Annotated in this window: 83 protein-coding genes and 1 tRNA gene; 47 read left to right on the top strand and 37 right to left on the bottom strand. The window is 55.2% G+C overall.

The features are described from left to right. The first annotated feature begins 429 nt into the window (after positions 1–429). From rpsB to ispD, 23 genes are all read left to right on the top strand, one after another. Positions 430–1,173: a 30S ribosomal protein S2 gene (gene rpsB / locus GHN86_RS09080; RefSeq protein WP_122782424.1), complete on the top strand. Its 744-nt coding sequence runs from the start codon at positions 430–432 to the stop codon at positions 1,171–1,173. Between the two features lie 206 nt (positions 1,174–1,379). Next, on the top strand, positions 1,380–2,249 hold the full coding sequence (gene tsf / locus GHN86_RS09075; RefSeq protein WP_122782423.1) for a translation elongation factor Ts: 870 nt from the start codon (positions 1,380–1,382) through the stop codon (positions 2,247–2,249). Positions 2,250–2,456: 207 nt separating this feature from the next. After that, positions 2,457–3,200 carry a UMP kinase gene (gene pyrH / locus GHN86_RS09070; protein ID WP_003440426.1) on the top strand — a complete coding sequence of 248 codons (744 nt, stop codon included), beginning with the start codon at positions 2,457–2,459 and terminating at the stop codon, positions 3,198–3,200. Next, positions 3,197–3,754, top strand: coding sequence for a ribosome recycling factor (gene frr / locus GHN86_RS09065; RefSeq protein WP_122782422.1), 558 nt, complete (start codon positions 3,197–3,199; stop codon positions 3,752–3,754). Before pyrH ends, frr begins: the two co-directional genes overlap by 4 nt. 15 nt (positions 3,755–3,769) lie before the next feature. Continuing rightward, complete coding sequence (gene uppS, locus GHN86_RS09060) at positions 3,770–4,525, top strand: polyprenyl diphosphate synthase (protein WP_153378321.1); 756 nt, start codon at positions 3,770–3,772, stop codon at positions 4,523–4,525. Continuing rightward, on the top strand, positions 4,525–5,331 hold the full coding sequence (locus GHN86_RS09055; protein WP_153378322.1) for a phosphatidate cytidylyltransferase: 807 nt from the start codon (positions 4,525–4,527) through the stop codon (positions 5,329–5,331). Before uppS ends, GHN86_RS09055 begins: the two co-directional genes overlap by 1 nt. Next, entirely contained in the window at positions 5,328–6,515 is a 1,188-nt protein-coding gene (ispC, locus tag GHN86_RS09050) for a 1-deoxy-D-xylulose-5-phosphate reductoisomerase (RefSeq protein WP_153378323.1), read from the top strand. The genes GHN86_RS09055 and ispC overlap by 4 nt, the downstream gene beginning before the upstream one ends. Positions 6,516–6,560: 45 nt before the next feature. Then, positions 6,561–7,913: a sigma E protease regulator RseP gene (gene rseP, locus GHN86_RS09045; protein WP_153378324.1), complete on the top strand. Its 1,353-nt coding sequence runs from the start codon at positions 6,561–6,563 to the stop codon at positions 7,911–7,913. A 76-nt stretch (positions 7,914–7,989) separates the two neighbouring features. Then, entirely contained in the window at positions 7,990–10,338 is a 2,349-nt protein-coding gene (bamA, locus tag GHN86_RS09040; protein ID WP_153378325.1) for an outer membrane protein assembly factor BamA, read from the top strand. Between the two features lie 45 nt (positions 10,339–10,383). After that, positions 10,384–10,887, top strand: coding sequence for an OmpH family outer membrane protein (locus GHN86_RS09035; RefSeq protein WP_122782416.1), 504 nt, complete (start codon positions 10,384–10,386; stop codon positions 10,885–10,887). A gap of 2 nt (positions 10,888–10,889) precedes the next feature. Continuing rightward, entirely contained in the window at positions 10,890–11,945 is a 1,056-nt protein-coding gene (gene lpxD / locus GHN86_RS09030; RefSeq protein ID WP_153378326.1) for a UDP-3-O-(3-hydroxymyristoyl)glucosamine N-acyltransferase, read from the top strand. 109 nt (positions 11,946–12,054) lie between these two features. Further along, positions 12,055–12,495, top strand: a complete 441-nt coding sequence (gene fabZ / locus GHN86_RS09025; protein ID WP_122782414.1) for a 3-hydroxyacyl-ACP dehydratase FabZ — start codon at positions 12,055–12,057, stop codon at positions 12,493–12,495. Continuing rightward, entirely contained in the window at positions 12,492–13,268 is a 777-nt protein-coding gene (gene lpxA, locus GHN86_RS09020) for an acyl-ACP--UDP-N-acetylglucosamine O-acyltransferase (RefSeq protein WP_153378327.1), read from the top strand. Before fabZ ends, lpxA begins: the two co-directional genes overlap by 4 nt. Before the next feature lie 2 nt (positions 13,269–13,270). After that, complete coding sequence (gene lpxB, locus GHN86_RS09015; RefSeq protein WP_153378328.1) at positions 13,271–14,398, top strand: lipid-A-disaccharide synthase; 1,128 nt, start codon at positions 13,271–13,273, stop codon at positions 14,396–14,398. A 14-nt stretch (positions 14,399–14,412) separates the two neighbouring features. Beyond that, a complete protein-coding gene (rnhB, locus tag GHN86_RS09010; protein WP_153378329.1) occupies positions 14,413–15,030 on the top strand; it encodes a ribonuclease HII in 618 nt (205 codons plus the stop codon). Between the two features lie 78 nt (positions 15,031–15,108). After that, positions 15,109–18,630, top strand: a complete 3,522-nt coding sequence (gene dnaE / locus GHN86_RS09005) for a DNA polymerase III subunit alpha (protein ID WP_153378330.1) — start codon at positions 15,109–15,111, stop codon at positions 18,628–18,630. Between the two features lie 184 nt (positions 18,631–18,814). Beyond that, positions 18,815–19,762 carry an acetyl-CoA carboxylase carboxyltransferase subunit alpha gene (locus GHN86_RS09000; protein WP_153378331.1) on the top strand — a complete coding sequence of 316 codons (948 nt, stop codon included), beginning with the start codon at positions 18,815–18,817 and terminating at the stop codon, positions 19,760–19,762. 216 nt (positions 19,763–19,978) lie between these two features. Then, a complete protein-coding gene (gene tilS, locus GHN86_RS08995; RefSeq protein WP_153386455.1) occupies positions 19,979–21,295 on the top strand; it encodes a tRNA lysidine(34) synthetase TilS in 1,317 nt (438 codons plus the stop codon). Between the two features lie 272 nt (positions 21,296–21,567). After that, positions 21,568–23,199 carry a CTP synthase gene (locus tag GHN86_RS08990; protein ID WP_153378333.1) on the top strand — a complete coding sequence of 544 codons (1,632 nt, stop codon included), beginning with the start codon at positions 21,568–21,570 and terminating at the stop codon, positions 23,197–23,199. A gap of 5 nt (positions 23,200–23,204) precedes the next feature. Beyond that, positions 23,205–24,050 carry a 3-deoxy-8-phosphooctulonate synthase gene (gene kdsA, locus GHN86_RS08985; RefSeq protein WP_122781857.1) on the top strand — a complete coding sequence of 282 codons (846 nt, stop codon included), beginning with the start codon at positions 23,205–23,207 and terminating at the stop codon, positions 24,048–24,050. A 151-nt stretch (positions 24,051–24,201) separates the two neighbouring features. Further along, entirely contained in the window at positions 24,202–25,491 is a 1,290-nt protein-coding gene (gene eno, locus GHN86_RS08980; RefSeq protein ID WP_153378334.1) for a phosphopyruvate hydratase, read from the top strand. Between the two features lie 168 nt (positions 25,492–25,659). Beyond that, positions 25,660–25,938 carry a cell division protein FtsB gene (gene ftsB, locus GHN86_RS08975; protein WP_003440483.1) on the top strand — a complete coding sequence of 93 codons (279 nt, stop codon included), beginning with the start codon at positions 25,660–25,662 and terminating at the stop codon, positions 25,936–25,938. Continuing rightward, on the top strand, positions 25,935–26,639 hold the full coding sequence (gene ispD / locus GHN86_RS08970) for a 2-C-methyl-D-erythritol 4-phosphate cytidylyltransferase (RefSeq protein WP_153378335.1): 705 nt from the start codon (positions 25,935–25,937) through the stop codon (positions 26,637–26,639). The genes ftsB and ispD overlap by 4 nt, the downstream gene beginning before the upstream one ends. 153 nt (positions 26,640–26,792) lie before the next feature. Here ispD and GHN86_RS08965 read toward each other — a convergent pair whose 3' ends face one another. Next, a complete protein-coding gene (locus GHN86_RS08965; protein ID WP_323369244.1) occupies positions 26,793–27,692 on the bottom strand; it encodes a LysR substrate-binding domain-containing protein in 900 nt (299 codons plus the stop codon). 108 nt (positions 27,693–27,800) lie between these two features. Between GHN86_RS08965 and GHN86_RS08960 the strand changes: the two genes are divergently transcribed. The 8 genes from GHN86_RS08960 (at position 27,801) to rpoS (ending at position 34,943) form a co-directional block, all read left to right on the top strand. Then, on the top strand, positions 27,801–28,913 hold the full coding sequence (locus tag GHN86_RS08960) for an S-(hydroxymethyl)glutathione dehydrogenase/class III alcohol dehydrogenase (RefSeq protein WP_153378336.1): 1,113 nt from the start codon (positions 27,801–27,803) through the stop codon (positions 28,911–28,913). Between the two features lie 51 nt (positions 28,914–28,964). Beyond that, positions 28,965–29,810, top strand: coding sequence for an S-formylglutathione hydrolase (fghA, locus tag GHN86_RS08955; RefSeq protein WP_153386453.1), 846 nt, complete (start codon positions 28,965–28,967; stop codon positions 29,808–29,810). Positions 29,811–29,853: 43 nt separating this feature from the next. Then, positions 29,854–30,327, top strand: coding sequence for a 2-C-methyl-D-erythritol 2,4-cyclodiphosphate synthase (ispF, locus tag GHN86_RS08950; protein ID WP_153378338.1), 474 nt, complete (start codon positions 29,854–29,856; stop codon positions 30,325–30,327). After that, positions 30,324–31,382, top strand: coding sequence for a tRNA pseudouridine(13) synthase TruD (gene truD / locus GHN86_RS08945; RefSeq protein ID WP_153378339.1), 1,059 nt, complete (start codon positions 30,324–30,326; stop codon positions 31,380–31,382). The genes ispF and truD overlap by 4 nt, the downstream gene beginning before the upstream one ends. Further along, a complete protein-coding gene (surE, locus tag GHN86_RS08940) occupies positions 31,370–32,119 on the top strand; it encodes a 5'/3'-nucleotidase SurE (protein WP_153378340.1) in 750 nt (249 codons plus the stop codon). The genes truD and surE overlap by 13 nt, the downstream gene beginning before the upstream one ends. 41 nt (positions 32,120–32,160) lie before the next feature. Then, the gene (locus GHN86_RS08935) at positions 32,161–32,796 is read left to right on the top strand and encodes a protein-L-isoaspartate(D-aspartate) O-methyltransferase (protein ID WP_194286207.1); all 636 of its coding nucleotides are present in this window, start codon (positions 32,161–32,163) and stop codon (positions 32,794–32,796) included. A gap of 208 nt (positions 32,797–33,004) precedes the next feature. After that, positions 33,005–33,832: a peptidoglycan DD-metalloendopeptidase family protein gene (locus GHN86_RS08930; protein ID WP_323369245.1), complete on the top strand. Its 828-nt coding sequence runs from the start codon at positions 33,005–33,007 to the stop codon at positions 33,830–33,832. 106 nt (positions 33,833–33,938) lie between these two features. Then, the gene (rpoS, locus tag GHN86_RS08925) at positions 33,939–34,943 is read left to right on the top strand and encodes an RNA polymerase sigma factor RpoS (RefSeq protein ID WP_153378343.1); all 1,005 of its coding nucleotides are present in this window, start codon (positions 33,939–33,941) and stop codon (positions 34,941–34,943) included. A gap of 97 nt (positions 34,944–35,040) precedes the next feature. Here rpoS and GHN86_RS08920 read toward each other — a convergent pair whose 3' ends face one another. From GHN86_RS08920 to GHN86_RS08905, 4 genes are all read right to left on the bottom strand, one after another. Further along, positions 35,041–35,253 carry a DUF2790 domain-containing protein gene (locus tag GHN86_RS08920; RefSeq protein WP_228385402.1) on the bottom strand — a complete coding sequence of 71 codons (213 nt, stop codon included), beginning with the start codon at positions 35,251–35,253 and terminating at the stop codon, positions 35,041–35,043. A 762-nt stretch (positions 35,254–36,015) separates the two neighbouring features. Next, a complete protein-coding gene (locus tag GHN86_RS08915) occupies positions 36,016–37,065 on the bottom strand; it encodes an alkene reductase (protein ID WP_153378345.1) in 1,050 nt (349 codons plus the stop codon). Between the two features lie 20 nt (positions 37,066–37,085). Beyond that, positions 37,086–38,252 carry an MFS transporter gene (locus GHN86_RS08910; RefSeq protein ID WP_153378346.1) on the bottom strand — a complete coding sequence of 389 codons (1,167 nt, stop codon included), beginning with the start codon at positions 38,250–38,252 and terminating at the stop codon, positions 37,086–37,088. An 11-nt stretch (positions 38,253–38,263) separates the two neighbouring features. Next, positions 38,264–38,566, bottom strand: coding sequence for an ArsR/SmtB family transcription factor (locus GHN86_RS08905; protein WP_153378347.1), 303 nt, complete (start codon positions 38,564–38,566; stop codon positions 38,264–38,266). Between the two features lie 156 nt (positions 38,567–38,722). Between GHN86_RS08905 and GHN86_RS08900 the strand changes: the two genes are divergently transcribed. Beyond that, entirely contained in the window at positions 38,723–39,352 is a 630-nt protein-coding gene (locus GHN86_RS08900) for an ACP phosphodiesterase (RefSeq protein ID WP_153378348.1), read from the top strand. Here GHN86_RS08900 and GHN86_RS08895 read toward each other — a convergent pair. Continuing rightward, positions 39,333–40,133 (bottom strand): lysophospholipid acyltransferase family protein, encoded by an 801-nt coding sequence (locus GHN86_RS08895; RefSeq protein ID WP_153378349.1) that lies wholly within the window; start codon positions 40,131–40,133, stop codon positions 39,333–39,335. The genes GHN86_RS08900 and GHN86_RS08895 overlap by 20 nt on opposite strands. Beyond that, positions 40,133–40,888: an L-ornithine N(alpha)-acyltransferase gene (gene olsB / locus GHN86_RS08890; RefSeq protein ID WP_153378350.1), complete on the bottom strand. Its 756-nt coding sequence runs from the start codon at positions 40,886–40,888 to the stop codon at positions 40,133–40,135. The genes GHN86_RS08895 and olsB overlap by 1 nt, the downstream gene beginning before the upstream one ends. 248 nt (positions 40,889–41,136) lie before the next feature. Here olsB and GHN86_RS08885 point away from each other — a divergent pair, with 248 nt between their 5' ends. The 4 genes from GHN86_RS08885 (at position 41,137) to GHN86_RS08870 (ending at position 45,021) form a co-directional block, all read left to right on the top strand. Next, on the top strand, positions 41,137–41,727 hold the full coding sequence (locus GHN86_RS08885; RefSeq protein ID WP_153378351.1) for a YceI family protein: 591 nt from the start codon (positions 41,137–41,139) through the stop codon (positions 41,725–41,727). Between the two features lies 1 nt (position 41,728). After that, the gene (locus GHN86_RS08880) at positions 41,729–42,886 is read left to right on the top strand and encodes a phospholipase D-like domain-containing protein (protein ID WP_153378352.1); all 1,158 of its coding nucleotides are present in this window, start codon (positions 41,729–41,731) and stop codon (positions 42,884–42,886) included. A gap of 143 nt (positions 42,887–43,029) precedes the next feature. Next, complete coding sequence (locus GHN86_RS08875; protein WP_153378353.1) at positions 43,030–43,665, top strand: LysE family translocator; 636 nt, start codon at positions 43,030–43,032, stop codon at positions 43,663–43,665. Positions 43,666–43,740: 75 nt separating this feature from the next. Then, positions 43,741–45,021, top strand: a complete 1,281-nt coding sequence (locus GHN86_RS08870) for a GGDEF domain-containing protein (protein WP_153386451.1) — start codon at positions 43,741–43,743, stop codon at positions 45,019–45,021. A gap of 88 nt (positions 45,022–45,109) precedes the next feature. On the opposite strand, the gene GHN86_RS08865 is transcribed toward GHN86_RS08870, so the two are convergent. The 3 genes from GHN86_RS08865 to GHN86_RS08855 form a co-directional block, all read right to left on the bottom strand. Further along, a tRNA-Gly gene (locus tag GHN86_RS08865) sits at positions 45,110–45,183 on the bottom strand. Positions 45,184–45,343: 160 nt separating this feature from the next. Next, positions 45,344–46,036 carry a pseudouridine synthase gene (locus GHN86_RS08860; protein WP_153378355.1) on the bottom strand — a complete coding sequence of 231 codons (693 nt, stop codon included), beginning with the start codon at positions 46,034–46,036 and terminating at the stop codon, positions 45,344–45,346. A gap of 33 nt (positions 46,037–46,069) precedes the next feature. Further along, complete coding sequence (locus GHN86_RS08855) at positions 46,070–46,291, bottom strand: cysteine-rich CWC family protein (protein WP_153378356.1); 222 nt, start codon at positions 46,289–46,291, stop codon at positions 46,070–46,072. A 219-nt stretch (positions 46,292–46,510) separates the two neighbouring features. Between GHN86_RS08855 and ung the strand changes: the two genes are divergently transcribed. Then, a complete protein-coding gene (ung, locus tag GHN86_RS08850) occupies positions 46,511–47,203 on the top strand; it encodes a uracil-DNA glycosylase (RefSeq protein ID WP_153378357.1) in 693 nt (230 codons plus the stop codon). 105 nt (positions 47,204–47,308) lie between these two features. Here the strand turns inward: ung and GHN86_RS08845 are convergent, their stop codons facing one another. Both GHN86_RS08845 and GHN86_RS08840 read right to left on the bottom strand, forming a co-directional pair. Then, positions 47,309–47,668 carry a hypothetical protein gene (locus GHN86_RS08845; protein WP_153378358.1) on the bottom strand — a complete coding sequence of 120 codons (360 nt, stop codon included), beginning with the start codon at positions 47,666–47,668 and terminating at the stop codon, positions 47,309–47,311. Then, positions 47,665–47,940, bottom strand: a complete 276-nt coding sequence (locus GHN86_RS08840; RefSeq protein WP_153378359.1) for an ogr/Delta-like zinc finger family protein — start codon at positions 47,938–47,940, stop codon at positions 47,665–47,667. Before GHN86_RS08840 ends, GHN86_RS08845 begins: the two co-directional genes overlap by 4 nt. 336 nt (positions 47,941–48,276) lie before the next feature. Here GHN86_RS08840 and GHN86_RS08835 point away from each other — a divergent pair, with 336 nt between their 5' ends. Beyond that, positions 48,277–48,696, top strand: a complete 420-nt coding sequence (locus GHN86_RS08835) for a helix-turn-helix domain-containing protein (protein ID WP_323369246.1) — start codon at positions 48,277–48,279, stop codon at positions 48,694–48,696. Between the two features lies 1 nt (position 48,697). On the opposite strand, the gene GHN86_RS08830 is transcribed toward GHN86_RS08835, so the two are convergent. The 7 genes from GHN86_RS08830 to GHN86_RS08800 form a co-directional block, all read right to left on the bottom strand. Then, positions 48,698–49,051 (bottom strand): putative holin, encoded by a 354-nt coding sequence (locus tag GHN86_RS08830; protein WP_153378360.1) that lies wholly within the window; start codon positions 49,049–49,051, stop codon positions 48,698–48,700. Continuing rightward, positions 49,041–49,451 carry a head completion/stabilization protein gene (locus GHN86_RS24055; protein ID WP_153386448.1) on the bottom strand — a complete coding sequence of 137 codons (411 nt, stop codon included), beginning with the start codon at positions 49,449–49,451 and terminating at the stop codon, positions 49,041–49,043. Before GHN86_RS24055 ends, GHN86_RS08830 begins: the two co-directional genes overlap by 11 nt. Positions 49,452–49,485: 34 nt before the next feature. Continuing rightward, the gene (locus tag GHN86_RS08820) at positions 49,486–49,755 is read right to left on the bottom strand and encodes a response regulator transcription factor (protein ID WP_228384868.1); all 270 of its coding nucleotides are present in this window, start codon (positions 49,753–49,755) and stop codon (positions 49,486–49,488) included. Between the two features lie 146 nt (positions 49,756–49,901). Beyond that, the gene (locus GHN86_RS08815) at positions 49,902–50,936 is read right to left on the bottom strand and encodes an AbrB family transcriptional regulator (RefSeq protein WP_153378362.1); all 1,035 of its coding nucleotides are present in this window, start codon (positions 50,934–50,936) and stop codon (positions 49,902–49,904) included. Then, positions 50,929–52,443, bottom strand: a complete 1,515-nt coding sequence (locus GHN86_RS08810; protein ID WP_153378363.1) for a tripartite tricarboxylate transporter permease — start codon at positions 52,441–52,443, stop codon at positions 50,929–50,931. The genes GHN86_RS08815 and GHN86_RS08810 overlap by 8 nt, the downstream gene beginning before the upstream one ends. A 1-nt stretch (position 52,444) precedes the next feature. Beyond that, positions 52,445–52,903, bottom strand: coding sequence for a tripartite tricarboxylate transporter TctB family protein (locus GHN86_RS08805; RefSeq protein ID WP_153378364.1), 459 nt, complete (start codon positions 52,901–52,903; stop codon positions 52,445–52,447). 56 nt (positions 52,904–52,959) lie between these two features. Next, positions 52,960–53,937: a Bug family tripartite tricarboxylate transporter substrate binding protein gene (locus GHN86_RS08800; protein ID WP_153378365.1), complete on the bottom strand. Its 978-nt coding sequence runs from the start codon at positions 53,935–53,937 to the stop codon at positions 52,960–52,962. Positions 53,938–54,337: 400 nt separating this feature from the next. On the opposite strand from GHN86_RS08800, the gene GHN86_RS08795 reads away from it, so the two are divergent. Continuing rightward, positions 54,338–55,009: a response regulator gene (locus tag GHN86_RS08795; RefSeq protein ID WP_153378366.1), complete on the top strand. Its 672-nt coding sequence runs from the start codon at positions 54,338–54,340 to the stop codon at positions 55,007–55,009. Continuing rightward, the gene (locus GHN86_RS08790) at positions 55,002–56,423 is read left to right on the top strand and encodes a sensor histidine kinase (protein WP_153378367.1); all 1,422 of its coding nucleotides are present in this window, start codon (positions 55,002–55,004) and stop codon (positions 56,421–56,423) included. The genes GHN86_RS08795 and GHN86_RS08790 overlap by 8 nt, the downstream gene beginning before the upstream one ends. Positions 56,424–56,439: 16 nt before the next feature. Here GHN86_RS08790 and GHN86_RS08785 read toward each other — a convergent pair whose 3' ends face one another. Together GHN86_RS08785 and GHN86_RS08780 are read right to left on the bottom strand one after the other, a co-directional pair. After that, the gene (locus GHN86_RS08785) at positions 56,440–57,258 is read right to left on the bottom strand and encodes an HDOD domain-containing protein (RefSeq protein WP_153378368.1); all 819 of its coding nucleotides are present in this window, start codon (positions 57,256–57,258) and stop codon (positions 56,440–56,442) included. Between the two features lie 38 nt (positions 57,259–57,296). Next, on the bottom strand, positions 57,297–58,238 hold the full coding sequence (locus GHN86_RS08780; protein ID WP_153378369.1) for a YgfZ/GcvT domain-containing protein: 942 nt from the start codon (positions 58,236–58,238) through the stop codon (positions 57,297–57,299). A 151-nt stretch (positions 58,239–58,389) separates the two neighbouring features. Between GHN86_RS08780 and GHN86_RS08775 the strand changes: the two genes are divergently transcribed. Both GHN86_RS08775 and GHN86_RS08770 read left to right on the top strand, forming a co-directional pair. Next, positions 58,390–58,644, top strand: a complete 255-nt coding sequence (locus GHN86_RS08775; protein ID WP_047277109.1) for a succinate dehydrogenase assembly factor 2 — start codon at positions 58,390–58,392, stop codon at positions 58,642–58,644. Beyond that, positions 58,628–59,080 carry a protein YgfX gene (locus GHN86_RS08770; RefSeq protein WP_323369247.1) on the top strand — a complete coding sequence of 151 codons (453 nt, stop codon included), beginning with the start codon at positions 58,628–58,630 and terminating at the stop codon, positions 59,078–59,080. Before GHN86_RS08775 ends, GHN86_RS08770 begins: the two co-directional genes overlap by 17 nt. Here GHN86_RS08770 and nadB read toward each other — a convergent pair. Continuing rightward, a complete protein-coding gene (gene nadB, locus GHN86_RS08765; RefSeq protein WP_153378370.1) occupies positions 59,049–60,665 on the bottom strand; it encodes an L-aspartate oxidase in 1,617 nt (538 codons plus the stop codon). The two genes, GHN86_RS08770 and nadB, sit on opposite strands and share 32 nt — an antisense overlap. 509 nt (positions 60,666–61,174) lie before the next feature. Here nadB and rpoE point away from each other — a divergent pair. The 4 genes from rpoE to GHN86_RS08745 all read left to right on the top strand — a co-directional run bounded on the left by rpoE (position 61,175) and on the right by GHN86_RS08745 (position 64,955). Further along, complete coding sequence (gene rpoE / locus GHN86_RS08760) at positions 61,175–61,756, top strand: RNA polymerase sigma factor RpoE (RefSeq protein ID WP_003172477.1); 582 nt, start codon at positions 61,175–61,177, stop codon at positions 61,754–61,756. Between the two features lie 31 nt (positions 61,757–61,787). After that, a complete protein-coding gene (locus GHN86_RS08755) occupies positions 61,788–62,378 on the top strand; it encodes a sigma-E factor negative regulatory protein (protein ID WP_153386446.1) in 591 nt (196 codons plus the stop codon). An 8-nt stretch (positions 62,379–62,386) separates the two neighbouring features. Next, entirely contained in the window at positions 62,387–63,349 is a 963-nt protein-coding gene (locus GHN86_RS08750; protein ID WP_153378372.1) for a MucB/RseB C-terminal domain-containing protein, read from the top strand. A 178-nt stretch (positions 63,350–63,527) separates the two neighbouring features. Continuing rightward, positions 63,528–64,955, top strand: a complete 1,428-nt coding sequence (locus GHN86_RS08745) for a DegQ family serine endoprotease (protein WP_153378373.1) — start codon at positions 63,528–63,530, stop codon at positions 64,953–64,955. A 66-nt stretch (positions 64,956–65,021) separates the two neighbouring features. On the opposite strand, the gene GHN86_RS08740 is transcribed toward GHN86_RS08745, so the two are convergent. The 12 genes from GHN86_RS08740 to arcD (GHN86_RS08685) form a co-directional block, all read right to left on the bottom strand. Beyond that, the gene (locus tag GHN86_RS08740) at positions 65,022–65,510 is read right to left on the bottom strand and encodes an RDD family protein (RefSeq protein ID WP_153378374.1); all 489 of its coding nucleotides are present in this window, start codon (positions 65,508–65,510) and stop codon (positions 65,022–65,024) included. A 96-nt stretch (positions 65,511–65,606) separates the two neighbouring features. Further along, on the bottom strand, positions 65,607–65,819 hold the full coding sequence (locus GHN86_RS08735; RefSeq protein ID WP_153378375.1) for a cold-shock protein: 213 nt from the start codon (positions 65,817–65,819) through the stop codon (positions 65,607–65,609). 374 nt (positions 65,820–66,193) lie between these two features. Then, a complete protein-coding gene (gene gcvT, locus GHN86_RS08730) occupies positions 66,194–67,318 on the bottom strand; it encodes a glycine cleavage system aminomethyltransferase GcvT (protein ID WP_153378376.1) in 1,125 nt (374 codons plus the stop codon). Positions 67,319–67,335: 17 nt separating this feature from the next. Then, positions 67,336–68,712: an L-serine ammonia-lyase gene (locus tag GHN86_RS08725; RefSeq protein WP_153386444.1), complete on the bottom strand. Its 1,377-nt coding sequence runs from the start codon at positions 68,710–68,712 to the stop codon at positions 67,336–67,338. Positions 68,713–68,900: 188 nt separating this feature from the next. Continuing rightward, complete coding sequence (gene gcvP / locus GHN86_RS08720; protein ID WP_153378378.1) at positions 68,901–71,759, bottom strand: aminomethyl-transferring glycine dehydrogenase; 2,859 nt, start codon at positions 71,757–71,759, stop codon at positions 68,901–68,903. Positions 71,760–71,769: 10 nt separating this feature from the next. Next, positions 71,770–72,153 (bottom strand): glycine cleavage system protein GcvH, encoded by a 384-nt coding sequence (gene gcvH / locus GHN86_RS08715; RefSeq protein ID WP_153378379.1) that lies wholly within the window; start codon positions 72,151–72,153, stop codon positions 71,770–71,772. A 282-nt stretch (positions 72,154–72,435) separates the two neighbouring features. Beyond that, a complete protein-coding gene (locus GHN86_RS08710; RefSeq protein WP_153378380.1) occupies positions 72,436–73,944 on the bottom strand; it encodes a sigma-54-dependent transcriptional regulator in 1,509 nt (502 codons plus the stop codon). A gap of 136 nt (positions 73,945–74,080) precedes the next feature. After that, a complete protein-coding gene (locus tag GHN86_RS08705) occupies positions 74,081–74,440 on the bottom strand; it encodes a DUF5064 family protein (protein WP_153378381.1) in 360 nt (119 codons plus the stop codon). 56 nt (positions 74,441–74,496) lie between these two features. Then, positions 74,497–75,426, bottom strand: coding sequence for a carbamate kinase (arcC, locus tag GHN86_RS08700; RefSeq protein ID WP_153378382.1), 930 nt, complete (start codon positions 75,424–75,426; stop codon positions 74,497–74,499). A 68-nt stretch (positions 75,427–75,494) separates the two neighbouring features. Beyond that, entirely contained in the window at positions 75,495–76,505 is a 1,011-nt protein-coding gene (locus GHN86_RS08695; protein WP_153378383.1) for an ornithine carbamoyltransferase, read from the bottom strand. Positions 76,506–76,586: 81 nt separating this feature from the next. Beyond that, positions 76,587–77,843: an arginine deiminase gene (gene arcA / locus GHN86_RS08690; RefSeq protein WP_153386442.1), complete on the bottom strand. Its 1,257-nt coding sequence runs from the start codon at positions 77,841–77,843 to the stop codon at positions 76,587–76,589. A 34-nt stretch (positions 77,844–77,877) separates the two neighbouring features. Beyond that, complete coding sequence (arcD, locus tag GHN86_RS08685; protein WP_153378385.1) at positions 77,878–79,305, bottom strand: arginine-ornithine antiporter; 1,428 nt, start codon at positions 79,303–79,305, stop codon at positions 77,878–77,880. Between the two features lie 455 nt (positions 79,306–79,760). Between arcD (GHN86_RS08685) and arcD (GHN86_RS08680) the strand changes: the two genes are divergently transcribed. Next, positions 79,761–81,188: an arginine-ornithine antiporter gene (gene arcD, locus GHN86_RS08680; RefSeq protein WP_153378386.1), complete on the top strand. Its 1,428-nt coding sequence runs from the start codon at positions 79,761–79,763 to the stop codon at positions 81,186–81,188. A gap of 55 nt (positions 81,189–81,243) precedes the next feature. Here the strand turns inward: arcD (GHN86_RS08680) and GHN86_RS08675 are convergent, their stop codons facing one another. The 3 genes from GHN86_RS08675 to GHN86_RS08665 all read right to left on the bottom strand — a co-directional run bounded on the left by GHN86_RS08675 (position 81,244) and on the right by GHN86_RS08665 (position 85,076). Further along, positions 81,244–81,702, bottom strand: a complete 459-nt coding sequence (locus tag GHN86_RS08675) for a YbaN family protein (protein WP_153378387.1) — start codon at positions 81,700–81,702, stop codon at positions 81,244–81,246. A 56-nt stretch (positions 81,703–81,758) separates the two neighbouring features. Continuing rightward, positions 81,759–82,367 (bottom strand): biliverdin-producing heme oxygenase, encoded by a 609-nt coding sequence (locus tag GHN86_RS08670; RefSeq protein WP_153378388.1) that lies wholly within the window; start codon positions 82,365–82,367, stop codon positions 81,759–81,761. Positions 82,368–82,478: 111 nt separating this feature from the next. Next, on the bottom strand, positions 82,479–85,076 hold the full coding sequence (locus GHN86_RS08665) for a TonB-dependent receptor (RefSeq protein WP_153378389.1): 2,598 nt from the start codon (positions 85,074–85,076) through the stop codon (positions 82,479–82,481). Between the last annotated feature and the right edge of the window lie 25 nt (positions 85,077–85,101).

Genomic DNA, 85,101 nt, shown 5'->3' with positions numbered 1-85,101 from the left:
CTGTTATGGGGGCACGCCGCGACGGGCCATCCTTGGCCCGATCGCGGCTGGCTCGGCGTCCTGCCTCGCCACCCCCATAACAGCACCTGCGCTCAGCCTCCTGTGAGGGGCCTCAGTGTTGGTTTCACTGTTTCTGTGGCGGCAGTAGCATTAGGCGACAAGCGACAAGCGACAAGCGAAAAACTTAGGGTATTCCAAAGCTCGTGAGAAGCTTAAAACCTTACCGGGCAAGGGCTTGGCAATAAAATCCAAATACACGCTTCGTTTTTTGCCTGTCTTGTGGTATAAAATGCGCCGCTTTGCGGGTATAGCCCGCAGAGCACAAACCCACACACGTATCGACACGATGACCTGGGTGCCTTCAGCTCGAAGCTGCTGGTTGGTCGTTGGGATACGTGGAGGCCTAACCCGACTTACTAAGGAACTACCATGTCCCAAGTCAACATGCGCGATATGCTGAAGGCCGGTGTGCACTTCGGTCACCAAACCCGTTACTGGAACCCGAAGATGGGTAAATACATCTTTGGCGCGCGTAACAAGATTCACATCATCAACCTTGAAAAAACCCTGCCAATGTTCAACGAAGCTCTGACTTTCGTAGAGCGTCTGGCCCAGGGCAAAAACAAGATTCTGTTCGTCGGCACCAAGCGTTCCGCTGGCAAGATCGTTGCTGAAGAAGCAGCACGTTGCGGCTCGCCGTACGTCGATCACCGCTGGTTGGGCGGCATGCTCACCAACTTCAAAACCATCCGTGCTTCCATCAAGCGTCTGCGTGACCTTGAAATTCAAGCCGAAGACGGTACGTTCGCCAAGCTGACCAAGAAAGAGGCGCTGATGCGCACTCGCGACCTGGAAAAGCTGGATCGTAGCCTGGGTGGTATCAAGGACATGGGCGGTCTGCCAGACGCACTGTTCGTTATCGACGTTGACCACGAGCGTATCGCGATCACCGAAGCTAACAAGTTGGGTATCCCGGTTATCGGCGTTGTCGATACCAACAGCAGCCCGGAAGGCGTTGACTACATCATCCCAGGCAACGATGACGCAATCCGCGCTATCCAGCTGTACATGGGTGCGATGGCTGATGCTGTTATCCGTGGTCGTAACCACGTTGCTGGCGGCACCGACACTTTCGTCGAAGAAGCTCCAGCTGCAGCGGTAGTTGAAGGCTGAGTCATTAACGCCTAGCGTTTACTCAGTACGCAAAAAGGGGGCTTGGCCCCCTTTTTGCCACCTCGAAATCCATTTGTTGTAACTATGCTCGTCGTATCTGTATCAGATGGCGCCTGGCAAAGTTGTATCGAGGTGCGCTTCAAACGAATTGAACGCCCGTTCGATCGGGTGGAATGGTTGAAAACCTATCCAAGAGGAATTTTGAAATGGCAGAGATTACTGCAGCGTTGGTTAAAGAACTGCGTGAGCGTACCGGCGAAGGCATGATGGACTGCAAGAAAGCCTTGACCAAGGCTGGCGGCGACATCGAAAAAGCCATTGATGACATGCGTGCTTCGGGCGCCATCAAGGCTGCCAAAAAAGCAGGCAACGTTGCTGCTGAAGGCGCTATCGCAGTTAAAGTTGCGGACGACAACAAGTCGGCCGTTATCCTTGAAGTCAACTCGCAAACTGACTTCCTGGCTCTGCAAGACGACTTCAAGCAATTCGTTGCTGCCAGCGTAGAAAAAGCATTTGCTGACAAAATGACCGACGCAGCTCCGCTGATCGCCGCTCAAGAATCTGCACGTGAAACACTGGTCGGTAAAGTGGGCGAGAACGTCAACATTCGCCGCCTGGTGCGTGTTGAAGGCGACGTTGTTGATGCTTACCTGCACGGCAACAAAATCGGTGTTGTGGTTGCTCTTAAAGGCGGCAACGCTGAGCTGGCTCGCGACATCGCTATGCACGTTGCTGCAAGCAACCCGGAATTCCTGCTGCCATCGCAAGTTTCCGCTGATGCCATCGAACGCGAAAAAGCTGTGTTCATGAGCCTCAACGAAGACAAGATCAAAGGCAAACCAGCAGAAATCGTTGAGAAAATGGTTGCCGGTCGTATCAGCAAGTTCCTGGCTGAAGCCAGCCTGGTTGAGCAAGCGTTCGTCAAGAACCCGGAAATCAAAGTCGGCGATCTGGCCAAAAAAGCCGGTGCTGAAATCGTTTCCTTCACTTACTTCAAAGTAGGCGAAGGCATCGAGAAACCAGTTGATAACTTCGCTGAAGAAGTTGCTGCTCAGCTGGCTGCAGCCAAGCAATAAGACGGTTTTAAACTGTCGACCCGAAGAGGCTGCCCGCTCACGCGCGCAGCCTCTTTTCAAATGGGAGAGGCTTTTGCCTGTCCTGGCGGAACCGACCGTCAAAGTCGTGTTCCGATGGTGCTGCTGTGCAGCGCCAAGCTAGAGTAAGCGCAGGCCGCACATGGCCTCGCACAGATTTTTTATAAAACGCGGCAGGAGAGATTCGCAATGGCTCAGCAGGGCAGTGGTTATCAAGCTCGCTATAAACGCATTCTACTCAAGCTAAGCGGCGAAGCCCTGATGGGCTCTGAAGAGTTCGGGATCGATCCCAAGGTGCTCGACCGCATGGCGCTGGAAGTTGGCCAGTTGGTCGGCATTGGCGTTCAGGTCGGATTGGTGATTGGTGGTGGCAACTTGTTCCGTGGTGCTGCACTGAGTGCTGCCGGTATGGATCGCGTAACAGGCGATCACATGGGCATGCTGGCAACCGTAATGAATGCCCTGGCGATGCGCGATGCGCTGGAACGTGCGAATATCTCCGCCATCGTAATGTCGGCCATTTCGATGGTTGGCGTGACGGATCACTATGACCGTCGCAAAGCGATGCGCCATTTGAACGCAAAAGATGTGGTGATTTTTGCAGCCGGTACAGGTAATCCGTTCTTTACAACGGATTCGGCCGCTTGCTTGCGTGCCATTGAAATTGACGCTGATGTGGTGCTTAAGGCAACCAAGGTTGACGGCGTGTATACCGCTGACCCATTCAAAGACCCGCATGCCGAGAAGTTCGATCATCTGACCTACGATGAAGTGCTGGATCGCAAGCTGGGTGTAATGGATCTGACGGCAATCTGCCTGTGCCGTGACCATAAAATGCCACTACGTGTATTTAATATGAACAAGCCCGGCGCCTTGCTTAATATTGTCCATGGCGGCGCTGAAGGCACTCTGATCGAGGAAGGTCAACAATGATCAACGAAATCAAGAAAGACGCTCAAGCGCGCATGCAGAAGTCGCTGGACTCCCTGCACCATGCATTCGGCCAAATCCGTACTGGCAAGGCTCACCCAAGCATTCTGGGTAGCGTGATGGTGCCGTACTACGGTGCTGATACGCCATTGAGCAGTGTTGCCAACGTGACCGTTAAAGATTCGCGCACTCTGCAAGTTGTAGCGTTCGAGCGCAACATGCTGGCGGCGGTCGACAAGGCCATTCAGAGCGCAGGTCTGAACCTCAACCCGACTAACCTCGGCGAGTTGTTGTTGATTTCCATGCCGGCGCTGACTGAAGAAACCCGTAAGGGCTTCACCAAGCAGGCGCGTAGCGCCGCCGAAGACGCACGTGTTGCTGTGCGTAACATTCGTCGCGATGCGTTAGGCGAGCTTAAAAAGCTGGTTAAAGACAAGGCGATCAGCGAAGACGAAGAGCGTCGTGCAGCGGCGGATATTCAAAAGCTGACGGATAAGGCTGAAGCCGATATCGATGCAGCTACCAAGCAGAAAGAAGCGGACCTGATGGCCGTATAAGGGCCTGGGCGTTTTATGGAAAAGACCAAGCAGGCTGAACCATCATCGGTGCCGCGCCACGTCGCGATCATCATGGATGGCAATAATCGCTGGGCGAAAAAACGCTTTATGCCAGGCGTAGCCGGGCATAAAGCGGGTGTGGATGCTGTTCGAGCAGTGATTGAAGTATGTGCTGAGGCCAAGGTCGAAGTGCTTACTTTGTTCGCGTTTTCCAGTGAAAACTGGCAGCGCCCGGCAGCTGAAGTCAGCGCTTTGATGGATTTGTTCTTCAGGGCGCTGCGTCGAGAGGCCAAGCGCCTCAACGAAAACAATATCAGCCTGCGGATCATCGGCGATCGCTCACGTTTCCACCCTGAGTTACAGGTTGCGATGCGTGAGGCCGAGCAGATTACGGCGGGTGCCGGGCGATTTGTCCTGCAGATTGCCGCCAACTACGGCGGTCAGTGGGATATCGCACAGGCCGCGCAACGTCTTGCGCGTGAGGTTCAAGCAGGTCATTTGCAGCCTGAGGACATCACGCCAGGACTGCTGCAAACCTGTCTTGTTACCGGTGATCTGCCTTTGCCGGACCTGTGCATTCGCACGGGGGGCGAGCATCGCATCAGCAACTTCTTGCTGTGGCAGCTGGCTTACTCCGAGTTGTATTTTTCCGACCTGTTCTGGCCGGACTTCAAACACGAGGCCATGCGTCATGCATTGGCTGATTTCGCTTCTCGCCAGCGTCGCTTCGGTAAAACAAGCGAGCAGGTTGAGGCTGGAGCCCGGGTTTAATGCTTAAACAACGAATCATTACAGCGCTTATTCTGCTGCCCATCGCCTTGTGCGGTTTTTTCCTGCTTGAGGGTTCCGGCTTTGCGCTGTTTATCGGCCTGGTCGTGACGCTGGGTGCATGGGAGTGGGCACGTCTGGCAGGTTTTAACGCTCAGGCTGCGCGCGTCGCATTTGCAGCCGTTGTCGCTGTGCTCTTGTTCGGGCTGCACATTTTTCCTGATGTGGCGCCTTGGGTATTGGGCGCGGCGGTTTTGTGGTGGGCAGTGGCGACGTATTTGGTGCTGACCTTTCCGCAATCCGCAGTGCACTGGTCAACAACGGCAACCAAACTACTGATCGGTTTGTTGATTCTGCTGCCTGCCTGGCAGGGCTTGGTGCTTATCAAGGCCATGCCGCTGGGCAATTGGTTGATCATGGCCGTGATGGTTCTGGTTTGGGGGGCTGATATCGGCGCTTACTTTTCAGGACGCAAATTTGGCAAACGCAAACTCGCCCCCAAGGTCAGCCCGGGTAAAAGCTGGGAGGGCGTATTCGGTGGCCTGTTATTGAGCTTGCTGATCACTGCGGTGGTGGGTGTGGTGCGTGGCTGGAGTGCGACTCAGATGTTCGCGGCTTTGGCGGGCGCTGCCCTGATTGTCTTGATTTCGGTGGTGGGTGACCTCACTGAAAGCATGTTCAAGCGTCAGTCCGGTATCAAAGACAGCAGTAATTTACTGCCGGGCCATGGTGGTGTTCTTGATCGTATCGACAGCCTGACAGCGGCTATTCCGGTATTTGCTGTGCTTTTGTGGATGGCTGCGTCATGAGTCATGTGCAAAAAATTACGGTTTTGGGGGCTACAGGCTCGATTGGTCTGAGCACCCTGGACGTGATTGCGCGTCATCCTGACCTTTATCAGGTGTTTGCCTTGAGCGGTTATAGCCGGCTCGCTGAACTGCTGGAATTGTGTGTGAAACACAAGCCGCAGGTGGCAGTGGTGCCGGATGATCGAGCTGCAAGCCTATTGCAGGCCGATTTGCGTAAAGCCGGGCTTGATACTGAAGTGTTGGTGGGGGAGGAGGGCTTGTGCCAGGCCGCCTCTGCGCCAGAGGTCGATGCTGTTATGGCTGCCATCGTTGGCGCTGCGGGTTTGCGTCCGACATTGGCAGCAGTCAATGCGGGCAAAAAAATTCTGTTGGCCAATAAAGAAGCGCTGGTGATGACGGGCGCCCTGTTTATGCAGGCTGTGCGTCGCAGTGGATCGGTGCTGCTGCCGATCGACAGTGAGCACAACGCTATTTTCCAGTGCTTGCCGCAAGATTATGCGCGAGGCTTGGGGGCTGTCGGAGTGCGCCGTATTCTGCTGACGGCGTCCGGTGGGCCTTTTCGAGAAACACCGTTGGCAGCGCTTGAAAATGTGACGCCAGATCAGGCCTGTGCTCATCCAAATTGGTCGATGGGGCGCAAAATCTCCGTAGACTCCGCCAGTATGATGAACAAAGGTCTTGAGTTGATTGAGGCTTGCTGGTTATTTGATGCCAGGCCGAGTCAGGTCGAAGTGGTCATTCATCCGCAAAGCGTGATTCATTCGTTGGTCGATTATGTGGATGGTTCGGTACTGGCGCAGCTCGGTAATCCCGATATGCGCACACCCATTGCCAATGCACTGGCGTGGCCGCTGAGAATTGATTCGGGAGTGGCGCCGCTGGATTTGTTTGCAGTGGCGCGTCTGGATTTCCAGCGCCCTGATGAGCAGCGTTTTCCTTGTCTGCGTTTGGCTCGTGAAGCCGCAGAGGCAGGTAACAGCGCGCCGGCCATGCTGAATGCGGCGAATGAGGTGGCGGTAGCGGCTTTTCTCAAGGGAAAAATTCGTTATCCGCAGATTGCCAGGTTGATTGAAGATGTTCTGAGCAGTGAGCCTGTGGTTGCCGTGGACGAGCTGGATGCGGTATTTAGCGCTGATACCAAAGCAAGGCTGCGGGCAGAACAGTGGTTGAGCCGTAACGGCTAAAAGGTGGTGCTTGCCGAAACCGGACGTGAATGCGGAGAAAAGTAGATGAGTGCGCTCTATATGATTGTTGGCACCCTGGTGGCCTTAGGGGTGCTGGTCACTTTTCATGAATTCGGCCACTTTTGGGTGGCGCGCCGGTGTGGCGTCAAGGTTCTGCGTTTTTCTGTGGGCTTCGGCACGCCTTTGGTCCGTTGGCATGATCGCCAGGGCACTGAGTTCGTAATCGCCGCCATTCCATTGGGTGGCTACGTCAAAATGCTTGACGAGCGCGAAGGCGAAGTGCCTTTCGAGCAGCGCGATCAATCGTTCAACCGTAAAACCGTCGGTCAGCGTATTGCCATTGTCGCGGCCGGGCCTGTGGCCAACTTTCTGCTGGCTATCGTGTTCTTTTGGATATTGGCCATGATGGGCAGCCAGCAAGTGCGCCCTGTCATTGGTGCCGTCGAAAGCGGCAGTCTGGCTGCCCAGGCGGGTTTGGTGGCGGGTCAGGAGATCGTTTCCATTGATGGCGAGCCGACCGCAGGCTGGTCGAATGTGAACCTGCAACTGGTGCGTCGTCTCGGTGAAAGCGGTGCCATAAAAGTCGCTGTGCGTGGCCCCGACTCCGAGGTCGAATCTGTCCATCAGTTGGCGCTTCACGACTGGCTTAAAGGGGCTGCCGAGCCAGACCCCATCAAATCGCTGGGTATTCGTCCATGGCGCCCTGAATTGCCGGCCGTGCTGGCTGAGCTCGACCCGAAAGGCCCGGCGCAAGCTGCGGGCCTTAAACCCGGTGACAAGCTCTTGGCCGTGAACGATCAGCCCGTCAAGGACTGGCAGCAAATCGTGGACTGGGTGCGTGAGCGTCCGGATGCCCGCATTGTTGTGCGTGTTGAACGTGATGGTGTTCCTGTCGATGTACCTGTCACGCTCGCCTCTCGCGGCGAGGGTAAGGACGCTGCGGGTTATCTGGGCGCTGGCGTGAAAGGCATCGATTGGCCGCCAGCAATGATTCGGGAGGTCAGTTATGGTCCGGTTGCCGCGATCGGCGAGGGACTAAAACGGACTTGGACCATGAGCGTATTGACGCTCGATTCACTGAAGAAAATGTTGTTCGGCGAGCTCTCGGTAAAAAACTTGAGTGGACCGATAACCATTGCTAAAGTGGCGGGCGCTTCTGCCCAGTCGGGTGTCGCGGATTTCCTGAATTTCCTGGCTTATCTGAGTATTAGCCTCGGGGTTCTGAACTTGTTGCCCATCCCGGTACTGGATGGGGGGCATTTGTTGTTTTATCTGATCGAGTGGGCGCGTGGTCGCCCCTTGTCGGATCGGGTGCAGGGTTGGGGGATGCAGATCGGCATCAGTTTGGTGATTGGGGTGATGCTTCTTGCTCTGGTCAACGATTTGGGCCGTCTGTAAACACTTCGCTGAATTGCGAATCTGCCGCATTTTGCGGCAGTTTGTTTATTGCCAGTTGGAAATAAGAAAGGACTTCATGAAACGTCTGCTGCTAACTGCGGTTCTTGCCGTACTGATGATCACCGAAGTTCACGCCGAGTCCTTCACTGTCTCTGATATCCGTGTCAACGGGCTGCAGCGGGTTTCCGCCGGCAGCGTGTTTGGTGCGTTACCGCTGAACGTGGGTGAAGTAGCGGATGACCGCCGTTTGGTGGAATCCACTCGTGCGTTGTTCAAAACCGGGTTCTTTCAGGATATCCAACTGGGTCGTGATGGCAATGTGCTTGTCATTACGGTTGTCGAGCGTCCTTCCGTCTCCAGCATTACGATTGACGGTAACAAGGCCATTTCCACTGATGACCTTATGAAAGGTCTGAAACAGTCGGGCCTGGCCGAAGGTGAAATCTTCCAGCGTGCAACCCTTGAAGGCGTACGTAACGAGCTGCAACGTCAATACGTTGCTCAAGGTCGTTACTCGGCTACGGTAGACACCGAAGTGGTGCCTGAGCCTCGTAACCGCGTTGCCTTGAAGGTCAATATCAACGAAGGCACGGTTGCCTCTATCCAGCACATTAACGTGGTGGGTAATACGGTCTTCCCTGAAGACGATCTGGTTGACCTTTTCGAACTGAAAACCACGAACTGGTTGTCGTTCTTCAAGAACGACGACAAATATGCTCGTGAAAAACTGTCGGGTGACCTTGAGCGTCTGCGCTCTTACTACCTTGATCGCGGCTATATCAATATGGATATTGCTTCGACACAGGTATCGATCACCCCTGACAAGAAAAACGTCTACATCACGGTCAATGTGAACGAAGGCGAAAAATACAATGTCGGCGAAGTGAAGCTGAGCGGTGACCTCAAGGTTCCTGAAGATCAGATCAAATCGCTGCTGCTGGTACAGCCGGGTCAGGTCTTCTCGCGCAAGCTGATGACGACCACATCCGAACTGATTACGCGTCGTCTGGGTAACGAGGGCTACACGTTCGCTAACGTTAACGCCGTGCCGCAACCCGATCCTGAGAATCACACTGTCGCCATTACTTTTGTAGTCGATCCGGGCAAGCGTGCTTACGTTAACCGCATCAACTACCGCGGCAACACCAAGTCGGAAGACGAAGTGCTGCGCCGTGAAATGCGCCAGATGGAAGGTGGTTGGGCTTCTACTTACCTGATTGACCAGTCCAAGGTGCGCCTTGAGCGTCTGGGCTTCTTCAAGGAAGTGAACGTTGAAACGCCGGCAGTGCCAGGTACTGATGACCAGGTTGACGTGAACTACTCCGTAGAAGAACAAGCGTCGGGTTCGATCACCGCCAGCGTTGGTTTTGCACAGAGCGCCGGTTTGATTCTGGGTGGCTCCATTACCCAGAACAACTTCCTGGGCACGGGTAACAAGGTCAGCCTTGGCCTGACGCGCAGTGAATACCAAAGCCGTTACAACTTCAGCTACGTTGACCCGTACTGGACTGCAGATGGTGTGAGCCTAGGCTACAACGTGTTCTACCGTACCACTGACTACAAAGAGCTTGATGTTGACGTTGCCAACTACTCGGTTGACAGCTTGGGTGCCGGTATCACGATGGGTTATCCGATCAGTGACACCTCGCGTCTGACTTACGGCTTGAGCGTGCAGCAGGATGAGATCAGCACCGGTCAGTACACCGTTGACGAGATTTTTGACTTCGTAAACCGTGAGGGCGACAAGTACCTCAACTTCAAGGCGTCAGTAGGCTGGTCTGAGTCCACCCTGAACAAGGGCGTACTGCCAACCCGCGGCACGTCGCAGAGCCTGGTGCTTGAAAGCACTATCCCGGGCAGCGACTTGCAGTTCTACAAACTTGATTACCGCGCACAGTTGTTCCAGCCGCTGAGCGACACATACACCATGCGTCTGCACACTGAATTGGGTTATGGCGACGGTTACGGTTCGACCTCAGGTCTGCCGTTCTACGAGAACTACTACGCCGGCGGTTTCAACTCGGTACGTGGTTTCAAGGACAGCACTTTGGGGCCTCGCAGTACGCCTAGCTCGGGTAAAAATCCTGGCACCATCGCTGACCCGGATCAAGATCCGCTACCATTTGGTGGTAACGTGCTGATCCAGGGTGGTGTTGAAGTCCTGTTCCCGATGCCGTTCGTGAAAGATCAGCGCTCCCTGCGTACCTCGGTATTCTGGGATGTGGGTAACGTGTTCGACACTAACTGCAAAGGCGACACTCAGGACTGCGACATCAGCTTCAGTAACATGGCCAGCTCGGTGGGTCTTGGTGTGACGTGGGTGACGGCGCTTGGTCCGCTGAGCTTCAGCTTGGCCATGCCGATCAAGAAGCCTAATGATGCAGAAACCCAAGTGTTCCAGTTTTCCCTCGGCCAGACTTTCTAAAAGCCTGACCTTAGCGACAGATAACGGATTTTTTAGGAGTGCATCGTGCGTAAGTTGACTCAATTGGTTCTCCTGGCTTCGCTTTTAGTGGCTGGTCCGGCATTCGCCGACATGAAAATTGCCGTCCTGAACTATCAGATGGCGTTGCTCGAATCAGACGCAGCCAAGCGTTATGCCGTCGATGCCGAGAAGAAGTTCGGCCCGCAGCTGACCAAGCTGAAAAGTCTGGAAAGCAGCGCCAAAGGTATTCAGGACCGTCTGGTAAAAGGCGGCGATAAAATGGCTCAAGGCGAGCGCGAGCGTCTGGAGCTTGAATTCAAGCAAAAGGCCCGTGACTTCCAGTTCCAGTCCAAGGAGCTGAACGAAGCCAAGGCCGTTGCTGACCGTGAAATGCTGAAACAGCTCAAGCCAAAACTGGACAGCGCTGTTGAAGAAGTGATCAAGAAAGGTGCCTTTGACCTGGTGTTCGAGCGTGGTGCTGTGATTGATGTCAAACCTCAGTACGACATCACTCGCCAGGTTATCGAGCGCATGAATCAGCTGAAGTAATTATGACTGCGACTATAAAGCTCGGCCAAATGGCCGAGTTCCTCGGTGCCACGTTGCGTGGCTCCGCGGAGAAAGAAATCACTGGGCTAGCCACTTTGCAAGAGGCTGGCCCAGGTCAGTTGAGCTTTCTGGCCAACCCTCAGTACCGAAAGTTTTTGGTCGACTGCCATGCCGGAGCCGTATTGCTCAAGGCTGCAGACGCTGAAGACTATGCCGGTGATGCGCTGGTGGTGCCGGATCCTTATCTGGCTTATGCCCGAATTTCACACCTGTTTGATCCCAAGCCGAAAGCGTCTGCCGGTGTTCATCCGACAGCGGTCATTGCTGCGGATGCGTTGGTTGACCTTGGCGCAAGTATTGGTGCTTTTGCGGTGATCGAAAGCGGCGCGCGCATAGCGGCCGGGGTCACGGTCGGTGCTCATTGCTTTATCGGTGCGCGCTGTGAGATTGGTGAAAACGGCTGGCTGGCTCCTCGTGTGACGTTGTATCACGATGTGCGCATCGGCCAGCGAGTAGTCATTCAGTCGGGTGCTGTGCTCGGTGGTGAAGGCTTTGGCTTTGCCAATGAGAAAGGTGTCTGGCAAAAAATCGCCCAGATCGGTGGTGTAACCGTCGGTGATGATGTCGAGATTGGCGTTAATACGGCAATCGATCGAGGGGCTTTGGCCGATACGGTCATAGGCAATGGCGTCAAACTCGATAACCAGATACAGATCGCGCACAACGTGCATATCGGTGACCATACGGCGATGGCCGCCTGTGTCGGGATTTCCGGTAGTACTAAAATTGGCAAACATTGCATGTTGGCTGGTGGTGTCGGTTTGGTCGGACACATTGAAATCTGCGACAACGTATTTTTGACCGGCATGACGATGGTGACTCACTCGATAACCGAGCCGGGCGCTTATTCTTCAGGCACAGCCATGCAGCCAGCAGCCGAGTGGCGCAAGAGCGCTGCACGGATTCGTCAGCTTGACGATATTGCCCGCCGGCTTAAACATCTGGAGAAGCGCGTTGGGGAAGTGACCCCGAACAGCAAAGCTTCTTCAGAGGGCTAGTACATTTTCCATATCAAGAGTGCATAGCCACTGGTTTGCCTCCTTGATTTGCTAGAGGAGCGCGCCTTAGTTGCGCGCGCCCAATCTTTATTACAGGCTTCCCCACGAAATGATGGACATCAACGAGATTCGCGAATATCTGCCCCACCGTTACCCGTTCCTGCTGGTGGACCGAGTGGTGGATCTGGATGTCGAGAACAAGCGCATTCGTGCCTACAAGAATGTCAGCATCAACGAACCTTTTTTCAACGGTCATTTTCCGGCACATCCAATCATGCCGGGTGTTCTGATCATTGAAGCAATGGCTCAGGCTGCTGGCATTCTGGGTTTCAAGATGATGGATCTGAAGCCGTCTGACGGCACACTCTATTATTTCGTTGGCTCTGACAAACTGCGTTTCCGTCAGCCTGTATTGCCTGGCGATCAATTGATCCTGGAAGCCAAGTTCCTGAGCAGCAAGCGTTCTATCTGGAAATTCGAATGTCAGGCTACGGTTGATGGCAAGCCTGTCTGTTCGGCCGAAATTATCTGTGCGGAACGCAAACTATGAGTTTGATTGACCCTCGCGCAATCATCGATCCGACGGCCGTACTGGCCGACGACGTCGAGGTCGGCCCTTGGTCGATCATCGGTGCCGGTGTGGAAATCGGCGAGGGGACTGTGATTGGGCCGCATGTGATCATCAAGGGCTCAACCAGGATCGGTAAGCACAATCGCATCTACCAGTTTTCTTCGGTAGGCGAGGACACGCCTGATCTCAAATACAAAGGTGAAGAAACTCGCTTGGTCATCGGTGACCACAACGTTATTCGCGAAGGGGTCACCATCCACCGCGGTACGATCCAGGATCGCGCCGAAACGACGTTAGGTGATCACAACCTGGTCATGGCCTATGCCCATATCGGCCATGACAGTGTGATCGGCAACCACTGCATTCTGGTCAATAACGCCGCGCTGGCGGGCCATGTGCATATGGGCGACTGGGCAATACTGTCAGGCTTCACCCTGGTTCATCAGTTCTGCCATATCGGTGCCCACAGCTTTTCGGGTATGGGTACGGCGATCGGCAAAGATGTACCTGCGTTTGTGACGGTGTTTGGCAGTCCGGCGAAAGCGCGCAGCATGAACTTCGAAGGCATGCGTCGCCGTGGTTTCAGCGATGAGGCCATTCATGCACTGCGTCGCGCCTATAAAGTGGTTTACCGTCAGGGTCTGACCGTTGAGCAGGCGTTAGTCGAATTGGCTGAGCCCGCGGCTCTGTTCCCGGAAGTGGCTATTTTTGTAGAGTCCATCCGCTCCTCCACCCGTGGCATCACACGCTAGTGATGGCCAAATTGCGTATAGCACTGGTGGCGGGCGAAGCCTCGGGCGACATTTTGGGTTCGGGATTGATGCGAGCGCTCAAGGCGCAGCATTCGGACATCGAATTTATCGGTGTGGGTGGGCCATTGATGGAAGCCGAGGGTATGACCTCTTACTTCCCTATGGAACGCCTGTCGGTAATGGGTCTTGTTGAAGTGCTGGGTCGCTTGCGAGAACTGCTCAAGCGACGCAAGGATCTGGTGCGGACCCTGATCGCTGAAAAGCCTGATGTATTCATCGGTATTGATGCTCCGGACTTCACACTTAATATTGAGCTTCAATTACGTCGTGCGGGGATCAAGACCGTGCATTACGTCAGCCCGTCCGTCTGGGCTTGGCGTCAAAAACGGGTGCTGAAGATTCGCGAAGGCTGCGATTTGATGCTCACCCTTTTGCCGTTCGAAGCTAAATTCTACGAAGAGAAGGGTGTGCCGGTGCGTTTTGTCGGGCACACACTCGCCGATACGATCCCACTTGAGGCCGACAAGGTCTCCGCCCGTGCCGAACTGGGCTTATCTGATGGACCGCTGGTCGCTTTGATGCCCGGCAGTCGTGGTGGAGAAGTCGGTAAGCTTGGTGGGCTGTTTCTCGATGCTGCGCAGATTATTCGCCAATCTCGTCCAGATGTTCGCTTTGTGTTGCCTTGTGCCAATGCTGCGCGACGTGCGCAGATTGAGCAGATGGTGGTGGGGCGTGATCTGCCGCTGACACTGCTGGACGGGCGTTCGCATCTGGCTCTGGCGGCCTGCGATGCGGTGCTGATTGCCTCAGGTACTGCGACACTCGAAGCGCTTCTGTACAAACGACCTATGGTGGTGGCTTATCGCCTGGCTCGTCTGACTTTCTGGATTCTCAAGCGCCTGGTCAAAAGCCCTTACGTCTCGCTGCCCAACCTGTTGGCTCAACGGATGCTGGTTCCTGAGCTTTTGCAGGACGATGCCACGCCACAAGCATTGGCTGACGCGTTGTTGCCATTATTGGATGGCGGTGAAGAGCAAACCCGCAGCTTTGATGAGATTCATCGAACCTTGCGTCTCGACGCTTCCAATCAGGCCGCCCGTGCGGTACTGGACCTGATAGCAAAACGTTAATGAGTAAAGTGTCTATGCAAATCGGATTGGATTTCAATCTGGTCGAAGAGCTCGTGGCCGGTGTTGATGAAGTTGGCCGTGGTCCGCTATGCGGTGCGGTAGTCACAGCAGCGGTCATTCTCGACCCAAATCGTCCTATTCTTGGTCTCAATGACTCCAAAAAGCTCACACAAGCACGCCGTGAAAAGCTGTTTGACGAAATCTGTGAGAAGGCGCTGAGTTGGCATATCGCCCGTGCGGAGGTTGAGGAAATTGACCAGCTCAATATCCTGCACGCTACGATGTTGGCCATGCAGCGAGCAGTTGAAGGGCTTAGCATTACCCCTAATCTGGCCATGATCGACGGTAATCGCTGCCCAGTTCTGGGGATGCCGGCTGAGGCGGTGGTCAAGGGCGACAGTAAAGTGCCAGCGATTGCAGCGGCTTCGATTCTGGCCAAGGTCAGTCGCGACCGGGAAATGGCTGCATTTGAGTTGCAATATCCGGGTTACGGGATCGGTGGCCACAAAGGGTATCCGACCTCCGTGCACCTTGAGGCGTTGGAGCGTCTGGGGCCGACACCGATCCACCGACGCTCGTTTGGTCCGGTGCGTCGTGCCTACGAAGCCCGCGAAGGGTTCGCCAAGGTTTAGCCGCGAGGCTGATGTTTTTGCCAAGGCCCGGTACAATCCGGGCCTTGTTGTTTTTCAAAGCTTATAGACAGGATCACCATGCCGGCTTCATTCGTTCACCTGCGCCTGCACACCGAATACTCACTGGTCGATGGCCTGGTGCGGATCAAGCCGCTGATCAAAACCCTGGCTGGCATGAACATGCCTGCTGTGGCGGTGACTGACCAGAACAATATGTGTTCCCTGGTCAAGTTCTATAAAGCCGCCATGGGTGGCGGGATCAAACCGATCAGTGGTGCGGATCTGTGGCTGTCGAACAAAGACCCTGAAAACCCGCTAAGCCGTATCAGCCTGTTGGCGATGAACCCTTTGGGCTATCGCAACCTCACTGAGCTTATCTCCCGGGGTTACATCGAAGGCCAGCGCAATGGTCAGGTGATCATCGAGCGAGAGTGGGTCGCTGAAGCGGCGGAAGGTTTGATCATGCTGTCAGCCGCCAAAGAGGGTGAAATTGGCGTCGCGCTGATCAGTGGCAATACACAAGAGGCCGAAATTCTGACCCGTGAGTGGATGTCAGTCTTTCCGGATCGTTTTTACCTCGAAGTGCAGCGTACCAAGCGCCCCAATGATGAAGAGCACTTGCACAGTGCCGTGGCGCTGGCGGACAAACTCGGCGTTCCACTGGTGGCCACCAACGATGTACGGTTCCTGCGCCAGCAGGATTTTGAAGCTCATGAAACTCGCGTATGCATTGGTGAAGGCCGGGCCCTTGATGACCCGCGCCGCTCCAAAAACTACAGCGATCAGCAGTACCTGAAAAGCGCCGATGAAATGGCTGAGCTGTTCAGTGACTTGCCTGAAGCGCTGGCAAACTCGGTTGAGATCGCCAAGCGCTGCAATATCGACGTGAAGCTGGGTACTCACTTTTTGCCCAACTTCCCGATTCCCGATGGCATGACCATTGACGAATATTTCCGCAAGGTGTCATTTGAGGGGCTTGAAGATCGCTTGAGCGTTCTGCTGCCCAAAGACACCACGGAAGACTATGACGCCAAGCGTCAGGTGTATGTCGATCGTCTGAATTTTGAGCTGGATATCATTATTCAGATGGGATTCCCCGGTTACTTCCTGATCGTAATGGACTTTATCCAGTGGGCTAAAAGCAACGGTGTGCCAGTAGGCCCGGGCCGTGGGTCGGGTGCCGGCTCGCTGGTGGCCTATGTGCAGAAGATTACTGACCTGGACCCGCTGGAATACGATCTGCTGTTCGAACGTTTTCTTAACCCGGAACGGGTATCGATGCCCGACTTCGACGTCGACTTCTGCATGGATGGTCGCGATCGGGTGATTGAATACGTGGCTGACAAGTACGGCCGCAATGCTGTAAGCCAGATCATTACCTTCGGTTCGATGGCGGCGAAAGCGGTTATTCGAGACGTGGCACGGGTTCAGGGCAAGTCTTATGGCTTGGCGGATCGTCTGTCAAAGATGATCCCGTTTGAAGTGGGCATGACCCTGGAAAAAGCCTACGAGCAAGAAGAAATTTTGCGCGATTTCATCAAAGTTGATGAGGAAGCGGCTGAAATCTGGGAAATGGCTCGAAAGCTTGAAGGCGTTGTACGTAACGTCGGTAAGCACGCCGGTGGTGTGGTGATCGCGCCCACCAAACTCACCGACTTTTCGCCGATTTATTGCGATGAAGAGGGGGGCGGGCTGGTCACCCAGTTCGACAAGGATGACGTTGAGTCTGCGGGTCTAGTGAAGTTCGACTTCCTTGGTCTGAGAACCTTGACTGTGATCGACTGGGCACTGAAAACCATCAACCGTGATCGCGCAAAAGTCGATGAGCCGCCGCTGGATATCGCCTTTATCCCGTTGGACGACAAGCCGACCTATCAGTTGCTGCAAAAAGCGGAAACCACCGCGGTGTTCCAGCTAGAGTCGCGCGGCATGAAAGAGCTGATCAAAAAGCTCAAGCCCGACTGCCTGGAAGACTTGATCGCACTGGTGGCCCTGTTTCGTCCGGGCCCTTTGCAGTCCGGCATGGTGGATGACTTTATCAACCGTAAGCACGGCCGTGCCGAGTTGGCTTACCCGCACTCCGATTATCAATATGAAGGTTTGAAACCCGTATTGACGCCGACGTACGGCATCATTCTGTATCAAGAACAGGTGATGCAGATTGCCCAGGTCATGGCGGGTTACACGCTGGGCGGCGCGGACATGCTGCGTCGGGCGATGGGTAAGAAAAAGCCCGAAGAAATGGCCAAGCAGCGTGGCGGCTTTATTGAAGGCTGCGCCAACAACAATATCGATGCCGATCTGGCCGGTAACATTTTCGACCTGGTAGAGAAATTTGCCGGTTATGGCTTCAACAAATCCCACTCCGCAGCCTACGGCCTGGTGTCCTACCAGACCGCCTGGCTGAAAACCCATTACCCGGCGCCGTTCATGGCCGCGGTCCTGTCGGCGGATATGCACAACACCGACAAGGTCGTGACCTTGATCGAAGAAATTCGCACCATGAAGCTGCGTCTGGACGCGCCGGATGTGAATGCTTCGGAGTTCAAGTTCACGGTGAACGAAGAAGGTCGGATTATTTACGGCCTCGGCGCGATCAAGGGTGTCGGTGAAGGTCCGGTCGAGGCAATTACTGAGGCGCGTCAGAATGGCCCGTTCACGGACTTGTTCGATTTCTGTGCTCGGGTTGACCTTAAACGGATCAATAAACGTACCCTTGACGGTCTTATCCGCAGTGGTGCGTTGGACCGTCTTGGACCGTTTTTTCATGATGAGCCCAAAGCGTGGCAAGCCAGCATTGACCAGAACCGTGCAGTGTTACTGGCGGCAATGGAAGAGGCCATCAAGGCCGCTGAACAAACGGCCCGCACCCACGACAGTGGGCACGCCGACCTGTTTGGCGGGCTGTTCGTCGAGGAAGACGCCGATGTTTATGCCAATCATCGCAAGGCGAAGGAACTGACGCTAAAGGAGCGTCTCAAAGGGGAGAAGGACACCCTGGGCCTGTATCTGACTGGGCACCCGATCGACGAGTACGAGGGTGAAATTCGTCGTTTCGCCCGCCAGCGGATTATCGACTTGAAGCCAGCCCGCGATACTCAGACCGTGGCTGGCATGATTATCGCCTTGCGAGTGATGAAAAATAAAAAGGGCGACAAGATGGGCTTTATCACCCTCGATGACCGCTCGGGCCGGATCGAGGCCTCGCTGTTTGCTGAGGCATTTCATTCCGCTCAATCCCTGTTGCAGACGGATGCGATGGTGGTGGTCGAGGGCGAAGTCAGCAATGACGATTTCTCGGGCGGCTTGCGTTTGCGAGTCAAGCGCGTGATGAGCATGGAAGATGCGCGTACCAATCTGGCCGAAAGTTTGCGATTGAAAGTGGCGCAAGCGGCGCTCAAGGGCGATCAGTTGCGCTGGTTGGGCGAATTGTTCAAGAAACATCGCGGCGCATGCCCGATTACCATGGAGTACACCGGGGAGGGCGCCAAGGCCATGTTGCAGTTTGGCGAGACCTGGCGAATTGATCCGGCGGATAGCTTGATTCAAGCCTTGCGTGACCAGTTTGGGCGAGACAACGTCTTCCTCCAATACCGTTGATGGTCAGGGGCGATAGCCGCGTCCTGACCTTGACCTGAATTTTTAATCTCGACCTGAGAGCGCCTGTCCCTTAAGGTAGGCGCGATACAGATCAACCGGCTGCCCCAGTGAGGCTATAGACACCAGCAAATGCTGGGTTTTTGACCTTCTGGCATGCTTTGCCGCCGACCCAAGACGGATGCTTATGAACCCGAATTTTCTTGATTTCGAACAGCCGATTGCTGACCTGCAAGCCAAAATCGAAGAGTTGCGCTTGGTTGGTAACGATAATTCGCTGAACATCAGCGATGAAATCTCTCGTCTGCAAGACAAAAGCAAAACGCTGACTGAAGATATTTTCGGCAAACTGACCAGCTGGCAGATTGCCCGTCTGGCCCGTCACCCGCGTCGTCCTTACACGCTTGACTACATCGACCACATCTTCACCGAATTCGATGAGTTGCACGGCGACCGTCACTTCTCTGACGATGCGGCGATTGTGGGTGGTATTGCCCGTCTGGACGATCAGCCAGTGATGGTGATTGGTCACCAGAAGGGCCGTGAAGTACGCGAAAAGGTTCGCCGTAACTTCGGCATGCCGCGACCGGAAGGTTATCGCAAGGCCTGCCGGCTGATGGAAATGGCCGAGCGCTTCAAAATGCCGATCCTGACCTTTATCGATACGCCAGGTGCCTACCCTGGGATTGACGCCGAAGAGCGCAACCAGAGCGAAGCGATTGCCTGGAACCTGCGTGTCATGTCGCGTCTGAAAACACCGATTATCGCCACGGTTATTGGTGAAGGTGGTTCGGGCGGTGCGTTGGCGATCGGTGTTTGCGATCAGTTGAACATGTTGCAGTACTCGACCTACGCGGTTATTTCCCCTGAGGGTTGTGCCTCGATTCTGTGGAAAACAGCCGAGAAGGCGCCGGACGCTGCTGAGGCCATGGGCATTACCGCTGATCGTCTGAAAGGTCTGGGTATCGTGGACAAGGTGATTGGCGAGCCTTTGGGCGGCGCACACCGTGACCCTGCGGCGGCGTCTGCCACTATTCGCGCTGATTTGATTTCTCAGCTGGATATGCTGAAAAAGCTGGATCACGAAACGTTGCTCAAGCGTCGTTATGATCGTTTGATGAGCTACGGTCTCTGATTAACGGCTGACCCTCACCCCAACCCTCTCCCAAAGGGAGAGGGAGCTGATTGGAGGTGTTCCTGAGGCTGCGTACAGTCAGTTGCTTTCCCAAAGGGAGAGGGTGCTGATTGGAGGTGTTCTTGAAGTCGCGCGCAATCAGTTCCCTCTCCCTACGGGAGAGGGCTAGGGTGAGGGGCTTTTGATCTTGATGGTCTTTTCCCACGGGATTGTGTGATGCCCAACCTCTCAATCCAGCTCCTTCAAGCCTTGAAACCCTGGCGCAACGCCAAAGCCTGGCACGTCGCTCTCTCCGGCGGTCTTGACTCGACCGTCCTGCTGCATCTACTCATTCAGCTCCGTCAAACCCATTCACTGCCCCCGATCTCCGCTGTCCATGTGCATCATGGTCTTCAAGCGGCAGCTGATGCGTGGCCGGCCCATTGTCAGGCGCTGTGTGATGAGTTGAGAGTTCCATTGCAGGTCATTCGCGTGCAGGTGCAACCTGGCGCAAGCCTGGAGCGGGCGGCGCGGGATGCTCGCTATCAGGCGTTTGTCGGCTGCACTCACGCCGATGAGGTGATGCTGACTGGGCAGCACCGTGACGATCAGGCTGAAACCGTGCTCTTTCGTCTGTTGCGAGGCGCCGGTGTGAGCGGTTTGGCGGGTATGCCGCGCCAACGCCGCTTGGGTCAAGGTTCACTGGGTCGGCCTTTGCTGGACGTGTCCCGAGCCGAACTGGAAGCTTACGCCCATGACAACCGCCTGACATGGATTGAAGACCCCTCCAACTGCCAGACAAACTTTTCCCGCAATTATTTGCGCCATGAAGTGCTTCCGGTTATCGAGCGTCGCTGGCCTCAAGCCACCGCCACACTGGCACGCAATGCCGATCACTGTGCTGAGGCTCAATGTTTGCTGGGAGAGTTGGCTGAGCAGGATTTACACACCGCCGCTACGCCGACAGCGTTTGAGTGGCTCGGTCTGCCGTCACTTGAATTGGCGCCGCTTGCCCGTTTGTCGCCTGCCCGTCAGCGCAACGCCTTGCGTCATTGGCTCAACGCATTCAGTCGCATGCCCGATACTGAGCATTGGTCAGGTTGGGAAGCTCTGCGCGATGCCCGCGAAGATGCGCAGCCGATATGGTGCCTGGAGGGTGGCGAAATGCATCGAGCGAGCGGGCGAATCTGGTGGCTGTCAGGTGATTGGCTAACGCCGCCTTCTGCTCCTCTGTTGTGGATGCAGCCAGGGCATTCGCTGGTCTTGCCGGGCAACGGCCTCTTAAGCCTGCACGGTGATATTCCGGATGGCCCTCTGCAAGTGAGCTATCGTCAAGGTGGCGAAGTGATGGTGTTGGCACAGAGGGGGCGTCGCGACCTCAAACGTCTGTTGAACGAGCGCGGTGTGCCGCTGTTTGCCCGTGGCAGATTGCCGCTTGTGTATGCAAATGAGCAGTTATTGGCGGTGGCAAACGTGCCCGGACTGGACTCCAGCCCCTGTGGGCGCTGGAAATTACAGTGGCTGCCAACTTCCAGCGATCAAGGTTTGAGCTGAAAGGGGCTTTCCGGTAGACTACGCTCCCTTCTTGATACAACTTCTGTAGATTCACCAGAATTACAGATGTTGCCGATTACCAAGCAGTCTTTGCTGGGCGATTTTAAAAAAATGTGTGGCTTGTATCGAACCGGTGGTTGTCATCGGTCTGTTCCAACGCAGCAGTTTTTCAAAAGGTGCACTGTGACTAATGCTGGTGATTGGGGGCTTCGGCCTTCCTTCGCTTTCCCCGGCGGCTCTGACCGCTTTAACGCAGACTTCTAGGGTTTTTCATGACGCGCTACATCTTCGTCACGGGCGGTGTTGTTTCTTCATTGGGGAAAGGCATTGCCTCGGCTTCATTGGCAGCCATCCTGGAGGCGCGGGGACTTAAGGTCACCATGCTGAAGCTGGACCCCTACATCAACGTTGATCCGGGCACCATGAGCCCGTTCCAGCACGGTGAAGTGTTCGTCACACACGACGGCGCAGAAACCGACCTGGACTTGGGTCACTACGAGCGGTTTATCCGCACGACGATGACCCAGAACAACAACTTCACCACGGGCCGTGTTTACGAACACGTTCTGCGCAAGGAGCGCCGTGGTGATTACCTGGGTGCAACCATTCAGGTAATTCCGCACATCACCGACGAAATCAAACGTCGGATCATCAAGGGCGCCGGCGATGCCGACGTAGCGATGGTTGAGATTGGCGGCACTGTGGGTGACATTGAGTCGCAACCGTTCCTCGAAGCAATCCGTCAGTTACGCATCGAAGTGGGCGCCAAACGCGCCATGCTGATGCACCTGACTCTGGTTCCGTACATCGCCACCGCTGGCGAAACGAAAACCAAACCTACACAGCACTCGGTTAAAGAGCTGCGTTCCATCGGCCTGCAGCCAGATGTTCTGATCTGCCGTTCCGATCACCACGTTGATGTGTCCTCGCGTCGCAAGATTGCGCTGTTCACCAACGTAGAAGAGCGCGCCGTTATTTCGCTGGAAGACGCCGACACCATCTACAAGATCCCGGGCATGTTGCACGCTCAGGGTCTGGATGATTTCGTCGTTGAGCGTTTCGGTCTGGAATGCAACAGCGCTGACCTGTCCGAATGGGACAAAGTGGTCGACGCCAAGCTCAACCCGGAGCACGAAGTCACCATCGCGATGGTGGGCAAGTACATGGAGCTGCTGGACGCGTACAAGTCGCTGATTGAAGCGATGAGCCACGCCGGTATTTCCAACCGTACCAAGGTCAACCTGCGTTATATCGACTCCGAAGACATCGAAAACAAAGGCACCGAATTGCTTGAAGGCTGTGATGCCATTCTGGTTCCGGGCGGCTTCGGTCTGCGCGGCGTCGAAGGCAAGATCACTGCTGTTCAATATGCACGTGAAAACAAGGTGCCATACCTGGGTATCTGCCTGGGCATGCAGGTGGCGGTTATCGAGTTCGCACGTAACGTACTGGGCTGGAAAGACGCCAACTCTACCGAGTTCGATCGCAGCAGCGGCCACCCTGTTGTGGGCCTGATCACCGAGTGGGAAGACGCCACCGGTGCAGTCGAAACCCGTACCGAAACCTCGGATCTGGGCGGCACCATGCGTCTGGGTGCGCAGGATTGCCAGCTGGCAGCCGGTTCCAAGGTGCACGATTGCTATGCCAAAGACGTGATCGTCGAACGTCACCGTCACCGCTATGAAGTGAACAACAACCTGCTGCCTCAACTGATGGAAGCGGGCCTGAAAGTGACGGGTCGCTCCGGCGACGGCGCGTTGGTCGAAGTGGTTGAAGCACCGGATCATCCTTGGTTCGTCGCTTGCCAGTTCCACCCGGAGTTCACTTCAACGCCACGTGATGGCCATCCACTGTTCACAGGTTTCGTCAAAGCAGCACTGGCGCAGCACGAGAAGAAGGCATAAACAGCATGGCGCAAAAGATTATCCGTGTAGGCAATATCGAAATTGCCAACGACAAGCCAATGGTCTTGTTCGGTGGCATGAACGTGCTGGAAAGCCGTGATATGGCCATGCAGGTGTGTGAAGAGTACGTGCGGGTTACCGAAAAGCTTGGTATCCCTTATGTATTCAAGGCAAGTTTTGACAAGGCCAACCGCTCATCTGTCAGCTCGTACCGTGGCCCCGGCCTCGAAGAAGGCATGCGGATTTTCCAGGACATCAAGGCCGCCTTTGGCGTGCCGGTGATCACCGACGTCCATGAGCCTGCGCAAGCAGCCGTGGTCGCGGAAGTTTGCGACATCATCCAGTTGCCGGCTTTCCTGTCGCGCCAGACTGATCTGGTCGTGGCGATGGCCAAGACCGGTGCTGTGATCAACATCAAGAAAGCCCAATTCCTCGCACCTCAGGAAATGAAACATATCCTGAGCAAATGCGAAGAAGCCGGCAATGATCAGTTGATTCTCTGCGAGCGTGGTTCCAGCTTTGGCTACAACAACCTTGTAGTCGACATGCTGGGCTTCGGCATCATGAAACAGTTCGAATACCCGGTGTTTTTCGACGTGACCCACGCGCTGCAAATGCCCGGTGGTCGCGCCGATTCGGCCGGTGGTCGTCGTGCTCAAGTCACTGATCTGGCCAAGGCTGGCATCAGCCAGAGCCTTGCAGGTCTGTTTCTGGAAGCACACCCGGATCCAGACAACGCCAAATGCGACGGACCTTGTGCCTTGCGTCTGGACAAACTGGAGCCTTTCCTGGCCCAGTTGAAAGCGCTGGATGAGTTGGTGAAGAGTTTTCCTACAATAGAAACCGCGTAACCCTCGTTTCTCCGGTAAAGTACCGCACGATTTCTCGGGCCTCATGGCCCGAGCCCTATCGTCCGCAAGGTTGCCTGTCATTTACCCCTTGCCGCCGATAAAAAATTTCCCTCAGCTGCGTGTTTTCGTCAACTTTGGAGTATTTACAACAATGGCAAAGATCGTCGACATCAAAGGTCGTGAAGTTCTCGACTCCCGTGGCAATCCCACTGTGGAAGCGGACGTGCTTCTCGACAACGGCATCATCGGCAGCGCTTGCGCGCCGTCCGGTGCTTCCACCGGTTCCCGTGAAGCATTGGAGCTGCGTGATGGCGACAAGAGCCGTTACTTGGGCAAAGGCGTGCTGAAAGCCGTTGCCAACATTAACGGCCCTATTCGTGATTTGCTGCTGGGTAAAGACCCGGTTGATCAAAAAGCGCTGGACCACGCGATGATCGCGCTGGACGGCACTGAAAACAAAGGTTCCCTGGGCGCCAACGCCATTCTGGCCGTATCCCTGGCTGCAGCCAAGGCTGCTGCCCAGGATCAGGACCTGCCGCTGTACGCCCACATTGCCAACCTGAACGGCACGCCGGGTGTGTACTCGATGCCGGTGCCGATGATGAACATCATCAACGGTGGCGAGCACGCCGATAACAACGTCGACATTCAAGAGTTCATGGTGCAGCCAGTCGGCGCCAAGACTTTTTCCGACGCATTGCGCATGGGCACTGAAATCTTCCATCACCTCAAAGCTGTGCTCAAGGCCCGTGGCCTGAACACTGCCGTGGGCGATGAAGGTGGTTTTGCTCCTGACCTGGCATCCAACGAAGAAGCGCTGAAAGTCATCTCCGAAGCCATTGCCAATGCCGGTTATACCCTCGGCACTGATGTGACGCTGGCGCTGGATTGCGCGGCCAGCGAATTCTACGAAGACGGCAAGTACAACCTGTCGGGCGAAGGCCAAGTGTTCGATTCCGAAGGCTTTGCCGAATACCTGAAAGGTCTGACTCAGCGTTACCCGATCATTTCGATTGAAGATGGTCTGGACGAGTCGGATTGGGATGGCTGGAAAATTCTGACCGACAAAATCGGTGAGAAAGTTCAGCTGGTAGGTGACGATTTGTTCGTGACCAACACCAAGATCCTGAAAGAAGGCATCGACAAAAAAATTGCCAACTCGATCCTGATCAAGTTCAACCAGATCGGCACTTTGACCGAAACCCTGGAAGCTATCCAGATGGCCAAGGCTGCGGGTTACACGGCGGTTATTTCTCACCGTTCGGGCGAAACCGAAGACTCCACCATTGCCGATCTTGCAGTGGGCACGTCGGCAGGGCAGATCAAAACCGGCTCTCTGTGCCGCTCCGATCGCGTTTCCAAGTACAACCAATTGCTGCGTATCGAAGAGCAGTTGGGGGCGAAAGCCAAGTACAACGGTCGCAGTGAGTTTCGCGGTTAAGCGGTAGGTGGTAAAAAGTCCGCAGACAGTGTCAGAAAATTCGCCAAGTACGGTTTTTTGACACTAATCTGATGCTTCTGTATACCAAGCCTGGTTCGTCCAGGCTTTGTACTATTCGTTGTTTACGTTTTCGGCATGGCTGTCTTTTCACTGGATACCTGATATTCGATGCGCAGTCCCAATTGGTTGTTTCTCATCTTGCTCTTGCTGCTGGCTGGCCTACAGTATCGTCTGTGGGTGGGAAATGGCAGTTTGGCGCAGGTTACCGACCTGACCCAGCAAATCGCTGATCAGCATGCTGAAAATGAAGTGTTGCTGGAGCGCAATCGTGTCCTGGATGCGGAAGTGCTTGAATTGAAAAAAGGCATGGAGACCGTTGAAGAACGTGCGCGCCATGAATTGGGCATGGTCAAGGAGGGCGAAACCCTCTACCAGTTGGCCCAATGAGTCATTTTCAACCGGCCTTCTGGGCCGTGATTCCTGCCGCGGGCGTCGGTGCCCGTATGGCCGCAGACCGTCCCAAACAGTATTTGCAGTTGGGCGGGCGCACAATTCTCGAACACAGCCTTGGCTGTTTTCTCGATCATCCAGGCCTTAAAGGGCTGGTGGTCAGCATTGCTTCTGATGATCCCTTCTGGCCGTCCTTGTCATGCGCTGCTGATCCGCGTGTGGTGCGGGTTGACGGTGGGCGCGAGCGTGCCGACTCGGTGCTTAATGCGCTTTTGCATTTACATGCGCGCGGCGCGTGCGATGAGGATTGGGTGTTGGTCCACGACGCGGCGCGGCCCAATCTTTCTCGCGAAGACCTCGACAAACTGCTGGGTGAGTTAGCCGATGATCCTGTAGGCGGCTTGCTTGCTGTGCCCGCACGCGACACCCTTAAAAAGGTGGATAAACACGGGCGTGCCGTTGCGACGGTTGATCGTAGTTTGATCTGGCAGGCTTATACGCCACAGATGTTTCGCCTAGGGGCGTTACATAGGGCGTTGGCTGATAGTCTGGTGGCAGACGCAAACATTACGGATGAATCGTCCGCAATGGAGTGGGCAGGCTTGGCTCCGCGCTTGATTGAAGGTCGGGCTGACAATATCAAAGTGACCCGCCCGGAAGACCTGGAATGGCTGCGGTTGCGTTGGGTAAACCGCTAATCGGACCAATCACTCGCGATCACTCTGTAGCAGCTGCCGAAGGCTGCGTCCGGCTGCGAAGCGGCCGTAAATTCAGATTGCGCGGAGTGTCAGGTTGGCTAAATTCTCGGGGTTTACGACTGCTGCGCAGCCGGACGCAGCCTTCGGCAGCTGCTACAGGGTGATGTATTCCACCCGTTTGGCCAGCCCTTCTTTTAAGTAGTCCACCAGCTTTCTGACTTTGGGCGACAAGTGTCGCTGTTGCGGATACAGCGCCCAAACGGCGGTGTTAGGCGGTTGATGTGCGTCCAGCAAAGACACCAGTGCTCCGGTCTTTAAGTGCTCCAGCACGTAGTAGTCCGGCAACTGGCACAGACCTGTACCGAGTAGCGCCGCATCCAGTACTGCCTGCCCACTGTTACACCGCCAATTGCCCTGTACACGCTGGGAGAACTCGCGGCCATCTTGCTGCAATTGCCACTGGTCGGAACTGCCAATCAAGCAGTTATGCCGGCTCAATTCCGACACGCTATGGGGGCGGCCGTAACGCTCAAGATAAGATGGCGCAGCGCACAGGTACATCCGTCTTGGAGCAAGCCGGGTGGCCACCAGTCTGGAGTCCTGCAAACGACCCAGTCGTATGGCGAGATCGAGACTCTCATGCACCAGATCCAACGGTCGATTGCTGAGCTCAATGTCCACCCGCAACTGCGGATACAGGCCCATAAAGCGCGTCACCAATGGCACGATAAATCGCTCGCCGTAAGCCACCGCACAGGTCATGCGCAGCATGCCTTTCGGTTCGCTGGCCAAGTCCCCGATCGCCCGCAGCGCTTCTTCGCGCCCATCTTGCAAGCGTTGACAGTGTTGCAAAAAAGTTTGGCCAGCCTCCGTCAGCGTGACCCGTCGCGTACTGCGATAAAACAATCGAGTTTGCAAACGCTCTTCGAGGCGCGCCACCTGGCGGCTGATATGGGATGAAGACACGCCCAGGCGTTCAGCCGCTGCAGTGAATTGCCCGCATTCTGCTACCGCGACAAACTCATCAATGCCTTCCCAGCGGTTCTCACTCACGATCGATTGTCCCTGTATGACAATAATGTTTTGCTTTTGACTGGATTATTAATCAATCGGAGCTGATTTACACTGACCGTCTTGTTTTTACTTTGCTGGAGACGATTGATGATCAAGTCCCGTGCTGCTGTAGCGTTCGAAGCCAAAAAACCGCTGGAGATCGTAGAAGTTGACGTTGCCATGCCCAAGGCTGGCGAAGTACTGCTGCGGGTTGTTGCCTCCGGTGTCTGTCATACCGACGCATACACTTTGTCGGGCGCTGACCCGGAAGGCATCTTCCCCTCGATTCTTGGCCACGAAGGCGGCGCTATCGTTGAGGCCATTGGTGAGGGCGTGACCTCTGTTGCGGTCGGTGATCATGTGATCCCGCTTTACACGCCTGAGTGTGGTAAGTGCAAATTCTGCCTCTCGGGCAAAACCAACCTGTGTCAGGCGATTCGTGCGACTCAAGGTAAAGGCCTGATGCCTGACGGCACTACGCGCTTCTCCTATAAAGGTCAGCCTATTTTCCATTACATGGGTACCTCGACATTCTCTGAGTACACCGTGGTGCCAGAAATTTCTGTGGCCAAGATTCAAAAAGAGGCGCCGCTTGAGAAGGTGTGTCTGCTTGGTTGTGGCGTGACCACCGGGATTGGTGCAGTCCTCAATACGGCCAAGGTCAAGCCGGGTGACACCGTGGCCATTTTCGGTCTGGGCGGCATTGGTCTGTCAGCGGTTATTGGTGCGGTCAAAGCCAAGGCGGCGCGGATCATCGCCATTGATATTAACCCGGCCAAATTTGAAATTGCCCGTCAGCTGGGCGCAACCGACTGCGTTAACCCGAAAGACTTCGATCGTCCGATTCAGGAAGTGATCGTTGACATGACCGATGGCGGCGTTGATTTCTCCTTTGAATGTATCGGCAATGTGCAACTGATGCGTGCGGCGCTTGAATGCTGCCACAAAGGTTGGGGCGAGTCGGTCATCATCGGCGTGGCCGGTGCGGGCCAAGAGATCTCAACCCGTCCGTTCCAATTGGTTACCGGGCGCGTCTGGCGTGGTTCGGCATTTGGGGGTGTGCGCGGTCGCAGCGAATTGCCAAGCTATGTGGACATGGCGCAAAGCGGCGAGATCCCGCTGGATACGTTCATCACCCACACCATGGGTCTGGAAGACATCAACAAGGCTTTCGACCGGATGCATGAAGGCAAGAGCATCCGCACTGTAATCCATTTCTAAATAACAGCAGCCGGCTTACTCACGTATGGCCGGCTGCTGGGAGTTTCTCCCATGACATTGGAAAACATTTCCTGCCAGAAAAGCTTTGGCGGTTGGCACAAGCGTTACAAGCACCGTTCTGAGGTTTTAGGCTGCGACATGGTGTTTGCCGTGTACTTGCCACCCCAGGCCGAGCAGGGCGCAAAGTTGCCTGTCCTGTATTGGTTATCGGGCCTTACCTGCACCGACGAGAACTTCATGCACAAGGCCGGTGCAATGAAAATGGCCGCTGAATTAGGGCTGATCATTGTGGCGCCGGATACCAGTCCTCGTGGCGACGGCGTGCCGGATGACCCGCAGGGCGCGTGGGATTTTGGATTGGGGGCCGGGTTTTATCTCAACGCAACCCAACAACCTTGGGCCCAGCATTATCAGATGCACGATTATGTCGTGAAGGAATTGCCAGCGTTGGTCGAAGCCCACTTTCCGGCTTCGCAAAAGCGCGGCATCAGCGGCCACTCGATGGGCGGACATGGCGCTTTGGTCTGTGCGTTACGTAATCCAGGGCGCTATCAGTCGGTGTCGGCGTTTGCGCCGATCAGCAACCCGATGGATTGTCCTTGGGGGCAAAAAGCTTTTTCCCACTATTTAGGTGAAGAGCGTGCACGCTGGCGTGAATGGGATGCCAGCGTGTTGATCAGCGAGGCCAAGGAAAAGCTGCCGTTGCTGGTGGATCAGGGGGATCGTGATGACTTTCTGGCGGTGCAACTCAAGCCAGAAGCACTTCAGCAGGCTGCAAAGTTGGCCAATCATCCGCTGACCTTGCGTCTGCAACCCGGCTATGACCACAGCTATTTTTTCATTGCCACTTTTATTGACGATCACTTGCGTCACCACGCAAGCGCACTAAGTGCTTAATAGTAGGTAGAATCACGCCCTGACTTAATCGGGGCGTTTTTTTATGCGTATTGGCCACGGCTATGATGTGCACTGTTTTGCTGAAGGCGACTTTATAACCTTGGGCGGTGTACGAATCCCCCACAAATTCGGGCTGTTGGCCCACTCTGATGGCGACGTGCTGTTGCATGCACTCAGCGATGCTTTGCTGGGGGCTGCGGCATTGGGCGACATCGGCAAGCATTTCCCGGACACCGACCCGCAATTCAAGGGCGCTGACAGTCGCGCCCTGTTGCGGCATGTCGTGGGCCTTATCCATGCCAAAGGCTGGAAGGTCGGTAATGTCGACAACACCATCATTGCTCAGGCGCCAAAAATGGCGCCGCATATCGAAACCATGCGTGCGTTGATTGCCGCGGATCTAGAGGTTGATTTGGACCAGGTAAACGTAAAAGCCACCACCACTGAGAAGCTGGGCTTTGTGGGGCGTGAAGAAGGTATTGCCGTTCACGCCATCGCTTTGTTGGTTCGCGCATGAACGAGTTTGATCTGCTGGGGCCTCTGGCGTACGGCGAGCCGTTAGGCTCGGCAGTGCTTAAAGCCACGGCTGAAGATTTTCAGGTTGATGAAGTGCTGGACATCCCTTTGTCCGGAGACGGCGAGCACCTGTGGTTGTGGGTTGAAAAACGTGGCCTGAACACCGAAGAAGCGGCACGGCGTATTGCCAAGGCGGCCGGTGTCTCTTTGCGCACAGTGAGCTATGCAGGCCTTAAGGATCGTCAGGCACTCACTCGTCAATGGTTCAGTGTGCAGTTGCCGGGTAAGGCTGATCCAGACTTGTCAGCCGCTGAAAATGACACCCTGAAAATCCTCAAGACCTCCCGCCACAAACGCAAATTGCAGCGTGGTGCTCATGCGGCCAACGGCTTTACCTTGCGTCTGACGCAGTTGGATGCCGACAAGGAGGCGCTGCAGCAACGTTTGGAGTTGATCAGCAAGCAGGGCGTGCCGAATTACTTCGGCAGCCAGCGTTTTGGCTGGCAGGGCGGGAATTTGGGCGAAGCACGTGATTATGCGGCTCGCAAGGCGTTGCCTGAGCAGCGTAATGTCCGTTCGCGTCTGCTTTCCACGGCCCGCAGCTACCTGTTCAATCAGGTGCTGGCCGCGCGGGTGGCCGATGGCTCCTGGCAGCGTGCTCAGGTCGGTGATTTGCTGGCCTTTACCGACAGTCGAAGTTTCTTCCCGGCGGGCGAAGCCGAGTGCAACGATCCACGCCTGGCGATTCTTGATCTGCATCCCACTGGCCCGCTATGGGGCGAGGGTGAGTCTGCAACCACGCACGCGACCCATGTACTGGAGCAGTCCATCGCCGCACGTGAAGCCGACCTGCGTGACTGGTTGGTTCGCGCCGGCATGAGCCACGAGCGACGTATTTTGCGACTGCCCATTGGGCGGTTGACGTGGCATTATCCGGAGCCTGACATTCTGCAACTCGAATTTGTTCTGCCGGCCGGATGCTTCGCCACTGTTCTGGTGCGCGAACTTGTTGATCTGGTGCCTTTGGGTCAAACGGACAACTTATGCGTATTCTGATTTCCAACGATGATGGGGTAACCGCTCCGGGCTTGGCTGCGCTTTATGGCGCGCTTGCGGATTATAGCGAGTGCGTGGTCATTGCCCCTGATCAAGATAAAAGCGGTGCGAGCAGCTCATTGACGCTTGATCGGCCCTTGCACCCGCACACCCTGGATAATGGTTTTATCAGCATTAACGGAACTCCCACCGATTGCGTCCACCTTGGCATTCATGGCTTGCTGAATCAGCAGCCGGATATGGTGGTATCGGGCATCAATCTGGGCGCCAATCTGGGTGATGACGTGCTGTATTCAGGCACTGTCGCGGCAGCGCTTGAAGGGCGTTTTCTCGATCTTCCTTCGTTTGCTTTCTCGTTGGTGTCCCGTCAAGTCGATAACCTTCCAACGGCGGCTCATTTCGCCCGCAAGTTGGTCGAAGCCCATGCATCGCTGAATTTACCGCCACGTACTGTGCTCAACGTGAACATTCCCAATTTACCGCTTGAGAAGATTCGCGGTATTCAGCTCACCCGTTTGGGACACCGTGCCCGTGCAGCTGCGCCGGTACAGGTTGTCGACCCACGGGGCAAGGCGGGCTACTGGATTGCAGCGGCCGGGGATGTTGAGGATGGCGGCGAAGGCACGGATTTCCATGCAGTGATGCAGGGGTATGTTTCTATCACCCCGCTGCAACTGGACCGTACGTTTGGCGATGGTTTCAAAAGCCTTGCCGGCTGGCTGGAGGGTTTGGGTTGAAGGGGCGTGAGCAAGATGGTCTGATGCACAGAGGCATTGGCATGACCTCGGAACGTACCCGTGAGCGTCTGATTCAGCGCTTGCTTGAAGAAGGTATCGTTAACCGCAACGTATTGGAGGCCATCCGTCGTACACCGCGTCATCTGTTTGTCGATGAAGCGCTGGCGCATCGTGCCTACGAAGATACCGCACTGCCGATTGGAAATAACCAGACCATCTCCCAACCCTACATGGTGGCTCGCATGAGTGAGCTTCTGCTGGAGGACGGGCCGCTGGACAAGGTCATGGAGATTGGCACCGGCTCGGGCTATCAAACCGCAATCCTGTCGCAATTGGTGGAGAGGATTTTTTCAGTCGAACGAATCAAAGTGCTTCAGGATCGTGCCAAAGAACGTCTGCTCGAACTGAACCTGCGTAATGTCGTGTTCCGCTGGGGGGATGGCTGGGAAGGTTGGCCAGCTCTGGCCCCCTACAACGGCATTATCGTGACGGCTGTGGCGACTGATGTTCCTCAGGCGTTGCTGGATCAGTTGGCGCCGGGCGGGCGGCTGGTTATTCCGGTAGGGGCTGGCGAGGTTCAGCAGTTGATGCTGATCGTGCGCGAGGAGCATGGCTTCGCCCGGCGGGTTATTGGCAATGTCCGTTTTGTGCCATTACTCAATGGGCCGTTGGCCTAGCCTTTATTTGAGCCGAGTGAATTATAGGGCAGGGCGCAGGTCTTAAAGGCCATTGGCCGGGCCTGCTGAGTGCGTGTTTATGCATTAATCACTCTGTTTGTGACGCGGCTTTGCTCTGAGCAAAGCTGAACAGACAGTTATACTTGCGGTTGAACGAAGCCAGTACTGGCACTCTAATATTTAACCACCATCTAAAAGGGAGCGGCGGGTGAGTCTCACAGTCATTGCGCAGCGTATGGATATCAAAAGCTATCAGAGGCTGGTGGTGGGTGTACTCCTGAGTGCGACGCTGCTTTTGTTGGCAGCGTGCTCCAGCACACCCAAGAACGGCGTGCGTGTCGTTGATCGCAATGGCGTTGCTCAGCGTCCAGCCGTAACGACAGGGCAGTACGTCGTGCGACGCGGCGATACGCTGTTTTCCATTGCTTTCCGTTACGGCTGGGACTGGAAAGCGTTGGCCGCGCGCAACAAGATTGATCCGCCCTTTACGATTGTCCCAGGCCAGACCATCCGTTTCGATGGCCGCGCCGGAACCGTGCCTTCCGCTGGTACAACAACCACCGTGGTGTCCTCATCTTCAGGGACTAAAACCACAGTTATCAAGCGCCCGGCCGCCACAACTAAAGCGGCTGTGGTGCCAGCCCCCTTGCCCGCGGGTCCTGCTCCCAAAGGCTGGGGATGGCCTTCTGATGGCATTTTGATTGGTAAATTTTCTTCAAACGGTAGTTTGAATAAAGGTATTGATATCGCCGGAGATTTGGGACAGCCTGTTTTGGCTGCGTCTGATGGGTCAGTGGTTTACGCCGGGAGTGGATTAAGGGGCTACGGCGAATTGGTCATCATCAAACACAGTGACACCTACGTCAGTGCCTACGGTCATAACCGCAGGTTGTTGGTTCGGGAGGGGCAGCAGGTCAAGGTCGGACAGACAATTGCCGAAATGGGGTCAACTGGTACAGACCGGGTGAAACTTCACTTTGAGATTCGCCGTCAAGGTAAACCTGTAGATCCACTGCAATTCCTTCCACGACGTTGATCGGTTACCAGCCTGTTCCTGATGTAGTAAAGGAGCAGGTTCCAGCGTTGCCAAGGATTAAGGCGATGCTTGAGCTTGAGGTCGAACTCATCAAAGGACTATAGCAATGGCTCTCAATAAAGAAGTGCCGGGGTTTGACATCGACGATGAGGTGCTCCTTATGGACGCCGAAATCGACAATGACTTGATGTCAGAAGAAGACGATTCAACCCCTGCATCCCGCACCAAGTCCAAGAAGACAGCAGCAGCCAAACAACATAAGTACATTGATTACACTCGGGCGCTTGATGCAACCCAGTTGTACCTCAATGAAATTGGCTTCTCCCCGCTGCTCTCTCCTGCAGAAGAAGTTCACTTTGCTCGCTTGTCGCAAAGTGGAGATCCTGCCGGACGTAAGCGCATGATTGAAAGTAACCTGCGACTGGTGGTAAAAATCGCCAGACGTTATGTCAATCGTGGCTTATCACTGCTCGATCTGATTGAAGAGGGCAACCTGGGGCTGATTCGGGCAGTCGAGAAGTTTGACCCTGAACGAGGGTTCCGTTTTTCGACCTATGCAACGTGGTGGATTCGTCAAACAATTGAACGGGCCATCATGAATCAAACCCGTACCATTCGTTTACCTATCCATGTGGTCAAAGAGCTTAATGTCTACCTGCGAGCCGCTCGCGAATTGACACAAAAACTCGATCACGAACCTTCCCCTGAAGAAATCGCCAATCTGCTCGAAAAACCTGTCGCAGAGGTCAAGCGCATGCTTGGACTCAATGAGCGGGTATCGTCTGTTGATGTATCTTTGGGGCCAGATTCCGACAAAACACTGCTCGATACCCTAACCGACGACCGTCCTACAGATCCTTGTGATCTGCTGCAGGATGATGATTTGTCGCAAAGTATCGATCAGTGGTTATCTGAGCTGACCGACAAGCAACGTGAAGTGGTGATCCGCCGCTTCGGCTTACGCGGCCATGAAAGCAGCACACTTGAGGACGTTGGTCTTGAGATTGGCCTGACACGGGAACGTGTACGCCAGATTCAGGTCGAGGGGCTTAAGCGTCTGCGAGAGATTCTTGAGCGCAATGGTCTTTCGAGTGAGTCGCTGTTTCAGTAATACCGCTTTTTTGATATGACTGAGATTTGACTGAAATGCCCTGGGCTTACGGCTCAGGGCATTTTTTTATGCTCGATATTATCGTTGGGACCCGGTTCTAGTTATTTGAACAGCCGTTGCCCATCGCGCTGTATTGCATGATGTGCTCCTGCCCTTGGTGGTCAAGGTAAGTCATTTGCAGGGAAACCACACCGCAGACATCGTCAGGAACGGGATCCATGTGTATCACTTTGGCGATGTCCAGATGAGAACCGTACGTGTATTGCTCGGCTGCGGGTTGCTCGGCAAAGGCTACTTGACTGCCCATCATCAAAAAAGAAGCGACAACCAACGTTTTAAACAGGTTCATTATCCAAGTCCCAACGGTGCAAACGAATGACGTCTTCAGTCGAAGGTAATTAGGCCGAAGGCACTACGAAACGTGGGTGGGTGGTTTGCTGAAACCCTGACAAGCTGGCGTTTCGTGGCTTTGTTTGGAAGCTGTGTCCATTTTAGGCTGATGGCGTTGTGGATAAATCCCTAAGACTGGAATGCAATGTTGGAGAAACAGTAATAATCCCTTGTGCAGACTCTGGGCATTGCTCTGTGGCTCTGGGTTGGCCTTCTTCAATTGCGAGGCCATAGCGGATGTTGCGCTAAGCGGGCCTTTGCTGTCGTAGGATGTAAGCCTTTGCTTACATCTGCTGTAAGTGAAGAGCTTAAAAAAGCGTCATAAAGATATTGTTTAGATATTTGGAGTTTTATCTTATTGAATTAAAAGGGTTTTATTTTTTATAAATGAGTGATCGTTAATAAAAACCTGTCATTGATGCGCTTGCGCCAATTTTATAAAACTCTAATATCTTAACTGTGTCGACGGATTGATACGGCGCTCAAGGATGAACGTCAGAGGACATCGCAGGACGCGATTCATCAGGATGATGAAAAGGAAAAAAGGGACTAGGGAAAAAATGTGGGCGGGTCAAACCGCCCCTTTTTTTACCAGAATTAAAGCAAAACGCCCAAGGCTAAAACCTTGGGCGTTTTGCGTTAAGCGCGTTCAGAAACGCTCTGATCTCGACTCTATGGCTCTTTACAACATTGGATAGTCGATATAACCGACTGGGCCTTTGGCATAAAACGTTTCAGGATGCGCCTCGTTGAGAGGAGCATCGGCTTTCAAGCGTGCAGGCAAGTCAGGGTTGGCGATAAAAGGTACACCAAACGCAACAGCGTCCGCTTTGCCCGACGCTAGCCAAGCATTTGCGCTTTCTTTGGTGAACTTCTCATTAATGATGTAAGGCCCGCCAAAAGCGGCTTTGAGTTGTGGGCCAAGGCTATCGGGCCCTTCTTTTTCGCGCGAGCAAATAAATGCGATCCCGCGTTTGCCTAATTCACTGGCCACATAGCTGAAGGTTTCTGCCAGATTGTCATCGCCCATGTCGTGCAAGTCGGCACGTGGCGACAGGTGCACGCCAACCCGACCTGCGCCCCAGACTTCAATGGCGGCATCGGTGACTTCCAGCAGCAGACGTGCGCGATTTTCCAGGCTGCCTCCGTATTGATCTGTACGCTTGTTGGTGCTGCTTTGCAGGAACTGATCAAGCAAGTAGCCGTTGGCGCCATGAATTTCCACGCCGTCAAATCCTGCCGCTTTGGCGTTTTCGGCGCCTGTGCGATAAGCCTCCACAATCTCGGCTATTTCGGCGGTTTCCAGAGCGCGCGGGACAGGGAAATCGGCCATCGGGCGAACCAGGCTGACATGGCCCTTGGCCGCAATGGCGCTCGGTGCTACAGGTGCTTCACCATTCAGATACATCGGGTGCGAGATCCGGCCCACGTGCCACAGCTGCATCATGATGCGGCCGCCAGCAGCATGAATGGCCTTGGTAATGTTGGTCCAGCCGCGTACCTGATCGTCAGACCAGATGCCGGGTGTATCCGGGTAGCCGACGCCCATTGGCGTTACCGAAGTGGCTTCGCTCAGGATCAGCCCGGCAGATGCGCGTTGGACGTAATACTCCGCCATCAGCGCATTGGGTACGCGTCCTTCATCGGCGCGGCAACGGGTCAACGGCGCCATGATGATACGGTTGGGCAGCTCAAGGTCGCCCAGCTTGATCGGATCGAAAATCGTGGTCATTTATGCAGCCCTCTCAAGAGTCAATGTGTGGCAGTTGCCAGCTCGGGGTTACCGGTCTGGCGAAATGTAATCAGTGTGATCAGCAGCGCGAGCACTGCCAGGGCAGCCGCGGCGAGTGGCACGCTGGTGAGGCCAAAGCCGTGGGCAATGACGCTGCCCCCAACCCAGGCACCCAGTGCGTTGCCAATGTTGAAGGCGCCAATGTTCAGGGTTGAGACCAGGTTGGGCGCGGCTTTGCCGAAGGTCACAACGTTCACCTGCAGGGCCGGCACGGCAGCAAACGATGCTGTCGCCCAGAGGAACAGCGTGATCTCGGTCGGGATCACCGCAACGGCGGTCCAGCTCAATACGGTTGAAATGACTGCCATTGCGATAAAGACGCCGATCAGCGTGGCGGCCAAACGTTTGTCAGCCAGCTTGCCGCCGATAATGTTACCCACGGTCAGGCCCAGCCCAATCAACAGCAACGTCCAGGTCACGCCTTTGGGCGACACCCCTGTCACATCGCCAAGCAAGGGGGCGACGTAAGTGAACAGGGTGAACATCGACGCCGAAAACAATGCGGTCATACTCAGCGAAAGCCAGATACCAGCCCCCTTGAGTGCCGCCAATTCGGCACGCATGTCGAGCTTCTCTTCGTCGCGTTTGGCGGGCAAAAAACGGATCAGGCCGATTAGCGCGACAACACCAATAACGGTCACTGCAAAGAAGGTCGATCGCCAGCCAGCGGCTTGCCCCAGCGCAGTGCCCAGCGGCACGCCCAATACGTTGGCCAAGGTCAGGCCGGTAAACATCAAAGCCACTGCGGAAGCGCGTTTGTTGACGGGCACCAGGCCAGCAGCGACCACGGAACCAATACCGAAAAACGCACCGTGGCACAGTGCTGTGACTACGCGTGCAAACATCAGCACGTTGTAATCACTGGCCAGTGCGCAGAGCAGGTTGCCAATGATGAAAATCACCATCAAGGCAACCAGAGCAGCCTTGCGCGGCAGTTTTGCAGTGGCCAGTGCCATGAATGGAGCACCGATCGCTACGCCCAGCGCATAACCGGTCACCAGCCAGCCCGCGCCGGGGATGGAGACGCCAAGATCAGCTGCGACATCGGGCAGTAAACCCATGATGACGAATTCGGTGGTACCGATAGCGAAGGCGCTGAGCGCTAGAATGAGTAGCGAGAGAGGCATGGTTGTCCTTGTTAAAGCTCTTGGCTCAATGTGGCGAGGAATGCACGAATGGTGTCCTCGTTACGTTTGAAAAAATGCCACTGGCCAACTTTTTGGCTGCTGATCAAGCCAGCGCGTTGCAGAGTGGCGAGGTGGGCTGAGACGGTGGATTGCGACAGACCGAAACGTTGGTCGAATTGCCCGGCGCAGACACCGTGCTCGGTGCTGTGATGCTGGTCGGGAAACTCGGTCTTTGGGTCTTTCAATAAACGGATGATTTCTCGGCGTACTGGGTGTGCCAGCGCTTTTATTATTTCGTCGAGGTCGATCGGCATGGTGGCAGTGCTCAATGAAGTGCAGCGTTATATCGCGATGAGGCGAACTTTAAATCGTTATATCGCGATATACAAATATGAAATCGTTCTGAGGTCAGCTCGAATCGGTATATCGGGTTATAACGATATTGGAGTGGCAGTGCTAAACTGCGCGGCATGAATTATCTCGCACATCTGCACCTCGGCGGCCAGCGGCCAGAAGAATTGCTCGGTAGCCTCTATGGCGACTTCGTCAAAGGCCGGCTACAAGGTGAGTACAGCCCTGTCATTGAGTCAGCGATACAGCTGCACCGCAGCATTGATGTATTTACTGACGCCCATCCCTTGGTCGATCGATCCCTGTCGCGCTTTAACCATACCCGCCGACGTTATGCGGGCATTGTGCTGGATGTTTTTTTCGATCATTGCCTGGCGCGGGACTGGACGTTGTACGCCGAGGTCCCTTTAGAGCGTTTTACATCCGGCTTTTACCGAGTGCTAGAGGCACAACCGCAATTGCCCAATCGCCTGGCTGCAATCGCGCCGCATATGGCTGCGCATGACTGGCTCGGTTCGTATCGGCAGTTTTCGATACTGGAGCGAGTGTTCAACGGGATTGCGCGGCGTCTGTCGAAGCCTGAAGAACTGGCGGGGGCTATGCAGGATTTGCGGGTTTTGTATGAACCTCTCAGTGAGGATTTCCGAGCGTTTTATCCGCAATTGCAGGCGTTTTCCGCCTCTCGGTTGATCGGTGGAAGTGAGCCTGCTGGTGACGCAGGCTCATCTTTTAAGCATTCTGAAGGCTAAGGTCATCACCCTGAGACTCGTTGGTACAGGCTGTTGCCGATCCGATTAAAGCCTGTTTAATCACTCCCTGTGCCCTATGAGCGAGCTCTGTTCGGGATTGTTGATGGCAGTCGATCGGTTCAAGCAGATGGATTTCCACGTCGGCCTGATGGTGGGCGAACAACCGCAACAAATGCGAAAGCAAATTGTCATCACCTATAAACGGGGCAACCCGATCAGTCTCGCCATTACGTAAATAGCGAATGGCCACAGGTTGTATCTGCACGTGACTTTCAATGGCTGCCGACAACAATCGACCATGAAACGTGCGTACCGAGCGCCCGTCGGTGGTAGTACCTTCGGGGAACATCAGTAGGGGAAGCTGTTGTTGCAGGTGGTGCCTCATCTGATCGCGTACGTGATGACTTTCGCCCGCACCTCTGCGAATAAAAAGGCACCCGGCCTTTGCAGCCAGCCAGCCAGCCACGGGCCATGCGCGCACTTCTGCCTTGGATAAAAAAGACAGGGGAGTGAGTTGCCCGAGCAGCGCAATGTCGGTCCACGAAACGTGGTTGCTGACCCATAACATGGGGGTGGCTGGCCGTTCGCCCACGACTGTGATGCGAAAGGGTAGGGCATTGCTCAGGCGAGTCATAAAGTACTGTGTCCACCGTTGCCGCAGAGCTGGCGTCTTGCTCGGTCGCACATGCGCCAGCAGCCCAAACAGGCAGGCCATGCCCAATCCCATGAGCACAACGCCCAGGACGCGTGCTAGCCGAGTGTATTGACGCAGGCGGTTCATTACATCGCCGCCTTGAAATGACGCGCATAACGCGGGCACAGCTCATCACGTTTGAGCAGAATAAATACATCGGCGACCTGGAAATCTTCATCCCAGCAGGGCTCGCCGCAAATCTTGGCGCCCAATCGCATATAGGCTTTGAGTAAGGGCGGCATTTCGGTGATGACGTTGGCCGGTATGTCCAAGGGCGGCAACGGTTTTTTCGGCTGTGCGTGTAAATGCTCAGTGCATAAATACCGCTCGCGCAGTCGTTGCATGATGGCTTGGGCCTGCAGGCCACCGTCCTGCATCGGGATGCTGGCGCAACCCATCAGGTAGTGATAGTCACCCTGGTTGAGGACTTCTGCCAGTTCCCCCCAGAGCACGGCGATGGTGCCACCATTGCGGTAAGCAGGATCGACACAGGTTCGACCAATCTCTAGCACCGGCCCTTTTAAGTGGGCAAGACCGTTCAGGCTGAACTCTTGCTCACTGTAAAAGTGGCCCACCCTCTGTGCGGCTTCATGATTCAACAACCGGGTAGTGGCAACTAATTGGCCGCTATTGAGGTCGCGCACACCGATATGCGTGCAATAAGCGTCGTAAGCGTCGATGTCCAGCCCAGACACGGCGCTTTTAAGTGTCGCCTTCAACTCTCCACTGAATACACGAAAGCGCAGGGCTTGAGCCTCACGCACAGCGTGGGAGGTGGTCAGGCGTTCTGCCTGCAAGCGTCGTTCTGGGGACGAAGCGCGTATATGGGCGGTCTGAGACATTGCGAATCTCCGTGCAGGCTTTTTGCCCGCTTTGGGTTTCTGCCAAACAACTGAGGTATGCAACTTCAAGCTAGGCAGGCGCAATGTCATCAGCATGACGGCGGGATGACGCTTGTATGACAGGGGTTACGCGGGTTACAGGTGGAACTGTGGGTCGGCATCAGCGTCATAGGGACGTGTAAGAAAAACCTGCCCATACTGTGATCTCAGGGTAATGTTCGCTCACGTTCAACTGCCAATGAGTTTTTATGTTCAAAACGCTCCTGTCTTCTGTGTGTGCCATGTTGCTGTCGCTCGGTGTGAGCTTGTCGGCCCAGGCCAACTGGTACCTTGATGGAGAGTCGTCGCGGCTTTCTTTCATTACAACGCACAATGCGAATGTGTCGAATATCCATCGTTTTCTGGTGTTACACGGCAAAGTGGAGCGCAATGGCCGTGCGCAATTGCGTATCGAAATGGATTCGGTCAATAGCGCAGTGCCTTTGCGCGATGAGCGTATGCGCGACGTGTTATTTGATTTCAAGCATTTCCCGGAAGCACAGATCACCGCACAGATTGATTTGCAGCCGATCAATGACTTGGCCAACGGGGCGCAACTGGAGTTGCATCTCCCTGTCACGGTCAGCTTGCGAGGCAAACAACACACCTATGAAGCCCAATTGCTGGCTACCCGTCTTGATGAGCGCCGCTTTCAAGTGGTGACCCTTGAGCCGTTGATGCTTCAGGCTGAAGATTTTGGTTTACAACCAGAGCTTGAAACCTTGCGCAAATTAGCCGGTTTGTCGGCAATCAGTTTTTCGGTACCGGTGGGTGCGGTGCTGATTTTCACGGCACGCTGACATGGCGGGCGCAGTGTTCCCGTGGCGCAGTGCCAATCAGTTTGAATTGCTGATTGACGGGTCTGAATTTTTCCCTCGAATGTTAGCGGCTATAGAGCAGGCGCAAGCACACGTTGACCTGGAGTTGTATCTGGTTGAGGCAGGTCGTTGCGCAGAAGCCATTGTTCAGGCGCTGGAGCAAGCCGCCCGGCGTGAAGTTCGAGTGCGCTGCTTGTTTGATGGCTATGGCTGCCTGGCTTTTACCATTGGGCTGCGTCGTCGCTTGACGGACGCGGGTGTAGAGCTGCGTTTCTACAATCCGCTGAGCTGGCGTCGAGGGGTGAACAACCTTTACCGCGATCATCGCAAGTTGTTGCTGGTAGACCAGCAATTGGCGGTGGTCGGTGGCACAGGCGTTACCGATGAATTCTGGCAGCCGGATGACAATTCTTGCCAGTGGCATGAGGTAATGGTCGCGATCACGGGGCCCTTGGTTCAAGACTGGCAAATGCTGTTTGATCGTCAATGGCGCGCCAATATAAGTCGTAAGGCCTGGCGGCCAGCCACTCACTTCGGGTTGCCGCGGTTGCCGAGCACACCTCGGGAACGAGAGGGCATGGGGCGTGTGACCTATGCCGATGCTCATCAACACCGCGATATCCTGCAATCGTTAATACAGGCAATCAATGGTGCAAAGGAGCGCATCTGGTTGGCGACCCCTTATTTTTTGCCTACGTGGGGTGTGCGCCGTTCTCTACGGCGTGCGGCAAGTCGAGGGGTGGATGTGCGGCTGTTATTGACCGGTCCACGCACGGATCATCCGTCTGTACGTTACGCGGGCCACAGGTATTACCCGCGACTGCTTAAGTCAGGCGTACAAATTTATGAATATCAGCCGTGTTTTATGCATCTGAAAATGGTCCTTATCGACGACTGGGTCAGCTTGGGGTCTTGCAATTTCGACCATTGGAATTTGCGCTTTAACCTTGAGGCCAACCTGGAAGCACTTGATCCTGTGTTGACGCAGGCCGTGGTCGTCAGTTTTATGAACGATTTTAGTCAAAGCCAGCCAATTACTTTGCAAGCCTGGCAATCAAGGCCGCTTTGGGGACGAGTCAAGCAGAGGATTTGGGGGTGGGTGGATCGCCTGGTGGTGAATATTCTAGGTCGTCGTCAATAAGCCTAATACGTGTTCCGGCTTCTTGTCAGAAACCAACGCAAGCATGCTCAACATGCAGTTACATAGCTCGGTAGAACGTGCAAAATCAAGCGCACCTTGCGAGGGCTGGAAAGTGTCAGGGATGATCTTAAGGAGCATGTTGCATGACCGTATCGCTATTTCTTGCTGTATTGGCGTCGGGCTTTATATATGGCATCACTCCCGGGCCTGGAGTCTTGGCCGTTTTTGGTATCGGAGCCGCTCGCGGGCGGCGTGCCGGAGCCGGATTTTTATGCGGGCATTTGCTGGGAGATGTGTTGTGGTGCAGTACTGCACTGATTGCCATCGTGGGCGCGCGTGAATTTGGCAGTACCACGTTCAATGTGCTCGGTTTAATCAGTGGTCTTTATCTGTTTTGGTTAGGACTGCGTGCGGTGCGTGCTCAGCGCAGCAGTAGCGGCCAGCAAGGTCCCTCTCGTCAGCCCTTTGCCCACGGTGTGGTCTTTGGCCTGACCAACCCTAAAGCTTACCCCGTTGCAGTCGCTACATTTACTGCGCTGCTTTCCAGTCGTGCACAACTTTTGACTTGGGACATGTTGCCGTGGCTGATTGCCTTGAGTTTTGTGGGTGGCGCTGCTGCTTACCTGATTTTGATCGGTGTTGTGGGCGCAGGGCAAGTCCGCGCGGTGTATCAGCGCCATGAGTTGCTGATTACCCGATTGTGCGGGGTTATGTTTATCGGTTTTGCCATCAGTGCATTGACGCATGCTTTGCCCGGCTTGTTATCAACCATTGGGTGAAGCAGTGGTCAGATTTTTGGCTGGGTTAAAGGTCAGCAAGTTAAAAACATAGAATCTTGAGGCGCCAAGTTGGCTATGGATATAAAAGGATACTTATCTCAAGTCAGTTTCATTGATCTGTTGCTCGATGCCATATGCGTGGTCGACCGTAATGGTCGCTTTGTGTATGTCAGTGCAGCCTGTGAGCGTATTTTTGGTTATGAGCAATATGAACTGATAGGTCAACCCATGATGGAGCTTGTACTGCCGGCTGATCGTGAACGCACTTTGCAGGCGGCTACTGAGATCATGGCTGGTGAATCCAAGTTCAACTTTGAAAACCGTTATGTGCGCAAGGATGGCCGAGTGGTGCACATCTCGTGGTCTGCACGCTGGTCTCAGACCTATCAATTGCGCGTGGCAGTGGCTCGCGACATTACTGAACGAAAGCATGCCGAGTTACGTCAGCAGGCTATTTTCGCGATTTCAGAAGCTGCGCACGGGGCTGAAGATTTGCTTGAACTGTTCAAGCGCGTACACCTGCTCATCGGGCAGTGGCTACCAGCCTTGAATTTTTCAGTAGCACTCTGTGATCAGGATCAGGGCACGATAAGTTTTCCTTATCATATTGATGATCATAAGCACCAACAGCTGACGGAAGTCCGGCAGTTAAGTGAGGACGTCATCAGCAGCGGCCAAGCCATGCTGCGTTGCAGCGAAGCCTCCTGCTCGTGGTTGTGCGTACCGCTTGTTACCCCCAACGGTATTATTGGCGCCTTGGTAGTCAAAAGCTCATTGGGAGATGAGCGCTACAGTGAATCGCATAAAGAGCTTTTGCAGTTCGTATCGACCCAGGTGGCCGCTGCGATTGAGCGTAAACAGCTCATTAACAGGCTGCAGTTTTTGGCTCAATACGACGCATTGACTCAATTGCCTAACCGCGATTTTTTTTATCAGCGATTGAAGAGTGCCTTGGCTCGAGCCCAGAGAGAACATGAGTGCCTGGCGGTTCTTTTTATCGATCTGGATCACTTCAAGGCCGTCAATGATAACCATGGCCATGCTGTCGGTGACGCGTTATTACAGCAGGTTGCACACCGCTTGAAGCAGAGCGTACGTGAAAGTGACACGGTGGCAAGGATGAGCGGCGATGAATTTGTTTTAATATTGGAAAGCCTCAGGCAGTCTGAGGACGCGCTGATTGTCGCCGAAAAAATACGCCAGAATCTTAGTCAGCCATTACTGATTGAAGGGCAAACACTCAGTATTTTTCCCAGTATTGGGTTAGCGGTGTACCCGGAGCATGGAGAGCAATCCCGGCAACTGTTGTGTCATGCAGACACGGCGATGTACAGGGATAAAAAGATGAGGCGTTGATCAGGGAGGGGGTGCAGCGGGTGCCGAAGATTGAGTGTTGCAGATGCCCACTACTAAAGGGTTTTTGGCGGTATAGGCCATAAAGAAGTGGAGCGGGTAGAGGGAATCGAACCCTCAACTAAAGCTTGGGAAGCTTTCGTTTTGCCACTAAACTATACCCGCTTGAAGCGGCTGACTTTGTACCAGAACTCAGAGCAGATGAGAAGTTTTTATTCAGTTAGTCGCTCATTTACAGCAATTTCCAGAGCATCGGATCGAATATCGCGTTTATCAAATTGACTACGTATCGCGATGCTGTCCCCTGCATCGGCTTCAGTTGGGCTTAAAACTGTGCGATCTCTTCAGCAGTCAGTGCGCGGTATTGGCCGGGTGCAAGTCCGCTGTCCAGTATCAAGGGCCCAATGCTTTCACGGTGCAGATGCACGACTTTGTTATTGAAAAAACCAAACATGCGTTTGACCTGATGGTAACGACCCTCAACGATACTCAAACGAGCACTGTACAGTCCCAGCAATTCGAGCTGCGCGGGCAGGGTTGTTAGGTCTTCATAAGCGAAATAGACGCCCTCATAAAACTTTGCGATGTATTCGAGGCCTATTGGCTGCTCAGTCTCGACGTAATACACCTTGGGCATTTTAGTGTCGGGCAGGGTCAGGCGTCGCGACCAGTGTCCGTCGTTGGTAATCAGCATCAATCCACTGGTATTGAAATCCAGTCGTCCAGCGATATGCAGCTCATGCTTGTCAGGTTCAGTGATCAGATCCATAACGGTTGAATGCTCAGGATCTTGAGTCGCGCTCACACAACCGGGCGGCTTATGCAGCATGAAGTAGCGCGCAGACTTGCCAGCTTGCAAGATATGACCGTCAAATTCGATACGACAGAAAGGTCTGATGTCATGGTGCGGATCGATCACGACCCGCCCATCGACCTTGATACGTTTTTCTGCAAGAGCCAGCCGAGCTTGTGCGCGGTTGAACTGGGGCAAGTTGCTCAGAAAGCGGTCTACACGCATAGCGATCAATCATTTGAGAATCAAGCGAGTATCTTACGCGACGCCTTGGGGTTGCGCTGACGGTAATTGCCCTTGTACATCTGCACAGCGCGGGCAGAGACACGTGAGGTCCAACTCCTCGATTGGCAACGCTTTTAAACGTTCCGGATTAATGCTGACGTTGTAGCACCAGCAGGGTTTATCAGCCAGGTCGGGGCTTGCCAGTGCGCAATCGTTGCGCGCCCCGCATACGGGGCAAAGGGATGGAGAAATCATGGCCGTAAGTCCGGGGTCAATTTGCTAGCGTAAATTTGATTGTATGCGTCGTGTGTGGCGTGTGAGTCAAGGTCTTTGAGGTTGGGCAGGTTGATTTGTTTTATAGGCACACGGGGGCGATGAATAATGTGCTGATTCATAGTCCATTTGTGGACAGATCAATTGACAAGCGTGTTGAGCTTTTTTAGTGTCCGCTCCATTGATTTTCAGGGTGTAGCCATGACGTCGGATGACCGTATAAAACTTGAACCAGTCTGGAAACAGGCTTTGCGTGATGAATTTGAAAAGCCTTATATGGGCTTGTTGCGCGAGTTTTTGCGTCAAGAGCATGCTGACGGTAAAGAAATTTACCCCCCGGGGCCGCTTATTTTCAATGCCCTTAATTTAACCCCTCTGGATGGCGTCAAAGTGGTCATTCTGGGACAGGATCCCTATCACGGGCCGGGTCAAGCGCACGGGCTGTGTTTTTCAGTTCAACCCGGTGTTCAAGTACCGCCCTCGTTGGTCAATATCTATAAAGAGCTCAAGCGTGATCTGAATATAGATATTGCCCCCCATGGGTGCTTGGAGCACTGGGCAAGGCAAGGGGTGTTGCTGCTCAATACAACGCTGACTGTAGAGCGCGCGAATGCCGCTTCGCACGCTAAAAAAGGCTGGGAGCATTTTACGGATCAAATTATAAAGGTGGTGAGCGAGCATCAGGAAAAATTGGTCTTTTTGCTATGGGGCGCCCATGCGCAAAGCAAACAGAAACTGATAGATGCGACCAAGCATCTGGTGCTCACGTCAGTGCACCCATCACCGCTTTCCGCTTATCGCGGTTTTATAGGGAATGGACACTTTAGTCGAACCAATAAGTTTCTTGAACACAATGGGTTGGCCCCTATCGACTGGAAACTGCCGGTCAATTAAATGCGAGCTTTACTCGGCATACGTTGCAGGCAGGGTAAGCCAAAGTCCTTGGTTTTTTGCACACCAGGTAAGGCTGCCTGGTGTGAAGAGGGAGCGATTTATCAGTCAAACGAATTTCAGCTGACTATTACCCAGAGCGTCTATTACATTTCCTGCAATAACTGCAACGGGCACTGCCCATGTCATATGGCTATCAGAATCAGTGATGATTGCAAGCGTATCGCTACTGGCGCTTAAGTCAAGTCGTCGTCGTTCATGGGCGATTTTCAATTCATTGTAAGCATGGCTGGTCAGTTTTTCCGCAATGGCGCGGCTAAGGCTATAACTTGAGATCAAATAATTGACAGTGTTGCAAAAAAGTATCTGATCGTTTCCTATGTGTCGAACGTAGTGGCGCTGTAAGAATACGAGTGCAGACTGTTGGATATGTTTATATTTATTAATATCTGAATAGTTATATCTCATAACCTCACCCCTACTGCTGCTTCGACGGGTTGTTTTGCAGGCAGTGCAGCTTGACGCAGTTCCCCGTTAACGCAAGGAAGATGAACATTAGGGTTTGGCATACCACTGGGAGAAAGCTCATGGGTCATTTCAAATTCAGCCCTTACAGACCATCCGCAGGCTTCTGTGGTGCATTGTAAATAGGCCACACGCAAGAAAATATGCCGACCCTCGCTCGTACGAATACGCATTTTGCTTAGGCAGTGAGGACAAACCATTTTGTAGGTGCTCATGATTGACTCCAATTGAACTAGCGTTGAGTGCTCGTTTAAACAAGCAAATTAATTTCAAAAAAAGACCAATCCGTTGATCCTGCCTCGGTTCAGGTGTATGTAGATTAAGGCGAGCTTTACGTTATGAGTACGCCGTTTTTACTTTGCGTGTAAGGAATATGATATTCGTTGAACGTGTTTTTCCCATATTTTGAGATTCTTGGGGGTTTTCCTGTTTGGTATTTTTTTCGGCTTTTATTTCTGACGTATTAAGTTGCATATCGACGGTCTTAAAAGTATTCATTAAGCGTAAATTCTGCCGAAAAACTCAGTAAAGTCAAATTGGAATAATTCAAAGTGAGTAACAAAAAATCTATTGAAATACTCGAAAGATTGAAAAAAATAACTCAGGTAAAAACTGATGCAGGTCTTTCGGAAGCCCTTGGCGTAAGCCCGCAGACACTCAGTAGCTGGAAAGGGCGCGATAGCATTCCGTATTCCATATGCATAGAACTGGCCCGGGAGCGTGGTATTTCTCTTGATTGGCTGTTGGCTGGGCAAGGCGATATGTTGTTGACATTACATTCGGATCCTCTCTGTGCCATTCATGCCCTCGATGCTCATGAGCAAAAAATGTTGATGATGTTTAGGGTTCTAGAGGCTTCGGATCAACGTAATATTTATAAACTTGTTGAGGATAAACATCATCTTCAGGAGTTAACCCATCGCGTTGAGGAGTTATCTGCGCGTCTGGAGATTTTAATGAGTCACGCGTGACTTATTTGGGCCCCTTGAAACGACGCAAGATGTCTGCTATGTCGGTTGCGATAACCCATTTCATTATTTTTATGCTGATGGGGATAACAACCAGCGCGCAAAAAAAAGCAGTAGCACCTGCCGAAAAACCTGTCAGATGAGGTAACACCACAGGTGTAAATAAATAGCCCACACAGGCGCTCAGAAGAAATGAGCCGATTTGTTGCCAAGCCCTCAAGTCTCGACGGCTACCCACTACCACCCAGGCCCCCAGGCAGGCTCCAAATATCACTTCGTTATCGATGATGGTGACGATAATGCTCAGTGTTGCATCGAACAACCAGTGATGAGAGAGGTCAACTATTTCAATCGTCATAATGTCGCGCCTCACCCGTTGAAAGGTTTTTGTATGTAAACGGGTCTGGCGGGCAAGGTCGTCCGCACTCCACCACTCTTATCAAATGGTAGAGCTCGCTGGCCGTGGCTACTTCAACCGCATTGAGATAGTGAGTGACAAGTATTGAGCAATTGTTATGGGTGGGTGCGGGGACGTCATTTAAATGCTCATAGCCTTGTTGGCGTAATTTGAATCGCCATGTGGCCAGCAATCTATGAATGTGTGAGGTGGCCCCTATCATTGCTACTTTAAGACGTGCCTCACTAATAGTTGAGCTTAATGTAAGTACTCGGCGTAATTCAGCCAGGTCAATGGCTGGCCAGAACGTATCGTCACCGAGGTAGTGACTGGAGGGCGTGACAGCGGTATATAGAGTCATGGCAATGTCCGTTGGCTACGTTTGCACATCCCGATCAGGGCAGCAGAGGCATGCCGAATTTGATGGCTTTTAAAACGGCAGCATGACGCGACGTCACGCCAAATTTGACCCGCAAGTTTGCGATGTGGAAGTTGATCGTTGTTTCAGATCTATTCAATATGATTGCCATTTCGGCGCTGGTTTTACCCAAGGCGCACCAGCCAAGTATTTCTTGTTCTTTTTGAGTAAGCCTTGGCATCAAAGATTGAGGGGGGTGGGCTATAGGCGTGCTGCCAGGCTCTTTAGGGTTCGCGAAGTATTTCATGAGTGTCCTTTGCTTCAGCCGTTGTGTAGAGCAAGAAAGCTCTGGAGCTTTAAAAATAATCGCTCTTATGGCGCATCAACAACGAAACAAGGTTGTAGGAAGGTCACTTACAGTCTGGGAATTCTCCTACATAAATTTAGCTGTTTTCACAGAGAGGTTTTCCGCATCCAGTATTTGAATAAGGGCTCTGCCAGAAACAATACGAAGAGCAAACGCATGACTTGTAAGGCTGTAACCAATGGAACTGAAAGTTGCAGCATTTCTGCAGTCAGGCTCATTTCAGCGATGCCACCTGGCATCATGCCGAGCGTCATGGAGCGAAAATCCAGATGGGTCATACTGCTTAATCCTGCGGCACACAGACCCGCAATCAGCATCGTCATCGCGGTGCCCAATAAAGTACGGCCTATGAATGAAGGCGCGCGCCGGAAAAAAGCTCTGTTGAAGTGGCAACCCAGTCCGCTGCCTATCAGCCACTGTGCTATTTGACTGCTCCCTTCGGGCAGGCTGATATGCAAATCCCACGCGATGCTGACACTGGCGCTGACCAGAAGGGGGCCGAACAACCAAGGATTGGGCTGGCGCAAGCGCTGCCATATCCAGGCGATGAACGCGCCAGCGGGAAACAATAGGGCTAACCAGTAGTAATTGACGGGCGCTGCTTGCAGGGCAGGGGCTCCTTCGCCGAGCAAGTACCTGAAGGCAGCTGGCACACTGAGCACAACTGTCAGTACTCTCAAACTCTGTCCTGCGGCGACACGGCTTAATACGGCACCATTGCGCGCACCGAGATTAACCATTTCGCCCGAGCCACCGGGCATGCTGGAAAAGAATGCGGTTGCACGGTCTTCACCACTCTTGCGCATTAGCCACACACTGATAATGCTCGACGCGCTTGTGAGCAGCGCGCCCGCAAGGATCAGCCAGAAATGCGCCAGCACTTGCTCCATGACCATAGGAGTGAAGTGCAAGCCAATTGCGATGCCGACAATCCATTGCCCGCATTTACGACCGCCTGGAATCTCCTGCAACTGCCAGGGAGTCAGACAACGCACGAGGATGATGGCGAGTAAGGAGCCGACCATCCAGGGCAAAGGCCAGCCAATCAGGCTGGCGAGATAGCCGCCCGCCAGTCCTGTCAGTGGCGTCCCCCACCAGTGCTTGAGCCCGTGTTCAGGCATGTGTCAACGCACGACGTTGCGCACTGTGTTTACGCCAGATACGGAGTAAAGGCATCAACAACATGATGATAGTCAGTCCCCACACGCCCATAGTGATAGGGCTGGCCCACAGGATTTCCAGCGCACCGTTGGAAATGGACAGTGCTCGGCGCAGGTTCTGCTCCATCAAGCCGCCCAGAATAAAGCCCAGCAGTACGGGAGATAGCGGGAAATCGAGCTTGCGCAGGATGTATCCAAAGATGCCAATCCCAATCATCAGGAACAGATCGAAGGTGGTAGCGTGCACGGCGTAGACGCCAATCGCCGTAATGATCGCAATCACAGGCACCAGTGCCCAATTGGGGACGGACAGGATGCGGGTGAAGATGCGAATCATCGGGATGTTGAGGATCACCAGCATAATATTGGCAATGAACAAGGAGGCGATCAGGCCCCATACGATGTCGGGTTGCTGTTGAAATAACAGCGGCCCGGGGGTGATGTTGTAGAGCGACAGGGCGCCAATCATCACCGCTGTTGTACCTGACCCCGGAACACCCAACGTCAGCATCGGTACGAGCGCGCCGCAGGCCGAAGCGCCAATAGCGGTTTCGGGGGCCGCCAAGCCGCGCATATCGCCTTCGCCGAATTTTCCTGAGGCCCCGGCCAGACGTTTTTCGGTCATGTAGGCCACTGCGCTGGCCAAGGTAGCTCCAGCACCCGGCAGTACGCCCATGATGAAACCGAGCAAGCCACAGCGGATATTTACGACAAAGACGGCTGAAGCTTCCTTGAAGTTGAACAGCATGCGTCCTGTGGCTTCTACAGCTTCCTGCCCACGATGAGTTTTTTCCAGCAGTAACAGAATTTCACTGATCGAGAATAAGCCCAATACCAGCACGACAAACTGGATGCCATCAGTTAAATGGATGTTGTCCCCTGTAAAACGGTAGACGCCGCTGTTCGCATCTATTCCCACTGCCGACAAGAACAGTCCGATCAGCGCGGCGATGAATGTTTTGAGTGGACGATCTCCCGCCATGCCGCCTAAACAGACAATGGCGAATACCATGAGTACGAAATACTCTGCCGGGCCGAAGGCAATAGCCCATTTGGCCAGTAGGGGAGCAAAAAGCACCATGCCGCAGGTGGCAATAAAGGCGCCAATGAACGAGCTCCAGGCTGAAAGCGAAAGCGCCACACCTGCCAAGCCTTTGCGGGCCATCGGATAACCGTCGAGGGTGGTCATGACGGTAGAAGCTTCGCCGGGGATGTTAAGCAAGATAGAGCTGATGCGCCCGCCGTATTCGCACCCCAGATACACGGCGGCCAGCAAAATAAGTGCGGACTCGGGGGGAAGCCCTAACGCGAACGCGATGGGAATCAACAGTGCCACGCCATTGATTGGCCCGAGCCCTGGCAGTAATCCGACCACGGTGCCGATCAAGGTCCCGCACAGGGCGGTGATCAGGTTGTAAGGGCTGAGTGCGACGCCGAAGCCCTGACCCAAATAGCCAAAAGTATCCATATCAGTTCTCCAGAACGTCGAGCAGGCCAAGCGGCAGCGGAACATCCATTGCTTTATCGAACAGCAGATAAAGACCGACGCTCATCAGGCTGATAATCACGATGCTGGGTAACCAGCGCCCGCCATACAAGCGTGCCATCGGTATCCCTACCAAGATGCTGCTGAGGATAAAACCCAGTGGTTCGAAGGTGCCGGCGAACACCAGCAGCAGTACGACACACAGACCAATCTTGGTCAGGGTTTGGCGATCCAGTTGTGGGTCATCTTCGCTATGCACCACGGGCGATGGACGAAAGATCATGTAGATCAAACCAACGCCCATCAGGGCAAGCATCAGTAAGGGGAAAGCCCGAGGCCCAACAGGTTCATAGGAAAAGGCAGCCTGATACGGCCACGCCATCGCGGCCAGGCCGGCGCAGACGATCAGCAGCGCCGAGGCAAAAAAGCGTTGTAAGAGCATGGTTCACTCCTGAGCTGCGCCCTGAATCCAAGGGCGCAGCCTGTGATCAGTGGTGGTTACTGAATCAGGCCGAACTCTTTGGCCAGCGTTTTGTAATCGGCAACCTGCTTCTTCACGTAGGTGTCCAGCTCGGGGCCGGTCATGGCAAAGGGAAACAGTTCGCGCTGATCACGCAGCTTGGCGAAGTCTTCAGAGGCCAACAGGGTGTCGAAAGAGGCTTTCCACCATGCGTAGTCTTCATCACTGACTTTTGGCCCGAGATAGAAACCGCGCACCACCGGCCATACGATGTCGTAACCTTGCTCTTTAGCCGTTGGGATGTCTTTCATGCCGGGCTCGTCCAGTCGGTCTTGAGAGAACACCGCCAGGATGCGCATATCACCGCTCTGGATATGGGGCATGGAGTCGGAGATGTCAGTGCTGCCTATCTGAATGTGGCCACCCAATAAGGCTGTGGCGATTTCACCGCCCCCTTCAAGCGCGACGTAGCGCAAGTCGCGAGGGTTGATACCGGCTGCTTTGGCAATCAATGCCGTTTGCATCCAGTCTTGGCTGCCCACGGTGCCGCCGGATCCTATAACCACCTTACTCGGGTCCTTTTTAAGGGCTTGAACGAGATCATCGAGGTTTTTGTAAGGGGAGTCGCTTTTAACTGCAATGGCTCCGTAGCTGGTGCCGACGGCCGCCAGCCAGCGTACGGCGTTTTCATCAAAACGCCCGAACTTGCCCTGTGCAAGGTTAAGCAGAGAACCACTTGACCATGCCACGAGCGTGCCCGCATCGCTGGGGCGTTGTGCAACGACGGCGTTATAGGCCACCGCTCCCACGCCTCCGGGCATGTATGTCACACGCATCGGTTTACTGAGCAGTTTTTCATTGACCAAGGCGCTTTGCGCCAACTTGCAGGTCAAGTCAAAACCACCGCCGGGTGAAGCCGGGGCGATACATTCCGGGCGTTTAGGTTCAGCCATTAATTGGCCAGCGAACAGCATGCAGCTGGCAGCAAGAGCGACAGAGCGCAGTGAAAGATTCATGGTGTCTCCATGGGAGTTATTGTTTTTAGGGGGTGCAATGACGTTATTTGTCGGCCAAAAACGCCTCGATCAGGTTTCGCTCATTCAAGAGAGCAAAATCTGTGCGAGATAAGTGATTGAACAAGAGAGGGGCAAAGGCATCGGGGCGCAAGGCTGGCTTTAACATACGAGGTGCTCCGTTATTATTCTTATTCGTCGAAAACGCGTCGAGGCGTTTTTCTGGCCGCAACAGTGGCAACGTGTGAAATTGTTACTGCCGGTTTCCTGATCCTAATCCCCCAACCTTTCGCTAACCTTTCAGGGGTTACGTACTGTTTTTCGCCCTTCACAAGCGACTCAGCGTCTGTACACTCCGCGCATGAAAGGGCTAAGCCCGTACAAAAATAAAGAGGCAAATTTCATGCGTGTTCTTTTGGTCGAAGATCAGTTGCAGTTGGCCGAGAGTGTTGCTCAAGCCTTGAAAATAGCGGGTTTGACCGTGGATGTGCTGCACGATGGGGTGGCTGCCGACCTGGCATTGAACAGTGAGGAATATGCCGTGGTTATCCTTGATGTCGGATTGCCGCGTATGGACGGGTTTGAGGTGCTTGCACGTTTGCGGGCGCGCGGCAAGAACCTCCCTGTATTGATGCTGACAGCGCGCAGTGACGTACGTGACCGGGTGCACGGGTTGAATCTGGGCGCCGATGATTATTTGGCCAAACCCTTTGAGTTGGCGGAACTGGAAGCTCGGGTCAAAGCCCTGCTGCGGCGCAGCGTGTTGGGTGGCGAACGTCAGCAGCAGTGCGGGGCGCTCATCTACGACCTGGGTACGCGACGTTTTAGTTTGGGCGATGAAATGCTCAACCTCACTTCACGTGAGCAGGCCGTGCTTGAAGCTTTGATCGCAAGGCCCGGTAGAGTGATGAGCAAAGAACAATTAGCCGCGCAGGTCTTTGGTCTGGATGAGCAGGCGAGTTCTGATGCTATCGAGATCTATATCCACCGGTTGCGAAAAAAGCTTGATGGTCATGGCGTGGCGATCGTGACGTTCCGAGGCTTGGGCTACTTGCTGGAAGGTCGCGATGCTTAAGCTCGACAGCTTGCGTTGGCGCTTGCTGTGGAACTTGACGTTAATGCTGGTGGTGTTGATGTTGGCCAGCAGTTTGAGTGCGTATTACAACGGCCGAGAGGCTGCTGATACTGCGTATGACCGAACTTTGCTGGCGTCTGCTCGCACCATTGCTGCTGGCCTTTCGCAGCGCGATGGCAGCTTGAGCGCCGATGTTCCTTATGTAGCTCTCGACACGTTCGCTTACGACAGTGCAGGGCGTATCTACTATCAGGTCAATGATATTCATCGACGACTGATTTCTGGCTATGAAAACCTGCCCGCGCCCCCGCCCGGCACGCCCCGCACGGATGACTACCCGGCCTTGGCGCGTTTTTATAATGGCCAGTATCAAGGTCAGAACGTGCGCGTGGTGAGCCTGCTCAAGGCGGTGAGTGAGCCGAACATGAACGGTATGGCGGAAATTCGGGTGGCCGAAACCGATGAGGCCCGCGTGTCGATGGCTCGCAGCTTGATGGCTGATACATTACTGCGTCTGGGTATGTTGGGGTTGGGCGCATTACTGGTTGTTTGGTTGGCTGTCAGTGCGGCCCTACGACCGCTGGAACGTTTGCGGCGTGCCGTCGAGGAGCGTGAGCCGGATGACCTCCGGCCGTTGCCGCGCGTGGCGGTGCAGCGGGAATTGCGGCCTTTGGTGCAGGCGCTCAACCACTTTACCGAGCGTTTGCGCGGGCAGTTTGAACGTCAGTCGCAATTTATTGCGGACGCGGCCCATGAGCTGCGCACGCCTTTAGCCGTCATCAAAGCCCGGCTTGAATTGGGTTTGCGCGCCAATGATCCTGCAACCTGGCGCAGCACGCTTGAACAGGCCGTGCAAGGGACGGACCGACTGACCCATCTGGCCAATCAATTACTGTCATTGGCTCGAATCGAGAACGGTGCGCGAGCGATAGCTGAAGGGGGCGCCCAGAGGCTCGACCTCAGCCAGCTGGCCCGAGAACTGGGTATGGCTATGGCTCCCTTGGCGCATGCGCGAGGGGTAGCGTTGGCACTTGAGGCTGATCAACCGGTTTGGTTACGCGGTGAGCCGACATTGCTGAGTGAGTTATTGAACAATTTGCTCGATAACGCACTGGCGCATACGCCCACAGGCGGCAATGTGATCTTGCGGGTCACGCCGCAAGCGGTGCTGGAGGTTGAAGATGACGGCACAGGGATTCCCTTTGAAGATCGCGAGCGCGTGTTCGAGCGCTTTTATCGACGTAGCCAGCACGTGGCTGGATCGGGGCTGGGATTGGCGATTGTGGGAGAGATTTGTCGCGCGCATCTGGCGCGAATCACCCTGCATGATGGAGCACAAGGCGGATTGAAAGTGCGCGTCAGTTTTGTCCAGTTGAACGGGGCGAGGGGCGGCGAAGCGGATGAAGAGCAGTAACCCTTACGGCCCCGGCTTAAATAAACATGCCGCGTGCGGTGTTCAACTCGCTCAGCAATTGTGGGCTGTCAGCTTCTATCCCCAGCTTCAAGAAAGCCGGCAGGGCGCCCAGCTCCCGTCCAGGTACCGTCTCGCAACGTTGCGAACAAATGACCGTCGCGATTTGCACCAGGTCGATATAGTCGAGCTGTTTAGAGTTGCGACTGAAGTCGAGGTATTGGCCCGGTAGCTTTACCAGCATTTCCGGAAACTCCCAGACGGCGAGCAATTTGTCTCCAATCAGCGGGTGGATGCATTCAATGACGTGGTTGAGTGAAACCGGGTCTGAAAGCAATTCGTTGTGGTCTTCGGCATAGGTCAGGATCGGCAGCACACCGATTTGATGCACCAATCCACCCAATGCGGCCTGGTCGGGTTTGAGCGAGGTATAGCGCCGGCACAAGGTGTAACAGATGCCTGCAACTTCCAGGCTTTCGCGCCAGACTTCACGCATTTTTTGTTCGACCACTTCCGAGCGGGCATGGAAGATTTGCTCCATGACCAGCCCGATTGCCAGATTGCTGCTGTAGTTGACGCCCAGACGGGTGATGGCCGTGTGCAGGTCAGTCACCTCATAAAGGGCTCTGAGCAGCGGACTGTTGACGACTTTAATCAGCCGCGCAGTCAATGCGGTGTCACGACCTATGACTTTGCTCAGATGACTGACGCTGATTTCAGGATTTTCTGCTGCCTTGCGGATGTTTAACGCCACTTCCGGTAGCGTCGGCAAAACCAGGTCATCTTTATCGATGGCCTTAATCAAGTCCATTTGGACTTTGTGCGCCAACATGCTCATTTCTGTTCTCTACCGTACCGCGATTCAAGGTGTGGCAATTAGCGCTGGATCTCACGATCGCGGTCTAGTGTGTAAGGCAAGTCGAGCACTGTCAGCTTGGGACCTTGTGCCTCACCCACATGAATTTCACCTGCTTCAACGGCATCAGCAGTCAAAACGGCGAGCAATTCAATGCCTTCTTCTGCGTAAGCAGCCATCACGACTTCGCCTACAGCACTGTTGTGACCGGGGGCGAATAGGGGAGTTCCAGGGGGCGGCAGTTCGCTGGCGCCAAGCGACAGGCGGTAAAGACGGCGCTTGAGTTTGCCCAGGTATTGCATGCGCGCGACAATTTCCTGGCCGGTGTAACAGCCTTTTTTGAAGCTGACCCCGCCCACCGCTTGCAGGTTAAGCATCTGTGGAATGAACAGCTCTCGGGTTTCACCCATGACCTGACCGATACCGGCGCGAATCTGTCCGAGCAGCCATTGATTAAGATCGGTTTCCGGCAGTTGAGTTTTGAGGTGCTGTAAAAGGTCTTCGGACTGTTCTGCCGGGGCCCATAATTCAGCTCGCTCATGAGACACGCGAATGGCAATCAGGCCATTGGCCCGAACCACACTGTCCGTATCAGCTGGCAGATTCATGCCCAGACTGTTTAGTACCGCGTCACCTTTGTAGAGGCCGAAGCGCGCCCAGTGGGCACTGTCATCGGTCAGTTTTGATTTGGAGAATACTGCGTATTTTTTCAGGTCAGCCAACTGCGGTTCAACCAGCTCACGCGCCATCGCCAGCAAGCAGCCTTCCGGCTCCAGGACGATGCGAAAACTGGACTGCATCCGGCCTTTTTGCGTGCAGCGGGCACCCAGGCTTGAGTGGGTTTCACTCAAGTAATTGAGGTTACAGGTCAATTGGCCCTGCAAGAACTTGCTGGCGTCGTTGCCGATAACAGCGAGAACGCCTTCGTGAGACAGGGTGCAGAAAAAAGCAGAGTCGGCCATGAGTCATCGCAGGTAATAAAGTCTGGGGCACATCATAGAGGGGCGGTCTGCAAATGGGTAGTTCGCAAGGATCAACGATGAGCGACCAAAGCCGACTGTTCTACTGTGGATCGGCCTGTATACTTGCGTTCTATTTGTTGAGGAACGCTCCATGGTCGAAGATGTTGAACTCAATCGTCTCTACTGGCACAGCCGCCGCGGCATGCTCGAACTTGACGTTCTGCTGGTGCCTTTCGTCAAGGAAGTGTATGCCACCCTTAATGATGTCGACCGCGAATGCTATCGCAGGCTGCTTGAGTGTGAAGACCAGGATATGTTCGGCTGGTTTATGGAACGCTCGGAGTCCGAGGACCCGGAGTTGCAGCGCATGGTTCGCATGATTCTGGACCGTGTCCAGCCCAAGTAATTATTTTGAATGCCGCTGGCAGGCCTCCGGGCAGTTGCTGGCGGCGTATCTTGCAGCCCAGACACTGGCGCTGATCGCAATTTGCCTTCTTTCTGTCCCCGTCTGGGCGCGTGTGCTCGGCGCAGTGTTGTGCCTGCTGCATGGGCTTTGGACGGTGCCAAGGCATATCATGCTGACCCACTCGAAGGCGTTCTGTGCATTGCGTCGCGATGCACAGGGTTGGCAATTGTGGAGTCGTGGCAAAGGTTGGCAAGCCGTGCAACTGCGGCGCGACAGCCTGGCGTTGCCTTTAGTGGTGATTGTGCGCTTCAGGCTAAACGGCGAGCGGCGTGTTCGGGCCGTGTGCATCCCCCACAACGCGCTGGCGCCGGATCAGCACCGGCGTTTGCGCGTACGACTCAAGTTCAGCCGGCGTAGGTGGTTGGCACCAGAATAGTATCGAGCGCTTCGGGCAGCATGTGCGGGTAGTCGAGGGTGTAATGAAGGCCCCGTGACTCCTGCCTCGCCATTGCGCTGCGGATCATCAGCTCTGCAACTTGTGCCAGATTACGCAGTTCGATCAGGTCGCGACTGACCTTATAGTTGCTGTAGAACTCGTCAATTTCGTCCAGTAACAGGCGTACACGATGCTGCGCACGTTGCAGCCGCTTGTTCGTTCGTACGATGCCGACGTAATCCCACATGAAGCGGCGTAGCTCGTCCCAGTTGTGGGCAATGATGACGTCTTCGTCCGAATCGGTGACCTGGCTGGCATCCCAGCTCGGCAACGCTGACGGGATGGCGACCTGTTGTAACTGGCAAAGGATGTCCTGAGCGGCAGACCGTGCGTAAACAAAGCATTCGAGCAGTGAGTTGCTGGCCATGCGGTTGGCGCCGTGCAAGCCGGTGAAACTGGTTTCACCAATGGCATACAGACCGGGTACATCCGTGCGGCCATGGCCGTCGACCATCACGCCGCCACAGGTGTAGTGCGCAGCAGGCACCACCGGAATCGCCTGTTCGGTGATATCGATAGAGAATTCCAGACAGCGCTCATACACCGTCGGAAAGTGGGTTTTGATGAACGTGCTGGGTTGATGGCTGATGTCCAGGTACACGCAGTCAATGCCCAGACGCTTCATTTCGTGGTCGATGGCGCGGGCAACAATATCCCGTGGAGCCAATTCGCCTCGCGGATCGAAGCGGTGCATAAAGCGCTCGCCGTTGGGCAGCTTGAGGTGAGCACCTTCGCCACGCAGGGCTTCGGTGATCAAAAAACTTTTGGCTTGAGGGTGATACAGGCACGTGGGATGGAACTGATTGAATTCCAGATTGGCCACGCGGCAACCCGAACGCCATGCCATGGCGATACCATCACCACAGGCACCGTCGGGGTTGCTGGTATAGAGGTACACCTTGGCAGCGCCGCCCGTGGCCAAAACGGTGAAGCGCGAACCGAACGTGTCGACTTCACCGCTCGCGCGGTTGAGCACATAAGCGCCCAAGCAGCGATCGCCTTCAATGCCCAGTCGCGGTTCGGTAATCAGGTCAACCGCCACGCGTTGTTCGAGCAACTCAATATTAGGTCGCTGGCGCGCCTGATCGAGCAGGGTTTTGAATATCGCCGCGCCGGTTGCATCGGCGGCGTGGATAATGCGGCGATGACTGTGGCCGCCTTCGCGGGTGAGATGGAACTCAAATCCCGGATGATCGGGGTCGGCAGGTTCGTCGCGGGTAAATGGCACACCTTGATCGATTAGCCACTGAATCGCCTCGCGGCTGTGCTCGACGGTGAAGCGAACCGCATCCTCATGGCACAGTCCGCCACCGGCATTTAGCGTGTCTTCGACATGGGACTGTACGGTGTCGGTATCGTCCAGCACGGCAGCCACGCCGCCTTGCGCCCAAAACGTCGAGCCATTGGCCAGATCACCTTTACTCAGCACAGCAATGCGCAGGTGTTCGGGCAATGTCAGGGCAAGGCTCAAACCAGCAGCGCCGCTGCCAATCACCAGCACATCATGTTGAAAATGTTGGCTCATTCTTCTGACGTCCGCAAAAAAAGCGCCCACTAGTATATAGAGGGGGGGATCGGCACAATAGCCGGGCCGTGATGGCATTTGGAAAGTACAGCGGGGAGCAAGTGTGCCTCAGACTTGAAGTGCCTGCATGTCGATTTGCACAAATATTCGGTATGCGCCTTCAAGGGGATCAAGAGGTAACCGTGTGCCCACGTCTCGAATGATGGGTTTTTCGTACGAGAATTTTGAACTTTTCCAAGCGCCAGTGGTTCCATAGAGGGTTGTCCTTCATGGAGGAAAACAGTGCCGCAGTGCAGCAAGGTTTGTGTTTTGACCTCAGATGCACGCGCTGGCGACAAGATTATCGACGCAGCCGGGCAGGCCCGAGCTGCGTTTTTCGTGCGTGCCAAATTCGAGTGCGCAGGAAACTTGCCAAGGGGGAGAGAACTTTTGTGTAAAGCCCGAGTCTATGTTTGCAAGCCTGATCAATTAGCACAGCAATCTTCCTCTCGGTCTTATGAGGAGTATTCATGCTAACCCAGGAAGAGGATCAGCAACTGGTCGAACGCGTACAGCGCGGCGACAAGCGAGCTTTTGATCTGCTCGTGTTGAAGTATCAACACAAAATTCTCGGGTTGATCGTGCGTTTTGTGCACGACACCCATGAAGCCCAGGATGTCGCCCAGGAAGCTTTCATCAAAGCTTACAGAGCACTTGGTAATTTTCGCGGTGATAGCGCCTTTTACACATGGCTCTACCGCATCGCCATTAATACGGCGAAAAACTACCTGGTGTCACGAGGTCGTCGTCCACCCGATAGTGATGTGAGTTCTGAAGACGCTGAATTTTATGATGGGGATCACGGTCTCAAGGATCTGGAGTCGCCGGAGCGCGCTTTGCTTCGAGACGAAATTGAGGGCACGGTCCACCGCACCATTCAGCAACTGCCAGAAGATTTGAGAACCGCGTTAACTTTACGTGAGTTTGATGGTCTGAGTTACGAGGACATTGCGAGCGTCATGCAATGTCCGGTGGGTACCGTGCGCTCCCGGATTTTCCGCGCTCGGGAAGCCATTGATAAAGCCCTGCAACCGTTGTTGCAGGAAAACTGAGACAGCGGCGACAGCCAAGAGAGGAACCGCCATGAGTCGTGAAGCCCTGCAGGAATCGCTGTCCGCGGTGATGGATAACGAAGCGGACGAACTGGAAATACGTCGGGTATTGAATGCCTTTGACGATACACAAACACGTGATACCTGGTCTCGTTACCAAGTGGCCCGTGCTGTGATGCACAAGGATCTGCTGATTCCGCGTCTGGACATCGCATCAGCCGTTTCGGCCGCTTTGGCCGAAGAGCAAACCCCAGCCAAGGTTGTACGTGGTCCTTGGCGTAGCATTGGCCGTCTGGCCGTCGCTGCCTCAGTCACAGTGGCTGTGTTGGCGGGTGTGCGCCTGTATAACCAGGACGACATCGTCGGTGCTCAACTTGCTCAGCAAGGTAGCCCGCAAAGTGTGACTACGCCGACTGTTAAAGGCCCTGCAGTACTGGCCAACTACAGTGAGAGCGCCGAGCAGGGCACAGGCCCTATGGCCAATGGTGTGCTGCAAGGTCAGCCGGGCTGGCAGGATCAGCGTCTGCCGGGTTACCTGCGTCAGCACGCCCAGCAGGCGGCGGCTAAGGACACTGAAAGTCCTCTGCCTTACGCCCGTGCTGCAAGTCTGGATAATCGTTAAGGAACATGATGCGCGTTCTACCTCTGTTACCTCTTCTGCTCAGTGGCTGGTTTGCTGTTCCTGCCCATGCAGATGAAGCCCAGGACTGGCTTAAACGTCTTGGGCAGGCTGAGCAGCAGCAAAGCTATCAAGGCACTTTCGTTTACGAGCGTAATGGTAGTTTTTCTACCCACGGTATTTGGCACAGCGTGCTGGATGGCAAAACGCGTGAACGGTTGATGCAACTGGATGGCGCTGCTCAGGAGGTAGTTCGCAGTGACGGCCGCACTGAGTGTGTCGGTGGCAAGACGATTTCCGGTCTAGGCAACGTCCGTGTTGCCGCGACGCGCAAGTTTGATGCGCAAAAGTTGATCAACTGGTATTCAGTGGCCAAGACGGGAGACTCTCGTGTTGCCGGTCGGCCGGTTGAAGTGATTACCTTGAGCCCGCGCGATCAGCATCGCTATGGGTTTGAGCTTTATCTGGACAGCGAAACCGGCGTGACCCTCAAGTCCTTGCTGCTTAATGACAAGGGGCAGTTACTGGAGCGCTTTCAATTCACCACGTTTGACCCTGTTGCACCCGGCGAGAGCCAGCTTCAGCCTACAGGGCGATGCCTTTCAGCGGTTGCATCAAACACTTCTGCGCCCGCGCCGAAATCTTCTGAGGAGTGGCATTCGGATTGGCTGCCTTCCGGTTTTGAACTGGTCGCAAGTGCTGTTACACGTGATCCACAGACCAAATCAGAAGTCACCAACCTCCTGTATGACGATGGCTTGACCCGCTTCTCGGTCTTTCTTGAACCCCTGCTTGGCGCTTCGGTTCCCGACAGCCGCTTGCAGCTGGGACCGACCGTTGCCGTTTCGCGTCATCTCACCAGTCCGGATGGCGATATGATGGCGACCGTAGTAGGCGAAATTCCCATGGGCACCGCTGAGCGAATCGCGCTGTCTATGCGAGCAGGTGTGGTCGAACCTCAGGCCAAACCTTAGGGCGGCTCAGACATGGCAGGTGACAATTTCAGTTTGCCAATCCCTTATGTTTTTATGAAGGTCAGAGTCCTGAAGGGCTCTGGCCTTGTTTGTTTTTCGGGGCCTGAAAAACGGTCTATGCTTTGACCTTGGTTTTTGGTGCCTGCCGCTTAACTTTGCTGCTAATAACGGGAGCTGTATGTCGATGCCTCGATTGAAATCTTATTTACCCATTTTTGCAGCCGTAATGATGCTCGGGCAGGCAGTGCCAGCCTTGGCTGAAGCACAGCTGCCTGACTTCACACAGTTGGTCGAGCAAGCTTCGCCGGCAGTGGTGAACATCAGTACCACGCAAAAATTGCCGGATCGTCGAATTTCCAGCATGGGCCAAATGCCTGATCTGGAAGGTCTGCCACCAGGCCTCCGTGATTTCTTTGAACGCAGCATCCCACAACCGCGTGGCGGGCAGGGCGGCCGACAGCGTGAGGCCCAGTCACTGGGGTCGGGTTTTATCATCTCGCCGGATGGTTACATTCTGACCAACAACCACGTGGTGGCCGATGCTGATGAAATTATCGTGCGCCTGTCCGATCGCAGTGAAATGAAAGCCAAGGTTATCGGCACCGACCCGCGTTCCGATGTTGCCTTGTTGAAAATCGATGGCAAGAATTTGCCTGTCCTGAAGCTGGGCAAGTCTCTGGACCTCAAGGCGGGTCAATGGGTAGTCGCGATCGGCTCTCCGTTCGGTTTTGACCATACCGTGACCCAAGGGATTATCAGTGCAATCAATCGCAGCCTGCCGAATGAAAGCTACGTGCCATTTATCCAGACAGACGTGCCAATCAATCCGGGTAACTCGGGCGGCCCTCTGTTCAATCTGGCGGGTGAAGTGGTGGGTATCAACTCGCAAATCTACACCCGTTCCGGTGGTTTTATGGGGGTGTCTTTCGCGATTCCAATCGACGTCGCGATGGATGTTGCCAACCAGCTCAAAGCCGGTGGCAAGGTTAGCCGCGGCTGGTTGGGCGTGGTGATTCAAGAGGTCAACAAGGACCTGGCCGAGTCGTTCGGTCTGGAAAAACCGGCTGGCGCGCTGGTGGCTCAGGTGCTTGATGATGGCCCGGCTGCCAAAGGTGGTCTGCAAGTGGGGGACGTGATTCTGAGCATGAATGGTCAGCCAATCATCATGTCTGCTGATCTGCCGCATCTGGTCGGCGCACTCAAGGCGGGTAGCAAAGCAAGCCTTGAAGTCGTCCGTGACGGCAAGCGCAAAACCCTTGACCTGACAGTGGGTGCTATTCCTGACGAAGGCAAGGAGATGAACGCTGTCACCGGCGCCGAGCAAAGCAGCAACCGTCTGGGCGTGTCTGTGGCGGACTTGAGCGAAGAGCAGAAGAAAGCCAACGACATCAAGGGCGGCGTCATCATCAAGGATGTTCAGGACGGTCCAGCGGCCTTGATCGGTCTGCAACCGGGTGACGTGATCACTCACTTGAACAACCAGGCCATCAACAATGCCAAGGAGTTCGCTGATATTGCCAAGGCATTGCCGAAGAACCGCTCGGTGTCGATGCGGGTTCTGCGTCAGGGCCGTGCCAGCTTTATCACCTTCAAGCTGGCGGAGTAAGCAGCAACGGGATCTTCCCGGATAACAAAAAGCCCGTGTCGAGAGACACGGGCTTTTTTGTGTGGGCTATTTCTTTTGCTTGGGAATGCGCACCAACTGTGTGCCGGAATAAAGGTCATGCCAGGTACGTTTTTGCTTGTCGAACAGCGACCAGAGAAAGCCCAGTCCCAGACATAGCCATGAACCAATCGACACGATAAAACGCAGCAGTGCTTGCCACAAGCTGATGGCGGTGCCGTCTGCATTCTGAACCCGCACGCCCCACACCTGCATACCAAGGGTTTGCCCTGAGTGAGTCCAGAACTTGGCAAAGAAGGTGAATAGAACAAAAAACAGCAGGGTAGAGAGCAAGGGATCGCCATCCAGAGCCCCCGATTCGGACAACGCCCGCATTTTGGTTTCGCCGATAAAGCCCATCATGACCAGCTTGTAAATAAACGTGGTGACAATCAGCAGGGCCGTACACAGCAAGAAATCATAGAAGATGGCTGCCAAGCGGCGCCCCAGTCCGACGGCAGGAAACTCGCCTTGGGGGCTAAGCGGTGGAATAGACATGGCAGACTCTCAGTCAGGTAAAAATGCCATCTTACGAAATTGCGCCCATAAAAAAGCCTCTGATATCAATATCAGAGGCTTTTGTGCAGTAGAAAGTTAACCTTCGGCTTGCACTTCGTCAGCTTGCAGGCCTTTTTGGCCCTGAACTGCGATGAACGTAACTTTCTGGCCTTCTTTCAGGCTTTTGAAACCATTACCCTGAATGGCTCGAAAGTGTACAAACAAATCGGGACCGTTCTCAGGGGTGATAAAACCAAAACCTTTCTCGTCGTTAAACCACTTGACGGTACCGCTTTGACGTTGGGACATTTCTTAATTCCTTGACACTTACAATTAATGACAGCCTCTTCGCACAGAAGAGGACTGGTGCTGGGTTGCAGGAAGTAAGAGACGTAGAACGGGTTGTAGCAAACAACGAAGCTACTGCCCAGGTCACGATTCCAGCGACCCTTGCAAACACAGTAAGCAAACTCTACGAAAACGAAATTAAAAAAACAACCCTTTGAGCAAAGCCCTTGAGTTCTGTTTGTTATGCTTGAATCCTGTTTAATAAACAGAACATATTAATAGTTGTGTTCAATTAAACGGATGTTTTAACTCCATTGTTTACTATCGTACAAAGACACTGAAAGGTGGCAGTGTTGCAGGCACTTGCACAGGGCCTGCAACTGCTAAGCCAAAGGTTAACCTCTGTAATAGCGCTGCGGTACAAACGGCATTTTCGCCACTTTCATCGGCACTTTTTTCCCCCGCACGATGGCCCAGACATCAACGCCCAATGATGCAAATGCGGTGTCCACATAACCCATCGCCAAAGGCGCTCCCAGTGTTGGCCCAAAACCCCCGCTGCAGACAGTGCCAATAGGCGTACCGTCAGCGTCGACAATCTCTGCCCCTTCGCGTACCGGGGTGCGTTCCTGTGGCAGCAAGCCTACACGTTTGCGCGCCACGCCCTGCTGCTGCTGGGCGAAAATGCGTTCAGCGCCGGGGAACCCTCCGGCGCGCGGGCCATCGACGCGGCGCGCCTTGGAAATGGCCCACAGCAAGCTCGCTTCAATCGGCGTGGTTTGTTCGTTCATGTCGTGCCCGTACAGGCACAGACCGGCTTCAAGGCGCAGCGAGTCACGCGCTCCCAGGCCAATCGCCTGCACTTCAGGCTCTGCCAGCAGGCGACGAGCCAACGCTTCGGCTTGTTCTGCTGGAACCGATATTTCAAAGCCGTCTTCGCCGGTGTAGCCCGAGCGGCTGACAAAGCAGTCCGTGCCCAGTAGTTGCACCGCAGCAAATTGCATAAAGGTCATGTTGGCCACTTCAGGCGCCAGCCGTTCCAGCGCTGTTACGGCTTGCGGGCCTTGCAGGGCGAGCAGGGCGCGCGCTTCAAACAGTGGCTCAATGCTGCAATGTTCGCTCAAGTGGTTGCGCAGATGCGCCAGATCCTGCTCCTTGCACGCCGCGTTGACTACCAGAAACAGTTGATCATTGCCCAGGTTGGCAACCATCAAGTCGTCCAGAATGCCGCCATGTTCGTTGGTAAACATGGCATAGCGCTGCATGCCCACTGGCAAGTCGATAATGTCCACCGGCACCAGCGTCTCCAGGGCCTGGGCAGCATCGGCACCGGTGAGGCGAATTTGGCCCATGTGCGATACGTCGAACAGCCCGGCATGTTCACGGGTGTGTTGATGCTCTTTCATTACGCCCAGTGGATATTGCACGGGCATGTCATAACCGGCAAAGGGCACCATGCGGGCGCCAAGCTCAATGTGCAGTGCGTGCAGAGGGGTTTTAAGCAGGTGTTCGGTGGACATTCGAAGCTCCTTGAAAATCAGCACTCAATAATGTTGACAGCCAGACCGCCACGAGCGGTCTCTTTGTATTTGCTTTTCATGTCAGCGCCGGTCTGGCGCATGGTGCGGATCACTTTGTCCAATGACACAAAGTGTTGACCGTCGCCTCGCAACGCCATGCGCACGGCGTTGATGGCCTTGACCGAGCCCATGGCGTTGCGCTCAATACAGGGCACTTGCACCAACCCGCCAATCGGGTCGCACGTCAGGCCCAGGTTGTGCTCCATGCCGATCTCGGCCGCGTTTTCAACTTGCTGCACGCTGCCGCCCAGCACTTCACACAAGGCACCGGCAGCCATCGAACAGGCCACCCCGACCTCGCCTTGGCAGCCGACTTCGGCGCCTGAAATCGAGGCGTTTTCCTTGTACAAAATGCCAATGGCCGCCGCCGTGAGCATAAAACGCACCACACCGTCTTCATTGGCACCGCCGATAAAGCGCATGTAGTAATGCAGCACCGCGGGAATGATCCCGGCCGCGCCGTTAGTGGGTGCGGTCACCACGCGGCCGCCGTTGGCGTTTTCTTCATTGACCGCCAGCGCATACAAGTTCACCCAGTCGAGCACCGAAAGTGCATCGCGCAACGCGGCTTCGGGGTTACTGCACAGCTGACGGTGCAGCGCGGCGGCCCGTCGTTTGACCTTCAGGCCTCCAGGCAAAATGCCCTCGTTGCGGCAGCCCGCGCTGACGCAGTCCTGCATGACTTGCCAAATATTGAGCAGACCCCTGCGAGTTTCGGCCTCCGGGCGCCATGCGCTTTCATTGGCCATCATCACCTGACTGATCGACAGGCCGTGGGTGACGCAATGGTGCAGCAGGTCTTTGGCGGTCTTGAACGGATACTTCAGCTCGGTGCTGTCTTCGACGATGCGATCAGCGCCGGCAGCGCCTTCATCCACTACGAAGCCGCCGCCAATGGAATAGTATTCGCGACTGCGGATCTGAATGCCGGCGGCATCCAGTGCACGAAAAATCATACCGTTGGGGTGATAGGGCAGGGGTTTGCGAATCATCGCCAGATGCGATTTTTCATTGAAATCGATGGGGTGTTCGCCCAGCAGGTTCAAGCGCCCGCTGCTGCGGATTGTGGCCAATCGCTCGGCCACGGTGTCAGTGTTGACGGTGTCCGGGTGTTCGCCTTCCAGGCCCAACAATATGGCTTTGTCGCTGCCATGACCTTTGCCGGTAGCGCCCAATGAGCCATACAGCTCGACTTTTACGCAGGCGGTGTTTAGCAGTAGCCCGTCACGGCGCAACCCTTCGACAAAGCGCGCGGCGGCACGCATGGGGCCGACTGTATGGGAGCTGGAAGGACCAATGCCAATCTTGAACAGGTCGAACACGCTTAACGACATAGGGTTCTCCGGTTTCTTATTAGGTTTTAGCTTGCGGGGGGACATCCCGTAGCAGCTGCCGAAGGCTGCGTTCGATTGCGAAGCAATCGTAAAACCTGATCCTGCGTTCTGACTGATAGATCGCACATTCAGATTTACGACGGCTGCGCCGCCGGACGCAGCCTGCGGCAGCTGCTACGGCGTTGTGTTTACGCCTCCTGGTAGCTTTCGATTGACGGGCAGGCGCAGACCAGGTTGCGGTCGCCGAACACGTTGTCGACCCGGCCAACCGGCGGCCAGTATTTACCTTCGATCAAAGACGCCACCGGGTACACGGCTTGCTCACGGCTGTACGGATGAGTCCATTCGCCCACCATTTCAGCCGCGGTGTGCGGAGCGTTTTTCAGCGGGTTATCGTCTTTGTCCAGTGTGCCGTTTTCGACTGCGCGAATTTCGTCGCGGATACGGATCATGGCTTCGCAGAAGCGGTCCAGCTCTTCTTTGGACTCGCTTTCGGTCGGCTCGATCATCAACGTGCCAGCCACCGGGAACGACATGGTCGGGGCGTGGAAGCCGAAGTCGATCAGGCGCTTGGCCACGTCATCGACACTGATGCCGCTGCTGTCCTTGAGCGGGCGCAGGTCCAGAATGCATTCATGTGCAACCAGGCCGTTGCTGCCTGAGTACAGCACCGGATAGTGCTCTTCAAGGCGGCGGGCAATGTAGTTGGCGTTGAGGATGGCCAATTGCGACGCACGCTTGAGGCCTTCGCCGCCCATCATGCGGATGTACATCCAGGTGATCGGCAAAATGCTCGCGCTGCCAAAGGGCGCCGCGCAGACTGCGCCCTCCTTGCGTTCCATCGTGCCGTGCCCCGGCAGGAACGGCGTGAGGTGCGATTTAACGCCAATCGGGCCGACGCCCGGGCCGCCACCGCCGTGGGGAATGCAGAAGGTTTTGTGCAGGTTGAGGTGGGATACATCGCCGCCGAACTTGCCCGGTGCGCACAAGCCGACCATGGCGTTCATGTTGGCGCCGTCGATGTACACCTGACCGCCGTTGTCATGGATGATGCCGCAGATTTCGCGGATACCTTCTTCGAACACGCCGTGGGTCGACGGGTAGGTGATCATCAGCGCGGCGAGATGATCTCGGTGTTCAAGGGCTTTGGCGCGCAGGTCTTCAATGTCGACGTTGCCGCGTGCATCACAGGCGGTGACGACCACCCGCATACCGGCCATGTTGGCGGTGGCGGGGTTGGTGCCGTGGGCCGAGGACGGAATCAGGCAGATGTCGCGGCGTTCATCGCCACGGCTCTGGTGATAGGCGCGAATGGCCAACAGCCCCGCGTATTCGCCTTGCGAGCCGGCGTTCGGTTGCAATGAAATGGCGTCATACCCCGTGGCCGCGCACAGCATGGCTTCCAGTTCGGTGGTCAGTTGTTGGTAGCCCAGACTTTGTTCGGCGGGCGCAAACGGGTGCAGGTTGCCAAACTCGGCCCAGGTCACCGGGATCATTTCGCTGGCAGCATTGAGTTTCATGGTGCATGAACCCAGCGGAATCATTGTGCGATCCAGTGCCAGATCCTTGTCAGCTAAACGACGCAGGTAGCGCATCAGCTCGGTTTCTGAGTGGTAACGGTTGAACACCGGGTGGCTGAGGATCGGCGACTGGCGAAGCAACGCAGCGGGCAACATGCCGGTCACGGTGTTGGCCAAGGCGTCGAAGTCCGGCAGGGCTTGACCGTCTGCGGCCAACAAGGCCCACAGCGCGGTGACGTCAGCCTGGCTGCTGGTTTCGTCCAGCGACAGGCCCAGACGCTGCTCATCAATCACGCGCAGGTTAATGCGTTGATCGTGCGCTTTGGCGTGCAAAGCTGCAGTGTTACTGCCGGTGTTCAGGGTCAGGGTGTCGAAGAAGTGCGCTTGCTCGACAATCAGCCCCAGCGCGGTGAAGCCTTTGGCCAGAATGGCCGTCAGTTGGTGGGTGCGCTGAGCGATTTGGCTCAGACCCGCCGGGCCGTGGTACACGGCGTACATGCTGGCAATATTGGCCAGCAGCACTTGTGCGGTGCAGATGTTGCTGGTGGCCTTTTCGCGACGGATATGTTGCTCGCGGGTTTGCATCGCCAGACGCAGCGCGGGCTTGCCGTGGCGATCCACTGAAACACCGACCAGACGCCCCGGCATGTCGCGCTTGAACGCGTCGCGGGTGGCGAAGTAAGCCGCGTGTGGGCCACCGAAGCCCAGAGGCACGCCAAAACGCTGGGCGCTGCCGATGGCCACGTCAGCGCCAAACTCACCCGGCGGCGTCAACAGGGTCAGAGCCAGCAGGTCAGCGGCAACGGCTACCAACCCATGGGCGGCGTGAAAACGCTCAACCAACTCGCGGTAGTCAAACACTTCGCCGTTGCTGGCAGGGTATTGCAGCAGCGCGCCGAAAAACGCCGAAACGTCGCTCAGTTCGCGCTCATCAGCGACTACAACCGTGATGCCCAGAGGTTCGGCACGGGTGCGCAACACATCAAGGGTTTGTGGGTGGCAGTGGCTGGATGCAAAAAACGCACGGCTGGTTTTGTTCTTGCTCAGGCGTTTGCAGAACGTCATTGCTTCAGCGGCAGCGGTGGCCTCATCGAGCAACGAGGCATTGGCAATCGGCAAGCCGCTGAGGTCGCTGATCAACGTTTGGAAGTTGAGCAGGGCTTCTAGGCGGCCTTGGGAAATTTCGGGTTGATACGGCGTGTAGGCGGTGTACCAGGCCGGGTTTTCCAGCAGGTTGCGCAGGATCGGTGAGGGCGTATGGCAGTTGTAATAGCCTTGGCCGATATAGGTTTTACACAGTTGGTTTTTCGCCGCGATGGCTTTGATCGAAGCCAGCGCATCGGCTTCACTCTGACCGGCGGGCAGGTCGAGCACGCTGGTGCCCTTGATGCTGTCCGGGATGACGCTGGCGCTGAGCGCTTCCAGGGAGTCAAACCCGAGGGTGGCGAGCATCGCCTGCTCATCGGCCTGACGCGGGCCAATGTGGCGTGCAATAAATTCGTTGGCAGTGCCGAGATTGATGGTCATGACGGGCTCCTCAGGCTTGGGCGTTGGCTTTGATCAGGCGGTCATAGGCATCTTGATCCAGCAGTTTGCTGACGGCGCTGGCATCGGTGGGCTTGAAGCGGAAGAACCAGCCTTCGCCCAGCGGGTCTTCGTTGACCAGTTCCGGGCTGTCATCCAGCGCCGGGTTCACTTCGAGCACTGTGCCGTCCAGTGGCATGTACACGCCGCTGGCAGCTTTTACCGACTCAACTGTGGCGGCTTCTGCGCCCTTGTCGTAGACCTGCAATTCAGGGAGTTGCACAAACACCACATCGCCCAGAGCGTTTTGCGCAAAGGCAGTAATGCCTACGGTGATGCTGCCGTCAGCTTCGGCGCGCAGCCATTCGTGGTCTTCAGTAAAACGCAATTCGCTCATGCAAACTCCTCGGGGCCAGACATGTCTGGTGGTCACAGTTAATGCTCGCGCACGTCGAGCTTATTGAGGAGAAGAATGCAAGATGGTTGCCAGTTTAAAAATATCTATATTTTTCAATGGCTTAATGATTTTTGGAGCGAGTTGACAGCACACCAGCTGTAGCGAAATCGATACAGTTGCCGGGTTGGAAAAAAGTCTTTGCGGATCAAAGCCTTGCACAGTTGAGCTTAGCGCTGCCTGTATCGAAATCGTTCCACTGGAATGATTTCGATACAATTTTGCTTATTCCTTCGCGGGGATGCCGTATTTGCGCAGTCGGTGTGCAATGGCCGTGTGAGATGTTTGCAGGCGGCTGGCCAATTGCCGGGTCGAGGGGTAGCTGACATAAAGCTTTGTCAGCAGCGCTTTTTCGAAGGACTCGACCGCTTCTTCGAGGGTTTCTATCTCGCCATCACTTTGCCGTGCAACCGAAGTGCCTGCGATGTCCAGATCGCCAATGTCGACCAGTGTGCTTTCGCAGATGGCGGCGGCGCGGAAGATGACATTCTGCAATTGACGTACGTTGCCTGGCCAGGGATTGCCCAGCAACGCCGGGTAGGTGCCCGGCGCCAGGCGGCATACCGGACGCTGTATCTGCGTGCACGCCTGCTGCATGAACGTACGCGCCAGCAGCAGAATGTCCTGACCGCGCTCACGCAGGGGCGGTACGGCGATGTTGAGTACATTCAGGCGGTAGAACAGGTCTTCGCGAAAGGTGCCCTCGCTGACCATTTTTTCGAGGTCGCGGTGGGTGGCGCTGAGGATGCGTACATTGACCTTGACCTCGCGCTCGCCACCGACCCGGCGAAAGCTGCCGTCGTTTAAAAAGCGCAGCAACTTGGCTTGCAGGTACGGTGACATTTCAGCGATTTCATCGAGAAACACCGTGCCGTGGTTGGCCAATTCCATCAGGCCCGGTTTACCGCCGCGTTGGGCGCCGGTAAAAGCACCGGGGGCATAGCCGAACAGTTCGCTTTCGGCGAGGTTCTCGGGCAGCGCTGCGCAGTTCAAGGCCAGAAAGGGGGCGTTGAAACGATCACTGATGGCATGGCAGGCGCGGGCCACGAGTTCTTTGCCGGTTCCGGTTTCACCCTGAATCAGCAGCGGTGCATCCAGCACGGCCACGCGTTGGGCGCGGGCCTTGAGGGTGCGAATAGCCGGTGAATCACCCAATAGGGCGTCAAAGCCTTCGGCATGGTCGTGATGCAGGGCGGCCAGTCGCTCACCAATACGGCTGGGCTGGTACAGCGTGAGCAGGGCGCCGGCATCGGTGATCGGCGTTGCGTCGAGCATCAGCGGGTGACCGTTGAGCGTGACTTCGCGCAGGGGAAGACGAAAGCCATTGCTCAGCAACACACCAAGCAAGCCGGGATCGCTGAACAGTTCGCCGATACTTTCTCCGGTCGGTTCATGGCCGTATAGCGCCACGAGTGCAGGGTTGGCCAGTAGCACATGGCCGTCGCTGTCCAGCGCCAGCACTGGGTCGGTCATGGCTGCCAGCAGCGCATCGAGCTGCAGGTGGCGGCGTTGACCGGGAAGGATGTCGACCACCGTGACAGCCTGTACACCCTTGATGTTGAAGAGCGCATCGCGCAACTCATCGAGGACCTGCTGACTCAGGGTCGGGGCGTCGATGTAGACGTTGGGCGGAACCATTTCCACGGCATCCAGATTAAGGTTTCTCCCACCGAGCAAGGCCAGGACTTCCTGGGTGATGCCGACACGGTCGATAAAACTGACATGGATGCGCATGAACGGTGATTACTTTTGGCCAGCAGGGTTGGCCAGTATGCCTTGGTGGGGAGGCCAAGGCCAAAGACGAAAGGATAAGAAGGATTATGCAGCCGCTGACGAACACAGCCTCGCTTCGCTGCTCAGCGGCTACAGATCAAGCCAGGTGGTCGAGTTTGATTGGATCGCCCGGCTTGTGGTTGAGCTGGGCCATGACGTCGGCGAACATCTTGTCGTAGTAACCATGCATCGCACGAATGTCTGCGGTTTTTGGAATGCCGTGTTTCACGGCAATCTGAAATGCGTCGTGGGCAAAGTTGTAGGCCATGTCCTTGGGTAGCGTGAAAGAATCCTTGAACTCCTTCTTGTTGATCTGGCCGTGCATGTCGAACTGCATCGACTTGCCCTCCTTGGGGTCCTGTACGACCTTGTAGTCAATCTTGATGTCGTACCCGAAATCGCCAGGTTGCAGGGGTTCTCGATGAATGTGCAAATGACCGGGTTCGAACGAGGCCATAGGGATGCTCCTTGAGGCAAAGGGAAAAGGGCAGGCCCTGCGGCCCGCCCTCTGGTTCAAAAGTAGGTGATGCCAGGTTTCTCGGTGCTGACCCGTGTACCCGCTTTACCTTGAACGATTGCTTCAATATCTGCCAGTGCGCCAATGACTGCGGTGTTGCCGGTTTTACGGGCAAACTCGCAGGCGGCTTCTACCTTAGGCCCCATCGAACCCGAGGCGAAGCCAAGTTTTTCCAGCTCGTCCGGGTGGGCATGGGAAATGCCTTTTTGCGTAGGTTTGCCCCAGTCAATAAAGGCTGCAGTGACGTCCGTGGCGATGACCAGCAGATCGCTTTTCAGTTCCTGCGCCAGCAGCGACGAGGCCAGGTCCTTGTCGATAACGGCTTCGATGCCTTGCAGCTTGCCGTCTTCGGTGTACATGGTGGGAATGCCGCCACCGCCTGCACAGATCACCACGGTGCCTTGTTCCAGCAGCCATTTGATCGGGCGAATTTCAAAGATGTGTTTGGGTTTTGGGCTTGGCACCACACGGCGGAATTTGTCGCCATCCGGGGCAATGGCCCAGCCTTTTTCGGCCGCCAGACGCTTGGCTTCTTCTTCCGTATAAACCGGGCCAATCGGCTTGGTCGGTTTTTGGAAGGCCGGGTCGTTGGGATCAACTTCAGTCTGAGTCAGCAACGTGGCGAACGGCACTTCCTTGGGCAGCACGTTGCCCAGTTCCTGCTCGATCATGTAGCCGATCATGCCTTCGGTTTCAGCGCCCAGCACGTCCAGCGGATACGGTGCGACTTCTTTGTAGGAAGCGGCTTGCAAGGACAGCAGGCCCACTTGCGGGCCATTACCGTGGGCCACAACCAATTCGTTGCCAGGCGCAATACGGGCGATTTGTGCGGCGGCGGTGCGGATGTTTTCGCGTTGGTTCTCTGCGGTCATGGGCTGACCGCGACGCAGAAGGGCGTTACCGCCCAGTGCTACGACGATACGCATAGACAATGTCCTTCTAAAAAACCGGAATGGGGCTGCAGGAGCGGGCGTACCCGCTCCTGCAGTGAGGCTTAGATATCAGCCAGTGCTGCCACCAGAATGGCCTTGATGGTGTGCATACGGTTTTCCGCTTGTTCAAAGGCAATGTTGATTGGGGACTCGAACACTTCCTCAGTCACTTCAATGCCGTTTTTGAGGTTCGGGTGGTGTTCTGCCACATCTTTGCCGACCTTGGTTTCACAGTTGTGGAACGCTGGCAGGCAGTGCATGAACTTGACCCGAGGGTTTTCTGCCGCCTTGATGATGTCCGAGTTGACTTGGTACGGCAGCAGCAATTTGATGCGTTCGTTCCAGGCTTCAACCGGCTCGCCCATCGATACCCACACGTCGGTGTGGATGAAGTCGACGCCTTTGACCGCCGCTTTTGGATCTTCTGTCAGGGTGATGCGTGCGCCGCTTTCTTTAGCGTATTCCTGGCACTGTTTTACAAACGACTCTTCCGGCCACAGGCTTTTTGGTGCGCCAATACGCACGTCCATGCCCAGTTTGGAGCCGATCAGCAGCAGCGAGTTACCCATGTTGTTGCGAGCATCGCCCAGGTACGCGTAGCTGATGTCATGCAGCGGCTTGTCGCTGTGTTCGCGCATGGTCAGCACGTCAGCGATCATTTGGGTCGGGTGGAATTCAGCGGTCAGGCCGTTGAACACCGGTACACCGGCATACTTGGCCAGTTCTTCGACGATGGCCTGTTCAAAGCCGCGGTATTCGATGGCATCAAACATACGGCCCAGAACGCGGGCGGTGTCTTTCATGCTCTCTTTGTGACCGATTTGCGAAGAAACCGGGTCGATGTACGTCACGTGTGCGCCCTGATCGTGGGCGGCCACTTCAAACGCGCAACGGGTACGGGTCGAGGTTTTTTCGAAGATCAAGGCAATGTTTTTGCCTTTAAGGTGTGGCTGTTCCGTGCCGGTGTACTTGGCGCGCTTCAGGTCGCGGGACAGATCCAGCAAAAAGTGCAGCTCACGTTGAGTGTGGTGCATCAGGCTCAGTAAGCTGCGGCCTTTCATGTTAAACGCCATGGTGATCTCCTTGGTTTCTGGTTAACCGGCTTGCGCCAGCCCTTTGTGGGGGCAGGCGCAAGCAATCAATAAATGAATGTATTAATAGTCAATTGGGTCGCGAATGATCGGGCAGGTCATGCAGTGACCGCCGCCACGGCCGCGTCCCAGTTCCGATGCACTGATGGTGATCACTTCTACACCGGCTTTGCGCAGCAGGGTGTTGGTGTAGGTATTGCGGTCGTAACCGATCACCACGCCAGGCTCCAGCGCCACCACGTTGTTGCCGTCGTCCCACTGCTCGCGTTCGGCGGCGAAAGCGTTGCCGCCGGTTTCGACGACGCGCAGTTTTTTCAAGCCCAGCGCCTTGCCGACCACGTCCACGAAGCTGCCTTCATCCTGAACGACGGCGATACCGCCGTTGCGGCTCTCATCGGGGTACAGGGAGAACGCAACGATTTTGTTCACGACTTCCGGGAAAATGGTCACCAGGTCGTGGTTGCAGAAGCTGAACACGGTATCCAGGTGCATCGCGGCACGGGACTTCGGCAGGCCCGCCACGATGACGCGCTCAACCGCTTTGTTTTTGAACAGGTTCTGCGCCAACTGGCCAATGGCCTGACGAGAAGTCCGTTCGCCCATACCGATCAGCACCACGCCTTTGCCGATTGGCATCACGTCGCCGCCTTCAAGGCTGGCGTTGCCGTGGTCAACGGTCGGGTCGCCGTACCAGATCTGGAAGTCGGCGTTGGTGAACTCAGGGTGGAACTTATAAATCGCCGTGGTCAGCAGGGTTTCCTGACGACGAGCTGGCCAGTACATCGGGTTCAGCGTCACGCCACCGTAGATCCAGCACGTGGTGTCACGGGTGAACTGGGTGTTGGGCAGCGGTGGCAGGATGAAGCTGGTGTGGCCCAGCACATCACGGAACATCTGGATGGTCTTGCCACCAAAGCTGTCCGGCAGGTCGTCAGCCGACACACCGCCGATCAGGTACTCAGCCGCTTTACGTGGCTCCAGGCTTTTGATCCAGGCTTTGACTTCGTTGACCAGCCCTACACCCACTTGGTTAGGGGTCACTTTGTGCTCAAGAATCCAGTCCAGCGCTTCTGGAATGGCAACGATGTCGGTCAGCAGGTTGTGCATTTCCAGCACATCAATGCCGCGCTCACGCATCTTGGTCACGAAATCGAAGTGGTCGCGCTTGGCCTGATTGACCCACAGCACGTCATCGAACAACAGTTCATCGCAGTTGCTCGGGGTCAGGCGCTGGTGAGCCAGGCCAGGGGAGCAAACCATCACTTTGCGCAGCTTGCCGGCTTCGGAATGTACGCCGTATTTCACTTTTTCCGTGGTCATTACAGTCATCCTCCAAAGTACATAAACGGGTGTGTTACAGGGTCAGGAAGCCGTCGTAGAGGCCATAGGCCGCAATGAGGGCACCTATCACGACGACGGCAAAAATCACTTTCTCGATGCTGGTGAAAACAGGTTGGCCACTTTCACGCTTGGCCTTGGCGAACAGAATGGCGCCAGGTGCGTACAGCAGGGCCGAGAGCAGCAGGTATTTCAGGCCGCCGGCATAGATCAGCCAGATGGCGTAGATCAGCGCAATACCCCCGATGATCAAGTCTTTCTTGCGTTCTGCCAGTGCGTTTTCGTAGGTCTCGGCGCGTACCGCCAGCAGGAAGCCATAGGCCGCCGACCACAGGTAAGGCACCAGGATCATCGAAGTCGCCAAGTAGATAAGCGACAGATAAGTACTGGCTGAGAACAGGGTGATGATCAGGAACAGCTGCACCATGGCGTTGGTCAGCCACAGGGCGTTGACCGGTACGTGGTTCTCGTTCTCTTTTTTCAGGAACGCCGGCATGGTGTGGTCTTTAGCGGCCGCGAACATGATCTCGGCGCACAGCAGCACCCACGACAGCAGGGCACCCAGCAGCGAGATGATCAAGCCAACACTGATCAGCACTGCACCCCAATGACCCACAACGTGCTCAAGCACGGCAGCCATCGAAGGGTTTTGCAGTTTGGCCAGTTCAGGCTGAGTCATGATGCCCAGCGACAGCACGTTCACCAGCACCAGCAAGAGCAGAACGATGATGAAGCCGATGACGGTAGCTTTACCCACATCCGAGCGTTTTTCGGCACGTGACGAGAAGATGCTCGCGCCTTCGATACCGATGAACACCCAGACGGTGACCAGCATCATGTTGCGCACCTGATTCATCACGCTGCCCAGGTCAGGGTTTTTAACGCCCCAAATGTCGCTGGTGAAGATGTCCAGCTTGAAGGCGAAGAACGCAATCAGGATGAACAGAACCAGCGGCACCACTTTGGCAATCGTGGTCAGCAGGTTGATGAACGCTGCTTCCTTGATGCCGCGCAGGACCAGAAAGTGCACGGCCCAGAGCAGGATGGACGCACCGATAATGGCCGCAGGCGTGTTGCCTTCGCCAAAGATCGGGAAGAAGTAGCCCAAGGTGCTGAACAGCAGCACGAAGTAGCCGACGTTACCCAGCCAGGCGCTGATCCAGTAACCCCAGGCCGATGAGAAACCCATGTAATCGCCAAAACCGGCCTTGGCGTAGGCATACACACCGCCGTCAAGATCGGGTTTGCGATTGGCCAGGGTCTGGAATACAAAAGCCAGGGTCAACATACCGACCGCGGTGATCGCCCAGCCGATAAGAATGGCGCCTACATCCGCACTGGCTGCCATGTTTTGGGGCAGCGAAAAGATACCGCCGCCAATCATTGAGCCGACTACCAGAGCAACCAATGCACCCAGTCGAAGTTTTCCAGGAGTATCAGACATTTGTAGTGACTCCAATCCAGGAGAGATAAGGTCTAAAAGATTAATCCGTTGTTTTTTAAGCCGGTTGACTTAGGTCAGGGCATTACGACATTCCATTGTCAGTACATCGAAGAGGGGGCGACGGGAATCGCACTTTATTATCAAGCGCACTAAAGAAGCCTGATCCAGAGGCGTGTTCAGCGAAGATTGATATTTTTACTGCCATGTTGTGGGTATTGAAGCTAGACAGTATTTCCAGATTTGCAAATGCGCTGCTCATGTTTCATCTGCCTCGCAAAAAAACTAAACCGCCTTTTACATATGAATTGTTTTTTAGGTTTCAATAGATAATGTTGCGATTAAAAAAAGCGCGCTTATTGCCCGCGGTATCAAACGAATCAGGCACGAATATATTTAGTCAGTGAACGCCTGTAGCCTGCTAAACATTAATCATCAACTTGAATTCAGAGGTGTCGATGGATCAGCAGACCCAGAAGCTTCGGCTCAATGCATTAATTGCGTTGGTGGTCGGGTCAATGATTGGCGGCGGTATTTTTTCCTTGCCGCAAAATATCGCCGAGCACGCTGCGGGTGGTGCCGTACTGATCGGTTGGGCGATTACCGCCGTGGGGATGCTGGCTCTGGCCTTTGTGTTTCAGACCCTGGCCAATCGCAAACCGGAACTGGATTCAGGTGTCTACGCCTACGCCAAGGCGGGGTTTGGCGATTACATGGGCTTTTCATCGGCCTGGGGTTACTGGATCAGTGCGTGGATGGGCAATGTCGGTTACTTCGTGCTGCTGTTCAGCACCTTGGGGTATTTCATCCCGGCATTTGGCCAAGGCAACACGCCACTGGCCATCGGGTGCGCCTCGTTGCTGCTGTGGGGGGTGCATTTTTTGGTGATGCGCGGCATCAAGGAGGCCGCTTTCATCAATCAGCTGACCACGATCGCCAAGCTGGTGCCCATCGTGATGTTTATCGTACTGGCGGGTGTCGCGTTCAAAGCCGATATCTTCACGATGGACTTTTGGGGCACACAAACCCCGGCGCTCGGCAGCGTAATGGACCAAGTGCGCAATATGATGCTGGTCACGGTGTTTGTGTTTATCGGTATCGAGGGGGCCAGCGTGTATTCGGGCCGGGCCGAGAAGCGTTCGGACGTGGGCAAGGCTACGGTTATCGGTTTTCTCGGGGTGTTGGCATTGCTGGTGATGGTCAGCGTGTTATCGCTGGGGATCATGACTCAACCCGAACTGGCCAAGCTGCAAAACCCGTCGATGGCCGGCGTACTCAAGCATGTGGTGGGTGAGTGGGGCGCGATCCTGATCAGTATCGGGCTGGCCATTTCGCTACTGGGGGCTTTGTTGTCCTGGGCGCTGCTGTGCGCTGAAATTCTCTATGCCACGGCCAGGGACAAGACCATGCCGGCGTTTCTGAAAAAGGAAAACGCCAACCATGTGCCGGTCAATGCCCTGTGGCTGACGAACGGGATGATTCAGGTTTTTCTGCTGATTACACTGGTGTCTGCCGGGACTTACACCACGCTGATCTATCTGGCGTCATCGATGATATTGGTGCCGTACTTGTGGTCGGCGGCCTATTCAGTGCTGTTGTGCGTGCGCGGTGAGACCTACGAACGGGCGAGTCGTCGGCGTATCAAGGATTTGCTGGTGGGCGCGGTGGCGCTGATTTATGCCGTATGGCTGCTATATGCGGCGGGGCCCAAGTACCTGTTGTTGTCTGCGTTGTTATACGCGCCGGGGATTTTCTTTTTCGCCAAAGCCAAGCGCGAGCAGGGGCAGGTGCTGTTCAAGCATTGGGAAAAAGTGATATTTGCCGGTGTAGTGCTGGCGGCGCTGGTGGCGGCCTATGCGCTGTATAGCGGGGCGTTGACGTTGTAGGGCAAGCCTCTGTAGCCGCTGCCGCAGGCTGCGATAAGGACCGCAGTGCCTTCGCTTAAACAGAATCCCGAGGGCCGCTGCGCAGCCCATCGCAGCCTTCGGCAGCGACTACAGGAACTGGGGTGGCCAGGCGCTCGGGGCGCGACCAGATCCACAGATTGCCCAGGCTCATGCCCGCAATGGCCAGAAATACCGGCCAGTTGTGATCAAGCACGTACAACATCACGCCTGCGCACACCAGCATGCTGATGGTGGCGCTGACTTTGGCTTTGCGCTGGATTATTTTGCCATTACGCCAGTTACACAGAATCGGGCCGAACAAACGGTGGTTTTCCAGCCATGCGCTCAGGCGCGGGGAGCTTTTGGTCGCAGCCCAGGCCGCGAGCAAAATAAATTCGGTGGTCGGCAGGCCAGGAATCACAATGGCGATCAAGCCAATGGCCAGGCTCACGTAAGCCAGCAGGCCAAACAGGACGCGGGCTATTTTCGACGAGGATTGAGTTTGGCGGGTCATAGGCTCAAGACACATGAAAGGACGCCCGGCCAACAAACGCTGGCCGGGCAACAAGCTTAAGCCAGTTCGGGTTGCTCTGCGTAAGTCTGTTCAAGCAGGAAGGTGAAGCGGCTGAATGCATCGTTGGCCGCTTGCTCCAGCTCGGCATCTTCCTCAGGGGTGAGTTCGATGCTGTCGAGCATTTCGATAAAGCTCTTCCAGTTGCGGCCACGGCCTTCGGCCGGTTCGCCCATGTGGCGGGCACCGTGGGTTTCGCTCAGGCCCAGCAGGCGGGCTTGCTTGATCAGCACGCCAGCGCCCAGTTTCGAACCTTCTGAAACAAATACCCAGCCCAGCGCTTGAGCCTTGCTCGGGTTTTTCACCGCACCTGGTACCGGAGCCGGCAGTTTAACGCCCAGATCGATCAGGTCAGCCTTGATCTGCTCGGCGCGGCAACGCTCAGGCAGGTTGGGGATGTGCTGGGTCAAACGCGGATCTGTGTGCAACGGTGCCAGTTCAGTCAGGAACAGGTACTGAGCGGTCGCGAAATGGATGTAGTTTTCGAGACTGCCAAAGGGGTCACGGCCCATTACCTTTTCGCCCAGCGTGTCGTGAGTCTCACGGGTGGCGAGGGTCAGACGCTTGGAGCGCTCGGATGGACGCGGTGCGGAATCAGGAGTAGTCATGCAATGTCCTCAAGGATGAGATGCGCTTTGTAACTAGACGAACAAGAAGACGTCTCACAGTAAAAAATCCTCACTGCGCAGCATGAAAGACTACGCAGCGAGGTATCTGGATCAGATGTCCCAGACCAGATTCACCGAGAAGTTACGACCCGGTGCGGTCAGGCGGTCCATGTTGGCCGGGTTCAGCACGCCGGCTTCACCCACGCTGTCGTAGCCGCGAACGTCATCCCAGTTCCAGTATTTCTTGTCGGTCAGGTTGTACAGACCGGCATTGACGGTGACGTCCTTGGTGACTTTGTAGAAACCGGTCAGGTCGACGACGCCATAGCCCGGAGACTTGAATTGCGTGCTGGTGCCATCCGGGGAGAAGAAGTTGCTGTCATCCACTTGATCCTTGCGCTTAACCAAGGTCCAGCTCACCAGGGCGCCATAATTCTGTTGCTCGTAGCCCAGGCCCATCACGGCGGTCAGCGGGTTGACGCTGTTGATCGGCTGGCCCGTGTCGTTGTTGCGACCGTGGGCATAAGCCACCGAACCCCGGGTGTACAGACCCTGCGGCGCACCGAAGGCATCCAGATTCAGCTGACCTTTGACTTCAGCACCCTTGATGGTGGCGTGCTTGATGTTGTTGCTCTGGAACGCCAGCTCGTTGTAACCGGGGGTGATGGCGTCTTCGTTGATGAAATCGCGGTATTTGTTATAGAAAATCGCCAGATCGAAGGAACCCGCATCAAACTTTCCGCGCAGGCCAGTTTCGTAGCTTTTGCTTTTTTCCGGCTCAAGGTCCGGGTTCGGCTCGACGGTATAACCGGCTTCAAGGTTTTCAAAGCGACCATACAACGCCTTGGCAGTCGGGGTGCGGAAGCCTTCTGCGTATTGGCCATACCAGGTGTAGTTATCGTTGAACTCATACGTCACGCCAAACTTGGGCGACAGGCGATGCCAGACCTTGTCATCATCGTTCACGGTGCCTTTCTGGTCGGCGTTTACCGTATTGAGGAACTCCTGGGTGATGTGCGGTGTGAGCTTGGTGTAGTCGTAACGCAAGCTCGGCATGAAGGTCCAGTTGTTCCAGCTGATTTGGTCCTGAGCAAACAGGCTGTAGGTATTGATGGTCGGATCCGGGAAGTCGCTGGACTTGACCAGGTAGTCTTTAGGGCTGTCGGCACCGACTGCCGTGCATCCCGAGCCAACGGCCAGGCAAGTGCCCGCACCGCTGCGCGAGCCGGTAACTTTCTGGTGTTTGACAGTGGCACCGTAGGTCAACAGGTGATCGGTGTCGCCAATGTGGAAAGCTTTGTCCGCCTGTGCGTCCAGCACCCACATTTTTTCTTCATAAGTGGTGTTGCGTGAGCGCATCACATGACGGCTGTAGGGGAAGTAATCCTCCAGCGTGTCCTGATCGGTCTTGGCGATCTGATAGTTCAGGTTCCACTTGAAGTGATCGGCCAGCGCAGTGTCGAGCAGCATGCTGTTTTGGAGCCCGAAACGCTCGCGGCTGATGGTGTCCTTGCCGGTGCGCGACAGGTACATGCCGAGCGGTTTGCCTGCGTTGAACGGGCCGCCGACCGCACTTTTTTCATTGACCGAAACGCGGTCCTTGTATTTCTCGTAAGTGAAGGCCAGGCGGTCATCATCGTTGTAGTTCCAGCCTGCCTTGGCCAGCACGTTGGTGGTTTTGATGTCTGCCGGGTTGGCCGCAGTCCGGGACAAGCCGGTGCCGCCGTGATCGCCATAGGATTCGGTTTCGTGACCCTCGCGCTGGCTCAGGTGCAGCAAACCGTCGAATTCGCCGCTACGGCCAGCCACAGTGCCGGATTTCAGCCAGCTGCGATCAGCGGAGCTGTAACCGGCCTTCAGGCGGGCGCCGACGTCCTTGCCCGGCTTGATGATGTCATCCGGGTCGAGGGTGAAATAGCTGACTGCGCCGCCAATGGCGTTGCTGCCGTACAGCGCCGAGGCCGGACCACGCAAAATCTCGACACGTTTGATGATTTCCGGGTCGACGTAGTTACGCTGGGTTTTGGCGTAAGGGCCGTTGAAGAACGAGTTGGGGATTTCGACGCCATCGATCTGGGTCAGAATCCGGTCGCCATCGATGCCGCGGATGTTGTAGTTGCTGATCCCGCCGCGCTGGCCGGCGCCGCCTACCGACACACCCGGCTCATAACGCACCAGATCCTTGATGGTATTGACGTTGCGGCGGTCGAGGTCTTGACGGTCTTGTACGGTAACCGTACTGGGAACGGAGTTGACGTCCTGTTCCTGACGCGTGGCGCTGATGGTCATTTGTTGCAGGGCCAGCGTGCCACTGGTGCCGCTGCGCTTTTCGAGCACGATATTGTTGTTGCTCAGTTTGCGATAGCCCAGATTGGTGCCTGTCAACAAACGGTCCAGCGCTTTCTCGGCGGAGAGCGAGCCGCGAACACCCGGAGAAGACACATCCTGTGCCAGCTCGGCTGGCAGGCCGACCTGCCAACCCGTCACGGCGGTGAAGTCATTGAGGGCCGAGGCGAGGGGTTGCTGGGATATTGCGAATTTGTAATTGCCCACGGAGCTGCTGGCGGGCGGCGTGTCGGTCGCGGCGATGGCCGGAACCGCTTGTACACCGGCCAAAAGTACGGCGACGGTCAACAACGACAACGTGCACTGCTGCAACCCGCCTGTGCGGGCGTTGGAGGTGGACCGGCTGTTGAAACGTGTGGGCATTGATAGCGCTCCGTGGTGAACGACT

The organism is Pseudomonas helleri (assembly GCF_009600315.1).
Taxonomy (GTDB): Bacteria; Pseudomonadota; Gammaproteobacteria; order Pseudomonadales; family Pseudomonadaceae; genus Aquipseudomonas; species Aquipseudomonas helleri_A.
The sequence above is the reverse complement of the archived record's forward strand: the minus strand, read 5'-3'. Positions and strand labels throughout refer to the sequence as shown.

Excerpts from the sequence above, each read along its gene's own strand:
- gcvH (WP_153378379.1), bottom strand. The coding sequence starts at position 72,153 with ATGAGCGAATTGCGTTTTACTGAAGACCACGAATGGCTGCGCGCCGAA.
- GHN86_RS08815 (WP_153378362.1), bottom strand. The coding sequence starts at position 50,936 with ATGCCTGAACACGGGCTCAAGCACTGGTGGGGGACGCCACTGACAGGA.
- GHN86_RS24055 (WP_153386448.1), bottom strand. The coding sequence starts at position 49,451 with ATGACTCTATATACCGCTGTCACGCCCTCCAGTCACTACCTCGGTGAC.
- rpsB (WP_122782424.1), top strand. The coding sequence starts at position 430 with ATGTCCCAAGTCAACATGCGCGATATGCTGAAGGCCGGTGTGCACTTC.
- nadB (WP_153378370.1), bottom strand. The coding sequence starts at position 60,665 with ATGAGCCAACATTTTCAACATGATGTGCTGGTGATTGGCAGCGGCGCT.
- GHN86_RS08915 (WP_153378345.1), bottom strand. The coding sequence starts at position 37,065 with ATGACCACGATTTTCGATCCGATCAAGCTGGGCGACCTTGAGCTGCCC.
- GHN86_RS08695 (WP_153378383.1), bottom strand. The coding sequence starts at position 76,505 with ATGGCGTTTAACATGAAAGGCCGCAGCTTACTGAGCCTGATGCACCAC.
- ung (WP_153378357.1), top strand. The coding sequence starts at position 46,511 with ATGACGTCGGATGACCGTATAAAACTTGAACCAGTCTGGAAACAGGCT.
- arcD (WP_153378386.1), top strand. The coding sequence starts at position 79,761 with ATGGATCAGCAGACCCAGAAGCTTCGGCTCAATGCATTAATTGCGTTG.
- GHN86_RS08920 (WP_228385402.1), bottom strand. The coding sequence starts at position 35,253 with ATGATGGGCAGTCAAGTAGCCTTTGCCGAGCAACCCGCAGCCGAGCAA.
- lpxA (WP_153378327.1), top strand. The coding sequence starts at position 12,492 with ATGAGTTTGATTGACCCTCGCGCAATCATCGATCCGACGGCCGTACTG.
- fghA (WP_153386453.1), top strand. The coding sequence starts at position 28,965 with ATGACATTGGAAAACATTTCCTGCCAGAAAAGCTTTGGCGGTTGGCAC.
- bamA (WP_153378325.1), top strand. The coding sequence starts at position 7,990 with ATGAAACGTCTGCTGCTAACTGCGGTTCTTGCCGTACTGATGATCACC.
- GHN86_RS08735 (WP_153378375.1), bottom strand. The coding sequence starts at position 65,819 with ATGTCCCAACGTCAAAGCGGTACCGTCAAGTGGTTTAACGACGAGAAA.
- GHN86_RS09055 (WP_153378322.1), top strand. The coding sequence starts at position 4,525 with ATGCTTAAACAACGAATCATTACAGCGCTTATTCTGCTGCCCATCGCC.
- GHN86_RS08875 (WP_153378353.1), top strand. The coding sequence starts at position 43,030 with ATGACCGTATCGCTATTTCTTGCTGTATTGGCGTCGGGCTTTATATAT.
- GHN86_RS08855 (WP_153378356.1), bottom strand. The coding sequence starts at position 46,291 with ATGATTTCTCCATCCCTTTGCCCCGTATGCGGGGCGCGCAACGATTGC.
- gcvT (WP_153378376.1), bottom strand. The coding sequence starts at position 67,318 with ATGTCCACCGAACACCTGCTTAAAACCCCTCTGCACGCACTGCACATT.
- GHN86_RS08960 (WP_153378336.1), top strand. The coding sequence starts at position 27,801 with ATGATCAAGTCCCGTGCTGCTGTAGCGTTCGAAGCCAAAAAACCGCTG.
- GHN86_RS08880 (WP_153378352.1), top strand. The coding sequence starts at position 41,729 with ATGGCGGGCGCAGTGTTCCCGTGGCGCAGTGCCAATCAGTTTGAATTG.
- GHN86_RS08900 (WP_153378348.1), top strand. The coding sequence starts at position 38,723 with ATGAATTATCTCGCACATCTGCACCTCGGCGGCCAGCGGCCAGAAGAA.
- arcD (WP_153378385.1), bottom strand. The coding sequence starts at position 79,305 with ATGTCTGATACTCCTGGAAAACTTCGACTGGGTGCATTGGTTGCTCTG.
- GHN86_RS08885 (WP_153378351.1), top strand. The coding sequence starts at position 41,137 with ATGTTCAAAACGCTCCTGTCTTCTGTGTGTGCCATGTTGCTGTCGCTC.
- gcvP (WP_153378378.1), bottom strand. The coding sequence starts at position 71,759 with ATGACCATCAATCTCGGCACTGCCAACGAATTTATTGCACGCCACATT.
- GHN86_RS08790 (WP_153378367.1), top strand. The coding sequence starts at position 55,002 with ATGCTTAAGCTCGACAGCTTGCGTTGGCGCTTGCTGTGGAACTTGACG.
- rseP (WP_153378324.1), top strand. The coding sequence starts at position 6,561 with ATGAGTGCGCTCTATATGATTGTTGGCACCCTGGTGGCCTTAGGGGTG.
- ftsB (WP_003440483.1), top strand. The coding sequence starts at position 25,660 with ATGCGCAGTCCCAATTGGTTGTTTCTCATCTTGCTCTTGCTGCTGGCT.
- GHN86_RS08670 (WP_153378388.1), bottom strand. The coding sequence starts at position 82,367 with ATGACTACTCCTGATTCCGCACCGCGTCCATCCGAGCGCTCCAAGCGT.
- GHN86_RS08870 (WP_153386451.1), top strand. The coding sequence starts at position 43,741 with ATGGATATAAAAGGATACTTATCTCAAGTCAGTTTCATTGATCTGTTG.
- GHN86_RS08895 (WP_153378349.1), bottom strand. The coding sequence starts at position 40,133 with ATGAACCGCCTGCGTCAATACACTCGGCTAGCACGCGTCCTGGGCGTT.
- GHN86_RS08710 (WP_153378380.1), bottom strand. The coding sequence starts at position 73,944 with ATGCGCATCCATGTCAGTTTTATCGACCGTGTCGGCATCACCCAGGAA.
- GHN86_RS08780 (WP_153378369.1), bottom strand. The coding sequence starts at position 58,238 with ATGGCCGACTCTGCTTTTTTCTGCACCCTGTCTCACGAAGGCGTTCTC.
- ispD (WP_153378335.1), top strand. The coding sequence starts at position 25,935 with ATGAGTCATTTTCAACCGGCCTTCTGGGCCGTGATTCCTGCCGCGGGC.
- GHN86_RS08740 (WP_153378374.1), bottom strand. The coding sequence starts at position 65,510 with ATGTCTATTCCACCGCTTAGCCCCCAAGGCGAGTTTCCTGCCGTCGGA.
- GHN86_RS08910 (WP_153378346.1), bottom strand. The coding sequence starts at position 38,252 with ATGCCTCTCTCGCTACTCATTCTAGCGCTCAGCGCCTTCGCTATCGGT.
- GHN86_RS08750 (WP_153378372.1), top strand. The coding sequence starts at position 62,387 with ATGCGCGTTCTACCTCTGTTACCTCTTCTGCTCAGTGGCTGGTTTGCT.
- GHN86_RS08990 (WP_153378333.1), top strand. The coding sequence starts at position 21,568 with ATGACGCGCTACATCTTCGTCACGGGCGGTGTTGTTTCTTCATTGGGG.
- dnaE (WP_153378330.1), top strand. The coding sequence starts at position 15,109 with ATGCCGGCTTCATTCGTTCACCTGCGCCTGCACACCGAATACTCACTG.
- GHN86_RS08935 (WP_194286207.1), top strand. The coding sequence starts at position 32,161 with ATGACCTCGGAACGTACCCGTGAGCGTCTGATTCAGCGCTTGCTTGAA.
- olsB (WP_153378350.1), bottom strand. The coding sequence starts at position 40,888 with ATGTCTCAGACCGCCCATATACGCGCTTCGTCCCCAGAACGACGCTTG.
- GHN86_RS08800 (WP_153378365.1), bottom strand. The coding sequence starts at position 53,937 with ATGAATCTTTCACTGCGCTCTGTCGCTCTTGCTGCCAGCTGCATGCTG.
- frr (WP_122782422.1), top strand. The coding sequence starts at position 3,197 with ATGATCAACGAAATCAAGAAAGACGCTCAAGCGCGCATGCAGAAGTCG.
- GHN86_RS09000 (WP_153378331.1), top strand. The coding sequence starts at position 18,815 with ATGAACCCGAATTTTCTTGATTTCGAACAGCCGATTGCTGACCTGCAA.
- tilS (WP_153386455.1), top strand. The coding sequence starts at position 19,979 with ATGCCCAACCTCTCAATCCAGCTCCTTCAAGCCTTGAAACCCTGGCGC.
- GHN86_RS08675 (WP_153378387.1), bottom strand. The coding sequence starts at position 81,702 with ATGACCCGCCAAACTCAATCCTCGTCGAAAATAGCCCGCGTCCTGTTT.
- GHN86_RS08745 (WP_153378373.1), top strand. The coding sequence starts at position 63,528 with ATGTCGATGCCTCGATTGAAATCTTATTTACCCATTTTTGCAGCCGTA.
- GHN86_RS08810 (WP_153378363.1), bottom strand. The coding sequence starts at position 52,443 with ATGGATACTTTTGGCTATTTGGGTCAGGGCTTCGGCGTCGCACTCAGC.
- GHN86_RS08820 (WP_228384868.1), bottom strand. The coding sequence starts at position 49,755 with ATGAAATACTTCGCGAACCCTAAAGAGCCTGGCAGCACGCCTATAGCC.
- GHN86_RS08845 (WP_153378358.1), bottom strand. The coding sequence starts at position 47,668 with ATGAGATATAACTATTCAGATATTAATAAATATAAACATATCCAACAG.
- arcC (WP_153378382.1), bottom strand. The coding sequence starts at position 75,426 with ATGCGTATCGTCGTAGCACTGGGCGGTAACGCCCTTCTGCGTCGCGGT.
- GHN86_RS08705 (WP_153378381.1), bottom strand. The coding sequence starts at position 74,440 with ATGGCCTCGTTCGAACCCGGTCATTTGCACATTCATCGAGAACCCCTG.
- GHN86_RS08805 (WP_153378364.1), bottom strand. The coding sequence starts at position 52,903 with ATGCTCTTACAACGCTTTTTTGCCTCGGCGCTGCTGATCGTCTGCGCC.
- pyrH (WP_003440426.1), top strand. The coding sequence starts at position 2,457 with ATGGCTCAGCAGGGCAGTGGTTATCAAGCTCGCTATAAACGCATTCTA.
- tsf (WP_122782423.1), top strand. The coding sequence starts at position 1,380 with ATGGCAGAGATTACTGCAGCGTTGGTTAAAGAACTGCGTGAGCGTACC.
- GHN86_RS08785 (WP_153378368.1), bottom strand. The coding sequence starts at position 57,258 with ATGAGCATGTTGGCGCACAAAGTCCAAATGGACTTGATTAAGGCCATC.
- ispC (WP_153378323.1), top strand. The coding sequence starts at position 5,328 with ATGAGTCATGTGCAAAAAATTACGGTTTTGGGGGCTACAGGCTCGATT.
- kdsA (WP_122781857.1), top strand. The coding sequence starts at position 23,205 with ATGGCGCAAAAGATTATCCGTGTAGGCAATATCGAAATTGCCAACGAC.
- GHN86_RS08775 (WP_047277109.1), top strand. The coding sequence starts at position 58,390 with ATGGTCGAAGATGTTGAACTCAATCGTCTCTACTGGCACAGCCGCCGC.
- rpoE (WP_003172477.1), top strand. The coding sequence starts at position 61,175 with ATGCTAACCCAGGAAGAGGATCAGCAACTGGTCGAACGCGTACAGCGC.
- GHN86_RS08795 (WP_153378366.1), top strand. The coding sequence starts at position 54,338 with ATGCGTGTTCTTTTGGTCGAAGATCAGTTGCAGTTGGCCGAGAGTGTT.
- GHN86_RS08840 (WP_153378359.1), bottom strand. The coding sequence starts at position 47,940 with ATGAGCACCTACAAAATGGTTTGTCCTCACTGCCTAAGCAAAATGCGT.
- eno (WP_153378334.1), top strand. The coding sequence starts at position 24,202 with ATGGCAAAGATCGTCGACATCAAAGGTCGTGAAGTTCTCGACTCCCGT.
- GHN86_RS08665 (WP_153378389.1), bottom strand. The coding sequence starts at position 85,076 with ATGCCCACACGTTTCAACAGCCGGTCCACCTCCAACGCCCGCACAGGC.
- surE (WP_153378340.1), top strand. The coding sequence starts at position 31,370 with ATGCGTATTCTGATTTCCAACGATGATGGGGTAACCGCTCCGGGCTTG.
- uppS (WP_153378321.1), top strand. The coding sequence starts at position 3,770 with ATGGAAAAGACCAAGCAGGCTGAACCATCATCGGTGCCGCGCCACGTC.
- GHN86_RS08860 (WP_153378355.1), bottom strand. The coding sequence starts at position 46,036 with ATGCGTGTAGACCGCTTTCTGAGCAACTTGCCCCAGTTCAACCGCGCA.
- truD (WP_153378339.1), top strand. The coding sequence starts at position 30,324 with ATGAACGAGTTTGATCTGCTGGGGCCTCTGGCGTACGGCGAGCCGTTA.
- rpoS (WP_153378343.1), top strand. The coding sequence starts at position 33,939 with ATGGCTCTCAATAAAGAAGTGCCGGGGTTTGACATCGACGATGAGGTG.
- rnhB (WP_153378329.1), top strand. The coding sequence starts at position 14,413 with ATGCAAATCGGATTGGATTTCAATCTGGTCGAAGAGCTCGTGGCCGGT.
- GHN86_RS08830 (WP_153378360.1), bottom strand. The coding sequence starts at position 49,051 with ATGACGATTGAAATAGTTGACCTCTCTCATCACTGGTTGTTCGATGCA.
- GHN86_RS08755 (WP_153386446.1), top strand. The coding sequence starts at position 61,788 with ATGAGTCGTGAAGCCCTGCAGGAATCGCTGTCCGCGGTGATGGATAAC.
- arcA (WP_153386442.1), bottom strand. The coding sequence starts at position 77,843 with ATGACCACGGAAAAAGTGAAATACGGCGTACATTCCGAAGCCGGCAAG.
- GHN86_RS08725 (WP_153386444.1), bottom strand. The coding sequence starts at position 68,712 with ATGTCGTTAAGCGTGTTCGACCTGTTCAAGATTGGCATTGGTCCTTCC.
- GHN86_RS08905 (WP_153378347.1), bottom strand. The coding sequence starts at position 38,566 with ATGCCGATCGACCTCGACGAAATAATAAAAGCGCTGGCACACCCAGTA.
- fabZ (WP_122782414.1), top strand. The coding sequence starts at position 12,055 with ATGATGGACATCAACGAGATTCGCGAATATCTGCCCCACCGTTACCCG.
- ispF (WP_153378338.1), top strand. The coding sequence starts at position 29,854 with ATGCGTATTGGCCACGGCTATGATGTGCACTGTTTTGCTGAAGGCGAC.
- lpxD (WP_153378326.1), top strand. The coding sequence starts at position 10,890 with ATGACTGCGACTATAAAGCTCGGCCAAATGGCCGAGTTCCTCGGTGCC.
- lpxB (WP_153378328.1), top strand. The coding sequence starts at position 13,271 with ATGGCCAAATTGCGTATAGCACTGGTGGCGGGCGAAGCCTCGGGCGAC.